General features: G+C 57.8%; 66 protein-coding genes and 11 pseudogenes (1 of these 77 cut by a window edge). 30 read left to right on the top strand and 47 right to left on the bottom strand.

The genetic code is table 11. The annotated features are described in order from the left end of the window. Together AFK24_RS29605 and AFK24_RS29600 are read right to left on the bottom strand one after the other, a co-directional pair. On the bottom strand, nucleotides 1–1,844 hold a 1,844-nt coding region (locus AFK24_RS29605), incomplete at its 3' end, for a filamentous hemagglutinin N-terminal domain-containing protein (RefSeq protein WP_080482377.1). 7 nt (nucleotides 1,845–1,851) lie between these two features. Continuing rightward, nucleotides 1,852–3,432, bottom strand: a complete 1,581-nt coding sequence (locus AFK24_RS29600) for a ShlB/FhaC/HecB family hemolysin secretion/activation protein (RefSeq protein ID WP_065836620.1) — start codon at nucleotides 3,430–3,432, stop codon at nucleotides 1,852–1,854. Nucleotides 3,433–3,802: 370 nt separating this feature from the next. On the opposite strand from AFK24_RS29600, the gene AFK24_RS29595 reads away from it, so the two are divergent. Both AFK24_RS29595 and AFK24_RS29590 read left to right on the top strand, forming a co-directional pair. Then, complete coding sequence (locus tag AFK24_RS29595; protein WP_065836634.1) at nucleotides 3,803–4,258, top strand: thiol-disulfide oxidoreductase DCC family protein; 456 nt, start codon at nucleotides 3,803–3,805, stop codon at nucleotides 4,256–4,258. Continuing rightward, nucleotides 4,255–4,509, top strand: a complete 255-nt coding sequence (locus tag AFK24_RS29590; RefSeq protein WP_346424287.1) for a DoxX-like family protein — start codon at nucleotides 4,255–4,257, stop codon at nucleotides 4,507–4,509. Before AFK24_RS29595 ends, AFK24_RS29590 begins: the two co-directional genes overlap by 4 nt. Nucleotides 4,510–4,923: 414 nt before the next feature. On the opposite strand, the gene AFK24_RS29585 is transcribed toward AFK24_RS29590, so the two are convergent. Continuing rightward, nucleotides 4,924–6,543 (bottom strand): methyl-accepting chemotaxis protein, encoded by a 1,620-nt coding sequence (locus AFK24_RS29585; RefSeq protein ID WP_065836619.1) that lies wholly within the window; start codon nucleotides 6,541–6,543, stop codon nucleotides 4,924–4,926. A 296-nt stretch (nucleotides 6,544–6,839) separates the two neighbouring features. On the opposite strand from AFK24_RS29585, the gene AFK24_RS29580 reads away from it, so the two are divergent. The 3 genes and pseudogenes from AFK24_RS29580 to AFK24_RS30380 all read left to right on the top strand — a co-directional run. Next, nucleotides 6,840–7,136 (top strand): cupin domain-containing protein, encoded by a 297-nt coding sequence (locus tag AFK24_RS29580; protein WP_080482376.1) that lies wholly within the window; start codon nucleotides 6,840–6,842, stop codon nucleotides 7,134–7,136. Nucleotides 7,137–7,435: 299 nt separating this feature from the next. After that, a pseudogene (locus tag AFK24_RS31445) lies at nucleotides 7,436–7,672 on the top strand (S-(hydroxymethyl)glutathione dehydrogenase); the annotation flags it as partial. After that, nucleotides 7,667–7,940, top strand: a pseudogene (locus AFK24_RS30380) (S-(hydroxymethyl)glutathione synthase); the annotation flags it as partial. The pseudogenes AFK24_RS31445 and AFK24_RS30380, both read left to right, overlap by 6 nt. Nucleotides 7,941–8,016: 76 nt before the next feature. On the opposite strand, the gene AFK24_RS29570 reads toward AFK24_RS30380, so the two are convergent. The 6 genes from AFK24_RS29570 to AFK24_RS29545 all read right to left on the bottom strand — a co-directional run bounded on the left by AFK24_RS29570 (nucleotide 8,017) and on the right by AFK24_RS29545 (nucleotide 15,515). Continuing rightward, nucleotides 8,017–9,141: a glycerol dehydrogenase gene (locus tag AFK24_RS29570; protein ID WP_065836617.1), complete on the bottom strand. Its 1,125-nt coding sequence runs from the start codon at nucleotides 9,139–9,141 to the stop codon at nucleotides 8,017–8,019. Between the two features lie 39 nt (nucleotides 9,142–9,180). Further along, on the bottom strand, nucleotides 9,181–9,963 hold the full coding sequence (locus tag AFK24_RS29565) for a (S)-acetoin forming diacetyl reductase (RefSeq protein WP_058822700.1): 783 nt from the start codon (nucleotides 9,961–9,963) through the stop codon (nucleotides 9,181–9,183). A 72-nt stretch (nucleotides 9,964–10,035) separates the two neighbouring features. Further along, complete coding sequence (locus AFK24_RS29560) at nucleotides 10,036–11,364, bottom strand: carbohydrate porin (protein ID WP_065836616.1); 1,329 nt, start codon at nucleotides 11,362–11,364, stop codon at nucleotides 10,036–10,038. 105 nt (nucleotides 11,365–11,469) lie between these two features. Then, nucleotides 11,470–12,918 carry an NADP-dependent succinate-semialdehyde dehydrogenase gene (gabD, locus tag AFK24_RS29555; RefSeq protein ID WP_065836615.1) on the bottom strand — a complete coding sequence of 483 codons (1,449 nt, stop codon included), beginning with the start codon at nucleotides 12,916–12,918 and terminating at the stop codon, nucleotides 11,470–11,472. After that, nucleotides 12,915–14,594 carry a flavin-containing monooxygenase gene (locus AFK24_RS29550; protein ID WP_065836614.1) on the bottom strand — a complete coding sequence of 560 codons (1,680 nt, stop codon included), beginning with the start codon at nucleotides 14,592–14,594 and terminating at the stop codon, nucleotides 12,915–12,917. Before AFK24_RS29550 ends, gabD begins: the two co-directional genes overlap by 4 nt. 120 nt (nucleotides 14,595–14,714) lie before the next feature. Then, nucleotides 14,715–15,515 (bottom strand): SDR family NAD(P)-dependent oxidoreductase, encoded by an 801-nt coding sequence (locus AFK24_RS29545; protein ID WP_020294080.1) that lies wholly within the window; start codon nucleotides 15,513–15,515, stop codon nucleotides 14,715–14,717. Nucleotides 15,516–15,827: 312 nt separating this feature from the next. Here AFK24_RS29545 and AFK24_RS29540 point away from each other — a divergent pair, with 312 nt between their 5' ends. After that, complete coding sequence (locus AFK24_RS29540) at nucleotides 15,828–17,696, top strand: sigma-54-dependent Fis family transcriptional regulator (protein WP_065836613.1); 1,869 nt, start codon at nucleotides 15,828–15,830, stop codon at nucleotides 17,694–17,696. Between the two features lie 42 nt (nucleotides 17,697–17,738). Here AFK24_RS29540 and AFK24_RS29535 read toward each other — a convergent pair whose 3' ends face one another. The 6 genes from AFK24_RS29535 to AFK24_RS29510 are packed head-to-tail and all read right to left on the bottom strand — an operon-like array spanning nucleotide 17,739 to nucleotide 24,300. Continuing rightward, nucleotides 17,739–18,668 (bottom strand): electron transfer flavoprotein subunit alpha/FixB family protein, encoded by a 930-nt coding sequence (locus AFK24_RS29535; RefSeq protein ID WP_065836612.1) that lies wholly within the window; start codon nucleotides 18,666–18,668, stop codon nucleotides 17,739–17,741. Nucleotides 18,669–18,684: 16 nt separating this feature from the next. Beyond that, nucleotides 18,685–19,434, bottom strand: a complete 750-nt coding sequence (locus tag AFK24_RS29530) for an electron transfer flavoprotein subunit beta/FixA family protein (RefSeq protein ID WP_065836611.1) — start codon at nucleotides 19,432–19,434, stop codon at nucleotides 18,685–18,687. A 60-nt stretch (nucleotides 19,435–19,494) separates the two neighbouring features. Next, nucleotides 19,495–20,733 carry a CaiB/BaiF CoA transferase family protein gene (locus AFK24_RS29525; RefSeq protein WP_065836610.1) on the bottom strand — a complete coding sequence of 413 codons (1,239 nt, stop codon included), beginning with the start codon at nucleotides 20,731–20,733 and terminating at the stop codon, nucleotides 19,495–19,497. Nucleotides 20,734–20,759: 26 nt separating this feature from the next. Beyond that, complete coding sequence (locus AFK24_RS29520; RefSeq protein ID WP_065836609.1) at nucleotides 20,760–21,962, bottom strand: 3-oxoadipyl-CoA thiolase; 1,203 nt, start codon at nucleotides 21,960–21,962, stop codon at nucleotides 20,760–20,762. A 16-nt stretch (nucleotides 21,963–21,978) separates the two neighbouring features. Beyond that, nucleotides 21,979–23,511, bottom strand: coding sequence for a 3-hydroxyacyl-CoA dehydrogenase (locus tag AFK24_RS29515; RefSeq protein WP_065836608.1), 1,533 nt, complete (start codon nucleotides 23,509–23,511; stop codon nucleotides 21,979–21,981). 3 nt (nucleotides 23,512–23,514) lie between these two features. Next, nucleotides 23,515–24,300: an enoyl-CoA hydratase gene (locus tag AFK24_RS29510; protein ID WP_065836607.1), complete on the bottom strand. Its 786-nt coding sequence runs from the start codon at nucleotides 24,298–24,300 to the stop codon at nucleotides 23,515–23,517. Nucleotides 24,301–24,536: 236 nt separating this feature from the next. Here AFK24_RS29510 and AFK24_RS29505 point away from each other — a divergent pair, with 236 nt between their 5' ends. The 3 genes from AFK24_RS29505 to AFK24_RS29495 are packed head-to-tail and all read left to right on the top strand — an operon-like array spanning nucleotide 24,537 to nucleotide 27,948. Further along, the gene (locus AFK24_RS29505; protein WP_065836606.1) at nucleotides 24,537–25,403 is read left to right on the top strand and encodes an IclR family transcriptional regulator; all 867 of its coding nucleotides are present in this window, start codon (nucleotides 24,537–24,539) and stop codon (nucleotides 25,401–25,403) included. Nucleotides 25,404–25,463: 60 nt separating this feature from the next. Beyond that, nucleotides 25,464–26,618 carry an acyl-CoA dehydrogenase family protein gene (locus AFK24_RS29500; protein WP_065836605.1) on the top strand — a complete coding sequence of 385 codons (1,155 nt, stop codon included), beginning with the start codon at nucleotides 25,464–25,466 and terminating at the stop codon, nucleotides 26,616–26,618. A gap of 55 nt (nucleotides 26,619–26,673) precedes the next feature. Next, nucleotides 26,674–27,948, top strand: coding sequence for an MFS transporter (locus AFK24_RS29495; protein ID WP_065836604.1), 1,275 nt, complete (start codon nucleotides 26,674–26,676; stop codon nucleotides 27,946–27,948). 1,085 nt (nucleotides 27,949–29,033) lie between these two features. On the opposite strand, the pseudogene AFK24_RS32195 reads toward AFK24_RS29495, so the two are convergent. The 7 genes and pseudogenes from AFK24_RS32195 to AFK24_RS29455 all read right to left on the bottom strand — a co-directional run. Then, nucleotides 29,034–29,136: pseudogene (locus AFK24_RS32195) on the bottom strand (methyl-accepting chemotaxis protein); the annotation flags it as partial. Between the two features lie 758 nt (nucleotides 29,137–29,894). Further along, a complete protein-coding gene (locus tag AFK24_RS29480) occupies nucleotides 29,895–32,318 on the bottom strand; it encodes an efflux RND transporter permease subunit (RefSeq protein ID WP_065836601.1) in 2,424 nt (807 codons plus the stop codon). A gap of 52 nt (nucleotides 32,319–32,370) precedes the next feature. Beyond that, nucleotides 32,371–33,474 carry a WD40/YVTN/BNR-like repeat-containing protein gene (locus AFK24_RS29475; protein WP_065836600.1) on the bottom strand — a complete coding sequence of 368 codons (1,104 nt, stop codon included), beginning with the start codon at nucleotides 33,472–33,474 and terminating at the stop codon, nucleotides 32,371–32,373. 68 nt (nucleotides 33,475–33,542) lie between these two features. Further along, nucleotides 33,543–34,910, bottom strand: coding sequence for a DUF1329 domain-containing protein (locus AFK24_RS29470; protein WP_065836599.1), 1,368 nt, complete (start codon nucleotides 34,908–34,910; stop codon nucleotides 33,543–33,545). Between the two features lie 15 nt (nucleotides 34,911–34,925). Then, entirely contained in the window at nucleotides 34,926–36,575 is a 1,650-nt protein-coding gene (locus AFK24_RS29465; RefSeq protein WP_065836598.1) for a DUF1302 domain-containing protein, read from the bottom strand. A gap of 101 nt (nucleotides 36,576–36,676) precedes the next feature. Further along, nucleotides 36,677–37,444, bottom strand: a complete 768-nt coding sequence (locus AFK24_RS29460; protein ID WP_065836597.1) for a coniferyl-alcohol dehydrogenase — start codon at nucleotides 37,442–37,444, stop codon at nucleotides 36,677–36,679. 68 nt (nucleotides 37,445–37,512) lie between these two features. After that, entirely contained in the window at nucleotides 37,513–38,988 is a 1,476-nt protein-coding gene (locus AFK24_RS29455; protein WP_065836596.1) for a benzaldehyde dehydrogenase, read from the bottom strand. Between the two features lie 292 nt (nucleotides 38,989–39,280). Here AFK24_RS29455 and AFK24_RS29450 point away from each other — a divergent pair, with 292 nt between their 5' ends. From AFK24_RS29450 to AFK24_RS29440, 3 genes are all read left to right on the top strand, one after another. Beyond that, nucleotides 39,281–41,068: a sigma-54-dependent Fis family transcriptional regulator gene (locus tag AFK24_RS29450; protein WP_065836595.1), complete on the top strand. Its 1,788-nt coding sequence runs from the start codon at nucleotides 39,281–39,283 to the stop codon at nucleotides 41,066–41,068. Between the two features lie 239 nt (nucleotides 41,069–41,307). After that, nucleotides 41,308–42,366 (top strand): aromatic ring-hydroxylating oxygenase subunit alpha, encoded by a 1,059-nt coding sequence (locus tag AFK24_RS29445; protein WP_065836594.1) that lies wholly within the window; start codon nucleotides 41,308–41,310, stop codon nucleotides 42,364–42,366. A 99-nt stretch (nucleotides 42,367–42,465) separates the two neighbouring features. Continuing rightward, nucleotides 42,466–43,416, top strand: a complete 951-nt coding sequence (locus AFK24_RS29440; RefSeq protein WP_065836593.1) for a PDR/VanB family oxidoreductase — start codon at nucleotides 42,466–42,468, stop codon at nucleotides 43,414–43,416. Nucleotides 43,417–43,428: 12 nt separating this feature from the next. On the opposite strand, the gene AFK24_RS29435 is transcribed toward AFK24_RS29440, so the two are convergent. The 6 genes and pseudogenes from AFK24_RS29435 to AFK24_RS29410 form a co-directional block, all read right to left on the bottom strand. Next, nucleotides 43,429–44,142 (bottom strand): GntR family transcriptional regulator, encoded by a 714-nt coding sequence (locus tag AFK24_RS29435; protein ID WP_065836633.1) that lies wholly within the window; start codon nucleotides 44,140–44,142, stop codon nucleotides 43,429–43,431. Nucleotides 44,143–44,221: 79 nt separating this feature from the next. Then, nucleotides 44,222–44,410 (bottom strand): annotated as a pseudogene (locus AFK24_RS29430) (acyl-CoA dehydrogenase family protein); the annotation flags it as partial. 160 nt (nucleotides 44,411–44,570) lie between these two features. After that, entirely contained in the window at nucleotides 44,571–45,830 is a 1,260-nt protein-coding gene (locus AFK24_RS29425; RefSeq protein WP_065836591.1) for a thiolase family protein, read from the bottom strand. Then, entirely contained in the window at nucleotides 45,827–47,710 is a 1,884-nt protein-coding gene (locus tag AFK24_RS29420) for a feruloyl-CoA synthase (protein ID WP_065836632.1), read from the bottom strand. Before AFK24_RS29420 ends, AFK24_RS29425 begins: the two co-directional genes overlap by 4 nt. A 160-nt stretch (nucleotides 47,711–47,870) precedes the next feature. Then, on the bottom strand, nucleotides 47,871–49,319 hold the full coding sequence (locus AFK24_RS29415; RefSeq protein WP_065836590.1) for an aldehyde dehydrogenase: 1,449 nt from the start codon (nucleotides 49,317–49,319) through the stop codon (nucleotides 47,871–47,873). A gap of 107 nt (nucleotides 49,320–49,426) precedes the next feature. Then, nucleotides 49,427–50,257, bottom strand: a complete 831-nt coding sequence (locus tag AFK24_RS29410; protein ID WP_065836589.1) for a p-hydroxycinnamoyl CoA hydratase/lyase — start codon at nucleotides 50,255–50,257, stop codon at nucleotides 49,427–49,429. A 757-nt stretch (nucleotides 50,258–51,014) separates the two neighbouring features. On the opposite strand from AFK24_RS29410, the gene AFK24_RS29400 reads away from it, so the two are divergent. Then, nucleotides 51,015–51,503, top strand: a complete 489-nt coding sequence (locus AFK24_RS29400; protein ID WP_065836587.1) for a MarR family winged helix-turn-helix transcriptional regulator — start codon at nucleotides 51,015–51,017, stop codon at nucleotides 51,501–51,503. A gap of 312 nt (nucleotides 51,504–51,815) precedes the next feature. Here the strand turns inward: AFK24_RS29400 and AFK24_RS29395 are convergent. Continuing rightward, nucleotides 51,816–52,280, bottom strand: a pseudogene (locus AFK24_RS29395) (substrate binding domain-containing protein); the annotation flags it as partial. An 86-nt stretch (nucleotides 52,281–52,366) separates the two neighbouring features. On the opposite strand from AFK24_RS29395, the gene AFK24_RS31780 reads away from it, so the two are divergent. Both AFK24_RS31780 and AFK24_RS31775 read left to right on the top strand, forming a co-directional pair. Next, the gene (locus AFK24_RS31780) at nucleotides 52,367–52,606 is read left to right on the top strand and encodes an AMP-binding protein (RefSeq protein ID WP_346424289.1); all 240 of its coding nucleotides are present in this window, start codon (nucleotides 52,367–52,369) and stop codon (nucleotides 52,604–52,606) included. 5 nt (nucleotides 52,607–52,611) lie between these two features. After that, the gene (locus AFK24_RS31775) at nucleotides 52,612–52,920 is read left to right on the top strand and encodes a hypothetical protein (RefSeq protein ID WP_065836585.1); all 309 of its coding nucleotides are present in this window, start codon (nucleotides 52,612–52,614) and stop codon (nucleotides 52,918–52,920) included. A gap of 24 nt (nucleotides 52,921–52,944) precedes the next feature. Here AFK24_RS31775 and AFK24_RS29380 read toward each other — a convergent pair whose 3' ends face one another. Further along, nucleotides 52,945–54,408, bottom strand: a complete 1,464-nt coding sequence (locus tag AFK24_RS29380; RefSeq protein WP_065836584.1) for an MDR family MFS transporter — start codon at nucleotides 54,406–54,408, stop codon at nucleotides 52,945–52,947. Between the two features lie 156 nt (nucleotides 54,409–54,564). Beyond that, complete coding sequence (locus AFK24_RS31310; RefSeq protein WP_170826413.1) at nucleotides 54,565–54,705, bottom strand: hypothetical protein; 141 nt, start codon at nucleotides 54,703–54,705, stop codon at nucleotides 54,565–54,567. A 94-nt stretch (nucleotides 54,706–54,799) separates the two neighbouring features. Here AFK24_RS31310 and AFK24_RS29375 point away from each other — a divergent pair, with 94 nt between their 5' ends. Beyond that, complete coding sequence (locus tag AFK24_RS29375; protein ID WP_065836583.1) at nucleotides 54,800–55,411, top strand: TetR/AcrR family transcriptional regulator; 612 nt, start codon at nucleotides 54,800–54,802, stop codon at nucleotides 55,409–55,411. Nucleotides 55,412–55,571: 160 nt separating this feature from the next. On the opposite strand, the gene AFK24_RS29370 is transcribed toward AFK24_RS29375, so the two are convergent. The 5 genes and pseudogenes from AFK24_RS29370 to AFK24_RS29350 form a co-directional block, all read right to left on the bottom strand. Next, nucleotides 55,572–55,817 carry an alcohol dehydrogenase catalytic domain-containing protein gene (locus AFK24_RS29370; RefSeq protein WP_065836582.1) on the bottom strand — a complete coding sequence of 82 codons (246 nt, stop codon included), beginning with the start codon at nucleotides 55,815–55,817 and terminating at the stop codon, nucleotides 55,572–55,574. Between the two features lie 45 nt (nucleotides 55,818–55,862). Then, nucleotides 55,863–56,306, bottom strand: a pseudogene (locus AFK24_RS29365) (catechol 1,2-dioxygenase); the annotation flags it as partial. Nucleotides 56,307–56,544: 238 nt separating this feature from the next. Beyond that, nucleotides 56,545–56,924, bottom strand: a pseudogene (locus AFK24_RS31920) (GNAT family N-acetyltransferase); the annotation flags it as partial. Between the two features lie 371 nt (nucleotides 56,925–57,295). Continuing rightward, nucleotides 57,296–57,667: pseudogene (locus AFK24_RS29355) on the bottom strand (histone-like nucleoid-structuring protein, MvaT/MvaU family). Nucleotides 57,668–57,914: 247 nt separating this feature from the next. Further along, nucleotides 57,915–58,127: a co-regulatory protein PtrA N-terminal domain-containing protein gene (locus AFK24_RS29350; protein ID WP_065836580.1), complete on the bottom strand. Its 213-nt coding sequence runs from the start codon at nucleotides 58,125–58,127 to the stop codon at nucleotides 57,915–57,917. Nucleotides 58,128–58,574: 447 nt separating this feature from the next. On the opposite strand from AFK24_RS29350, the gene AFK24_RS29345 reads away from it, so the two are divergent. After that, complete coding sequence (locus AFK24_RS29345; RefSeq protein WP_065836579.1) at nucleotides 58,575–59,900, top strand: OprD family porin; 1,326 nt, start codon at nucleotides 58,575–58,577, stop codon at nucleotides 59,898–59,900. A gap of 252 nt (nucleotides 59,901–60,152) precedes the next feature. Here AFK24_RS29345 and AFK24_RS29340 read toward each other — a convergent pair whose 3' ends face one another. Both AFK24_RS29340 and AFK24_RS29335 read right to left on the bottom strand, forming a co-directional pair. Further along, the gene (locus tag AFK24_RS29340; protein ID WP_065836578.1) at nucleotides 60,153–60,488 is read right to left on the bottom strand and encodes an STN domain-containing protein; all 336 of its coding nucleotides are present in this window, start codon (nucleotides 60,486–60,488) and stop codon (nucleotides 60,153–60,155) included. A 228-nt stretch (nucleotides 60,489–60,716) separates the two neighbouring features. Next, nucleotides 60,717–61,043 carry a DUF2790 domain-containing protein gene (locus AFK24_RS29335; protein ID WP_065836577.1) on the bottom strand — a complete coding sequence of 109 codons (327 nt, stop codon included), beginning with the start codon at nucleotides 61,041–61,043 and terminating at the stop codon, nucleotides 60,717–60,719. A gap of 243 nt (nucleotides 61,044–61,286) precedes the next feature. On the opposite strand from AFK24_RS29335, the gene AFK24_RS29330 reads away from it, so the two are divergent. Both AFK24_RS29330 and AFK24_RS29325 read left to right on the top strand, forming a co-directional pair. Further along, entirely contained in the window at nucleotides 61,287–61,502 is a 216-nt protein-coding gene (locus tag AFK24_RS29330) for a hypothetical protein (protein ID WP_065836576.1), read from the top strand. A 183-nt stretch (nucleotides 61,503–61,685) separates the two neighbouring features. Then, complete coding sequence (locus tag AFK24_RS29325) at nucleotides 61,686–62,603, top strand: cation diffusion facilitator family transporter (protein WP_065836575.1); 918 nt, start codon at nucleotides 61,686–61,688, stop codon at nucleotides 62,601–62,603. 55 nt (nucleotides 62,604–62,658) lie between these two features. On the opposite strand, the gene AFK24_RS29320 is transcribed toward AFK24_RS29325, so the two are convergent. From AFK24_RS29320 to AFK24_RS29310, 3 genes are all read right to left on the bottom strand, one after another. Then, complete coding sequence (locus AFK24_RS29320) at nucleotides 62,659–65,799, bottom strand: CusA/CzcA family heavy metal efflux RND transporter (protein WP_065836574.1); 3,141 nt, start codon at nucleotides 65,797–65,799, stop codon at nucleotides 62,659–62,661. Nucleotides 65,800–65,823: 24 nt separating this feature from the next. Beyond that, nucleotides 65,824–67,068: an efflux RND transporter periplasmic adaptor subunit gene (locus AFK24_RS29315; protein ID WP_065836573.1), complete on the bottom strand. Its 1,245-nt coding sequence runs from the start codon at nucleotides 67,066–67,068 to the stop codon at nucleotides 65,824–65,826. Nucleotides 67,069–67,135: 67 nt separating this feature from the next. Beyond that, complete coding sequence (locus tag AFK24_RS29310; protein ID WP_065836572.1) at nucleotides 67,136–68,362, bottom strand: TolC family protein; 1,227 nt, start codon at nucleotides 68,360–68,362, stop codon at nucleotides 67,136–67,138. A 479-nt stretch (nucleotides 68,363–68,841) separates the two neighbouring features. On the opposite strand from AFK24_RS29310, the gene AFK24_RS29305 reads away from it, so the two are divergent. The 3 genes and pseudogenes from AFK24_RS29305 to AFK24_RS31765 form a co-directional block, all read left to right on the top strand. Next, nucleotides 68,842–69,516, top strand: coding sequence for a heavy metal response regulator transcription factor (locus tag AFK24_RS29305; protein WP_065836571.1), 675 nt, complete (start codon nucleotides 68,842–68,844; stop codon nucleotides 69,514–69,516). Then, nucleotides 69,513–70,904 (top strand): heavy metal sensor histidine kinase, encoded by a 1,392-nt coding sequence (locus tag AFK24_RS29300; protein WP_065836570.1) that lies wholly within the window; start codon nucleotides 69,513–69,515, stop codon nucleotides 70,902–70,904. Before AFK24_RS29305 ends, AFK24_RS29300 begins: the two co-directional genes overlap by 4 nt. A gap of 221 nt (nucleotides 70,905–71,125) precedes the next feature. Next, nucleotides 71,126–71,379 (top strand): annotated as a pseudogene (locus AFK24_RS31765) (DUF411 domain-containing protein); the annotation flags it as partial. Nucleotides 71,380–72,028: 649 nt separating this feature from the next. On the opposite strand, the pseudogene AFK24_RS32190 reads toward AFK24_RS31765, so the two are convergent. Both AFK24_RS32190 and AFK24_RS29295 read right to left on the bottom strand, forming a co-directional pair. After that, a pseudogene (locus tag AFK24_RS32190) lies at nucleotides 72,029–72,139 on the bottom strand (group II intron maturase-specific domain-containing protein); the annotation flags it as partial. Nucleotides 72,140–72,480: 341 nt separating this feature from the next. Continuing rightward, nucleotides 72,481–73,113: a reverse transcriptase domain-containing protein gene (locus AFK24_RS29295; protein WP_240500479.1), complete on the bottom strand. Its 633-nt coding sequence runs from the start codon at nucleotides 73,111–73,113 to the stop codon at nucleotides 72,481–72,483. 165 nt (nucleotides 73,114–73,278) lie between these two features. Here AFK24_RS29295 and tnpA point away from each other — a divergent pair, with 165 nt between their 5' ends. From tnpA to tnpC, 3 genes and pseudogenes are all read left to right on the top strand, one after another. Next, nucleotides 73,279–73,680, top strand: coding sequence for an IS66-like element accessory protein TnpA (gene tnpA, locus AFK24_RS31760; protein ID WP_080482371.1), 402 nt, complete (start codon nucleotides 73,279–73,281; stop codon nucleotides 73,678–73,680). Then, complete coding sequence (gene tnpB / locus AFK24_RS31755; RefSeq protein ID WP_065836569.1) at nucleotides 73,599–73,934, top strand: IS66 family insertion sequence element accessory protein TnpB; 336 nt, start codon at nucleotides 73,599–73,601, stop codon at nucleotides 73,932–73,934. Before tnpA ends, tnpB begins: the two co-directional genes overlap by 82 nt. A 62-nt stretch (nucleotides 73,935–73,996) precedes the next feature. Next, nucleotides 73,997–75,523, top strand: a pseudogene (gene tnpC / locus AFK24_RS29285) (IS66 family transposase). A gap of 34 nt (nucleotides 75,524–75,557) precedes the next feature. Here the strand turns inward: tnpC and AFK24_RS29280 are convergent. From AFK24_RS29280 to AFK24_RS29265, 4 genes are all read right to left on the bottom strand, one after another. Continuing rightward, nucleotides 75,558–75,944 (bottom strand): cupin domain-containing protein, encoded by a 387-nt coding sequence (locus AFK24_RS29280; protein ID WP_065836568.1) that lies wholly within the window; start codon nucleotides 75,942–75,944, stop codon nucleotides 75,558–75,560. 97 nt (nucleotides 75,945–76,041) lie between these two features. Beyond that, on the bottom strand, nucleotides 76,042–76,854 hold the full coding sequence (locus AFK24_RS29275; RefSeq protein ID WP_065836567.1) for an AraC family transcriptional regulator: 813 nt from the start codon (nucleotides 76,852–76,854) through the stop codon (nucleotides 76,042–76,044). Between the two features lie 132 nt (nucleotides 76,855–76,986). Further along, a complete protein-coding gene (locus AFK24_RS29270; RefSeq protein ID WP_065836631.1) occupies nucleotides 76,987–77,748 on the bottom strand; it encodes a carbon-nitrogen hydrolase family protein in 762 nt (253 codons plus the stop codon). A gap of 480 nt (nucleotides 77,749–78,228) precedes the next feature. Then, on the bottom strand, nucleotides 78,229–79,146 hold the full coding sequence (locus AFK24_RS29265; protein ID WP_065836566.1) for a LysR substrate-binding domain-containing protein: 918 nt from the start codon (nucleotides 79,144–79,146) through the stop codon (nucleotides 78,229–78,231). A 186-nt stretch (nucleotides 79,147–79,332) separates the two neighbouring features. Here AFK24_RS29265 and AFK24_RS29260 point away from each other — a divergent pair, with 186 nt between their 5' ends. From AFK24_RS29260 to AFK24_RS29240, 5 genes are all read left to right on the top strand, one after another. Further along, nucleotides 79,333–80,853: an ABC transporter substrate-binding protein gene (locus tag AFK24_RS29260; protein ID WP_065836565.1), complete on the top strand. Its 1,521-nt coding sequence runs from the start codon at nucleotides 79,333–79,335 to the stop codon at nucleotides 80,851–80,853. Nucleotides 80,854–80,958: 105 nt separating this feature from the next. Beyond that, on the top strand, nucleotides 80,959–81,876 hold the full coding sequence (locus AFK24_RS29255; protein WP_065836564.1) for an ABC transporter permease: 918 nt from the start codon (nucleotides 80,959–80,961) through the stop codon (nucleotides 81,874–81,876). Between the two features lie 9 nt (nucleotides 81,877–81,885). Further along, the gene (locus tag AFK24_RS29250) at nucleotides 81,886–82,788 is read left to right on the top strand and encodes an ABC transporter permease (RefSeq protein ID WP_065836563.1); all 903 of its coding nucleotides are present in this window, start codon (nucleotides 81,886–81,888) and stop codon (nucleotides 82,786–82,788) included. A 16-nt stretch (nucleotides 82,789–82,804) separates the two neighbouring features. Beyond that, complete coding sequence (locus AFK24_RS29245; RefSeq protein ID WP_065836562.1) at nucleotides 82,805–83,821, top strand: ABC transporter ATP-binding protein; 1,017 nt, start codon at nucleotides 82,805–82,807, stop codon at nucleotides 83,819–83,821. Continuing rightward, nucleotides 83,818–83,982 carry the 5' end (the start) of an ABC transporter ATP-binding protein gene (locus AFK24_RS29240; protein WP_065836561.1) on the top strand. Its footprint extends 825 nt past the window's final position, so only the first 165 of its 990 coding nucleotides appear in the window; its start codon is at nucleotides 83,818–83,820; its stop codon lies beyond the right edge, outside the window. Before AFK24_RS29245 ends, AFK24_RS29240 begins: the two co-directional genes overlap by 4 nt.

Below are 83,982 nucleotides of genomic sequence, written 5' to 3'. Positions count from 1 at the left end.
GCAGCCGCTTTGGCCGCAGCATCAGCAGCCGCTTTGGCCGCAGCGTCAGCAGCCGCTTTGGCCGCAGCATCAGCAGCCGCTTTGGCCGCAGCGTCAGCAGCCGCTTTGGCCGCAGCATCGGCAGCGGCTTGGGCAGCGGCTTGGGCAGCAGCCTGCGCAGCGGCCTCGGCGGCGGCTTGGGCAGCGGCCTGAGCAGCGGCTTGCGCGGCCGCTTCAGCCGCAGCAATCTCGGCAGGCGTTGGGCCAGGTGGCGTGGGTGGCGGCGTGATGACTGTGCCATTAACACCGCTGATGGTCAGCGTGCCGCCCGCGGTGGGCACCCCTTCCTGATAAACCTGCCCGGTACCCGTGGCCAGACCAGCACTGTTGTCGTTAGCCGTCAGGGTAATGTCTCCCGCAAAACGAATCAGGGAATTGACGTAGATGTTATTGCCCGCCTGCGCCGTCAGGCTCACCCCACTGTTGGTATTTTCGAAGCCGGTATAGAACGTGATGTTGTTGCTTGCCTGTAGCACCACGTTGCTGGTGGCGTTTTTCAGTAGGTCGGAATCAATTTCAGTGGATTCGTCAGGGTCGTTGGCAAAGGCTGATACATCGCTCAGGGTCTTGGAGGTGCCCGCCGCCGGCGTGTTTACCGTAATGTCCTTCGGGTCGAGCAACCAGGTACCGCTTTGGCCGTTCGCAGCACGGGTATCGACCCGTGCGCCGGTCACGTCGAGCACATTGGCTGACGTCTCGACAAAGCCGCCATCACCGGAAGAAGCACCGCCACGGGCTGATATCGCACCGTAAACCCGCGCCGTCTGCGAACCCCAGACGATCACCCTGCCCCCCTTGCCACTGGTCAGCGCGTCAGCCGAGATCTGCGCATCCTTGCTGACATAGGCTTGCCGGGCGTTCTGCACCGCAGGATTCTTGCCTTGATAGTCGCCGCCGACCAACACCGTCCCGCCGCCTAACTTGCCGCTGGCATCGACTCGCGCGTCGGCCATCAAGCCTACCTGTTCGCCGAGCACCTTGATCTCTCCGCCCTGACCTGCGCCGGTGGCAGTGGTGGTGCTGCCGGCTTCCAGCAAGGTCGTGCGGCTGGCCTTCAAGACAATCCTGCCGTTCTCGCCGACGGTGGCACTGTTGGCATTGACCGTGCCGCGCTGGTTCACGAGCGCGCCGTAAATGCCGACCGTACCGCCCTGGGCAATGATGCTGCCCAGGTTCAGGGCCTGGTCATCGGTGGCCGATACCACCACATGCATGCCGGGATTACTGGAGTCGACCAGCTGCACCGAATGCCCCGCCGCCAGCATTGTTTCGCCCTGCGGTGTATTGATGATGCCGGTATTGGTCACATCCGGCGCGATCAGGTAGACCTGGCCGCCGGAGGGCGTGGTGATTGCCCCTTGGTTGGAAACTGCGCCGGCAAACCCATCCGCGGCGAAACGATTATTGCCAGAGAGGAAGTCACTGTTGGACATCGCCAGGCTCGACGCCACCAGGCCAGCCACGTTGATCTGCGAGTTGGCGCCAAACATGATGCCGTTAGGGTTGATCAAAAACACCCGGCCATTGGACTGCAGGGTTCCCAGTATCACGCTGGGGTCCTGACCGGTAATACGGTTGAGCACGCTGCTGTTGCCACTCTGCTGCAGGAACCTCACCATTTCACCCTGGGCGACAGAAAAGCTCGACCAGTTGATGATCGCATTGGGGCTGTTGGTGATCGTCAGCTGGTTACCCTGTTGCGCGAAGCTGACCTGGCCGTTGACGACGACAGGATTGAGCGGGGCCGCCATGCCGTTGCCGGCGGCAACCAGGCACGCGCCAATAAAGGTGATTTTTATTTTCATGACATCCTCAAAACGACAGGCTCAGGCGGGCGTGCAGGCGATTGTCACCGCGCTCGGTCTCACTGGCCTCGGCGTGCAGCACGTGACCGTAGTCGACCTGTAGGTTCAGATTGCGGCGATACGCCACCCGCACGCCTAGCCCCGTACTGCTCAAGACGACATGAGTGAATTCGCCGGGCAAAGCGTGGTTACGCGTCAGGTACGCATTGTCGTAGAAAGCCAGCGCACGACATTGCCAACTGCCGCCGCAGATCGGTGGGGTGTAAGCCTCAAGGTTGCTGCTGATGCCGGAGTCATTGGACACCTCTCGCTCACGAAAACCGCGCACAGACATGGCCCCGCCTGCGCCAAACTGCTCGCCCGGGATCAGCGCATCGTTGCTGTACTGCCCGTTCAGGACACCCCGCAACTGCCAGTCAGCCGGCAGTGCCTGGGTGATGTTGGCCGCCAGACGCAATGCGCTGTAGTCGTCTCGGGCGTCGGTACGTGCCAGATCGAAATCGCTCTGCCGTCCGCGGGAACCACCGGCCAGGTTACGCACCAGGGTGACGGCGAAATTGGCATCGCCATCCAGACGCACCCAGGTGCCCTGGTAACCCAGGCTGAGGGGATGCACGGTGATGTCGTTTCCGAGCTGGACATCTTCGGCTTCAAGGTTGTTTTTGTAGGCCTTGTAGTCGATGCCATACACGATCTTGGACTGGTAGTTACCGTCCGTGGCCAGGTTATGGTTATAGCGCCCGCCAAAGATCGTGCCTTTGCCGCTGACCGCGAGATCAAAAATACCGGCGGTGACCAGACCGTTGTCCACGTCCGAGTAGCTGGTGAAGAAGTCCAGAGAATCGCCCAGTTCATATAAAGGCAGGTGATAGCCAAGCCCATAGACGCTGACTCGCTCGGGCTTCTCGAGCGTGGTGGTGTATTGCAGGCTCATGACCTGATCGCGACCGAACAGGTTCGCGTTCTGAAGGACCGCCCCCATATAGGTCTTGCCGGTTTCCTCGGTGCCGCTGTTGTCCATGTTCAGCAATGCGCTCCACGGCGACTCGTCCGTGATTTGCAGCTCGGCATCAACGGCGGCTTGTGCATCACTGTCTTTGAGCTTCATCACGGTCTGTTTGGCGGGGTTCTCGTTCGCCAGCTTCAGGCTTTTGGAAATCGCCGTCAGGTCAGGCGTCTGGCCCTCCTTGAGGCCCGGCAAGGCATAGCGGACATTGTCGTTGCTGAAATGCTGGTTGCCCGCGATCCTGACCTGGCCAATGCGAGCTTCCACGACCTGAAAGACCACCACCCCACCGTTCAACTCCTGCTCGGGAAGGTCTACACGTACCAGTTGATAACCACGCCGGTGATAGGCGGCTTCCAACGCCTCCTGGGCCTTGACCACATCGCCAAAATCACGCTGGCCACCCACGAAGGCCGCCACACTTTGATCAAGCTCGTGAGCCTGCAACAGTGTATTGCCGCGCACGTCGAACTTATTGATATCGAAACGGGGGGAAGCGGACGCAACTTCATCGGCAGCGGCAATATTGGCGCATGCGACCAGTGAAGCAGGCACCAGAAACAGCAACGAGCGGTAGGTCATTGTTTGGCCCTTGGGCAGCAGTTAGATACGCAAATACGCACTGCATGCCGAGCCTGCAGGGGGTTTTATCCTGCACAGTCTAGCCGGTGTAGTATCAAACTGGAATCACCCGAATACTGTGCCGACGATTGGCATTTCGAGGCCTCTGCGAAGATTGCACCTGCAAACACCTCAGGGAACAGGCTGGTTGCCAGCATGGCTCCAAATCGCCATGCTCCCTGCTTTTGAACAAGCACAGGTTCACGCAGAGGATCCGCTGCGAGTGCAAGTGCAAGTGCAAATGCAAGTACAAGTACAAGTACAAGTATAAGTGCAACTACACCTCGACCTGGAATGCCCCCCGATAGCTTCGGCCACTGAGAATCCGGTCATTCCTGCCTCCCTGGCCCGCCCCTCTCCCGCCCCGTTTCTGCCCCCCGGCGAAACCGTGGTGCTGTTCGATGGCGTCTGCAACCTGTGCAACGGCTGGGCGAAATTCCTGATCATCCATGACCGTCATCAGCGCGTACGGCTGGCGACGGTACAGTCGCCCGAAGGGCAGGCGTTGCTTGCCTGGGCAGGGTTGCCCGTGGATCCGTTCGACACCATGGCGGTGATCCGGGACGACCATTACTGGGTGCGCTCGGAAGCATTTTTTGAGATGTTCGCGCAATTGCCGGCTGGGTGGCCCGGCGTTGCGACTACTGCGTATTTTTTTCCGCGATGGCTGCGAGATTGGATGTACGACCGAGTTGCGCTCAACCGCTATCGCCTGCTTGGCAAGCATGAGGTTTGCATGATGCCGACCCCGGACCACCAGCGACGTTTTCTCAAGGCAAGGTCATGAATCGTCTGCGTCAGATCCACTGGCTGGGGCGCGGCAGCCTTGCGTTCATGTTTGCTTACCACGAGCTGGTGCCCAAGCTGATCGACATGAGCCCCGGTGAACGAGTGCTCCTGCAGGCCCATGGCCTGGAGCAGGCTGCCTGGTTATCACAAGCTGCCGGGGTGGCTGAACTGATTTTGGCGGCCGTGTTACTCCTCGCCCCAGGCCTGCAATGGCCGCTGATGCTTGCGGCGGCTGTATTGCTGGGCTAACTGGTAGATGCGTTCAACCCGGTCACACTGAATGTGGCCGAGATGGCGTTGTGTGCGATCGCATGGACCACTCAGCCAGGCAAAGACATAACACCCACCTGAAGGGAAGGACATGAAGGACCTGCTCAGTCCTACCCCCTGATCATTCTTGACGTTCAGGACGCTATCGACCGTCCGTGCTGGGATGGCAAGAGTAACCCTGGGTGTCTGGCAGCCATCCAGCGCCTGCTCCGTCACTGGCGGTCAAATGGCTGGCCCGTCATTCACGTCAAGCACGATGAACAGACGCAGATACTCGGCAACGAATTGCTTTAGGCAAGCAGCGCTTCGACATTAGTTTTTGTCGTCAAATGCACGTCGGTAGAGTGGTTCTTCTCAGCACCACTCTCGTACAGCGATGCCATTACAGCGCGATCACACAACGAAACGACCAACCAACTGATTCAGATTGATAGCTAACGTTGACATTTCCCCACATGCACTCGCGGTTTGTGCTGCCCCGGCCGAACTTTGTGTGGCAAGCCCTCGAATACTTACAAGATTGCGATCAACTTCACGAGCCACATGCGCCTGCTCTTCAGAGGCTGTGGCGATCAGGAGATTGCGCTCGTTGATCAGTGTAATAGCTTGCGCGATTTGATCTAAAGATGTGCTTGCCTCCTGAGCTACATCCAAAGACTTATTGGCCAGCTCTGTGCTTGTGCTCATTGCGGAGACTGCTTTTTCTGAATCAATCTGGATAACGGCGATCATCTGCTCTATTTCTTGGGTTGACTGCTGCGTTCGATGAGCCAGCGCCCTGACTTCATCGGCAACGACAGCAAAACCACGTCCTTGTTCGCCGGCGCGCGCGGCCTCAATCGCAGCATTCAATGCCAAAAGGTTAGTTTGATCCGCGATGGCTCGAATAACATCCACCACCTTGCTGATGCCCTGAGCTTTATCGGACAAGAGCTTAATCTGTTCACCGGTATCGGTGACATTACCGCTAAGCTGTTGAATGGAACTCAGCGTTAGGGCTACACGCTCCAACCCGGACGTGGTGAAGCCTCGACCCTTCTGTGACTCTTCGGACGCAGACTCTGCGTTTCGGGCAACCTCGTCAACTGCAGCGCTCATTTCGGTAACTGCCGTGGCCGCTTGATTAACTTCATCATTTTGTGAAATCAAACCCCTGCTGGACTCTTCCGTAACCGCTGTCATTTCCTCAGCAGCAGAGGCCAATTGTGCTGCAGAATCGGCAATTTTCATGATCGTATTTCGAAGATTCTCCTGCATCTTCGCGAGCGCTTTTAAAAGGCGGCCAGCCTCATCTGTTCCATTGATTGAGACTTCCGTTGAAAGATCGCTACCCGCAATCCGTTCTGCTACAGACAAAGCATAATTGATCGGAGACGTTATACTTCTCGTTAGAAGCGTTGCAAAAACCAGCGTCAGAATCACAGTGCCTGCGATGATTGCTATCACTAACCAAAGCCCTGTCGAATAAGTGCTGGTTGCATACTTACCCGCAAGTACCGCCCCTTTATTATTAAAGTCCGCGAGATCCAAAGTTTGCCCCTCAAGCGTGTCCCCCAGTGGCCTGAGAGTGGTTTTGACTAGGCGTTTTATTGAATCGACATCGCCAGCGGAAATCATTGATTCGACTAGATCCACCTGGCCAGAGTAAGCATCAGCACCCGCTCTCACTTTTAAGTAGAGTGCGCGCTCTTGATCACTCGCGACAAATTCTTCATATTTTTTAACCGCACCTGTAAACCCTTTTTTAGACTCCGCAAATTTTAAAGATAAACCTTTGATAGATTCCGGATCATTTAACACTCTTAGAATCTCCAATTGAAGTTTCATTCTCCCTGCATCGATGAGCGCTGTTTGGCGAATGCTTTGCATCCAGTTCGTTTCAACATCTTTTTCGGAATCCAGCAGCTTGCCCATTTGTATAACAGCAATTACTCCAAGAACAAAAACAAGGACAACAATAAATGCAAAAAATATAGAGGCTCGCAGAGCTATATTTATATTTCTAAGTTTCATAAATCTTCCTTTTTTAGAGATTAGGCACGATCCACGACTATCGACTGAAGATTAGAAATGTTGAGAGGGGCCACGGGCACTAGTTTCGAGTACTCGAATGACTCGCATTCAAATAACTGGCAACTCATCCATTCGCATGTTTTTTTCACCAAAATCTATAAACCAAGATCCAAAACAAGTGTTTTAATCTCTATTTCTTACGTAAATCCTATTCTCGTGGTTACAGCTAGCAGCTAGCATTTCGTCGGAAAAATACTTCGCCTCTCGCGGTTGCACTGCATCAGTCTTGAACGTACTTGCCTATCAAGCTGGAAATTACCATTCCCCCCCACACGGCATTGCCCTGGCACCAGCATCCAGTACCCAACACTGCCTACGTGGTATCAGGAGAGTTGACGGTGGAAGATAGACTGTCCGGGAAGTCTCTCAAGGTGAGCGCGGGGCAGGCCTTTGCGGAGTCGGTGAACGCCAGTCATCGCGGGGTGACAGGTGATAAAGAGGCTGTCGTGATCGTCACGTACTCAGGCGTCGAGGAGATCCCCCTATCCATTCCCGACAAGGGAGAAAAGGCTGAATTCGAACACATCAAATAAAACCGTACCTTGGATAGATAAACTTGCCAGGGCTGAAGCAGTACCCTGCCCCACCGACACTGGGTACACATGTGACCGCAGAAAAGGTATTAGGTGGCACTCTGAATGGCCAACGACACGCACGGCGAACGATCCTCAGAGTGTGCGTTGCTCACCCGGCGATCGCCAATCACATAGTTAAATAAAAGGCCCGCGAGGAGAGCGGTGATCACCTCTCCTCGTGGCTCCATGCAGTACCTGAATTACTCCAGTTTTCTTTCTCGGCCTTCACGCAGCAGCTCACGTTGCAGGTTGAGCTTGGATGGGGCCAGTCGATCGTTATCGGGGTGGCCGGTGCGGCTCAGGAATTTTACACACGGCCCTTCCAACTCGTCACGGGTCGCACCTGGAAAGGCTCCGCCTTTGGTGGCGTGAAAGGCCGTACACAGTTGCCAAAAATGGTCGAGGACGCGATGAAGGGCGAGATTGAGATGGCGCCGTTTGTGACGCACACCATGCCGTTGGAACGCATCAACGAAGCATTCGACCTGATGTACGGGCGTATCGAGAACAAGGATCACGCGTTCTACGGTTTGGATTTCGTACACACCGAGCTGTCGCCCCCAGACAGGGTGGTCTGCTCCAGGGTTTGCCGCTTTCGTTTCGTCGATTATCAAAACGGGGACGCCCCCGCAAGACATGAAAGCCATCCGCAGACGTCTGCGTTCAATCGGCCTTGAACCCTAGGACTGCCTGTCCCCTGACTTGATGGATGTACTGGCCACGCAAGTCGCCAAGTTGAAAGGCATTGCACAGCCGCAGTAAGACTTGAAAGCGTAACCCACCGTAAGGCGTCGTCAATCACTCAAACCTTGACGACGCCTGCACGGTTTGACCGACACTAGTGCGCGAACTTGTTCTTTTTAAAGGCACGCAACATTGCATCCGTTGCCACTATCGCGTCATAGACCAGCTCGGGCGTTACCGTAAACGGCATATTGTGAATCGTGTCATTTTTATCACAGGCCACCTCAGCCACTTTGCGCCATTCCTCCTCCTTGAAGGTCTTCAACCCCAGATCCTCAAGCGTCAATGGCAAGCCGACTGCAATCGCGATATCCACGACCTCTTCTATTTCCTCCATAGAAGCAGCCTCCATCACCAATTGCGTGAACAAGCCGAATACCACCTTTTCACCATGCTGTGCGCCATGGAGATCATGCACGGTGGTCATTCCGTTATGAATCGCATGCGCCGCCGCACAACCACCCGACTCGGCTCCCACCGCAGACATATAAATAGTCGCTTCAATGGTATTTTCCAGCGCAGACGTAATGACTTTGTTCTCAACGGCATAAGCCGCCTGCGCCGAGTATTTCTTGATGGTTTCGTAGCACGTTTGGGCAATCGCAAAACCAATCAATGTCGGCTTCAGCATTTTCCCGTCATTGCCCAGGATCAAGTTGTCGCGTTGCGCGGCAAAACAGGCTCTGGCCTCAAAGTATGTGGCCAGGCCATCCCCCACACCTGCCGCAAAAAATCGCGGTGGCTGTTCTGCCAGAACCCGGGTATCCGCCAACACTACGTCAGGATTTTTCGATAAGAACAAGTAGCGATTAAACGTATCGTCGTCATTGTAAATGACTGAAATCGCCGTACAGGGCGCATCTGTCGAGGCGAGCGTGGGCAGTATCAATACCGGTTTGCCCAAGAAATGCGCGGCCGCCTTGGCCGTATCCAACGTCTTTCCGCCGCCGATACCGACGATGTAGTCAAAATCACGAGCAGCCTGAACGTGCTTATTGATTTCCCTATCAGAACATTGCCCGCCAAACACGACCAGTTCAGCCCCCTGTTCTTTCGTGAAGCCCGGCAACGCTTTTTCATGGACCCGGTTAACAATGAACTGATCACAAATCAAATACGCATTGGCCCCATAAGGTTTGCCATGCAGGGATAAATCCATTAATGCGTCGGCCTGCAGCAGGAATTTAGCTGGCGATGCAATGCCCTTTGTAATATTCATCTCATCTACCCTCACGCTGTACTTGTGCGCGTTAAGCGCTTAGTTAAATACCATCCCACCATCAATAATCACGGCCTGGCCGGTCATGTAGTCCGAGTCAGGACCGGACAGGAATGACACACAGGCCGCTACATCTTCCGGCTGGGAAAGTCGCTTCAACGTAATGTGCTGGGCAAACTGCTCCATCCCCCACTCCACACTTTGATTGGCGTTGTCCGCCACATCCTGGGCCACTTTGCGCATCATCGGCGTGTTGACGATGCCGGGGCAGTAGGCGTTCACGGTAATGCCCAGGTGGGCCAACTCGCGGGCCGCTGTCTGGGTGATGCCACGCACGGCAAACTTAGTCCCGCCATACACCGCCAGGTCCGGATTGCCGATGTGCCCGGCCTGAGACGAGGCACTGATGATTTTCCCGCCATGGCCCAGGGTCTTGAAGGCGTCCACGGCGGCCTGAATGCCCCATAGAACGCCACCGACGTTGATATCGAAGGTTCTGCGGTACATCTCGGGCGTGATCGCTTCAATCGGGGCAATCGGCGCAATGCCGGCGTTGTTGATGACCACGTGCAGATCGCCAAGGCCGTCCACCGCTTCCTTTACGGCCTTGAAGACATTGTCGCGATCGGCCACGTCCACGCTGATGGCCAGGGCTTTGCCGCCGGCTTTGTTGATACGTTCAGCCACCTGGCGGGCGGTTTCGATATTCATGTCCGCGCAGGCCACGGCAAACCCATCTGCCGCCAACCGCACGGCAATGGCTTCACCGATCCCTTGACCGGCGCCGGTGACAAACGCAACTTTTCCCAAGGACTTGCTCATTTTTGTGTTCCTTCTCAATCGTGATGGGGATATTGGCTAGCGACTACTGACGGTTCGGGTGCATGCAACGGCTTAAAAGCTCGCCTGCAGTTTCAGGCCGGCGACCCAGGCGTTATCGACTTCATACACACCGCCGGGATTACGCACGTACTGCACGTTCGGGCGTACGGTCAGCCAGTCGGTGACATGCACGCCGTAGTTGAGCTCGATGTTGTATTCGCTGTGCTGCACAGGGACATAGAGCGGGTCGTCGTAGTCGGTGATGCCCGTGCTGCCATTGATCAGGCGCTGGCGCTTGGTGACGTCGTCGTTGACCTTCAGGCGGGCAACACCCAGGCCGATGTCATCCTTGGGACGCGCATCGAACGGGCCTTTGTAGACCGCGCCGATGTTCTGGAAGCTCTCGATGCCGCTCGTGGCCTTGTCATGCACGGTCAGGCTGGCAAACACACTCAAACCCCGTGACGCATCGCCGTGGTGAGTGGTGAGTTGCTGCTGGCCCATGATCCACGCACCGTGTTTGCTGCTGCGGGATTTGGGCGCCTGGCCGGTCAGCGCTTGCGCGGCACCGTTGACATCGTCGTACACGTCATTGGCGGCGGCGCTGCTGTGGTAGTAGCCCAAGCGGTATTCACCGGGCAACGCTTGCTGGCCCACCGTTGGCTTCCAGATCACTTCGACCGGCACCAAGGCGCCTTTTGTCCCACTGCCGCTGAGTTTGAAACCGTTGCCGGTGCTCAGGTACGACGGGTTCTGCTCATACGCCCCGACCTGCACCGCCCACTGTTCATTAAGGTTGTAGCGAACGCGCAAACCCCATTGGCTGACGGGGCCGCTGTACCAGACATCACCCGCCACGTTGCCGATGGGCGCACTGCAGAACGACAGGCTCTGGAAGTCGCACGGAAAGCTGGCGAAGTCTTCATTGACCCCCAAACGGCCCAGCTTGAGATCCAGGGCGCTGTCGAAAAATTTCTGGCGATACCACATCTGGGTCAGGCGCCAGGTCTGTCCCCTGCCCCACACTTCCTGCACCGAGCTGAGCTGCGGCGCGCGCGGGTCGGAGATGCGTTCGTTGGAGAGGTTATTGCCATTGCGCTCCGTCACCAGCAGTTGGAACTCGGCGTCGTTCCAGCCCAGCAACTTTTGCAGGTCCAGGTGAGTGCCGAGTGCCCATTGCGCGGTGTAGCGCGCGGTACGGTCATGGTTGTAGCCGCCGTGAACGTTGGTGGCCCCTTCGCCGACGTAACCAACGATCACGTCAACGCCCTGTTCCAGCAGCTCACTGCGTACCCCACCCCAATCGCCGGTCCCCCACTGCGCGGAAGGGTCAGCGGCGGATGCGGGTACAGCGATGCACGACAGGAGCCCTAGCCCCAGCGGTTTCCAAGTGATGTTCATGTCGATTTTTCCTATTGTTTTTATGTTTTACGACACAGCGTGAAGCGGGCCGCGGGGCAAGACCCGCGCGGCCATCAAGCAAGAAGCGGACAGCGATGGCTCGGCTCAGATGCCGGCCAGGCAGAGGTATTTGATCTCCAGGTAATCCTCGAGGCCGTACTTGGAACCCTCACGACCGACACCCGAGGCCTTGACCCCACCGAACGGCGCGGCCTCGGAGCTGATGATTCCGGTGTTGACCCCTACGATGCCGTACTCCAGCGCCTCGCCCACCCGAAACACGCGACTCAGGTTGGCGGTATAGAAATAAGCCGCCAGGCCGAACTCGGTGTCGTTGGCTTTTTTGATGACTTCGGCGTCATCAAAAAAGCGGAACACCGGCGCCAGCGGGCCGAAAGTTTCTTCCTTGGCGACCCGTGCGTTATCGGGCACGTTCACCAGGATGGTGGGCTCGAAGAAGTTTTCACCCTGGGCATGCGCGCCGCCGCCCTGGACAACCTTGGCGCCCTTGGCCAGCGCATCCTCGATATGCTCGCGCACCTTGGCCACGGCCTTGCCGTCGATCAGCGGGCCAAGGGTGACGCCGTCGGTAAAGCCATCGCCCACCTTCAGGGCAGCGACCGCCGACGCCAGTTTGTCGACGAACGCGTCATACACCTTGTCATGCACGTACAGGCGGTTGGCACACACGCAGGTTTGCCCGGCGTTACGGAATTTGGAGGCCAGCGCGCCGTCCACGGCGGCATCGAGATCGGCATCCTCGAAGACGATAAACGGCGCGTTGCCGCCCAGCTCCAGGGAGACCTTTTTGATGTCGTGGGCGCATTTCTCCATGATCTGGCGGCCGATCTCAGTGGACCCGGTAAAGGAAATCTTGCGCACCACCGGGTTGCCGGTCAGCTCTTCGGCAATCTCCGCTGCGGCGCCGGTGACCACCGACAGCACGCCCTTGGGAATGCCCGCCAGCTCGGCCAAGTAGACCAAAGCCAAGGCCGAGAAAGGCGTCTGCGAGGCCGGCTTGATCACCATGGTGCAGCCAGCGGCCAGGGCCGGGCCGGCTTTACGGGTGATCATCGCGCTGGGGAAGTTCCACGGCGTAATGGCGGCGCACACGCCCACCGGTTGCTTGATCACCAACAGGCGCTTGTCGGTCGCGCCGGGGATCAGATCGCCGTAGACGCGCTTGGCCTCCTCCGCGTACCACTCGATGTAGGACGCACCAAACACAATCTCGCCCAACGCTTCCGGCAACGGTTTACCCTGCTCCAGGGTCATGATGTGGGCCAGGTCGTGCTGGTGTTCGATGATCAGCTCGTACCAGCGCCGCAAGGCATTGGCGCGGGCCTTGGCGCTGAGCTCACGCCAGGCAGGCAGCGCACGCTCGGCGGCTTCGATGGCCCGGCGGGTTTCCGCTTGCCCCATGCGCGGCACCTGGCCGATGGTCACACCGGTCGACGGGTTGACCACGGTGATCGTGGCCTCGTTGTCGGCAGCCAGCCACACGCCGTCGATAAAGGCTTGATGGCGCAAGAGCTGGGGGTTGTTCAACTTCATTGCTGGTTCTCCGTTACACGACGCGGTTGCGCGCCTTCGACACTCACGGCCTTGAACTTGAAGCCCCGGTAGTCGTCGTGCTTGACCGCCGCCAGCTGTTCGCTGAACGCGCCCAGGCCACCCATGTAGAAGTACACCTTGTTGCTTTTGCCCGGGATGTTCGCGCCGAAGATCCACGAGTCGGTCTTGGCGAACAGCGTCTGGTCGGCGATGTCCTGGCAGATCACACCCCATTCCTGCTCGCTTTGCGCAGAGGGCTCCACGCAGGCCAACTCGTTCTGCTCCATGAAACCAATCAGGTCGGACACCCACTCCACTTCGGTTTCAATGGTCGGTGGAAGGTTGGTAAACGGACCGTTAGGGCCCAGGATCATGAACATATTGGGGAATTTGGCGGTGGCGACCGACAGGTAGCTCGATGGGCCGTCAGCCCAGTGATCCTTCATCGAGACGTTGTCGCGCCCGCGAATGTCGATGCGCTTGTAATTGCCGTCCACGGCATCGAAACCGGTGGCGAACACCAGTACATCCAGTTCGTGCTCGACCCCGTCCGCCGTGCGAATGCCCTTGGCGGTGATTTCTTCAATCGGGTTGGCCTTGACGTCCACCAGCGACACATTGGGGCGATTGAAGGTGGCGTAGTAGCCGCTGTCGCACAGCGGACGCTTGGCGTAGAGGTCGCGCGGCATCAACTTGCGTGCGGTTTCCGGGTCTTTGACGATTTCAGCGATTTTCTCGCGGACGAAGTTCTGGGCCTCGATGTTGGCTTCTTCGCTGGTGGCGATATCGTTGAAGGTCTGGAACATGTAGCGGAAACCGCCGCCACCCTCCCATGCGCGCTGGAAGATGGCTTTGCGTTCGGCGGCGTCCACACTCATAGTGGGGATGTCGCTCTCCGGGAAGCCGAACGCCAGCCGCGAGGAACGCACTTCTTGCCAGATGGCATCGTAGTTGCGCTTGATGTCGTCGACGTATTCGCGGCTGACCGGGCCGTTGCCCACCGGCACGGTGTATTGGGCGGAACGCTGGAACACCGTGAGGTGGCCGACAGTCGGCGCAATCGCGGTGATGACTTGGCAGCCCGTAGACCCGGTGCCAATCACGCCCACCCGCTTGCCTTCGAGCACGGCATCGGCCGGCCAGTTGGCGGTGTGGTACATGTGCCCCTTGAATTGGTCCAGGCCGTTGATCTTCGGCACGTTCGTCGCCGACAGCAGGCCCAGCGCCGTCACCAGGTACTTGGCGCTGTATTGATGGCCGTCGTCGGCGGTGACCAGCCAGCAGCTGCTGTGCTCGTCGAACACCGCAGCGGTGATGCCGGTTTCCAGTTGGATATCACGGCGCAGGTCATGGCGATCGACCGCGTGGTTGAGGTAGGACAGAATCTGCGGTTGGGTCAGGTAACGCGTGGTGATGTCCCACTCCTGGCACAGCTCGCGATCCCAGGAGAAGCAGTACACGAACGATTCACTGTCGGATAACGCACCAGGGTAGCGGTTCCAGAACCAGGTGCCGCCGATCCCGCCGGCCTTGTCGAAGGCGCGCACCTTCAAACCCAGCTCATCGCGCAGCTTCTTGAGCATATAGATGCCACCGAAACCTGCGCCAATCACGATGGCGTCGTAGTGGATGATATCGGTGCCAACGGAACGTTTGGCCAGAACTGTAGTTGTCATTGTGTTCTCCTGTTTCGATCAGTGCGCCCGCAGACTTGAACAAAGCTGCAGACAAGCCGTACCCGTTCCCCTGAATCAAGGTTTCAGGGGACGTAAACTCGATAAGTAAGCGGGGTTCAACTAAAGCGAGAAGCCGCCATCAACGGCGATCGCCTGCCCGGTCACGTGGGGCGCGCAGGCGAGGTAAACCGCAAGTTGGCCCATGTCTTCCACGGTTTGCGCTTCGCCTTGGGGCAGCAGGCTGGACTGGTGCCGTTCCCAGGACTGCACTTCGGTTTCGCCAGGCTGGGCCCAGCGTGCGGAAAGCCCTTCGTCACCTCGCCACATGCCGGTGCCGACCACACCCGGGCAAAGGGCGTTGACAGTGATGCCCTCGCGGGCAACTTCCTTGGCAAAGGCGTTGGTAAATCCAATCACTGCAAACTTGGAGGCACTGTAGTGGGACAGGTCCGGGAAACCGACTTTGCCGGCAATCGAAGCGAGGTTGATAATGCGGCCGAAGTTGTGCTCGCGCATCAGCTTGAGTTCCGCCTGGCAGCACAGGAATACCCCGCGCGCGTTGATGTTCATGATGCGGTCCCACTCGCTGACCGCCAGCTCGTCAACGCGCCCAAGGCTGACTACACCTGCGTTGTTGACCGCAACGTCGAGACGGCCGAATTGCGCCCTGACCTGTTCGATCAGGCTAGCAACGCTCTCGGGTTTGCTGACGTCAACTTGCAAGGCCACTGCCCGACGACCCAAGGCGCGCACCAGGGCGGCAGCCTCTTCGGCGATGCCCAAGTCATAATCAGCAAGCACCAGGTCTGCGCCTGCCTGGGCCAGGCTCAGCGCAATGCCCTGGCCAATACCACGACCGGCACCAGTCACTAGGGCGACCTTGCCATTCAGGGAGAAATTCACAGCGTTGAATTCGCTCATGTAGAGCCTCTGTCATTATTGTTGTTGAGATGCGACCGTTCGACGCGGCCTGCTGAGACTGACAGAGCAAGTCGGATGCCAATACCGTAATACTTGGCTGTAAAGGCCGGAATAGAGGGATCGGCAGCCTAATTACCGTACCCCGCTCAATGCCTCCGCAAGACATAACCGCTCGTGCCTCCCTCGGGACGATGCGAATAGTGAGCGGTTATGTCTCACCGACACCCGCTGACGGATTCAGCTTGAAGGGATCGGCCAAGCCGCCTTTAATGGCCATCAACAGAAAAATAAGATCCAACCTTCGGAGGTACCATGTCCTCTGGTTTTTCGAAGACTCATGTGGAACACGTGAGTCGCGTATTGCGCACTGCCCAAAATGCACCGACCCTGCCGGTGCCCAATGCCATCCTCGATTCCTGGCGACGCTCGGTACAGCACTACAAGCTCGACCCGGGTTCATTACAGGGCCCGAGGGTTCTTGAGGCCCACCAAATCAATGAACACCGCCAGCGTGTCGACGATTTCCTGCACCTGGCAGGTGATGAAATGTCACGGCTGCACAGCCGAGTACGAGACGCCGATTACTGTGTGATGCTCACCGATACGCTGGGCTGTACCGTCGACTACCGGATCGAGTCGGCCCTGCGCGGCGAGTACCGCCGCTCCGGCATGGACGTCGGCACCTGCTGGTCGGAAAAGGAAGAAGGTACGACAGCTGTCAGCGCTGTGTTAATCGACAAACTGCCAGTCACCGTGCACAAGCTGGATCATTTCCGTGCAGCGTTCATCGGCAACACCTGCTCTGCGGCGCCGATATTTTCACCCAGCGGAGAGATCCTGGCGGTATTGGACGTCTCGTCGGTTCGTGCTCCGGATGACCGGCGCAGCCAGCATTTGATTCGGCAAATGGTCATTCAAAGCGCCACTGACCTCGAAAATGCCTACTTCATGTACAGCACCCAAGATCTGTGGGTGTTACGTGCTCACCCCCTGCCAGGTTATGTCGACAGCCAGCCTCAATGCCTGTTCGCCTGGGACCGTGATGGTCGGATTGAAGCGCTCAACCCCGCCGCGCGGCGCCTGCTGTTGCAGCGCTGTGGCCGGATCCCCGCGCACATCGACGAAGCCTTCGCCTCAGCGCAGCTGCCCGCCGCCGGGGATGACAGCATCCACTATTTGCCCTCGATGGGGTTGCATGTGCGCCTCAAGGTACCTCGCCGGCCCATCAGCGCCCCCGTGGTCAGCCATCTGGCGTCAGCGCTCGACCCCAAGGTTGCGCAGGCGTTGGAGCTGGCGGTACGGGTCAAGGATCGTGGCCTGCCAGTGTTGATCCATGGTGAGACCGGTGCTGGCAAGGAACACTTTGCGTTGCAACTACATGCTGCCAGCAAGCGCCGTGACAAGCCCTTTGTTGCGGTGAACTGCGCGGCGATTCCCGAGAGCCTGATCGAGAGTGAACTGTTCGGTTATGCCGCTGGTGCCTTTACCGGCGCCTCAACCAAAGGCATGCGTGGCTTGTTGCAACAAGCCGATGGCGGCACCTTGTTTCTCGATGAAATCGGCGACATGCCTTTAACATTGCAAACCCGTCTACTGCGGGTACTCAGCGAAGGTGAAGTGGCCCCCTTGGGCGGTGCGCGCCCCCAGTCCATCGATATTCAGGTTATCTGCGCCAGCCACCGCGATATCGCCACGCTGGTAGAAACCGGCAGCTTTCGTGAAGACCTGTTTTTCCGCCTCAGCGGCGCACGCTTCGATATACCGCCGCTACGCGAGCGCAAAGACAAACTGGCGTTGATCAACAAACTGTTGGGCGACGAATGCCAGCGCTCAGGCGAACGCCTTGAACTGAGCGAAGCTGCACTGGAAATGCTCTTGAATTACAGCTGGCCCGGCAACATGCGGCAACTGCACCACGTACTGCGTTACGCGTGCGCCGTGTGTAAAGGCCAAGTGATCGGGGTGGATGATCTGCCGGTGACGCTCGGCGCGAGCGCGCCGGTAAAGGGCCAGGAGACCGTCAGCGGCAGCCCGGAGCGCCAGACTTTGATCGACACGCTTGTGCGCAATCGATGGAAACCCCTTTTGGCCGCCCAAGAACTGGGGATCTCCCGTGCAACGCTGTACCGCAAGGTCAACTTGCACGGCATCAAAATGCCAGGCAAGGGTTCGTACAACTGAGCCTGCGGCAGGCGCGCTCTTCGCTCGCCTGCCGACTGGTTGTTACAGAGCCTGTTGCAGCGCCGGTACGGCTTCGAACAAGTCCGCCACCAGGCCGTAATCAGCCACCTGGAAGATTGGTGCTTCTTCGTCCTTGTTGATCGCCACGATCACCTTGGAGTCTTTCATACCGGCCAAATGCTGGATCGCGCCGGAGATACCGACGGCGATGTACAGCTGTGGCGCAACGATTTTGCCGGTCTGGCCGACCTGCATGTCGTTGGGCACGAAACCGGCATCGACGGCCGCGCGGGAAGCGCCGACCGCAGCGCCCAGCTTGTCGGCCAGGCCGTACAGGTGCTTGAAGTTGTCACCGTTCTGCATGCCACGCCCGCCCGAAACGACGATCTTGGCAGCGGTCAGCTCAGGACGATCCGACTTGGCCAGCTCTTCGCCAACAAAGCTGGAAATGCCAGCGTCGTGGGCAGCGGACACGGCTTCAACAGCAGCCGAACCACCTTCGGCTGCAACCGGATCGAAACCGGTGGCACGCACGGTGATGACCTTGACCGCAGCGGTCGATTGCACGGTGGCAATGGCGTTACCGGCGTAGATCGGGCGCTTGAAGGTGTCGGCGCTTTCGACCGAGATGATCTCGGAGATCTGGTCAACGTCCAGTTGCGCGGCAACGCGCGGCAGGATGTTTTTGCCGTTGGAGGTGGCGGCGGCCAGGATGTGGCTGTAGCCGGCGCCCAGCTCTGCAATCAGAGACGCTACGTTTTCCGGCAGTTGGTGAGCGTAAGCGGCGTTGTCGGCCAGCAGTGCTTTGCTCACGCCGGCGATTTTCGCAGCAGCTTCAGCTACGGCGCCAGCGCCAAGGCCGGCTACCAGTACGTGGATGTCGCCACCGATTTTCGCAGCGGCAGCCACTGTGTTCAGGGTGGCCGGGGCCAGTACCTTGTTGTCGTGCTCAGCGATTACCAAGACAGTCATACTCAGGCTCTCCAATTCAAAGCACCTTCGCTTCGTTTTTCAGTTTGTCGACCAGTTCAGCCACCGACTTGACCTTGATGCCCGCGCTGCGTGCAGCCGGCGCTTCGACTTTCACGGTCTTGTTGGTAGAGGCGGTGGAAACGCCCAAAGCGTCCGCAGTCACTACTTCGAGAGGCTTCTTCTTGGCTTTCATGATGTTTGGCAGGGACGCGTAGCGCGGCTCGTTCAAACGCAGATCGGTGGTGATGATGGCCGGCAGTTTCAGCGAAACCGTCTGCGCGCCGCCGTCGACTTCGCGGGTCACGGCAACACTGTCGCCGCTCACTTCGACTTTCGAGGCGAAGGTGCCCTGGCCGTAACCGGTCAGTGCAGCCAGCATCTGGCCAGTCTGGTTGTTGTCGCTGTCGATGGCCTGTTTGCCGAGGATCACCAGCGATGGCTGTTCCTTGTCGACCACGGCTTTGAGCAACTTGGCAACGGCCAGGGAGGTCAGTTCTTCAGCCGACTCAACCAGGATGGCGCGATCAGCGCCCAGTGCCAGGGCGGTACGCAACTGCTCTTGAGCAGTGGTCGGGCCGATGGAAACCACGACGATTTCAGTCGCCAGACCTGTTTCTTTTAAACGAACAGCCTCTTCCACGGCGATTTCGCAGAAGGGATTCATCGACATCTTGACGTTAGCGAGGTCGACGCCGGACTGGTCCGCTTTGACCCGAACCTTGACGTTGTAGTCGACCACCCGCTTGATGGCTACGAGGACTTTCATGGAGCACTCCATTACAAAAAAAATGACTCAACCCGACAGCGAAGTGCCGGAAAAAGCAGATCAGCGCTCGCCCAGTTGCTCAATGACACCGCTGGCCTTCAACTGCGCCAGACGCTCGTCATCCAACCCCAACCGACGCTTGAGCACTTCATCCGTATGCTCACCGAGCATCGGCGCCGGGCGCAGGTATTCCACCGGCGTGCCGGACAGTTTGATCGGGCTGCCGACGGTGACAAAGTCCGGCTTCAGCGGATGGGGAATCGTCACCAGCATATTGCGCGCCTTGACCTGAGGCTCATCCAGCGCCTGGGCGATGCTGTTGATCGCGCCGATCGGCACACCCCGGGGATGCACGCGACCAATCCACTCCTCAGCACGCCCCTGAAGGAAGTGCGCCGACAGAATCTCGATAATCGCCTCGCGATTGGCCACGCGCTCGGCGTTACGCGTGAAGCGCGGGTCTTCGGGCAGGTGCGCCAGGCCGATGGCCTCACACAGTGCGACGAATTGCGAGTCGTTGCCGCAGGCGATAATGAAGTCCTGGTCGCTGGCGCGGAACACCTGGTACGGCACGATGTTGGCGTGGGCGTTGCCGTAACGGCCGGGGGCCTTGCCCGAGGCCAGGTAGTTCTGGCTCTGGTTGCACAAGGTGGCAACCTGCACATCCAGCAGCGCCATGTCGATGTGCTGGCCCTGGCCGGTCTTTTCGCGGCTGAGCAATGCCGCCTGGATCGCGACCGTCGAATAAAGCCCGGTCATCAAATCGGAAAACGCCACGCCGACCTTTTGCGGCCCGCCGCCGGGCAGGTCATCGCGCTCGCCGGTGATGCTCATCAGCCCGCCGATGCCCTGCACGATAAAGTCGTAGCCCGGTTCCGCCGCACGCGGCCCGGTCTGCCCGAAGCCGGTGACCGAGCAGTACACCAGGCGCGGATTCAGTTGCGCCAGCGAGGCGTAATCCAAGCCGTACTTGGCCAGGGAACCGGCCTTGTAGTTTTCGATCAGCACATCGCAATCGGTCGCCAACGCCCGCACCAGCTCCTGCCCTTCCGGGCTGGCCAGGTTCAGGGCCACCGATAACTTGCCGCGATTGGTCGACTGATAATAAGAGGCTTCCGAGGTGCGCTCATCGTTCTGGCCTTTCATCCACGGCGGGCCCCAGCCACGGGTGTCGTCGCCCACGCCCGGCCGTTCGACCTTGATCACTTCGGCGCCCAGGTCGGCCAGGGTTTGCCCGCACCAGGGGCCGGCAAGCACGCGGCTCAAGTCGAGCACGCGGTATCCAGTCAAAGCACCCATGTCATTTCACCTTTGCTGGAGCGCGTTTACACACGCTCGATAACCATCGCCAGCCCTTGGCCGACACCGATGCACAGACTGACCACCGCATAGCGTTTGCCACTCTCTTGCAACGCCCGCGCGGTGCTCAGCGCCAAGCGCGCACCCGAGGCGCCCAAGGGATGACCGAGCGCAATCGCGCCGCCGTTGGGGTTGACCCGCGGGTCGTCCAACGCCAGGCCCAGCCCCTTGAGACAGCCCAGTACCTGGCTGGCGAACGCTTCGTTGATTTCGATGATATCCATGTCGGCCAGCGTCAGCCCGGCACGGGCCAGGGCTGTGTTGATCGCCTCCACCGGGCCGACGCCCATGATGCGCGGCGCGACACCCGCCGCGGCACTCGACAGGATGCGCGCCATGGGCACCAACCCGTGACGCTCACCGGCGGCGACGGTGCCTATCAGCAGCGCGGCAGCGCCATCGTTGACCCCGGAGGCATTGCCGGCGGTGACGATACCGCCTTCGTGCAAGGGACGCAGGCGCGTCAGCGCGGCCAGGTCGGATTGCGGACGCGGATGTTCGTCCTGCTCCACGAGGTTGGGCGGCGTCTTGCGGCCGGTGGGCACACTGACAGCGAGGATTTCGTCGTTGAAGAAACCGCGCTGGCGTGCGGCTTCGTAAAGAGCCTGGGAGCGTGCGGCGAACCCATCGGCCTGCGTGCGCTCGATGCCGTACTCCTGGGCCACGTTGTCGCCGGTCTGCGGCATGCTGTCGTTACCGAATTCGGCGACGACCCTCGGGTTGGGAAAGCGTGCGCCGATGGTGCTGTCGTACATCGTAAAATCGCGGCTGTAGGCGCTCTCGGCCTTGGCCATGACGAACGGCGCGCGCGACATGCTCTCCACCCCGCCGGCCACGAACAGTTCGCCTTCCTTACAGGTGACGGCGCGGGCGGCATCGATCACCGCGGCCAGTCCACTGGCACACAACCGATTGATCGTCTGCCCCGGCACCGTCACCGGCAAACCGGCGAGCAGTGCGGCATGGCGCGCGATGTTGCGGCTGTCTTCGCCGGCCTGGTTGGTATTGCCTAGGATCACGTCTTCGATGGCGTCGCCGGGGATGGCATAGCGCGCCAGTAGTTCGCGGATCACATGGGAGGCTAGGTCATCAGGGCGCACGGGCGCCAGAGCGCCGCCGTGGCGACCAAAAGGTGTGCGCAACCCCGCAAAAATATAAGCGTCGAGCATGGCAGTTTCCTAAGTGTTAAGGGTTCAGGGTCGGTTCGGGGTGGCACAACGACAGGCCCAGCGTCGCGCGACGGCGCAACCAGGGACCGGGACGGTAGCGTGGGTCGCCGGTCAGTTCCGTCATGCGTTCCAGGATGGTCAGCAGGCGTCGGGCGCCGACGCTGTCGCCCCAGGCCAATGGCCCCTTCGGGTAGCCGAGCCCCCGGCGCACGCCTTCGTCCAGGTCTTCGACGCTGGCGATGCGCTGTTGCACGATATCCCCCGCCAGGTTGACGATCATCGCCAGCACCCGCTGGGCGACGAAGCCGACGCTGTCGTTGATCACGCTGACGCCCACGCCATCGCTGGCCAGCAGCGCGTGTGCGGCTTTGCGCATGTCGACGCGGGTGACCGGTGTCAGCATCAGCGTGCGGTAGCGTGTGCAGTCGAGCAGCGGGTCGATGCAGACGGTGCGCGTCGGGTCCGTGGCAAAACGTTGCGCCGCGCTGGTCGCGTCCAACCCATAGGGCGCCAGCAGGCACAAGGCGGCATCCGAAGGTGCAGCGCCCTGCTCCACTTTCGCGCCCAGTCGCTCCAGCATCGCGCTGAGGCTGGCGCGGTCGGTGTCGCTCTCAGTGCCCAGCCACACCGGCGGCAAAGTCTCAACCACCGGCACGGCCTGGGCTTGGGGCGCATCAATCATCTGGCCGTTGGCATAGCGATAGAAGCCGCGCCCGACCTTGCGTCCGACATAGCCGGCTTCCAGCATCTGGCGGGTCAGCGCGGCCGGTCGGTAACGCGGTTCCTGGTAGAACTGGTTGTAGATGGACTCGATCACCGGATGCGAAACGTCCAGCGCCGTGAGGTCGAACAACTCCAGCGGCCCCATGCGGAACCCCAGGCCTTCGCGCAGAATGCGATCCACTTCCGCCGGTTCCGTGACGCCTTCCTTGAGGATCTGCAGGGCTTCGGTGCTGTAGGCGCGCCCGGCGTGGTTGATGATGAAACCGGGGGTGTCCTTGGCCCGAATCCCACGGTGGCCCATGCGCCCGGCTAGTGCCTGCAAGGTATCGCCGACACGCGGGTCGCTGGCCAGGCCATCGATGACCTCCACCACTTTCATCAGCGGCACCGGGTTGAAGAAGTGAAAGCCGGCGACCCGTTGCGGGTGCTTGCACTCACGGGCGATGCTGGTCACCGACAGCGATGAGGTGTTGGTGGCCAGAATGCAGTCGTCGCGCACGACGGCTTCAAGTTGTGCAAGCAATGCCTGCTTGGCATCCAGGCGCTCGATGATGGCTTCGACCACCAGGTCAACGTCGCTGAGTTCAGTCAGCGCTGTCGCGACACGCAGGCGCTCAAGCGTTGCCTGGGCCTCGCTGCCGGCAATCTTGCCCTTGCTCACCAGCTTGTCCAGGGTCTGGCGCAGGGTTTCGCGGGCGGCCTCGGCGGCGCCTTCGCGGTTGTCGAACAGCACGACCTCGATGCCGGCCTGGGCGGCAATCTGGGCGATACCGGTGCCCATGATGCCGGCGCCGACCACCGCCATCCGTTTGATTTCATGTGTCATGGGTCATTCCCCCAGGAAGCTGGCTTTGCGTTTTTCCAGAAAGGCGCTGGCACCCTCTTTCTGATCCCGGGAGTCGAACAGCAACTGAAACGCCTTGCGCTCTAGCGCCAGGGCACTGTCCAGGGGCAGGTCGGCACCGAGCAGCATTACTTCCTTGATCTGCGCGACGGCCAGCGGCGGCAAGGCCGCGATTTCAGCGGCCAGTTCCAATGCGCGAGGCAATGTGCGCTCGTCGCTCACCACTTCGCTGACCATGCCCATGGCCAGCGCCTCGGGCGCCGGCACCAGGCAGCCGGTCAGGGCGATGCGCATGGCCTGGAACTTGCCGACGGCGCGGATCAGACGTTGCGTGCCCCCGGCGCCCGGCATCAGGCCGAGCTTGACCTCCGGTTGGCCGAAGCGCGCCGATTGCCCCGCGACAATGATGTCGCAGTGCATCGCCAGCTCGCAGCCGCCGCCGAGGGCAAACCCGTTCACTGCGGCGATCACCGGTTTGGGGCAACGGGCGATGGCGTCCCACAGGTACTCCGTGTGACGGCGATACATCTCGATCGGGCTGGCCTGGGCGAACTCGCGGATGTCGGCACCGGCGACGAAGCACTGCTCGCCCCCGGTGAGCACAATCGAGCGCACCCGCTCATCGACGGACAGTTGGCGAAAGCTCGCGGCCAGTTGTTCGCGCACGGCACTGTTAAGTGCGTTCTTGACCTCGGGCCGCTGGATGCGAACGACCGCGACGGCATCCTCGCGAATCTGCACCTGCACGACCGGTTCTGGTTGGGAGTTCATAGCGACCTCTTATTATTGTTTCGACAGGCGAAACTGAATACCGTAATTAGGCTTAATCATAGTGACGCTTACAAAACCCTGTAAACATAAAAAGCAAAAAAATGCTGAAAGCCAGACGTTACTGGGCTTGTGAGTACAACAACAAATCTGTTGGCTTTTTTACAAGCAACAAATACAATTTCGCCAGACGAAACTGTATTTTATTTTCTTGCATTTTTTTGAAGTGAGGTTCTACCATGGCTCGCATCAAGGCAGATCGGCAGGGTGCTGACACGACCAAAGGCGCGGATGAAATCGGGTTACTGAAGATGGGCATGCTCGACCCCGCCAGCGCACTGAGCGACGACGAAAACAGCGGCCAGTTTGTGACGGCATTGGCGCGTGGGCTGGAACTGATGAGGTGCTTCACCCCGCGCGACAACGTGCTGGGCAATCAGGACCTGGCACGCATGACCGGCCTGCCCAAACCGACCGTGACGCGGCTGACCAACACGCTGATGCGCCTGGGCTGCCTTAAACGCGAAGTGCATTCGGGCAAGTACCAGCTGGATGTCGGGGTGTTGGGTTTTGGCTACGCGATGCTGTCGAACCTCGCGATCCGCACGGTGGCCCATCCGTTGATGGAGGAACTGGCTAATCATGCCCAGGCGGCCGTGGCCATGGCGTCCCGCGATCGCCTGCAGATGGTGTACCTGGATGTGGTGCAGGGTCAGGGCAACATGACCATGCGCCGCCAGATCGGCAGTTACTTGCCGCTGGCACAGAGTTCGGTCGGCCGCGCGTGCCTGGCGGCAATGCCGGAAACCGAAAGGGAATTTTTGCTCGATCACATTCGCCAGCGCGAATCGGAGCAGTGGCCAACCATTCGCAAAGGGTTGGATCGGGCGTTCAGGGATTACGCCGATTACGGCTTCTGCCTGTCGATCGGTGAGTGGCATCGCGACGTCAACTCCCTGGCGGTGCCGCTGCTGCACCCGCAGTACGGGTTGCTGACGTTCAACTGCGGCGGGCCGAGCTTCCAGCTGCCCCGCGAACAGCTGATGGACGATATCGGGCCTCGCCTGATCAACATGGTTAACAACATTGGCGCCGCTGCTCGCTGACGCAACGGAGTAACGGCGCCCTGATAAACAACCGCTCGCCTGCGAGCGTTAGGAGCGCACATGATCCGTGATACCGAAACCCTGCAGATTCTGCTGGATTCACTTCGTCAGTTTGTCGGTGAAGTCCTGATCCCCCGTGAAAACGAGGTGGCCGACACCGACGCGATCCCCCAGGACATCGTCGAGCAGATGCAGGCGATGGGCCTGTTTGGCCTGACACTGCCGGAAGCGTTTGGCGGGCTCGGCGTCACCATGGAGGAAGAGGTGAATATCGCGTTCGAGCTGGGACGCACCTCCCCGGCGTTTCGCTCCTACATCGGCACCAACAACGGCATCGGCTCCATCGGCATTCTGCTGGACGGCACCGAAGAACAGAAACAGCACTACCTGCCCAAACTCGCCAGCGGCGAGTTGCTCAGTTCCTTCTGCCTGACCGAGCCCGATGCCGGGTCGGATGCCGCCTCGCTGAAAACCACCGCCGTGCGCGACGGCGACAGCTACATCCTCAATGGCACCAAGCGTTTCATCACCAACGCCCCGCACGCCGGCATCTACACGGTGATGGCGCGTACCAGCACTGAAATCAAAGGCGCGGGCGGTATCAGCGCGTTTATCGTCGAGCGCGGCACGCCGGGTGTGTCCCTGGGTAAACCCGATCACAAGATGGGCCACAAAGGCGCCCATACCTGTGACGTGATTTTCGAGAATGCCCGCGTGCCTGCCAGCCAACTGATCGGCGGCGTCGAAGGCGTGGGTTTCAAGACCGCGATGAAAGTCCTCGACAAGGGTCGCCTGCATATCGCCGCGCTGAGCGTCGGCGCGGCCGAACGTATGCTCGACGATGCCCTGCGCTATGCGCTGGAGCGCAAACAGTTCGGCAAGCCCATCGCCGAATTTCAACTGATCCAGGCGATGCTGGCCGACAGCAAGGCCGAAATCTACGCCAGCCGCTGCATGGTGCTGGACGCCGCACGAAAGCGCGACGACGGCCATAACGTCAGCACCGAAGCCTCGTGCGCCAAGATGTTCTCCACCGAAATGTGCGGCCGCGTCGCCGACCGCTGCGTACAGATCCATGGCGGCGCGGGCTATGTCAGCGAGTACGCGATTGAGCGCTTCTACCGGGATGTGCGCCTGTTCCGCATCTACGAAGGCACCACTCAGATCCAGCAGATCGTCATCGCACGAAACATGATCCGCGCCGCTCAAGGTTGAGGCGCACGCCCTTCCCTGCCCAAGTTCCACCCCATAAATACAATAAGGTAACCCCATGGACGCGACTGCTCAGGCAAGTGCGACTGCGCACGCCAAATCCAGCACTTGGGTGCTGGTGTTCATTTTTTGCTTTCTCGGCTTATTGATCGATGGCGCCGATCTGATGCTGCTGTCATACAGCCTCAACAGCCTCAAGGCTGAATTCGGCCTGACGAACGTCGAAGCCGGCAGCCTGGGCAGTTTCACCCTGGCGGGAATGGCGATCGGCGGCATCTACGGCGGCTGGGCCTGCGACCGCTTCGGCCGGGTGAAAACCGTGGTCTGGAGTATTTTGCTGTTCTCGGTCGGCACTGCCGCCTTAGGCCTGACCCACAGTTACTGGCAGTTCGCGCTGATCCGGTTCCTGGCCTCGCTGGGCATCGGTGCGCTGTACGTGGCATGCAACACGCTGATGTCCGAATACGTGCCCACCCGCTACCGCACCACGGTACTCGGCACCCTGCAGGCCGGCTGGTCGGTGGGCTACATCGTCGCGACCCTACTGGCCGGTTGGATATTGCCGATTCACGGCTGGCGCTGGCTATTCTACATCGCGATTATCCCGGTGATTCTTGCGTTGGTGATGCAACGTTTCGTGCCGGAACCCCAAGCGTGGATCAACGCCCAGGCCGAGCGCGCCAAGCAAAAACTCGCCGGCCTGCGCAGCGGCTCGACTGAAAAGCGCGACAGCATGTACAAACAGATTTTCGGCGATCCGCAGGCGCGGCGGATGTTCATCTGCTGGGCGCTGACCGCCGGTTTTCTGCAGTTCGGCTACTACGGGGTGAACAACTGGATGCCGACCTACCTGGAAAGCGAACTGGGCATGAACCTCAAGTCCATGACCGGCTACATGGTCGGCACTTATACCGCCATGATCCTCGGCAAGATTCTCGCGGGGATGGCGGCCGACCGTATCGGGCGCCGCACCGTGTTCGCCTTTGGCGCGCTGGGGACTGCGATATTTCTGCCGGTGATCGTGCTATTCCAAAGCCAGGAAAACATCCTGTGGATGCTGGTCGTGTTCGGCTTTTTGTATGGCATTCCGTACGGCGTAAATGCGACCTACATGACCGAGAGTTTCGAGGCCAAGCTACGCGGCTCTGCGGTGGGCGGCGCTTACAACATCGGTCGTCTGGGGGCCGCAGTGGCGCCTGCCGCGATTGGCTTCCTGGCGTCCCATGGCTCGATTGGCGTGGGCTTTCTCGTGATGGGGGCGGCGTACTTCATTTGCGGCGTGATTCCGGCGTTGTTTATCCGAGACAAACAATTCGACCCTCAAAAGCAATAAACGGGATTTTCGCACAACAACGACCTGCCAACTTTCTGAAAGTCGGCATAGGCAGACTGGTCCGTTCATCAGGGAAGAGTCTACATTTCCTTTTACACTTTGAATCGCCCCATGGACTGCCCCGGCACCGTAGACATCTCCAGCCTATGCCTGTAGTGCCCAATAATAACGAAACAACCCGCACTTGCTGCCGACTGCAGTCACTAACAGACCGTCTAAGTCCTCAATTGTGTAGTTTCAGCCCGTAGCCCGGGCATGCCGAATGGCCATTTCTGAGAGGGGCGTGGTGAGTTCCTGTTAGAGAGTCAGCACCCGATGCTCGTCTGGCAACCTGTAGGGATCCAGCCAGAATACGTTTTCTAGTCGCTCGTAAAAACCACTTAAAAACTATTTAAACGTACCGGATTCCCGTGGTTTTCTGCAGAAACGAAAAAAGACGCCGAAGCGTCTATCTCGCTATCCCCAGCGCCCTATGGTCATCTTTGGACCAATACTTGGGGCGGGAAACGAGACTCGCATCTGGCGTCCGACCCATTGAAATCTAAGGGGTTTCGTTTATTCCTGAAGCAGGAATGGACTCATTTTTTGACCTATTCGGAAAACCTGTCAAGGACGGGAATAACATAGCGCCAAGAAGTCCCACCGAGTGTTCTGGACAGATAATGCGCCTGGACGGGACGGATGATCCAGGGACGCTCAATAGACAGCATCCTTCACTGCGTATGGAGTCGGCACACCAAATCCCGCTGGTGGTCGGCGAGCCTGTTCAATCGCGTGCTGGCTTCTGATGCTTGATCCATCCCTTGTGTCACCGCCGTTGCCACTGCATCGATATTCGCAATGTTCTGCTGGATCTCGTCGGCCACCGCTGCTTGCTGCTCGACCGCGCAGGCGATCTGCATGTTCATAGGGGTAATCACCGAAACCGCCTCGACAATCCGGTCCAACGACTGACTGACCTGTGCCGATTGCTGCACGCTGTGGGAAGCCTTCTCCTGATTGACCTGCATGGCATCGACCGCCTCCTACGTGCCTCTTTGCAATTGCTGGATAAGCCTCTGAATTTCTCCAGTGGCATTCTGCGTTTTTGCGCGCCAGGCTCCTGACCTCGTCCGCGACCACGGCAAAACCCCGGCCCTGTTCCCCGGCCCTGGCGGCTTCAATCGCCGCATTCAGGGCGAGCAGGCTGGCGGCGAGCTGGGTAATCAGTAACGGATTCTTGCTGTATGCAATCAGGTGCTGGTTCTGGCCGAACAGGGCGAATTCAGCAGCGCCGTCATATAGTGCCTGGCTCGACTTTGTGACCAGCCCCTGGATGAAGTCCACCGAAGGCGCGTCTGCGGCAATCCCGATGAACTGCCCATGGACCTTTATCGGGACCGAAAATATCGGCAACAAGATCTTGCGGCCCCCACTTTCATAAACACGCGAGTCCAATACGCACAGTGACTGGCCTTCTTTCGGGCAAAGGTAGTATTCACCTTGGCGATAACCCTCCGGGGCCGGTGTGATGCTCTCCATATCGGTCATCGGGACCAGCGGCGGACCCTCGCGTTTCAGGCCTTCGGCTTCAGAGGCCATCAGATCTGCCAGATAGCGGGGAATGCTCGCCGCATCGCGAAGCTGGGAGGCAATCTGCCCTACCTGCTCGCGGGCACTGCTCAGCAGATAGCTTTCGAGGTTAGCCTGCAACTGGGCCTGTATCCGCTGCTGCACCAATTCCTGGGTCTACTGACTGGAATAAAAGGTGAACATCAGCAAAGCCGCCACCGCCAGGATCAAGATACTGCCGGCCAAAAACGCGACGGATATTTGTAAGGAGCGAAACTTCATGCTGCCTCCCCGGGCTGTAGCCAATTGATCAGAGTCTTGCTGCGGCACCGACCACCACAACGCCCCGGACTCTCCCTGCCCGTTGTCGTGGTGCATCTCCTTTGCCGAGACCTTCAGCTCTCCTTGACTGGCTGCGCAAGCAGACTCGTTTCAGGCTTTTTTGCGAAGACCTTCTGCGGCAGCAGCAGCCAGGCCAATGCCGGCAGCAGGATCAAGGCGCCGAGCATGTTCACCAGGAACATGAAGGCCAGCAGGATGCCCATGTCCGCCTGGAACTTGATCGGTGAGAAAGCCCAGGTCGACACCGCGACCGCCAGTGTCATGCCAGTCAGCAAGACCACTTTGCCGGTGAACAGCAGCGACTGGTAATACGCTTGGGCCAGGGTATCGCCGGCACGCATTCGAGCCAGGATCACGCTCAACACATAGAGCGCGTAGTCAACGCCGATGCCCACACCGAGTGCGATCACCGGCAGTGTCGCGACTTTCACTCCCATGCCCAGACTCACCATCAGCGCCTCGCAAAGAATCGAGGTGAGCATCAGCGGCAGCATTGCACAGAGGGTGGCGCGCCAACTGCGGAAGGTCAGCAGGCATAACAGGCTGACCGCACCGTAGACCCAGAACAGCATCTCGTTCATGGATTTTTTCACCACGATATTGGTCGCGGCTTCGATCCCGGCACTGCCGGCGGCCAACATGAATTTGACCTCTGGTACCTGATGCTCAGCGATAAATTTCTCGCTGGCCTCCACTACCCGGTTCAGGGTATCGGCCTTGTGATCGGCCAGGTAAACGTACAGCGACAGCATCGAGCAACCTTGATTGAACAGCTCCCGAGGCGCTCGGGTCTGCACCGCACCCAACGCGCCGTCATTGGGAATCAGCTCATACCATTTGAAGTTACCTTCGTTGTAACCCACCGTGGCGATCTTGCTCAGCGCCGCCATGGAGGTGGTCGACTCCACTCCCGGCAATTGCTCCAGCCGCGAGGCCAGCGCATCCACTGCGGACAGGCTGGCGTAGCGTGTGCACTGATCTTCCGGGGTTTTGATCATGACCACGAAAATATCCGAGCTGGCCGCATAGTTACGGGTCATGAACAGCGCATCGCGGTTGTAGCGCGAGTCGGCGCGCAGCTCCGGAGCGCCGGGATCAAGATCGCCAATTTTCAGGTGCAGGCTCACGGCAAAACCGAACGCTGCCAGCAGCAGGCCGCCCAGCATGGCGCCAATGGCCCAGCGACGATGGGTGAACAGATCGAGAAAACGCCACAACGGATGTTTGATCTGCGCCTGCAGCTCGGCGGTTTCCGAACTCAGGCTGCGTTGCGCCGCTGCCGGGCTGACACCGAAATAGCTGAGCAGGATCGGCAGCAGAATCAGGTTGGTGAAGATCAGCACCGCCACGCCGAGGCTGGCGGTAACCGCCAGGTCCTGGATCACCCGGATATTGATCAGCAGCAACACCGCAAAGCCCACTGCATCACAGAGCAACGCGGTCATGCCGGCGGCGAACAGTCGGCGGAAGGTATAACGCGCGGCGACCACCCGATGGGTGCCGCGACCGACGTCCTGCATGATGCCGTTCATCTTTTGCGCACCATGGCTCATGCCGATGGCAAATACCAGAAACGGCACCAGCGCCGAATAAGGGTCCAGCTCATAACCGAGGGTGGCGAGCAGACCGAGCTGCCAGACCACTGCCACCAGCGAGCACGTCACCACCACTAGGGTACTGCGCGCGCAACGGGTGTAGCCATAGAGCACGACCACGGTCACCAGTACCGCCACCACGAAAAACAGCAGTACCTGGGTCATCCCCTCAATCAGATCGCCGACAATCTTGGTAAATCCGGTGATGTGAATCTGCACATCATCGGTCTGGTACTTGTCCCGCAGGGTTTCCAGTTGTCGAGAAAACTCACCGTAGTCCAGCGGCTTGCCGGTCTGCGGGCTGATTTCCAGCAGGGGCACGAAGATCACACTGGACTTGAAGTTGCCGGCCACCAACTGACCGACCTCGCCTGAGCGGGCGACGTTGGTTCGCACCTGTTCGATACTGGCGGCAGAGCCATCGTAGTCGTCGGGAATCACCGTGCCCCCATCCAGGCCTTCTTCCGTCACGGCGGTCCAGCGTGTGGTCGGGGTCCATAACGACTTCATGTAAGGCCGATCGACGCCTGGCAGCAGATAGAGCTCGTCATTGAGCCTGACCAGAGTGTCGAGGTACTCCTTGGTGAAGATGCTGCCCTGCTTGACTTCCACGGCGATGCGCAGCGAGTTGCCCAGGCCGCTGAGCTCGCTGCGATTTTCCAGGAAGTTGGCGACATAGGGGTGACCGGTAGGAATGGTCTTTTCATAACTGGCGTTGATGCCTATGCGCGTGGCTTGCCAGCCAAGCAGCAGGGTCACCAGCAGGCACAGCAGGATCACCAGCGGTCGATGGTTGAAGATCGCCCGCTCGGCGAAGTTGCCCGACGCCTGGTCAAAGTCTTCCAGGCGGCCGATCACGGTTTGGGATTTGTCGTCTTTCAAGTTTGACTCCTGTTGCACGGGCCTCGGCCCGATAGCGCTACACCGTGAAGTTTCAAGGTTGGCCGGATGCCCGCGGATCCTGGTCAGCGGCCACGCCGCTCAAACCGACGCTGGCCAGACTGCCGTCCGCCGCCTGCTGCACGGCGGCGACCGTCGCGCCGCTGCGGCTCTGACGTTTGTTGAAGCTGCGACCCTGGTCGTGGCTGAACAAGAGTTCACCGCTCTGGCTGACCACCAGCAGACTGCCGTCGCGCAGTTCGATGGCGCTCGCCAGCGTTGAGTGGACGCCGGTATCGAGGCGCCGCCAGCTGTTGCCACGGTCATCGGACCACCAGGCGTTGCCGCGCAATCCATAGGCAATCAAAGCGCCACTGCTCGTGCCGAGCAGGCCGAAAAAGCTGCCTTCATAGGGTGATTTCAAGGCCTTGAAGGAAGCCCCCGCATCGGTCGAACGCAACAGCAAACCGCGCTCTCCCACCAGCAGCAGATCAGTGCCCGAAGCCCGGATGCCATACAGGTTGAGGCCCTGGGGGTTGTCCACATGGCGCATCCTCGGTTGCCAACTGCGCCCGCCGTCGTCAGTGCGGTAGATCTGGTTATAGGCACCGACAATGTAGCCATGCAGCCGGTCACTGAAGTACAGGTCGAGAAACGGCTTGTCCGGTCCATCGCCCAGCAGTTGCCGTGCCTGTTTCAGGTGGCTGGCACCACCCGGTTGATCGGCATCACGCTGTGCTGCCTGCACTGCCAGCGCGGCAGCAGCCTCACCGTCGAGTTGCTTCTGCCAGGTTTCACCGCCGTCCCCGGTGTGCAGTACGACACCCAGATGACCGACCGCCCAACCCTGCTCGGCATCGACGAATTGCACCGCCGTCAAGCTGACACTGACCGGCACACTGGCCTGGCGCCAACTTTTCCCCGAGTCGTCCGAGAGCAATACGATGCCCCGCTCTCCGACCGCCACCAAACGCTCCCCGGCCCTGGCCAACCCGAGCATTACCGCGCGTTGGGCCTTGGCGGTCGGCAATGCCGGCTGCTGTAATACCGCGAACGTTGCGGCCTGCGTGCCCACGGACGTGCTCGCCATCAGGCACAACCCCAGGGCACACGCGCCCCGTCGCAGGCCGCCGCGTGCTAAGAACTTTTCGATGTTCATGTCTTTATCCGCTCGGAAAATTTCCAGCGACCGTGACGAGCTTTTCGCCCGCCACAGCCACTCAGGGTTCAACGCATGTTTTCGTTGGCCATGGCATCCGGTGTGAAGTAGGAGGCCGAAGGCTTCGCGACTTTCTGGTACTGAACCGCCAGATCATTGCTCGAGGAGTTGAGGAAGTACGCGCCGGTGTCGAGGTTGTAACTGCCCCACATGACCTGTGCGGTGAGCGCCGGCAGGTCCGGTGCCAGCAGCGTCAGCGAATACATCTGGCGCCCCAGTTTGCCCTGCGCGTCATACCCGTCGGCCATCAGGATCTGCCAAGAGTCCTCGTCGACGTAGTAGGTCCGACGCGGCACCACATGGCGCTTGCCGGATTTAAGCGTGGCCTCGACCACCCAGACCCGATGCTTCTCCCAGCGCACCAGATCGGGATTGAGGAAGTTCTGTTTGACCAAATCGTCGCTCTTGGCCAGACCGGCGCGGTTGTTGTTGTAGGCGACGATCAGTTCTTTCTTGCCCATCAGCTTGAGGTCGTAGCGATCGGTCGGCCCAAACAGCATGAACGCTTCGTCGAACAGACCGACCCCGGAGGTGACGAAGTCCGGGGTGTCGTAGGCGATGTTCGGCGCCCGACGCACCCGGCGCTGGCCAACCAGGTACTGCCAGGCCGCACGGTTGGCGGGGTCCAGGTCCCAATGGGTCATCAGGCCTTCACCGGCCTTCGACGATGGCAGCTCGGTCAACAGTTTGCCAATCAGGTATTTTCCGGAAAAATTTTCCGGGCTGCCGCTTTCGACATAGTAGGGAAACTGGTAGGTGTACTGGGCACGGGTCGCCTGGACTTTCTTGCCGCCCGCAGTCATCAGCCAGGTATCGAAGGGCGAGCTGATGGTATCGCCGCCCTGCCAGGACAACCGGTAGTTCCACAGGACTTGCGCGCCGTTGTCCGGAATCGGGAACGGGATACCGCCGTAGGCGCTGGCGACTTTCTCGCTCTCAACGTCCAGCGTGGCGCGGATGGCATTCTTGGCGGTGTTGTCATAGACCCATTGCGGGGCGGCTGCCGAGCGATGGGTCGGGTAGACGTCCAGGCGATAGTCCGGGTATTTCTTCAGCAGAAGCTTGGTGCCTTCGGCCAACTGATCAGCGTACTGCTGCATATTCGAGGCGCTGATCGAATACAGCGGCTTCTCTGCTGCAAATGGATCGGGACGTTTGTCACCCGGTTTGTAGCCGGGCGCAACCTTGGTGTAGCCGCCGCTCCAGGCCGGGATGCTGCCATCGGCATTGCCGGCGCGCTCCGCGCCAACGGGCGTCAGATCGGTTTTCAAACGTGCTGCCTGCTCAGGCGACACTGCAGCGTGCGCTTGTGCCAGGCACATGCCGGCCAAGGCCAAGGTGAGCACGCACGTGTTGAGAAATACTTTGTTCTGCATGGCGAATCCACCTTATTAGAATGAGGTTTTCACGTAGAGCGAGACGAAGTCGCGGTCGGCCAGCGACTGCCCGTAGCTGAAGTTTCCGTCCTCTCGAAGCCCGGCTTTCGGGGCACCGAAGAAGTTCACGTAGTTGAGGCCAACATCCCAGCGCTGCAGGTAAGTGGCCTTGAGCCCGACACTCCAGTCGCCGGAATGGGTATTGCCGAAGCCCGATTTGTTGACGGCCGAAGAGCGCCCGTCGAGCACCACGCCCATGCCAATCGGCACGGTCAGGTCGATCCCATCGACAATCTGGAAGTACGCTGGCTCCACCAGTACGCGTAATGCCGTCGCATCGCGAGTGGTGTTGGAATCCAGGGCCGCAGCGTTCTCAGTGACGCTCAGCGTTCGGTTCCAGGCCAGCTCGGCAAGTGCCGAGCCGCCGTCCCAGAAGGCCGATGGTGATAACAGGTAAATCGCCGACAAGTTGGCGTGCGCGGTTTTGCCCCGAGCAAACAGCGAGTTGTTGCCGCCATCTGCATCCATGCCCGGTGTCACCACTTGCAGATTGCTCACCAGCGGCGCATTCCAGCGCACAGAAGTTTCACCGGCGAAGTTGAACGGGCCATAGGCCGTGGAGAAGCTGACACCGGCAGTCTTGATATCCTCGGCATAGACCTGACGATAAGAACCGAGGATGGGCAGTCCGGTGGCCGCCGCAGCCGCACCATCGAGGTAGGCGTACAGGCCAATCGGGGCCTTGTCGTGATACTGCGCAGCGTAAAAGCCCAGTTCCAGCTCGGTTCCGGTCGGTTTAAAGCGAATTTGCATCCCCCCTTGCCCCGAATTTTTCGGTTTCAAATCGCCGCCATTCACCGTGTCGTTACCAAACACTTCGCGCAGCGAACCGCTGCCGTAACCGATGGCATCGGTATCGCTCAGGTAACTGCCGGCGCCAGGCAGGTTGGAGCGCTCCCACTCGAACTGGTAGTAAGCGCCCACCGACAACTGCGGGTTGATCTGCAACTGCCCGGATATCTGATTGACCGGACGCAGAATCTCTTTGAACTGGGTCCCCGGCACGCTAAGCAACTTGACCACGTCGGTCGGGCCCTGGGCATTGGCAATCCCGTTGCCGCCGTAGAACAGGCTTTCACCGTAGATCAGGCTGTGTCGCCCCAGACGCACCACACCCTGGGAGTCTTCACCGAGGTCTCCGCGCAGGAATACAAAGGCGTCGAGGATTTCACCGTTACGGCCATGGAGCTTGCGGGTTTCGCTGAGGAAATGCGTTTGCTCGCTGCTGTCGGTGGCCTTGTTGTAGATATCGTCGTACCAAGCCGCGCCACTCACACGCAGCCCGTAGTTTTGCCGGCTGAGGTCCATTTCGGAAAACAGGTCCAGACGGTTGGAGACCAGACCGCTACTGAAATTTTTATCGCCCTGGCTCTGGATCGAGGGAAACAGGCCGTTGGCGGTCGGCGCATTGACTAAACGACTGTCCTGACCCTGTAGACGCCAGGCCTGGCTGTATTTGATGGTGTTGTCCCAGCGCAGTTTCCAGTCGGAATCACCGAGGTCCATTTGCATGGCCTCAACCCTTTCGACCATCACGCCTGCGCTGCATAACGCCAGAAACAGGGCGCAATGCTTAAAACGAAAGCAAACTTTTACGTTGTCCATGGACGCTCCTCATTATTTTTATTTTTGGCTTGGCCGTGCACGCAGGGTGTCAGCCAACACGCTCGAACAGCGGCCTGCACCGCTGTCTACCGGATTGGGCTTTAGATGTATGTGGAGGCCAGGCCGCCATCGACCGCCAGGTTGACGCCGTTGATCCAGCGCGACTCGTCGGCACACAGGAAAGCGATCACCGCCGCTACCTCATCTGCATAACCGGGGCGTTTCATGCGATGGGCATCGGCCTGGGTCCGGGCCTCGCCGAGCATGCTCACGAAGTCGCCAAGGATGGGCGTGAAAACCGGGCCCGGCGCAACGCTGTTCATGCGCACCGAATGTTCCAGAAACCATTGCTGGGCCTGCCGGTAGTTCCAAACGATCAAGGCTTCCTTGAAATACTGGTAGCAGGTCTCGTCCGGTACCACGTGTTCGGCCAGCCAGGCTTGCGCAGCAGCAAAATCTTCGATGTGCGCCAACTCCTTGTGCAGCGCCAGGCGCAACGGCCACTCGGCGCCGAGGATCGAAGCGATATTGACGATGCTGCCGCCAGCAGTGATGCGCGGCAGCAGCGCACGGGTCAGGTGACGCAGCCCCAGGTAGTTGACCTGCGCCAGCAGTTGCGGGTTTGCAGTGCCCGGGACCCCGGCGATATTGCACAGGCTGTCGATCCGTGCCGGTAACTGCGGCAAGAGCCGGTCGATGCTCTCGGCACTGCTCAGGTCGCCCAGGACAAACCCGTCCAGGGTCATGTACGGAGCCTTGAGATCCACACCGATCACCTGAGCGCCGTGAGCGCGCAGCAGGCTTGCAGTGGCCGCGCCGATTCCTGAGGAAACCCCAGTTACCAGTACAATCTTGTTGTCGAGTTTCATGTTGCGTCCTCTTATTGTTTTTGTGGACTCGCCCGGTGGACCGACCACCCTAGTCGGCCCTTGCCCCATCAGAATGGGTAGCGCGGCGCCTTATCCTTGACCGTCACCCATTGCCATTGGGTGTATTCGTCCCAGTCGGCCGGGCCGCCAACGCTGCCGGCATTTCCCGAACTGCCGCGCCCGCCGAATGGATTGATGCATTCGTCGGCCACCGTCTGATCGTTGATGTGCAGCAGACCGCAATTGAGTTGCTCGCCAATTGCCATCGCGCGCCCGACCGAAGGCGAGATGATCCCCGCGGACAGGCCGTACTCGGTGCAATTGGCCAATTGGATGGCCTCTTCGTCACTGGCAAAACTCACCACCGTGGCCACCGGACCGAAGATCTCCTCGTCGAACGCACGCATGCCCGGACGCACGCCTGAAAGAACCGTAGGTTGATAGAAGAGCTGTTCAAACTCGCCGCCGGCTTCCAGAGTTGCCCCGGCCCTCACACTCTCCGTGACGATTTCATGCACACGTTGCAACTGTCGTTTGTTGATCAAAGGTCCCAGCACAGCCTCACCGCGAGCGGCATTGCCGACGGTGATCGCCCGTGCTTTCTCTGCCAGCCTGCGGACCAGCTCTTCAGCGATCGACTCATGAGCCAGGATGCGTCCAGTGGCCATGCAGATTTGCCCCTGATGCAACCAGGCCCCCCAGGCGGCGTTGCTGGCCGCCAGGTCGAGATCGGCGTCTTCGAGCACGATCAGAGAATTTTTGCCGCCCAACTCCAGGGCTACTTTTTTTAGATGACGACCAGCCACCTCCGCGACCTTGCGTCCCGCCGCAGTAGAGCCGGTGAATGCAATCATTCGCACGTGCGGATCGCGGCACAGCGCTTCACCAGCCAGCGCTGCGCCCGGCAAAACCTGCAACAGGCCGTCAGGCAGACCGGCTGCCTCGAATAACCGGGCAATGATGAAGCCACCACTGACCGGGGTCTGCGGATCGGGCTTGAGCACCACGGCGTTGCCAGCCGCGAGCGCGGGTGCTACCGAGCGAAGAGAAAGCACCAGAGGAAAGTTGAACGGAGAAATCACCCCGACCACGCCATGGGGCAACCGACGTGCATAGGACAGGCGCCCTGCCTCGCTCGGAAGAACCAGGCCATGGGGTTGCGACAGTAGACCGGCCGCCTGATGCAGCAGGACGATCGCCTCACGGACCTCATGTTCGCCCTTGAACAGACTGCCGCCGCTTTCCCGAGCGATGTAAAGCGCCAGCTCGGCAAAGTGTTGCTGGGCCAGTGCTGCTGCTTTGCGAAAAATCTCCGCCCGCTCGCGCGGACCCAACTCTGCCCAGGCAGGCTGTACACGAGCAGCGGTGAGACTGGCAAGCGCGATGTCCGCCGCATCGGCCAGGCCGGTGACAGTCAACACCTCGCCGGTGGCTGGCTCGCGCACGCTATTGCTGCCGCCCAATGGGCGTATCCAGTCGCCATTGAAGATGCGTTCGTGCCACATCTCGTCCCGCAGAAAATCAGAGGGTTCACTTACCGACATTTCGGCCTCCCGGCTCTTGTGCTTGTCATCGCCCGACGACACCGTGCTGAAGCGGTGAAGTCGTCTGCGTCGTGAAAGCACTAGAGCAAGGGCTGTGCCGATTTCCTGGGTCCCAGGGTTATTTAGATGGCGAAGGCTCTGGCCTGTGGGCTGAGGATGAGTATCCAAACATGGGGCTCCGGTCTCGACGCTCCGTCAGCCACGGGCCACTTGTTCAAATGATAAAGTTATGTTTAATAACTGTTTCAATAGTTACTCATTTCGACCAGTCATTGCGTTCAGGGGCATAACAATGAATAACCCCAACATGCTGTTTCCCGGACTCGCAATCCGGGAGGAACATTTCTCGCCCCGCGGGGACAGCACCCAGCTGGCCGAGGGCAACTCACCGACGCTAGCCGAGTTGACCGAATGCCTGTTCTTTTCCCCTGTCGACGGACGCATCTGGCTCAACGATCAGCGCATGCTGCTATTGCACAGTTCATCCTTCGGCGCATTGCGGCGCGAGATCATTGATCGCCAGGGCCTGGAACAGACCCGTGGTCTGTTTACCCGCACCGGCTACCTGTCAGGCGCACGCGATGCACGGCTGATCCGCGAGCGTTGGCCGGACGCCGATGCCGCAGCGGTTTTCTCCGCCGGCACTCGCTTGCACACTCTGGAGGGCATGACCAAGGTCGAACCCCTGCACTTCAAGTTCGATGCCGACTCCGGCTTCTACGAAGGTGAGTTCCTCTGGCATCACTCCTGCGAGGCCGACGAACATATCGCCGCCTACGGGATCGGCCAGGACCCGGTGTGCTGGACCGAGCTGGGCTATGCCATCGGTTATGTCAGCGGGCTATTCGGCCGCCTGGTCATCTTTCGTGAAACCGAATGCCGGGGCATGGGCCACGAAACCTGCCGAGTGGTCGGCAAGACCGCCGAACAATGGGGCGATGTCGAACAGGACCTGGGGTACCTCACTGCATCGCCGTCCAGCGTCGCCCCCATGCAGCGCCCGGTCCCGGCAGCATCTGCCCCTCAGGACGACAGCGATCTGCCCGCTGGGCCAAAACCCATTGGCGCCAGCGCTGCCTTCAACGCCGCCACCCTTGCTTTGCAACGCGTGGCGCCAACGCCCGCTACGGTGTTGTTCAGCGGCGAGTCCGGGGTCGGCAAGGAGTTGTTCGCTCGGCAATTGCATCAGTTCAGTCCAAGGCATCAAGCACCTTTCATAGCCCTCAACTGCGCCGCAATCCCGGACAACCTGATCGAGGCGGAATTGTTCGGCGTTGAACGCGGTGCCTACACGGGCGCGACTCAATCGCGGCCCGGACGCTTCGAACGCGCTCATGGCGGCACCCTGTTCCTTGATGAAATCGCCAGCCTTAGCCTGCCGGGTCAGGGCAAGCTGCTGCGGGCATTGCAGGAACGCGAAATCGAGCGTGTCGGTGGTGGCCAGTCGATCAAGGTTGATGTCCGGGTGGTGGCGGCAACCAATGTAGACCTGCGCAAAGCCGTGGCGGCCGGAGATTTTCGTGAGGACTTGTTCTACCGTCTGAACGTCTTCCCTATTACCCTGCCGCCACTGCGTGAACGACGCGACGACATCCCGTTACTGGTCAACGCGTTCCTGCGGCGCTTCTGCCAGGACTATGCTCGCAAACCCGCCGGGCTGACCATGCGCGCGCTCAAAGTGTTGCTGCGCTACGACTTTCCCGGCAACGTGCGAGAACTGCAAAACCTGGTGGAGCGTGGTCTGATCGCCAGTGAGGACGGTCAATCGATCGACCTGGTCCATCTGTTTCGCAATGAGCCAATGCCAAAGGAAATGTACTCGCTGGACGACACTGGCAGCCTTGCGGCAATCGACCAGAATCCTGCCAGCACGCAGAATCGCCCCGCGTTGCTGGAAGCCTTGACCCGCCTGGAGCGCGGTTTCTCCATTGAAGGGCTGGAGTCGCGCTTGATCGACGAAGCGCTTCAACAGAGCGAAGGCAATCTGGCTGCGGCTGCACGACTGTTGGGGTTGAGTCGTGCGCAGTTCGCCTATCGGCTGAAGAAGTACCAGCAGGCATCGGCAGAGCGGCCATCCTGAAGCGCAATGCGATCCACGTTGATCACCCACAAAAAAACCGCCATTGGCGGTTTTTTTGTACATGAACAACCTACAATGGATCCATTAAACATATTTAAAACAAACTCACATTGAATAAAGCATGCTTTTTACGCCCAAATATATCCACAAATGGCCTCAAACAAGATTGACTTGCGGCATCTGCTTATCGCCTAATGGATCCATCAAAACAAAAACAAACGATGACCTGGAGAGTTTTCATGTACCCAAAAAACACGTGGTACGTCGCCTGCACCCCCGATGAAATTGCACAAGGCCCTCTCGGGCGGCAGATCTGCGGCGAAAAAATCGTTTTCTATCGCAGCCAGGAAAACCAGGTTGCAGCGGTCGAGGACTTTTGCCCGCATCGCGGCGCGCCGCTTTCATTGGGCTATGTCGAAAACGGCAACCTTGTGTGCGGCTATCACGGACTGGTCATGGGTTGCGACGGAAAAACTGTCGAAATGCCAGGGCAACGGGTACGCGGCTTCCCTTGCAACAAGACTTTCGCGGTGGTCGAACGTTACGGTTTTATCTGGGTCTGGCCCGGAGAACAGGACAAAGCCGACCCAACGCTGATCCACCACCTGGAGTGGGCCGTGAGCGATCAATGGGCATACGGCGGCGGTCTGTTCCACATCGGCTGCGACTATCGCCTGATGATCGACAACCTCATGGATCTGACGCACGAGACTTACGTGCATGCGTCCAGCATCGGCCAGAAAGAAATCGATGAGGCCGCCCCGACCACGACGGTCGAGGGCGACGATGTGGTCACCGCACGCCACATGGAAAACATCATGGCGCCGCCGTTCTGGCGCATGGCCTTGCGCGGCAATAATCTGGCTGACGATGTGCCGGTGGACCGCTGGCAAATCTGCCGCTTCTCGCCCCCCAGTCACGTACTGATCGAAGTGGGTGTCGCCCATGCCGGCAAAGGCGGCTACCACGCCGACGCCGAGTTCAAGGCATCCAGCATCGTGGTCGACTTCATCACTCCGGAAACCGACACTTCCATCTGGTACTTCTGGGGCATGGCACGCAACTTCAATCCTCAGGATGAAGCACTCACCGCGACCATTCGCGAGGGTCAGGGGAAGATTTTCAGCGAAGACCTGGAGATGCTCGAACGCCAGCAACAAAACCTGCTGGACCACCCTCAGCGCAATGTGCTCAAGCTCAATATCGATGCGGGCGGCGTGCAGTCCCGCCGCGTCCTGGAACGAATCATCGCCAGCGAGCGAGCCCCCGAGCCGCAATTGATCGCCACCGCACAATAACCAGGCCAGGGCACGCCATGCCGTGCCCGTCCCTTGCGCAGCACAATCTCAAAATAACCAGAAGTGACCACTGTGGTGGCAACGCTCCGAGGATGAAGCATGATCGATGTGGTGGTGGTATCACGTAAAAACGAAGCTCAGGACATCTGCAGCTATGAATTGGCCAGCGTCGATGACAGCGCACTGCCCGGCTTCAGTGCCGGCGCGCACATCGATGTGCACCTGCCCGGCGGAGTCATCCGTCAATACTCCCTGTGCAATCACCCCGAAGAGCGCCACCGTTACCTGATCGGCGTGCTCAAGGATCCGGCCTCGCGCGGCGGCTCACAATGCCTGCACGAACAGATCAACACCGGGGATCGCCTGCGCATCAGCGAGCCACGCAATCTGTTCCCGCTGGTACACCAGGCCAGGCGCAGCCTGCTGTTTGCCGGCGGCATCGGTATCACACCGATTCTGTGCATGGCTGAACGTCTTGCCCACAGCAACGCGGACTTCGAAATGCATTACTGCGCACGCTCGAGCGAGCGTGCAGCCTTTGTCGAACGAATCAAGAACTCGTCTTTCGCCGACCGGGTATTTCTGCATTTCGATGAGCAACCCGAGACAGCGCTGAACGCGGCCAGGGTATTGGCCCAGCCAGGAGAAAACATTCATCTGTATGTTTGCGGTCCGGGCGGTTTTATGCAGCACGTGCTGGACAGCGCCAGGGCTCAAGGCTGGCAGGAAGACTCGCTACACCGCGAATACTTTGCCGCCACGCCCACTGATACCAGTAACGATGGGAGCTTTTCGGTCAAGGTTGGCAGCACCGGCCAGGTCTTCGAAATCCCGACCGACAAGACCGTGGTTCAAGTACTGGAAAGCCATGGCATCGATATCGCCACGTCCTGCGAACAAGGCATTTGCGGAACCTGCCTGACCAGGGTACTGGAGGGCGTGCCGGATCACCGCGACCTGTTCCTCACCGAAAATGAGCAGGCACTTAATGATCAGTTCACTCCGTGCTGCTCGCGCTCGAAATCATCGCTGCTGGTGCTGGACCTCTGAAAAGGCCGAGCCTCACTCAGAGCGGTGAATGACCTTCATCCGCTCATTGGCTGTCGCAGAACCAAATATCTCGGCATAGCGCAGGGTAGCGTTGGCGTGTTCGCGCATGATCGCTTCGGCACGGGCGCCCTGGCGATTGATCAAGGCATCGAAGACGGCATGATGTTGCATGTGGGCGTAGTTGAAACGCCGATACTCGCGGGCCATGTCGTTGCGATCCACCGCCAGCGCGGTTACCGAAGCAAAAGGCAGGTGGTCATTGCGCGCCAGCGCATCGGCGATGGCCGGGTTGTGGCTGCCTTCGACGATCACCTGATGGAAACGCATGTTGAGGTCATGGTAGACCTCCAGATCGTCTTCTGTGACATAGCCCTTGTCGAACAATTCGTCACCTTGCAGCAGGCATAGCTCCAGGATCGCGCGCCCCTCTGCCGAGAGTCCGCGCTCGGCAGTCTGACGTGCCGCCAGACCTTCGAGCACTCCACGTACTTCAACGGCACCGGCGATGTCATCGGCACTGACCGAGCGCACCTGAAACCCTCGACCGCCGAACCGCACCAGCAACCCTTCCTGTTCGAGGGTTCGAAACGCCATACGCACCGGCATCCGGGACACCCCGAACAGCTCCGCCGTGGGGATTTCCATCAGTCGTTCGCCAGCAACCAGCTCGCCCGAAGCGATCATCTTGCGCAGCGCTACCAGCACCAACTGACCGGGCTTACTCATCCAGGCAACTTCCAGAAAACGTGGGCGGCCATAGTAACGCAAGCCTTGCACAAGCTGGAGATCAACTCGCACAGCAGGCATCGCCCAATACTTTCCGCAATAGCAGGTCATTGGCCTGAATTTCGTTACTGCCCTCGTAAATCATTGCGATTCGGTTGTCGCCCAGAGTCTGCTCAATTGCGAACTCGGCGACGTAGCCGTAACCACCGAACACCTGCAAGGCATTGCTGGCCAGACGAAAACCCTGCTCGGTGAAGAAAGCACAGATAGGCGCCATGGGCAATGCCGGTATACATGGCCCAGCCGTCAGCCAGTGTTCGAAGATGAATTGCATGTCGTGCAGCGGCGCCTGGTGGTGCCACATGGAAAGCCTCATATCGTCGAAAGTCGCGAAGGTCTCTGGCCGGTCAATACTTGCCCGGCGCTGCTCAAAGCGGTGACAGGGCTTCGTCGCGGTACTGCGGGTTCTCGATCAGCACGGCCATGCCCTGCCCGCCACCGACACAGGCAGAGGCGATCCCATAGCGCAGATTCTGCTCGCGCAACTGCCGGGCCAAAGTCATCACCAGACGCAGGCCGGTGGCAGCTAACGGATGACCGAGGGCAATCGAACCGCCACGGCGGTTCAGCCGATTGCTATCCAGCTCCAGCGCCTGAGCTACTGCCAGCACTTGCGCGCCTTGCGCCTCGTTGATTTCAAACAGGGCGATATCGTCCTGCGCCAACCCGCTGCGTTGCAGCAGCAACTGGATCGCCGGAACCGGGCCGATTCCCATGAACTCCGGGGCCACGCCGACCACTGCCGTCGCCAGCAGGTTTGCCAGTGCCGGTCGCGTACCCGCCGATGCGCGGCCGACCAGCACCGCCGCTGCACCGTCCACCACAGCACAGCTGTTGCCAGCGGTTTGCACGCCCTCCGAATGAATCGCCCGCAACTTGGCCAACGCGAGGAAATCAGTGGACCGAATGTGGCTGTCGAGGGTGACTTCGTCTACCCGACGCGGCAGCGTAATGCCCCGAGGCTGATAGCCGTCCAGCTCGAATGGCTCGTTGCGTACGGCGACGATTTCATCGGCGAACCAGCCAGAAGTTTGCGCTTGCACCGCTTGCTCATGGCTGTTGAGGGCATAGGTATCCACCGTTTCGCGACTCAGGCCATGATGCCTGGCAAGGTTTTCCGCCGTGGCGATCATGTCCAGTCCCGGTGCCGGGTCGTACAGCGCCTCCCAGAGGAAATCCTTGAAATCCACCGGCGCACCCAGACGAAATCCGTCTCGATGGGTGTAGGCAGCAATCGGGTTGCGCGACATGGATTCGGCGCCCACACACAGCGCCAGTTCCGCGCCGTCGCGAAGTTGCTCACCGGCCTGGCGTAACAGCTCGAAACCGGTGGCGCAAATGCGCTGCACCGCCAGTGCAGGCACCTGTTGCGGCACACCACTGTAAAGACCGATGTGGCGTGGCAGCAAGTAGGCGTCGAAGCTGGCCTGGGCCATGGAGCCCGCCAGCACAGTATCGACTGTCCGCGGATCGAGCCCGGCACGGGCCAGCACTTCACGCCCGACCTTGATGCCCAGATCGATGGGTGATACCTGGGCCAGCGCACCGCCGAGGTCGATCCAGGGCGTGCGCACGGCCTCAAGAATCGCCACATCGTTGAATGCCGAATACTGACCTGCGTAATTCAAGACCGTGGACCGGCGCGCAGGATCGAAGGGTCTTCGCCGCGATACAGCGCTTCGACCTTGGCTGCACGCCATTGCAAGACTGCCCGCTGGTTGATTGAGCCTTTGTCAGTGATTTCACCACGATCGATAGACGCGGCCTCGTCGAGCACCGCGATCCACTCAAGGCGACTGGCGTTGCCGCTGGCTTCGCGATTGAGGCGTTGCAGCCAGTCGGCGAACCACGCCCGAACCGGCGCGCTGGCCAGAACTTCGGCATCGCTGGCAGCCTTGGTCAACCCCGAGAGTCGACGACACTCGTACAGGCGAGGAAAAACCAAGGCGCCCAGGCACTCGCGATCCGGTGCCGCGACAACGAGGTCCAGCACATAGGGCGAGCCCTCGAGCACCGCACGATTGCGCAGGGGGCCAACACTGACGAACACTCCGGAGGACAACTTGAAGTCTTCGGCGAGACGACCATCGAACATCAGGCCCAGTTGCGGGTCGCTCGGGTCGGCCAGCTTGATGGCATCACCGGAACAGTAGAAGCCCTCATCGTCGAAGACTTCGGCGGTCTGCTGCGGTGCACGCCAGTAGCCAGGCATGATGTGCGGCCCACGGAAACGTCCTTCCAGCTTGCCATCCACCGGTACGAGCCGGACCTCGCAACCCGGTGCCGGCAGACCGATGTAACCGGCCATGGACAGCGGCCCGGTGGTGAAGGTGCAAGAGGGAGACGCTTCGGTCATGCCGAGCCCGGCCATCATGCGGATGCGTTCACCACAGTGTTGCTCTGCGACCTGGTCGAGCCGATCCCAGACACTCTGCGAGAGACCGGCTGCTGCGAAAAAGAACAGCTTCATATGGGCAAAAAAACGTTCACGCAATTCGCCATCGTTTTCCAGCGCCGAGACCAGTTCCTCCCAGCCCTTGGGTACGGTCAGGTAGGCGGTCGGCGAAACTTCCTTCAGATTGCGCAGGGTTTCAGCGAAGCCCTGAGCCGTGGGCTTGCCGTCATCCAGATAAAAAGTGCCACCGTTGTAAAGCACGATGCCAACGTTGTGACTGCCGCCGAACGTATGGTTCCACGGTAGCCAGTCCACCAGTACCGGCGGTTCCTCGCCAAACACTGGAAAGGTCTGCAACAGCATTTGCTGGTTGGCGCAGAGCATACGCTGGGTGGTGATGACCGCCTTGGGTAATTTGGTCGAACCCGAGGTGAACAGGAATTTGGCGATACTGTCCGGGCCCGTGGCGGCGAAAGCTACATCGGCCTCTGCACCGCCAGGGTGTTCGAGCAGACTGGCGAAGTTCACCTGACTGCGCCCTGGCACGTGTCCGCGCACGGCAACCAATGGAGTCTCGGTTGGCAACACAGCATCGATCGCCCGCTGGTAGGCGGCCGCGTCGCTGACAAATATCAACCCCGGCTGCAGCAAATCGCAAACATGCCGCAGCTTGGCGAAATCCTGAGATAGCAACGAATAGGCCGGAGAAACCGGACAATAAGGAATCCCCGCATACATCGCGCCCAAGGCGATCTGCAAATGCTCGATGTCGTTGCCCGAAAGGATCGCCAGCGGTCGCTCGGCCGAAAGCCCGTAGCCGAGCAGGCTCTGGGCGATGGCACGAACGCTGTCGAGCATCTGGGCATAACTGACCCGGCGCCAATCGCCACCTTGTTCGCGGGCGGCGATAAAGGTCTGCAGCGGGCGCACCTGTGCCCAATGCACCAATCGGTCGAGCAGGCGCATGGGCAGTGGCGCCAGCGGCTCCAGGGAGCGCATGTGCAAGTTGCCGTTACGTTCACTGACCTCCACAGCAGAATGGCCGATGGACACGTGGCGGTAACGCGTTTGAGCAACGCCGGATCGGGGCTGCGGTCTGAATTCGGAACTCACGTCGTTATCCTCCATCAAGGCATGCCAGCACCAACCAGCACTCAAGCGGCTCGGTGTAAGCACGGCAGCGTCTGGCTGCATCCTTGTTATTGTTATGCCTTGTTTACATTCGCAAGCGGCTGCTCGCACGAGACAGCAGCCCGAGAAACGCAACGAACGATCAGATCGGGTAGTGCCGTGGCCCATTCTGCAAAGTGACCCAGCGCAATTGAGTGAAATGCTCGATCGCCGCTTTGCCGCCAAAACTGCCGTAGCCGCTGGACTTGACCCCGCCGAAGGGCATCTGCGCCTCATCGTGCACGGTCGGTCCGTTGATATGGCATATGCCCGACTCGACCCTCTGGGCCAGGGCTAGGGCACGCCCGGTATCGCGACTGAAGATCGCCGCCGACAGACCGAATTCGGAATCGTTGGCCAGGCGCAACAACTCCTCGTCGTCCTCGCCACGCAGCAGCACCGCCACCGGACCGAAGGACTCCTCGCGGTACAGGCGCATCTCGGGGGTCACGCCATCAAGCAAGGTAGGCTGCATGATGCTGACCTCGATCTGACCACCGGCAACCAGGCGTGCACCCTTGTCGAGGGCATCGTCAATCAACCCCCGGATGCGCTCGCCAGCTGCGGCATCGACCAGGGAACCCAGTACCGAGTCGACAGCGTTCGGGTTGCCAGCGCGCAAGGTGGCGATCTTGCTCGCCAGCTTGCTGACAAAGACATCCGCAACCCCGGCATCGACAATCAGGCGCTCGGTGGACATGCAAATCTGCCCCTGGTTGAAGTAGGCACCGAAGGCTGCAGCCTCGACCGCCGCGTCGAGGTCCGCGTCGTCCAGCACCAGAAACGGCGCCTTGCCACCCAGCTCAAGAAGTGCCGGTTTGAGGTGTCGCGCCGACAGTTCACCGACGATGCGTCCGACATGGGTGGAGCCGGTGAAGTTGACTCGACGCACTGCCGGATTGGCGATCAGCCGCTCGACTATGGCCGCGGCATCTGCCGGGGCATTGCTGATGACATTGACCACCCCGTCGCCCAGCCCGGCATCCTGCAACACCTGGCCGATCAACCGATGCACAGCCGGGCTCAGCTCGGAAGCTTTGAGCACCACGGTATTACCGCAAGCCAAAGGCATAGCAATCGCACGAGTGGCGAGAATAACCGGGGCGTTCCATGGTGCAATCCCCAACACCACCCCGCAGGGTTGGCGCAGGGCCATGGCGAAATTGCCAGGGACGTCGGAGGGAATCACTTCGCCATTGATCTGCGTGGTCATCGACGCCGCCTCGCGCAGCATGCCGGCCGCCAGCTGCACATTGAAGCCATACCAGTTCGCCATGGCGCCAGTTTCCCCGGCGGCGGCGACGAATTCAGCCGTACGCGCTTGCAATTGGTCGGCGGCGGCGAGCAAGCGCGTGCGCCGTACATTGGGCGCCAGTGCGGCCCAGGCAGGAAACGCGGCCTTGGCAGCGGCGACCGCCGCATCGGCATCTTCCAGGGTAGCGGCGGCCACTCGCGACACGACCTCGCCCGTCACCGGGTTGCGGCGCTCGAAAGTTCGCCCGTCACGGGCTGGGCACGACTTGCCGCCGATCAGCAGGGGCACGTCCAACATGGTGATTCCTCTTTATTGTATTTATCGGGAATTCGTTCAAGCGGTATGACAGTAGGGCAAGGACGCGGCAGCGAACAGCAGGATGCGCCCGATGTGCGCTGCGGACTTCAGCGTTTATACGTCTGCAGGCCGGGTTTGATGCTTTTGTCATCGAGGAACTGCTTCATGCCCTGCTCGCGTCCGCCTTCGGTGTCGAGCAGTCGCGACTGGTCGAGCTTGGCGTACAGGTAGTCCTCGTTCTGCTCCCAGGTCAGCTCCCGGCAGCGTTTGAAACCCTGTTTGGCCGCACGCAGCACCACCGGGTTTTTCTCCAACAGATTGCGCGCCAGGTCGACGGTCACGTCACGCAGTTGCGCCAGCGGCACACTCTCGTTGACCAGGCCCAACTCGGCGGCTTTCTGCCCGCCAAAGGTCTTGCCGGTCATGATGTAGTACAGCGACTGGCGATGGCCCACGGTATCGGCCATGGCCTTGCTCACCAGATTGCCCGGCGGAATGCCCCAGTTGATTTCCGACAGGCCGAAGGTTGCCTCGTCGGCGCAGATCGCCAGGTCGCAGGCGACCAGTGGGCTGAAACCACCGCCAAAGCACCAGCCGTTGACCATCGCGATGGTCGGTTTGGCGTACATGCGCAACAGCTTCCATTGCCACTGAGAGGCTTCGCGGCGAATCTTTTCCTGAAGGATTTCCGGGCCGGCATCCACTTCGCGAAAGTACTCTTTCAAATCCATACCGGCGGTCCAGGCTTCACCGGCACCGGTCAACACCAGCACGCCGGCGTCAGGATCCTGTTCGAGGACTTCCAGCACCTCGATCATTTCGCGGTTCAGGGTCGGGCTCATGGCATTGCGTTTTTCCGGACGATTGAGGATGACCCAGGCGATGCCCTCTTCGATTTCGACCTTGACGGTTTTCCAGCGACCTTCGTAATTACTCATAGCGGTTGCTCTCTTGTTGTTTGCATGCAGATGACTAAAACCTAACCGGCAATTTTAGTTATGTCAATTAACCATTAATAAAATTAATCAAATTGTGTTCGCACTCGGCGGTATTGCAACTCCGCTCTCCATAGGGCTGCTGTTTTTCGCTTTGCCGGCATCGGTGCGGTTTCTGGTGAGCAAGCACAAGCAACCTGAAACCGTGGTGCGAATCCTCAAGTGCCTGGATCCAGGCATCGATGTCCGATCCGGTGATCGGTACTTTCTCGCCTCGTGGAGTCCGCTGGTTTATCAGTACGCGGGATTCGACCGGGCTACGGCGTCATGGGTAAGCTCTTTCGCCTCCTTCAGCGGGGCCATCGCCAGGCTGGCACTGATGCGCTTGGTCGACACCCGTGGCCTTACGCGGTGGTGATCTATCCGTTGCTGTCGCGACCCTTCCCGTTGATCCTGGGTATCGGCAATCTGCAGGGGAACGCTTTTAGCGGTACTCGCCCTCTGCCCTGCCGTATTGGGTGCGTGTACCTATACCGTGGCGCGCATCGACAGACGCTCGACCGTGAAAGCCGAGCTTTTGACAACATCGCAACAGTAGAGGAAAAGGCAATCGAGGAGGTTTGCAGCCTGAAGCCCTTGGCTAATGGGGGGCCGATATTCACATTCGGCAATGTATTGAACGTTACGGTAGCTATCGACCGACAACCTCGGCAAACTAGATAGCTTTCTTAACTTCATTCCCGCAAGGACTCCACTTTCAATGGCCAAGCCTTCCAACATTGCCGACGCGAGTGAGGTGTTACCCGGCAGCACCGAGGTGCAGGCGCCGCTGGACACAGCACTGGACGACCTGATCGGTTATGCCCTGCGCAGAGCCCAACTCAAGTTGTTCCAGAACCTGATCAGCCGACTGTCGAACCACGACCTGCGGCCTGCGCAGTTCTCCGCCCTGGCCATCATCGATCAGCATCCCGGGCTGATGCAGGCCGACCTGGCCAAGGCGCTGGCCATTGAACCACCGCAGGTAGTGCCCCTACTGAACAAGCTGGAAAGTCGTGCGCTAGCCGTGCGGGTTCGCTGCAAACCGGACAAGCGTTCCTATGGCATATTTCTCAGCAAGACCGGCGAGACCTTGCTCAAGGAATTGAAACTCATCGCAGCCCAGAGTGATATCGATTCCACTGCCGCGCTCGATAGCGCAGAACGCGAGGAGTTACTCAGACTGTTGAGAAAGGTTTATCAGGAGTGAACTTCGCTCGTCCAACTGTCCCAATTCCAGGCTGCTCATGCCTTGCCGGAAAAAATACTCCGCACTTCTTTTTGCCTGTTTCTGTTGCTCTGTTCGGCGCGGCTCATGATCAAGGGATGACTTGGGCGGCGAATCTGAAGGTCGTCTCGTGCAGTTCCCGGGCGGCCCACTGGCGATTTTGAATCTGGTCAAGCTTGGCTAGAGCGCAAACATTCAGTGCTTTGAGTCACTCCATGCCATTGTGAGTTCAACGCTGGCCTTACCTATTTCCCAGCCAGCGATTGCCGTCCACAGGTTCATACCCTTGCGCGGCTACACATTCACCGGGAATGTCTGCTCTCTCAGTTTCTCCAACACCAACTCGATGAATGCAGAGACGGCCAAAGGCAAATGTTTTCGACTGGGGTAGAGCAAGTGCAGGCCATATCCAGTGCGATAGTAATGCGGCAGCACCGACACCAATCGGCCAGCCTGTAGATCGATATTAGTCATGGTGGGCGGCAGCATCGCAATACCTAATCCAGCCAGCGTGGCCTTACGCAATGCTTGAGCAGTGTTGCCATTGAAACGGCTGGTGATCTGTACATCGCTCTCGACACCGCCGGGCCCCATAAGACGCCACGTCGTGATTCCGCTGGGATGAGCAAAGCTCACGCAGTCGTGATTTTCCAGGTCCTTTAGCGTGACAGGCAAGCCGCGCTTTTCGAGGTAATCAGGGCTGACTACCAACCCCTCATTACCTGCTCCAACCAGTTGGCGACCGACGTATCCCGAGTCCGGCCCGGCTGATTTTCACCGATGGAGGCCAGGTATTCGCACCCGAGACCCTGTCCCAGGCGTGTCGAGAGCTGGATTGAGAGGACATAGGAACACTCGCCTCGGCCGCTTCGCCCCCAGACACGCCTCATTCGCGTCATGCCGATGACCTGGCCCGGCTGCTCTACACCTCCAGCACCACTGACGACATCAAGGGGGTGATGCTGAACCATGTCTACCTGACGGCCATATCACGGGACTGTTCGCCCGACGCCGATCCGCTCGACGTCGATGAGACCGTGGTGTATGCCGCGCCGAGTCTCACTGCGCCGGTCTCTACAGCCTGATCCATGTGCACAGGGCCGCTCGCCATGTCGTCCCGGAGTCCCGCGACTTCAAGGCCGACGAACTGTTCGAGCTGGCCAGCGGGTTCGGCAATAACACGTTGTTCGTGGCACCCGCCATGTTCAAGGACATGATCGAGCAGGCGCGCCGCCAAGGCTACGACGGTAAGGGCATCAAGACCATCATCTATGGGGACACCCCCATCTACCCGACAGACCTAGGCAACGTACTGTTCAAGAACAGCTACGGCGAGTTCCTCAAGACGGTGCTACGCCTGTGGTTGAAGGCCAGAGACAACGACACCTCCGCGCGCTGAAGAACATTATCTTTCGTTCAGAGCCTAGTATTCAGGTACATCGCCCCGCCCTCCCGCAACCTCAACCATCTCCGGCGATAGCGGTTTTTCCTTAAGCAGCAGTGCCAATATCAAGGCGATGCCCATCATTACCAGCGCGCCCTGAAACACAGAACGAAAAGCGACGAGCATCATCTCGTTGTTCGTGGCAACGGACATCCCTCTCGTCAGGATTGCACCAAATGCTGCTGCGCCCGTGGCGCCACCCAGGGTTTTGAAAAAATTTAGAGCCCCTGTCGCCACCCCAAGGTGACGGTGCTCTACAGCGTTCTGCCCAGCCAGTAGGACGACCTGGATGAAAAACCCCAAACCCACGCCAAGTATCGCCAACATGAATATGACGAGCCAAAGTGGCGTCGTGACTTGCACCAGACTCAACATAAATAGCCCGCCACCCGCAAATAGTGCCCCCAGGATAGGGAAAATGCGGTAACGACCTGTGCGAGAAATGACTATCCCTGTCAACGCTGTTGCGACGATCAGTGCGAGCAACAAAGGGACAATGCTGCTACCAGAGAGAAAGGCTGATAATCCGAACACTTTCTGCAGCATTAGTGGTACAAAAAACATGGCGACAAACAGCGTAGCTGTAGACAGGAAAAACAATGCCGATGAAATCGAAAAAATGCTGTTGGCAAATAGTACAAGCGGAGTAATCGGTTCAGATGCATATCGCTCGACCTGTAAGTAGGCAATGAGCGACAACAGACTGACGCCTGCCAAACTGAGTATTTGCCAGGACCACCAAGCAAAAGTACTACCACCCTGAACCATAACGAGCAAAAACGATGTGGTAAAAAGAATCGAAAGAAGCGAACCGGCAATATCCAATCGGTGTGCGCTTTTATGAGTGGGTAGATGCAGGCGAGTCGCAATTATTACAAAGGCCAGCACACCGATTGGCACGTTGATCAGAAATATCCAGGGCCAGCTCCAATGATCCACGATCAATCCACCCAACACCGGCCCGAGAATGATTGCTATAGCAGGGACGATTCCGAGCGTGGCTTGGTAGCGTGCTCGCTCACGGGGTGAAACCATATCTCCCACAATTGCCATAACCAACGAATTGAGCCCTCCGCCGCCTATGCCTTGCAATGCACGAAATCCGATCAGCCACAGCATCGTTGGAGCAAACGAACAGAGAGCGGAACCAAGGACGAAGATAGCTACCGAGGCTTGAAACACCTTTTTCCGTCCATGCATATCGCCAAGCTTGCCGAAAATTAACGTGCTAATGGCGCTGGTAAGCAAGTAGGCAGTAGCAATCCAAGGGGCGTTTGCAGTATCGCCGAGCTCCTCACCAATCTGGGCAAGTGCAGTGGCGACAATGGTTTGATCCAAGGTGGATATGAATAACACCAACATCAAAGGCAATAACACGGCTGAAACAGCGGTACCTGTTAAGGGCTGTTTCGTATCTGGAGATCGGTAGTCGGCACTTGGCATATCGGTTTCTCAACTAGAGGTTTCAGACTTGAGCCATACCGCCGTCCATAGCGAGGATACTGCGTGTTAGGGCGAGTTTTAGCACTGACGAGAAATGGCGCAGTACTGGCCATCTCCTGCGCCTCTCTCCAGCGCTTTATCGAACTGCTGCGTAGGCTAAACGAGGGCTTTGTTGAGCTTTTTTGGGTGCCAATACCCATACGGCCCCATCAACGGCGCCACCGATAAACCTACGTCGCTGGAAACACCGGTCACTAACGTGACCTTACGAGAGAGTTTGGATACAGACTCAGTCATCGAACGCTCCTCCAAAGCGACTTGTCATCAGCCGATGACATCATTACTCCACATAGGGTTTGCCAATGTCAACAACTGATGACAAAATTAGCTCATGAACATACAGAAGCAGTCAAAAGCCTCTACTCTGAATGTGCAACGCACTGCTCAGGGACGAAATTCCGCGGAAACACGGCAGCGCATCCTCTGTGCCGCGCGGCGGTGCTTCTCATACAAAATCTATGAGAGTGTTGGTATACGCGAGATTGCCGGCGTTGCAGGTGTGGATGCGGCATTGGTAAGCCGTTACTTTGGCAGCAAAGAGCAATTGTTCGCCGAAATCATTCAGGGTGCATTCAACGTGGAAGAGCATTTGCCTGCTCATTTGGAGGACGTCGGTAAATTTCTGGTTGAACGCGTCCTGAGCAACAACCCTGCCCCCAATGATGACGGCTTCAACCCATTGAGTTTGCTACTGCTGGCCTCCGCAAGCCCTGCGACATCTACTCTCGCGTCTAGTCGATTTCATGTCGAGTTTGTGCAACCACTGGCGCTCAAGTTAGGCGGTAGAAATGCCAACGTGCGAGCAGCGTTAATAGGCTCCTATGTCATCGGACTTGCCACCATGCGACATTTGCTTAAATCACCGGATCTCGACAAAATCTTAAAGGACGAATCAGTGACATTGGTTATTGCTGCAATCCAGTCTTGCGTATCCCGTCCCTGATGAGACGGCTCAACGTAAGTTCATGCTGCTAGCAAACACCGCCCTTCAACCGTTTTTATGCTCATACGGTCAACTCCATCACGACGGGGCTCTATCCCCAAAGTTGCCAGCATGCAGCACCTGTCGGGCATGACCACATGATCGCCAGGAGCGATGGTCGTTACCGCAGCGCCCACGCCTCCACCACGCCCGCACCTACGTGCCCCAAAATAATTGGCAACGGCGTTGGAAAGAGCTGATCGCGAACGACCATATCGGTGTGGCAAACACCTGTAGCCACGACACGCACGCGGACCTCGTCGGCACGCGGAACAGCCAGCTCTGCGCGCTCGAGCCGGAGCTTGCCGCTGGCTTCACGCAACACGGCGACTTTTACTTCGATGGGGGTGAGAGTGGCTTGGGACATGCTTTTATCCTCTTTAATAAGTTTTTCTGGGTATGCAGCTTTGACTTACGCCTCTTGAAGAGCACGCGGGCGATTGCTCCGTCGCTCCGCTTCAAGGTTGGCTGCCGGACGCAGCTGAAAATCGAATTTCATTTGTGCAAAACGTCCTGGCACTTGATGGGCCGCAGCCAAGGCTTGGTCGATGAACTGCACCTCACCGATCAATCCATCCCGCGTGGCGTAAGCGAAGTCATCCCAGAGGTATGCGTCGTTGGATAGGTTGATCTGCGTGGTCAAGTGTTCGTAACCCGGGGCGGATACGAAAAAGTGGATATGCGCCGGACGCTGGCCATGCCTGCCCAATTGGTTGAGGCACTCCTGGGTCGGGCCCTGAGGGTTACAGCCGTAGCCCGACGGCACGATACTTCTGGCTCGATAACGCCCCTCGGCGTCGGTCACAATGCGACGACGCAAATTGAATTCGGATTGGCTTTTATCAAAGTGGGAGTACCTTTACCTGGAAATATTGAAAACAAAAACGGGCATGCGATAAAGATCAGCAATCTTGCCAAAACATACTGAATGCCTGACTAAGGCAGTTACCTGTGTCATATCCTGATCGATGTCCTGACTGCGTAATTGCATGGATTTGACCAGTCAATTGCATTCGACTTGACCAGTGAATCCGAGGTGGTCGTTACGCAGTGGGAAGCCAAACTGAACAATGGTGTCAATGCGGCAGAAAACCTCAGCCACCGCTTAGTCCACCTGTTTCAGTTCTCGTGGTAGCGACTTGCGAAAGGCCTGTAGGTTGATGCTCTGGGAAGAGTCGCTCGACAATCGCACAATCGATCCAATGACCTTCAAGGCAGCATGTTCCTCATAAACGCCCAACTGACGGAAACCGTGTGCTTCGCAAAGCGCAAGGCCGGCACCGTTTGAAGTGAATATGCGGGAAAGGACTTTCCAAAATCCATGTGCCTACGACTCTTTGAGCAATGCTTGAAGCAGGAGCTTGCCCAGCCCCTGGCCTCGTACCTTACGGCTCAAGTAAATCCAAAAGTCAGCGATACCGTCATAGCATGTGCGAGCGCGATATTCGCTGAGGCTCGCCCAACCTACAACCTGATCGTGATCGTGATCCTCGAGCATTGCAGGGCGACACTTTTTTGCGACTGTAGCCGAATCCACTTATGGTCGAGGTTCGCGTTGAGACTGTGGCTCAGCGCGCGCTGGCAATCGAAGCGCCGGGCTGGCCACACTCTTGAATGACCCGGGCCTTGAAGGGTTTGGAGTAGGAACAGCGTTGTGGCTGCTTAAAATACCCGTTTGATAGGCTAGAATTGGCGCCCACTTAAATTTAAATGCACACATGTCTTGCCTTTTCAGCGCCGGCTAGATGACTTTGCCGGACGCATACCGTTACTCCCTGATAGCATCAGAAGCAAAATCGAATGAAAAAAAACCTTCAGGCGGCCTCATTAGCGGCAAGCCCTCACTCACTTAGCAAGCCAAGACTCGACCTCGTCCGAACCATGCTCAGCCTTCCAAGCCTTCAACAGCTTGTGATTCCCGCCCTTTGTTTCAACAATTTCACCTGTATGCGGGTTCTTGAAGACATTGAGATCACGTGGCTTACGAGTGCTTTTCTCTAGAGTAGCAGCAGGTGCTGATTTACAACCGGCAGCCAGCGGATCCAGCAGGGCAATCACGTCACGCAGGCTGTAGCCATACTCCCCCAAGAGAGCGCGCAGTTTGGTCTAAAACTCCATTTCAGCCTAGAGCCCAGAATCACCCTTCATCGACTCCAGCTCTGCAAGCTGTGCTTCCAACTGTTGTTCAAGCTTGCGAAATCCAGCTAAAAGGGACATAGCACTTCCTTCAGATCACTGCGGAGTATTAGTCCAGTTTACGCTATGCGGGGAGTCGGGAAACATCCACAACGTAGTTCATACACACGCTGATTTGATAAATGGCCCCTGCAGCGTAAGGCTTCAGGATCTCAGGAACATCATGGCCAAAAATTATAACAACGGAGGGGTGGCAAAGAAGATAAATGTCTACTCCCATAGAAGCAGCAGTACTCAGAAGCTGCGGAGTTTCTGCCGGCCGACACTCTTAGTCTTTATCAGCGGCCTCATCCTTGTCCTTCGCATCACTGGCCACCATGGAATCGTTCTCTTGATGCGCCGCCTTGACGGCATTGCGCTCCAGGGCACGATCTCTTGCTTCCATCATTCTTGCAAACACCATGTCTCCGCCGCTTTCAGCGAACACAACTGGTGACAGCAATAGAGCGCCTGCTAATGCTGCAACTTGGAAAACTTTCATATCTACACCTTCATGTTGGCGAGAGCGCAATAATACTTACCCGAGGTTGTCGAGAAGATTGCGTGAGAATTACAATTTTGTAATTCAGCACATCCAGTCACTCATAAGCACATCAGAACATACCTCTGCAATGAAGAGCCTTACGCCCTGGTTTTATGTTCGATGGCTGCTTCAACTATTTACCTGTGATGACGGGAGCATTACAAACTCGCTACCTCCAGATGCTTGGTTCTTGCTGAGCCACGGGAAGCGCCGGGCTGCCGTTATAGCTATATTTTTTTTAAGAGTTCCAGCCACAGATCCTACATTTCAAATTTGTAATTTTTCAGTCACCTTGCCGTTATCTTCGACTCGTCAAGATCGTCACTCACTGGCAGCTCTCAGTTTTAAAAAAATAAGCCAGGTTGACACGTCTAAAAGCAATCTGCCGATTCGAACGGAGCGCACATGACTCACCTTAAAAAAATTTCCCTTGCAGTATTTTCAACTATTGCAGGTTTCACCCCGATTGCCGGTTTCGCTGAAGAGCAGAAAGAAGGGTTCATCGAGGGCAGCACACTTAATGTCCTCAGCCGCACTTTCTACATGAACCGGGACAGTCGCAAGGGGCAGTCTAACGCAAACGGAAACGGCTACTCTGAGGGAACCGCGCAAGGGTTCATTGGTAAATTCGAATCAGGTTTTACCCAAGGCACCTTCGGCGTCGGTGTCGATGCCTTTGCGATGATTGGGTTGAAGCTTGATACGGGCGGCGGCCGCAATGGCCTGCAGAGTTCCTTCAACGTTCTGCCTGTCGATGACGACGGTCAGGCCAAAGACGAATGGACAAAGGTTGGTGGTTCAGTGAAGGCTCGGGCCTTCGACACAGTCGTGAACGTTGGCGATGTATTCCCATCGACGCCCGTGGTTTCGTTTGGTGACTCTCGGGTACTTCCTGAAAGCTTTCGAGGTGTAACAGCCACCAACAAAAGCATCAGCGGCTTGACGATGCAAGGTGGCCGACTACACGCGATGAGCCAGCCCCAGTCCACCTCGATGCGTGAGAATTTCGCCACGTTTTACGCGGGGCCGGTGAACTCCCCTTGGGTTGGGTATTTCGGCGGTGACTACGAGGCAACCGATCGTTTGACCCTGGGCTTGTACGGGAGTCGATTGAAAGACGCGTGGGATCAGAAGTACGCCTCCGCTTCCTACGTCCTTCCTCTCTCAGATCAGATGGCACTGACGGGTAGCCTGAATTACTACAACGCTACCGATGAAGGCAAAAAGCTCCTCGGCAAGTTCGACAACAATATCTGGAGCGCAAAAATAGGCCTGAAATATGGCTCCCACACCGTGTCTCTGTCGCATCAACGTAACCAAGGTGATGATGACTTTGACTACCTGAGGCAGTCGGACTCGATCTACCTGGCCAACTCTATTCAATACAGCGACTTCAACTCACCGAAAGAACGCTCTTGGATGGCGACCTATAATCTGGACATGAGCAATTTCGGGGTACCCGGCCTATCGTTCATGACCCGCTACGGCAAAGGTACAGATGGTGACTACTCCAATGCCAACAGCACCTACATGCGACGAGATTCCGATGGCAATCCGCTGAAGGATCAGAAACGCTGGGAACGGGACATCGAAGCGAAGTATGTCGTTCAGACTGGAAGCATGAAGGATCTATCTCTGCGTCTTCGGCAGGCTACAACGCGCGCGACCGCGTTCGAGTCAGACCTGGATGAAGTAAGGCTGATCGTTGAGTATCCGCTTAGCGTCTTGTAGTACCGTTTATTAATCCTGATGACCAAGCTAACGGGCATCCTATCTCAATGCTGACTTCGGTCGTCAGGACACACCTCGAAGCAACATTCACCTTTAGAAGCTCCCGCTCCAATTAAGGTGGTTTTTTGGCGTCCTAGGGACGCCTTTTTTCCGACCGTAGAATGCACCGATAAACACTGAAGGACTCCAGCCTCGACTGGCCCGTCAGCAATTCTTAATGGTTGGTGAAAATGATGAAAGAAGCCGCCAGTTTCAGCGATCGTTGTTAGCGCGCGGATACAGCAATAGGGTGCGCTCAGACGTGATCGACCAGTCCAGGCCGGAGTCACGCAGCAATTGAGTCAACGCATTCTGCTCGTTGAGTTCGCCATTGAGTGCCGGAGCCATCTTGTCCTGTAGAAGTTTCGCATCAACGCTCATTTGCAAATGATTCTGCCGGGCGAATTGAGCCAGCGCAGACGCTAATGGCTGGGCGGTAAATGCGTAGCGCTCAGTGGGCAGCGAAGCGAGGCTGTCAGCAGCCCATAGAGAGGTCATCGGCAGCAGCATAAAGAGCGCCAAAGATGGAAGTGCACGCAATATCGACATGAATACGATCCTTCATATGTCTAATTAGCGCGTAGAGATATTCTTAAGTGATAATGAAAAACGTACTGCTCGGCGATTTTTTCCGAAATCTAAAAAAATAGGCAAGTAACTCAACCCTCGTCAGTCCCGCAGGCCCCACCTGGTAACTCAACGCATACGATAAAAGCGGCCTTAGAGGCCGCTTTCGGCTGAAGAAGGTGCAAACATGAACGCCTCCATAGATCAGCGTCAATTTTTACCTCTGCAACCACTCATGATCTGGTACTTAACGGTATTAAGCTTGCCGCTGGAATCTTCATAAGTCATCAGTTGTGGTATGACCTTACAAGTCCGCAGATCTGGAGACGTACGTACGACCTTTGCAATATCGAGCTTCATGCCATATTTGTAATCAACGATAGGCGGAACGACCTTCTGTGATTTTTCAGCATACTTCCAAGTGATCGCTTGGTGCTCAGTTAAAATGTCCTTAACCGATACATCGTCAGAATACGCAAATGATGCCATTGGCGAAAGGACAGCAAGGGCAAAAACCAGTGACTTGGCGATACGCATAGTATGTCTCCAATTGAGTGATGCCTTAAGTTAACAGCCCACCACTAACTGGAACGTTGCACCAAAATTACCATTTGGACATGTCTACACCTGCAGAGCCATACCTGCCTCCAAGGCTTCATAACAATATTGTAATTATCCGCTCACCTTCCTGTTAGCAAGCTCAACGTATTATCAACCTCAATTCCTAAGGGACGATTGTACGCCCCGCAGGTACTGCCATTCACCTACACGGTTATCACTATGAATCTGATCAAATCGATGGTTTTCGCAGCTGTTGCCTTGTCTTGTACTGCAGCCTTCGCTCAAGACGGTAGCGAAAGATCAAATCAAGCGGCTCAAAAAATGCGGATTGCCCAAGAAGCGCGATTCGACGGTCAAAACAGCAACGATGCCTCACGGTACGTTAGCGCTGACGAGAAATCTCGCGCTGAACAGCTGAAAAAAACCGAAGGCTAAATCATTGCCTTCAGCATAATTCGCCTTTAGTAGCTCAACAGCTCCTTTGGTTAAGGTGAATACTTTAAGCGCCCCCCGGGGCGTTTTTTTTTGCCTTTTTTAATGAAATGACTTGAACGCTCTTTTCATTTTATATGTCACAACCCCATCCTCTGACACCCTCTCCCATCCAAGGATTGCACTATGAGCTCAGGCCACAGCCATGGCGAAGTACGCGCCGGACATGAGAAAAAGCTTTTACTCGCATTAGGGCTCACCACGGCATTCATGATCGCTGAAGTCATTGGCGCCTGGATCACTGGCAGCTTGGCCCTCCTCTCCGATGCGGCGCACATGTTTACCGATTCGGCTGCGTTGGCGATCTCGCTTCTAGCCTTCCAGATAGCAAAACGTCCTGCAGATCGCAACCGAACATTTGGCTACGCCAGATTTGAGATATTGGCATCGACGTTCAACGCCATTCTGCTTTTCCTCGTTGCGATGTACATCCTTTATGAAGCCTATCAACGGCTCGTGACTCCCGCTCCGATTCAGTCAACGGGAATGCTCGTGATCGCTGTTCTGGGCCTGGTGGTCAACCTTATTTCCATGCGCCTGCTAGGGTCTGCCAGCGGCGAAAGTTTGAATGTGAAAGGTGCCTATCTAGAGGTTTGGAGCGATATGCTCGGCTCGCTCGGTGTGATCATTGCGGCATTGGTTATCCGTTTCACGGGTTGGGCGTGGGTGGATTCTATCGTTGCCGCCGGGATTGGTTTATGGGTACTACCCAGAACCTGGACTCTGCTGCGTGAAAGCATGAATGTGCTTTTGGAGGGTGTGCCAAACGGTGTCGACCTAGAAAAGGTTGAGCAGACCATCCTGGCAGTTGAGGGGGTCGTAACCATCCATGACCTTCACGTCTGGTCGGTCACCAGCGGCAAGAACGTCATGAGCGTTCATGTGGTTGTCTCTCAGTCAGCACTAGATGGGCAGGACATTCTGAGTCAGGTTACAAACTCAGTCAGTCAGAACCATGAGATTGGCCACTCCACCATTCAACTTGAGCATGACGGCTTTCACGATGATGAGCATGCACAAGAAGGTCACGAACATCATGCATAAAAAAACTCGCGGCAGGTAACTGCCGCGAGCTCTTCACCTTATGGACTCAGTGCTTTCAGTCCTCTTCGTCTCGTCGATGGGCCCATTGATACAACGCGGGAAGAACAAGCAGCGTCAGTACGGTAGAGGATAGTATTCCGCCGATCACAACCGTCGCCAACGGACGCTGTACCTCTGCCCCAGTGCCAGTCGCCAGCGCCATGGGGATGAACCCCAGAGAAGCTACTAACGCTGTCATCAAAACAGGACGCAGACGTGTCAGGGCACCCTCGTTGATCGCATCGCCAAGTGAGCGGCCTTCCTCGCGCAGGTTACGAATAAAGGCAATCATCACCAAACCGTTCAGTACGGCGACACCTGACAACGCGATAAAGCCAACGCCTGCCGAGATGGACAAGGGGATGTCTCTCAACCAGAGCGCCATGACGCCGCCGGTCAGGGCGAACGGGATACCTGTAAAGACCAGCAAGCCGTCCTTCAGGTTGTTGAACATCATGAACAGCAAGGCCAGCACCATCAGCAAAGCCACCGGCACCACAATTTGCAAACGCTTGGCAGCAGATTGCAGCTGTTCAAATTGGCCGCCCCAACTCGTCCAGTAGCCGGCAGGAATATCTACACCGCTCGCGATGCTCTCACCCGCTTCTTGTACAAATGAACCTAGATCACGACCCCTTACGTTGGCGCTGACTATCACCAAACGCTTGCCGTTCTCACGACTGATCTGGTTTGGCCCGAGCACCAGATCCAGCGTTGCAACCTGGGACAGCGCGATAAAGCCGATCTGCTGATTGCTGCTACCGGCGGTGGCGGGTATCGGAATGAGCAGACTGGAAAGCCCGGCAACATCTGTGCGTAGCTTGTCCGACAGACGCACGACCATGTCGAAGCGACGATCACCCTCATAGAGAGTACCGGCCTGGCGACCACCTACTGCCGTGGCAAGTGCGTCCTGCACGTCTCCAACGTTAAGGCCATAACGCGCCGCCTTGTCACGATCGATGTTGATCGTCAGAACAGGCAAGCCGGTGGTTTGCTCGACCTTGACCTCAGAGGATCCAGGCACCTTCTGCATCGTGGCGGCAATTTTAGCGGCCGTCTGATTCAACACGTCCATGTCGTCGCCGAAGACCTTCACCGCGACATCACTTCGAACACCAGATACCAGTTCGTTGAAACGCAGTTGGATCGGTTGAGAGAGCTCGTAGTTGCTGCCCGGCACGCTAGCAGCGGCTTGCTGCAATTCGGCAATCAGCGTCTCGCGGGACTTGCCCGGATCAGGCCACTGGCTTTGCGGTTTGAGCATGACGTAGCTGTCGGAGATGTTTGGCGGCATAGGATCGGCGGCAATTTCCGCCGTACCCGTCCGGGCAAACATACGTTCAACTTCAGGCACCTTTTCAATGATCGCCTTCTCAAGGTGCTGCTGCATTTCTACCGACTGAGTCAGGCTGGTACCCGGAACTCGAAGTGCCTGCAGGGCAAAATCCCCTTCACTCAAGCTTGGGACGAACTCACTGCCCATTCGACTTGCAGTGAATCCAGACAAGACGATCAACACGAACGCTAGCGAAAACGCTATCGCTCTATGACCCAATACCCAGGTCAAAATCGGTGCGTAGCGCAGGCGAGCCGTGCGCATCACGAAACCTTCCTCCTCCTTGACCTTACCCGTCACAAACATGGCAATGGCGGCAGGTACGAAGGTCACCGAAAGAATCATGGCCCCGAGCAGCGCGATGACAACCGTAAACGCCATCGGGTGGAACATTTTGCCTTCCACACCAGTCAGCGCGAAGATTGGCAAATACACGACCATGATGATCAGCTGGCCGAAAATGAGTGGCCGACGGGCCTCTTTCGCAGCAGCAAACACTTCATGAAAGCGTTCAGAGCGGGTCAACATCCGGCCATGCTTTTGCTGGGCATGGGCCAGTCGACGGATCGCGTTCTCGACGATAACGACTGCGCCGTCAACGATGATGCCGAAGTCCAATGCTCCCAGACTCATCAGGTTGGCACTGACTTTGTTGGTGAACATGCCCGTAAAGGTGAACAGCATGGCCAGAGGAATCACCATGGCGGTGATCAGCGCGGCGCGAATGTTGCCCAGGAAAAGGAAGAGGATCGCGATAACCAGAATCGCCCCTTCGACCAGGTTCTTCTTCACCGTCGCAATCGCTTTTTCGACTAGGTTGGTACGGTCGTAAACAGTGACCGCCTTGACGCCTTCTGGAAGCGAGCGATTGATATCAGCAAGTTTGGCCGCAACGGCCTGAGAAACGGTGCGGCTGTTTTCGCCAATCAGCATAAAGACAGTGCCCAGCACCACCTCACGGCCGTTTTCAGTTGCCGCTCCCGAACGTAGCTCTTTGCCTATGCCAACATCAGCGACGCTGCTGACGCGGATAGGCGTGCCCTGCACATTGGCAATGACGATGTTGGCGATGTCCTGCACCGTACCGAGCTGACCCGGTGCGCGGATCAGCAATTGCTCGCCACCGCGCTCGATGTAGCCAGCGCCGACGTTCGCATTGTTTCGCTCCAATGCTGCAACCAGGTCGTTCAGCGTCAGCTTGTACGCCGCCAGCTTTTTGGGGTCTGGCGCAATCTGATACTGCTTGGCAAACCCACCAATGGTATTGATCTCAGCAACGCCTTTTACGTTACGCAGCTGCGGTTTGATGATCCAGTCTTGTATCACCCGCAGATCGGTTGGCGTGTAGGCAGTTCCGTCGTCCTTCAGCGCCCCCTCCTCGGCCTCGACTGTCCACAGAAAGATCTCGCCGAGCCCAGTAGAGATGGGGCCCATTACCGCATCAACGCCTTCTGGCAGCTGATCCTTGGCAATTTGCAAACGCTCGCTTACCAACTGACGGGCGAAAAATAGGTCGGTGCCATCTTCAAAGATGACCGTGACCTGAGACAGTCCCGAACGCGACAGCGAACGGGTCTGCTGTAGCCCGGGAAGGCCCGCCATGCTGGTTTCAATCGAGAAAGTAATACGCTGCTCGGTCTCTAGCGGCGAAAAGCCCGGAGCCGAGGTATTGATTTGCACCTGCACGTTAGTGATGTCAGGTACTGCATCGATGGGGAGTTTCTGGTAGCTGGCAATGCCGAGCCCAGCCATGAGTAGAACAGCAAGCATCACAACGATGCGCTGTTCTATCGCAAATTTAATCAACCGTTCAAACATAGAGTTTTACTCGTACGACGCAGGTCAATGGGCATGCTCAGCAGAGCCTTTACCCAGCTCCGACTTGAGAATGAAACTGCCAGCAGCAGCCACTTGCGTGCCGGCAGCCAAGCCTTCGGTAATCTCTACAAAGCCACCATCGCGGCGACCCACTTTCACCGGCTGTAACTTGAAACCTTCTTCATTGCGAACAAACACGGAGGGCTTGTCTTCAACGGACTGAATGGAGGCTTCGGGAACGCTCACGGCCGCATTGGCTTTATCTGCCTTCACGTCGATGGAAACAAATAGCCCCGGACGCCAAGAGCCTTGAGGGTTAGCCAGGGTGACGCGGACGACAGCTGCCCTGGTCTGCTCGCCAAGAAGGCTACCTACGTAGCCAACACGCCCTTCCACTTGGGCATCCATGTCAGGTGCGCTTATGGTCACCGATCGGCCGACTACGACCTTGTTCAAATCCTTCGGAGTGACGCCAAAGGTGGCCCACACCCGAGACAAGTCCGAAAGCGTGAAGGCAGAGCTCGCCTCCGTGACAACTTCACCGATGCCCAGATGCTTCTCGACAATGACAGAGTCAAATGGGGCGATAAGCTCATAACGGTTGCCCGCAGAGGGAGAAAGGCTTGCACCAATCGCGCTCAGCTTCTGGCGAGTGTTGCCCAAGCTGATGTCGGCTTCCTGGAAGGCATGGCGAGCCAACAAGTAATCCTGTTCAGCGGAGATCTTGTCCTCCCACAACTTTTTCTCGCGGTGCAATGTCAGGCGCGCAAGCTCCAAACGTCTCTGGGCTGAGTTCAGCTCTGCGCGCTGATCAGAAATTTGCTGGCTTGCAATCACAGCCAGTACCTGGCCTTTCTTTACTGCCTGGCCTAATTCAACTCTGACCTCATTCACGATCCCACTCACCCGAGGTACCACGTGGGTGGTGCGGTCTTCGTCAAACTTGATTTCCCCTGGGAACATTACGGAGGTGCTCATCTGACGCGCGGCTGAGGCGACCAACTCAATGCCCGCAGCTTTGATCTGTTCAGCGGTGAGCTCCAGTTGCCCCTCTTTCTCTTTATGGGATTCCTCCTCACCCTCGGCGTGTGCTCCTTCCTTACCTGCGCCTTCTTTGGCATGGTCGTCCGTTGATTCTTTTCCGTGATCAGCGCCAGAGGGCTCAGCGTCAGCAGCAGTGGACACGCTCTGATTACCTACGGCCAAACTACCCAGGCCGATCAAGGCTGCCAGCGCCAAGGTAATGGCAACGCTCCGTTTGTTAGTCATGGAAACTCCCGTCGATCATGTGCTTGCTGCACATCGCGATACGCCAATAAGCGTGGAAAAACGATATTTAAGGATTGGTACTGAATTGGTTCAGATCGCCGTAGATGCGCTCGATGGCGACTCTCGCGTCAGTGGCGGTCGCCAGCGATTCGAGGTACTGGCCACGGGCGGCAATCAAGGTGCGCTGAGCGTCCAAAACTTCAAGGAAGCCGAATTTGCCCATCTCGAACCCACGCGTGGCGGTATCGACCGCGTTTTGTGCCGATGGCAAAATCACCGTGTTGAATGACTCGACGTCTCGCGAAGCAGTGGCCCACTGATCGAGTGCAGTCTGGGTTTGAGTGCGCAACCGAAGCTCCACGGCGTTACGCAGATCACGGGCTTGATCCGCCCGGCGTGATGCCGAAAGCACGTTGCCTTGATTTCGGCTAAAAAGCGGGAGAGGCATCGACAGGCCAACAACATTGACGCGCTCACGGTCTTCGCGGCTGTACTGGCTGCCGATGCTGACGGTCAGATCAGGGATGCGCTGTGCCCGTTCAGAACCTAACAGAGCATCACGTTCTTCAATCTGCGCCTGTGCCAAGCGCAATTCTGCTGACTGATTTATGGCTACCAACATTTTCGCAGATGAGGGCGATTTTCCAGGCGAGGGGTCGGTGTACTCAAGACGATCAAACTGCGTTGTCGAAGACCCGGTTGCCCGAGCCAACTCGCGGTAACTATTGGCTTTCAACGTCTCTGCTCGGCGCACCTGCAGATTCGTTTCCGCCAGCTGTACCTGGGCACGGGTGGCCTCGACTGGAGATGACTTGCCAGCTTCAATGCGACCATTCGCCACCTGTAGTCCACGGTCGGCCAAGGCTTGAGATTGCCGAGCGAGATCCAGTCCCGTTTGCGCACGCACTGCTGCATAGAAAGCTTGAACAACTTCGGCGCGCAGTTCATTACCACGACGTTCAAGTTCAATCTGAGCGGCATCCTGACCTCGACTGGCGACATCGATTCGGGCACTTCGCTTCCCGCCAAGCTCCAAAGCCTGACTCAGCATGACGGTCGTTGTGCTGGTCTTACGCCGTGTATCTTCCGCTTCCCAGGACAACACCGGATTGGGGATGAGGCCTGCCTGCTGCCTTGCGCCTTCGGCAACGCCAATTTCCCACCGAGCAGCAGCCAGATCTGGATTTTCGGCAAACGCAGCTTCGATCGCCTGAGGCAAGCTCAAACTTTGAGCTGTCGCAATTGCAGGTACGGCAAAAGGCACCAGGAGGACGAATAACGCCCCTATTTTCATGGAGGGCACAATGGATAAAATTTTAGATGCGAGCACGTTTGCACATCTCCAGTCGCATAAGTCACCAAAATAATATGAACAGTTACAACTCCAGCCACGCAGCCGGAATTAGATAGCAGGACTTTATGCAAAAGGAGTTATCAGAGGGATTACTGGAAAATTACAATTCCGTTATCCGGCAAATCCGATAATATTTTGTCTTACACTGCGACTTCTAGCCGCAGAGCGCACGCCGGACATGAAATGCAATAACTTAACGATTGACTTATGTGATCAAGCAAGACTGTAAATCACTGCGGCAAAACGTCGCTACGGGTCAGAGAGGGCCGGTTCTACGGGAAAAAAGCTTGACCCTGAAGTTACTACAGCCTTGAAAATATACTTAGTAAAGTGAATTGTGAAAATATCGTTTAAATAGCGCCCTGATACAAAAACAACAGCGCATTTAAGTAACCAACATTAAAACGGGAATCAATGATATGCGAATCCTTGTTGTAGAGGACGAGCCGAAAACTGCCGAGTACATGCACCAAGGTTTAACGGAGAGCGGCTATATTGTCGATATAGCCAACACCGGCCTGGATGGACTTTACCTGGCACGACATCAGGCATATGACATGGTGATACTGGACGTCAACTTGCCTGAAATGGAGGGGTGGGAAGTATTATCCCAACTCAGGAAGACCAACAACACGAGAGTCATGATGGTCACCGCCCGAGGCCGCCTCGATGAGAAAGTCAGAGGATTGGAGATGGGCGCAGACGACTATCTGGTGAAGCCTTTTGAGTTTCCTGAGCTGCTTGCGCGGGTTCGTACCCTCATGCGCCGCAGTGAGCAAACGGGCTTACCCGAAGTGTTGCGCGTCGGCGACCTTGAGCTGGATCAGGGCCGCCATAGAGCCTTTCGAGGCACCCATCGGATTGATCTGACGACGAAGGAATTTGCCCTCCTTCACCTGTTGATGCGTCACAGCGGAGAGGTCATGTCGCGTACCCAAATCATCTCCCTTGTGTGGGACATGAATTTCGATTGCGACACCAATGTGGTTGAGGTCTCGATTCGGCGGCTGCGCGCAAAAATTGACGATCCCTTCGAGCATAAGCTCATCCACACGCTGCGTGGTGTCGGCTATGTACTGGAAGCTCGCGAATGAGGCCGACACGCCTATCCATGAGGTTAGGCTTGACGGTCACGGCAATGAGCGCCTTTCTGGTGTTGGTGATGGCAGCGTTTGCCTATGCCACCATTTCACACCAGCTTGATCTGCGCGCAACGGACGGGCTGGGAGAAAAACTTCAGCAGATCGAACATAGCTTGGCTGAGAGTTCGATCACCGCAGCCGATATCGTGCTCCATCCTCATAATCTGCGCGATCAGATCATCGGGCACGATAACTTTACCCTGACCATCTTGGATTCAAGCGTTCCCCGCAGGCGTTTATTGAACCTTGGAAACAATGAAAACATGGAGCTTCCACTGGTCACGGCGAGCGTCGGATACCCTGATTTCGAGCAGTTTAAATCGCCCGAGGGGTTTGAAGTTCTGATGGCTCACAAACTGGTTAGGCTCAAGAACGATCAAACCGTTTTGGTCATGCTGTCGCTTGATAGAAAGAACGATGCCACGCTGCTCAACGCCTATGTCAAATCCACGATTATCGCGTTGCCGTTTATCCTGCTGTTGGTGGGCGGGTGCGCCTGGTGGATTGTCCATCGCGGATTAAAACCGCTACGGGCTTTCCGCAAGGTGGCTGAGCGAGTATCGGCGCGGGATCTTTCCCATCGAATGAAAGTCACTAATCTGCCTGATGAGTTGCGGGACTTGGCGCATGCAGTCAATTTCATGCTTCACCGGCTGGACGGAGATGTGCAACAGCTGGCCCAGTTCTCAGATGACTTGGCCCACGAACTGCGATCTCCCATGAACAACCTCATGGGCAAAGCCCAGGTAACGTTATCCAGGGAGCGTCCACCAGCAGAGTACAAACAGGTTCTTGAATCATGTACTGAAGAACTTGAGCGCCTGTCGCGTATGGTGTCCCAGATGCTTTTCCTCGCAAGTGTCAGCCAACCGCAGGCACCGCTTGCCTTCACCACCATCGATTTGCAGGAGGAGGCCGAAAAGGTTTCCGAGCTGTTCTCACTGGCAGCCGACGAGAAAGAAATGGAATTGATGGTTCAGGGTAGCGCACATACCCAGGGAGATCGGCTCATGATCCAGCGAGCCATTTCAAACTTGCTGTCCAACGCCATCAGACACGGCATCCCCGGTAGCGCCATCACTATCGCCCTGGACATGCACGAGGATGAAGTATCTCTTGCCGTACGCAATTTAGGTGAGGGCATTGAAGCTGTTCATCTGCCCCGCTTGTTTGATCGTTTCTATAGGGTTCATGCCAGCCGTGCTCGTCAACAAGGTGGGACAGGGTTGGGACTCGCGATCGTCCGCTCGATCATGAGCCTACACGGCGGACGTGTTGCGGTAGAGAGCGAGCTAGGGCACGTCACGACGTTCAGCCTGATTTTTCCTAAAACGGCCTAGTCAGCAGGGGTTAGCTTGGCCCCCTAACTGATGCAAACAGAAGCTACCCGCGAGTCGCGTTGACCCTAGCCGCTGCCCGTTTTCATCTGGTTACATATTCGAGTTGTAACGGCAATGAATAATTCGACAACCTCAGCAAAAGTAAGGTCACTGTTCCCTCCCCTTCAAGCAAGAGCCACAGTCGTCATGCCCCCAATCCGATTAATAAAGTTGGCCTTGCCTTGTCCATTGTCTTGATAGTCGGGTTCTCCTCCCGTGGGCAAGCGGATGCCAGAAAATCGATAGACGTGTACCGAGATCCAAACTGTGGTTGCTGCACCAAATGGATCGTGTACCTGAGGGACAGGGTTACAGTGTGGTGGATCATGAGGAAGAAAACATGAGCGCCGTCAAAGAAAAACTTGGCGTTCCTGCCAATCTCGGGTCATGTCACACAGGAGTCGAAAACGGGAATTTCGTGGAAGGTTACGTGCCCGTTCGTTTGCCGCTGCGCAACGAATCGGCAAACAACCAGTTCGAGCGTCCAAGAGCCCATGATCTGATCTGCTGGTCGGGTAGTCAGACACGGTTGGCCGCGTCCAACTCCCTAATAACCGTGCATGCGAGTTTCCCAGCACACGGCTCAAGCCTCTGCTAAGGCACCTATAGGCACCCGGTTGTACATCATTGGCATTGGCAAATTGCACATCCCTCGGGCAGCGCAGGTGATAGCTCTCAAAATTGGCCGCCGCGTCCGTTCCGCCATGACCTAGTTTCACAATGTGGCGACTATGCCAAGGCGTGTCTTCGGTCACCGGCTTGAAGCAGGCGCAGCACTGGCAGCCCTGTTGCACCCATATCCGATACAGCTTGGCTCGACCTTTTACCGAGGTGAGCCCCCTCTTGCCCCAGCGAGACTCGAAGTACTCATCCCATTCAGGGTCGTGAAGGTTGGCAGCAGCCTTGACCTTGATATGTCGCACAACTGGCGTGTCCGAGGCGTCCAATAACGTGTATTGACGCTTCCGACCGTCGGCGGATTTTTCAGCACATGAGAATACCCATCGACGCGCCCCTTGTACTTTGAAATACCGATCCTTCACACATCGGCGTGTCTTGGGAGGGTGGCGACTTACCGCCCATCGCCAGAGCATTTCCCACACTGCGCTGTCCACCTGGTTGAAGACCTTCTTGGTGACGAAATGACTGTGATAGTTCGCCCAGCCCCGTAGAACCGGGTTGAGAAAACCTATCAAGTTAGCCTGTCGTACCGTTTTGTTGGTCTTGATCAACCTTGGCAAGGAGAGCCCCGATGTTCGCCTTGGACGGCTTGGTCAGGGGTCGCGGTAGGGACGGCAGTTGCCTGCCGCCCCTCCCCGCACAGGTCCGTACGTGCGGAACTACCGCATACGGCTCCTGCCTTGGGTACGTGACGCGAAGCGATCCTCAGGGTAAGGATGTGTATTTCTGGGTCTAGGTATGTAGAGGTCGGCAAGACGTCCGTAGCGTGACCATTGAAGCCTATTTCGCTGGCTGCGTCACTTGAGAGCTTGCCGCCATAGACGGCATACCGCCAGACGAAAACCGCCAAGACGTATCAGGTTTCCCGGTACCGCGTGGTAATTGAAGAACCACTCACCACCCGTGTGAGCCATTGCCCTTGAACCCGGATGGGTTCATGACGGCGGCGTTTTAGCTCATCCCGAATAGCCAGCAGCGTTGCACGCATTCGCTTCTTGACCGTCAGACGCAGTATTTGAAAGCCACCGTTTCTGTTGGTACTACAACAGTGTGTGAAAACCAGGAAGTCAAACGTCTCCGGTTTACCCAAGCCTCGCTTTCTACGATGTCTCACAGCAAAACGACCAAACTCAATCAGCCGTGTCTTCGAAGCGTTGAGCGATAAACCGAACCTGGCTAGCCGTTCCCGCAATTGCTCCAAGAACTGCTGAGCCTGCCATTGCGTCCTGAAACCCACCACGCTGTCGTCCGCATATCGTACAACGACCATATCACCACGGGAGTGGCGCTGACGCCCCTGCCTTGCCCACAGATCCAGCACGTAGTGAAGATAGATATTCGCCAGCAACGGCGATATCACTGCGCCTTGAGGAGTCCCCTTGGTCGCAGCCACCCTACGGCCTTCTTCCATTATTCCCGCCTGAAGCCATTTGCAGATAAGCCCGAGCAGACGCCGGTCTGCAATCCAGTGTCCCAGAAACATCAGCATCCATTCATGGTCGATCTCATCAAAGAACGACGTGATATCCGCATCCTATATCCAGTTCACCTTCTGTAACCGGCCGGTGAAGTCACCTACCTGATCCCAGCCATAAGGGCGATGTTCTCCACTTAAAAATACGTGGACACCATCGTCCTTATCGTCAGGATTGCCATGCGCCAACGAAGCTCTTATTCCAAATTTTTTAAAACCCAGGTCGTTCAGGAATGCCTGCAACCTGGCGTCTCGATCGCCAGCGTAGCATTGCGGCACGGCATCAATGCCAACCTGGTTCGCAAATGGATACCTGTTTATCGGGATCATCAAGTACCGGCTTTACCCGCTTTCATTCCGTTGAAGCTGGAGGCCGACATCCAACCCAATCAGCAAATGCCTGTCAGCATTGAAGTCCCTTTTGGCCAGCAGACGCTCACTGTAAAGTGGCCATCCTCAAATCCCGAAGGGTGCGCCCGATTCATCCGTGGGCTCACTCAATGGTCCGCATCGACTCCATCTGGCTCGCCACCGAACCCATGGACATGCGTGCCGGCACCGAGACTGCGCTGGCCAGGGTGATCGCGGTGTTCGGTGCGGCGAAGCCGCACTGCGCTTATCTGTTTGCCAATCGCCGCGCCACTCGAATGAAAGTGCTGGTGCATGATGGGTTTGGCGTCTGGCTGGCGGCTCGCCGATTGAACCAAGGCAAGTTCCACTGGCCAGGCATTCGCCAAGGTCCTGAACTGGAGTTGAATACCGAGCAACTTCAGGCCTTGGTGTTGGGTTTACCCTGGCAACGCATGGTCAGTAGCGGTGCGATCACACTGCTTTAAAAAGCTGAAATTGGCGCCTTGGCCTACTGCTGCAAGCGACCTGCTTTGGTAAAATCCAAGGCATGACTTTTTCTCCCGATCTCGACCAAATGTCCTCCGACCAACTGCGCGCCCTCGCGGCGCAGTTGCTGTCGCAAGTCGAGACCATGGGCAAGAAGATCAACCGCGAGCAAAAGGTTATCGAGAAGCTGACCCACGAAATCGCGCAGCTCAAACGTTTCAAGTTTGCCAAGCGCAGCGAGCAGCTGAATCCAGAGCAGGCCAGCCTGCTCGATGACCTGATCGATACCGATATCGCCGCGATTGAGGCTGAGCTTCAAGCCTAGCAAGCGGCTCCAACGCAGCCTGAGAAAAATCAAAAGCCTAAACGCGCGACATTGCCGCCAGAGTTTCCGCGCACGTTGATCCATCACGAACCAGACAACACTCACTGCCCATGTGGCTGCGCGCTCAAGCGCATCGGTGAAGATGTCAGCGAGAAGCTGGACTACACGCCGGGCGTGTTTACCGTCGAGCGCCATGTCCGTGGAAAATGGGTCTGTGATGACTGCGAAACGCTGATCCAGGCACCCGTCTCCGCGCAGATCATCGACAAAGGCATCCCCACTGCCGGGCTGCTGGCTCAAGTGATGGTTGCCAAATATGGTGATCATTTGCCGCTGTATCGCCAGGAAAAGATCTTTGGCCGGGCTGGCTTTGCCATCCCGCGCTCGACCTTGGCCCAGTGGGTCGGCACCTGCGGTGTGCAGTTGCAACCGCTGGTTGATGCCCTGCGCGAAGTGGTGCTCACCCATGGCGTGGTGCACGCCGATGAAACACCGGTACAGGTGCTCATGCCTGGCGCGAAGAAAACCCATCGTGGCTACGTCTGGGCCTACGCGACCACCGCATCAGCCGACGTCCACGCAGTGGTGTACGACTTCAGCCCCAGCCGCTCGGGCGAGCATGCGCGCAACTTCCTGCAAGACTGGAAAGGCAAACTGGTGTGCGACGATTTTGGTGGCTACAAGGCCAGTTTCGCATTGGGCGTCACCGAAATCGGTTGCATTGCCCATGCCCGGCGCAAGTTCTTCGACCTGCACGCCACGAACAAGAGCACGCTCGCCGAGCAGGCACTGCGCTCTATCCAGTTGCTATACGAAATCGAAAGTGAGATCCGCGACCTGAAGCCAGATTTACGGCGACGAATACGGCAAGAAAAAGCCGTCCCCGTGATGGATAGGCTGCACGCCTGGATGATCGCCCAGCGCGAGCTTGTGCATGATGGCGTGGCCATTGCCAAGGCTCTGGATTACAGCCTGAAACGCTGGCCGGCATTGTCACGTTATCTGGATGACGGCGCGGTGCCTATTGATAACAACCACATCGAACAGCAGATCCGGCCATGGGCTCTTGGACGCAAGAACTGGTTCTTCGCAGGATCGTTGCGCAGTGGCAAACGCGCGGCGGCGCTGATGAGCCTGATCCAGTCGGCCAAACTCAACGGGCATGACCCATATGCTTACTTGAAAGACGTTCTGGCGCGACTGCCAACGCAGCGAGCAAGTGAAATTACTGAGTTGCTGCCACACCGGTGGGCGCCCGTTTAATCACGCAAAGTGAGTTGGGCGCTTACATTTTTTCCTAGATCCAGACGTCATTAACTGCTGTCCTTGCGCCTGTCTCATCGCCGGTATTCAATACGCCGCAGGGCTCGATCAGCAATAACCGCACCTCTCGCTCAGCGTAGGGTTTATGCTCAGTGCCCTTGGGTACTACATACATTTCGCCTTGCTCGACCGTCACTGCTCCATCCCTGAAGTCAATGCGAAGCTGCCCCTCCAATACGATAAACGTTTCATCTGTATCGACGTGGCAATGCCAGATAAAATCCCCCTCAATCTTCACGACTTTGAACTGATAGTCGTTCATTTGCGCGATGACCTTAGGCGCCCATTGCTCACTAAATAGGGCGTATTTTTTCGAAAAGTTGATTGAGGCGTAGAGGGTCGCAGCAGATCTATCAGACATTTGGGTCTCTCAAGTGTTCAAGAAATCGAAGCCTGACTTTAAGCAGAAAGCGAAAACGCGTATTGCATGATTGTGCAGGGTAACGACGGCAATCAGGTCAAAGCAGTTTCAGACGCTTCAGCCACCTTCCAGGCGACACGCCATAGGCTTGGATGAACTGCCGAGTCATATGGCTTTGGTCGAAGAAACCCGCAGATATGGCCGATTCTGCCAATGGATAGCCCGACGTCAGCATGGCCCTGGCTAGATCAAGTCGTCGATGAGTCATGTACCGGTAGGGGCTCGTACCATAGAGAGCGCGGAAGTCTCTGCTAAGACTCCACCGGTCTCGACCACTAGCCTCTGACAGTTCATCCAGTGTAACCACTCGATCCAGTGCAGAATGAATAAACGCTCGCGCCCGCTCCGCAGCGACAAAGTCCAGTGCCTTGCGGGACACTCTCTGTCCTGATATCTGATCTAGCGCTTGCGCCAGGTCATAAATCACGTCGTCTTCTTCGAACGGCTCCATAACGGAGTCCAGGTTGCACAACAACGTCCGAGTAGCCCGATGCAACCGAGGGTCATCAGACAACCCTCCTTCAATAAATGGCAGCGGTTTTCCGCCCAATACCTGCTGAATCAAAGCCGGCTCGATGTACACCATCCGATAGCGAAAACCTGCCTCGGTGCCTGCTTGGCCGTCATGCACCTCATCAGGATGCAACACCAGGATATTGCCAGGCAGACTGTGACGTTGACAGTGACGGTACTGGAAGCTTTGGACGCCGGACAGGGTTGTGCCAATGGCATAAGTGTCGTGACGGTGAGGGGTGAAGCCATGCCCGCTAAAGAAGGCTTCGATGCTTTCCATTTTTCGAGCTGCGGGCGAGCGTTTAACCCAGTCGCTGGTAGGGATGTGATTCGGCATAGTGCGGCACCAAGGCGATGATGGTTACACAGTACCAGACTTCGCAAATGCCTTGATCTGTTCGACGTCTAGGGCGGCGCATAGGTGGTCCCCCTTTTAACGTCGTAGGTGCGTTCAAACGCATCGCCGGATTTAGGAAGTAACGGATACTGGAGTTTCAAAACCTTGCCACCCAGAAAGCTGTTTCGAGACGATCAGCAAGCGGTTCCCCACGCCGTCCGTGGACGCAACGCATCGACCCTGCTCATCCCAAAACGCGCTCTGCCCAGCAGCAGCCCACCCACCGGTCGGGCCGCCATGATTCGCCATGAGCACGGCCATTCCATGACGCTTTGAGCAGTTCTGCAACAGTGAGCTATCGTGTGAATAGCCGGTTTCACCGATGAGCACACTAGCGGCATACAACTGCGCGCCTTGTTTTGCCGCGTGTGATGAATGTTCCGGGTGACTGAAATCAGCACACACCGATAGGGCTATGAGTAAATTGGCGATAAGCATCAAATCGCCCCCATTACCCGCACTAAAATATTGCTCTTCGCCAGGGTGTAAATGCTGCTTGGTATAGACACCAATCGAGCCATCCTGGTGGAGTATGAAAGCTGCAATTAGCGGTTTGTCATGACTGGGTAGGCGCAACGGCAAACCCACTACCGTAGTCATGGAGGCTTCCCGCGCAAGGTGTCGCAAGGGGGAGAGAAGTGGACTATCTATATCCTGCGCCAGGGCTTCAGCCAAGGTTGGTTCATATCCTGTGAGCGATAACTCGGGAAAGAGTAATAGCCCCACCCCCTGCTCGCGGGCGTGCTGCATGAAATCTATGTGCAGCGTCAGGTTGGCACTGATATCGCCAGCCCGAATGGCGCATTGGGCTGCTGCAAACACTGGTGCCGACATGAGCGTCTCCAAAAAGAGCACAATCCTAACGTGGCCCCGATTCGCACGCCACAGCGCGTTCCCTGGGGTAAAGCGCATGGGACATATACTTTTCCGCAGGAAGGTGTGTTGGCCAGACGGTTACCCTGAATAGCCACTGCCTCTACCCAACTAATCTTCTGGCTGAACGTGGCCATCCAAGCGCTCAGAGCCAAGGAGGCCGGAAGGTGTGCCGCGGTGGTTGCCGACGAGGCTCTCAGGCTGCCCTCCTGACCTGGCAGTCCACGCAGCAGGCGTGGTCGATATAATAAGTCAGGGTTGATTGGTGGTTGTTTCTACCCAAAGCACATCCAAGGGCTAAAAGCGCCCCATTGAATAGGGAGCGGCCAATGGCGTTAAGCTAAAAGATTCACCGTCTTGAAGATATGACCGAAGGTAGCCCTAGTCGATTTGGGTGCTAGAGCGACCACAAAGACGGTAGAGTCAAGTAACCTCGTCTTTTCAACGACGCTTCGCCTTCGCCAGCTCAGCGATCAGAAAATCCCTGAACGCAGAAACCGCCGCCGGTAAATTGCGTCCAGCCATGCTTTGCAGTTCGATGCGCCGTGCCTGCATGCCTTCATCAAGGATCGGCAAGCATTGCAACTGCTTGTCCGCTACCTGTTTGTGCAAGGTCATTTCGCTGGCCAGGCTAATCACTCCTTCTTCGCGGACGAAGCTATAGAGTGCGGCAACGTAATTAGTGGTCAAGACTGGGTCGAACAACAACCCCTGTACACCGCAACAGATGTCGAACAGTTGCCGTATCGTGGTATCGGCCTTCGGTAACGCTATGGGCCAGGGTTGCAACTCGGCGAGGCTGACCGCTTCACGCCCGGCCAAGGGATGAGAATTGGAGACCACGGCAAAAATAGCCCCGCTTAGGAAATGTTCGACCTTGACTTCCTTTTGCGGCGTCAGACTGAAGGTCATCGCCAGATCGGCTTCCCCGGAACGAACCTTCTCAGTCGCCTCAGCAGGCGCACAGACCTCCAACGTGAAATGAATGCCCTGATACTCACGCCTGAACGCGCTAATGCTCCTGGGCATGTATTCCAGTGCAAAACCTTCCGAGCAGGCGACATGCACATGACCCCGTTGCAAGCCATGCAGCTCGGTAATTTCCAGCACCACCTGCTCGGCCTCAAGCTGCGACTTGCGCGCATAAACCGCCAGTCGCGCCCCCGCCTCGCTGAGCACCATGCCTCGGGCACGACGCTCAAACAGGCTGGCATCCAAGGCCAACTCAAGCTTGGAAATTTGTCGACTCACCGCTGACGCCGCGACATTCAGCCGCACTGAGGCCTCGCTGATCGATCCGCATCGCGCGACTTCAAGAAAATAGCGCAGTGCCGTGGACTGCACGCCATACAGCTGCATCGGAGCCCCCAAGGATTGCCTTTTCGGCAAAGGAAGTATCGAAATATTGAGCTTGCGGCATTGATACCCTTTCCCTACATTCGTGTCCAGACCAAAAAAAACATTGCCTGACCGCTTCATCCTCCTTTGCGCATTTGCGATTCGCTGCCCTTTGATTCAACCACTCTCGCCAACGGAGACGACGGCATGGGCATCAAAGGTTTCGCCTGCAGTATTGCGCTGATGGGCCTTATCAGCAGCTTTCCGGCACATGCCGGTAAAGCCAACGACACCCTGGTTTACGCTTCCGACAGCGAGCCTGAAAACATCAGCCCCTATCACAACGATTTACGCGAAGGGGTGATTCTCGGCCGGCTGATCTGGGACAACCTGATCTACCGCGATCCCAAAAGCGGCGAATACAAACCCATGCTGGCCACCAGCTGGAAACAGGTCGACGACACCACCATCGACTTTGAGCTGCGCAAAGGCGTCAAATTTCACAATGGCGACGCGTTCACCGCCGACGACGTGGTGTTCACCCTCAACTACGTGGTGTCGCCCGAAGCGAAAGTCGTTACCGTGCAAAACGTAGACTGGATCAAGAGCGCCGAAAAAACCGGTGACTACAGCGTTCGCCTGTATTTGAAGAAGCCTTTCCCTCCAGCACTGGAATACCTGTCCAACGCCGTTCCGATGTTTCCCAAGCAGTATTTCGAGAAGGTCGGCCTGGCCGAATTCAGTCGCAAGCCAATTGGCACCGGGCCGTATAAAGCCGTGTCGGTGGTGGCCGGCGAAGGCGTGACCATGGAGATCAACAAGGACTACTTCCCGGACAGCCCACAAGGCAAGCCACATATCAGCCACCTCAAGTTCCGGGTAATCCCGGATGCGGAAACCCGCCTGGCCGAGTTGATGACCGATGGTGTCGACTGGACCTGGCGTGTGACCTCGGATCAGGCAGTCGACCTCAAAGGTATGCCAAACCTGACCGTGACCAGCGGCGAAACCATGCGCATCGGCTTCCTGATTCTTGATGCCCGGGGCACATCCACTGAAAACTCACCGATGAAGAACCTCAAGGTGCGTCAGGCCATCAACCATGCGATCAACCGCAATGCGCTGGCCTCGCAATTGGTGGGTGGCGAAGCCAAACCCTTGCAGGTTGCCTGTTATCCAGGCCAGTTCGGCTGCGATACCAGCGCGGCCACGGTCTACAACTATGACCCGGCCAAGGCCAAGGCGCTGCTCGCCGAAGCCGGTTACCCAAATGGCTTCGAGACAGAAATCTTCGCTTATCGTGACCGTGATTACGTTGAAGCCATCATCGGTAACCTGCGCGCCGTGGGCATCAACGCCAAGCTTCGCTACTTGAAGTACGCCGCCCTGCGCGATCAGCAACGTGGCGGCAAGGTACCCATGTCGTTTCAGGCCTGGGGCTCATTCTCGATCCTCGACACCTCGGCGTCGGCCGGTACCTGGTTCAAGGGCAACCCGGACGACAACATCAAGGACCCACAAGTCCAGGGCTGGTTGCAGACCGCCGACAATGCCCTCGACCCGCAAGTGCGCAAGGACAACTACCGCAAGGCGTTGCAGCGCATCAGCGAACAGGCGTACTGGGCGCCGCTGTTCAACTACTCGATGAACTACGCCTACACCTCCGAACTCGCGTTCACGCCGTACCCGGATGAGCTGCCGCGTTTCGTCGAGTCCACGTGGAAGTAATACGCAACCTGGCGGATTGATCGAAAGATGCCGTGGCGCATGGGCTCTTCCGCGCCACGGACACGTCCTCACACATGTCATCCATTGGATATGAGGAAACTTGCCATGTTTGGATTCCTTCTGCGCCGCCTGGGCATCGCTATTTGCGTTGCCATTACCGTGTCGGTGATCAGCTTTTCTCTTTTGCATCTGTCCGGCGACCTGGCCACTGCCATTGGCGGACCGGAAGCCACTAGCGAACAGATCGAACAGATTCGCGTGCAGTACGGTTTGAACAAACCGCTACCGACCCAGTACTTCAACTGGCTGGGCGATTTGCTACGGTTGGACCTGGGCAACTCTTTTTTCTTTCAGGAGTCGGTCTACAACCTCGTCGCCAGCCGCTTGCCAATTACCCTCGGGTTAGGCGCCATGGCGCTGGGTATCGCCTTGCTGGTGGCGATTCCACTGGGCGTGCTGGCCGCAGTCAAACGCGACACCTGGGTTGACCGACTGGCCTTGAGCATTGCGGTGCTGGGTCAGGCAATGCCAAGTTTCTGGTTTGCGCTGATGTTGATCGTGGTGTTCGCGGTGACGCTCAAGTGGCTGCCGGTGTCCGGCAACTCGACCCTGCTGCACTTCGTCATGCCGGCCATTGCCCTGGGCTACTACGCGACTCCGGCAATCATGCGTCTGACCCGCGCAGGCATGCTTGATGTGCTCAGTTCCGATTACATCCGTACCGCCCGCGCGAAGGGCCTGCGCCCTGCCCGCGTGTTGTTCAAGCATGCACTGCGCAACGCCTTGATACCGGTAGTCGCGCTGGCGGCGGTGGAGTTCGGCTTCATGCTCGGCGGTTCGGTGGTGATCGAAACCGTGTTCTCCCTGCAAGGCATCGGACAACTCGCCTGGGACGCCATCGCCCGTGACGACTTTCCGGTGGTACAGGCCGTGGTCCTGCTGATTGCCGTGATCTACATCATCCTCACCTTGCTGGCCGATGTGCTCAACGCACTGCTCGACCCGCGCATTCGCGTGCGCTAGGAGGCTTACATGAGCACCCCCACTACCCTCGCGATCAATGACTACCTGCCACCACCGAGCAGCCTGAGCCGAGTACTTGGCAAGAGCTTTCGTCATCGTGGTTTCGCCATCGGCGCGGTGTTGTTGCTGATCATCTTCGCTGGTGCACTGTTCGCGCCGTGGCTGGCACCTTACGACCCTTATGCGCAAGACGTGATGCTGCGCATGAAACCGCCGGTATGGATGGCACACGGCACTTGGGAATACGTCCTCGGCACCGACAAGCTGGGCCGTGATTACCTGTCGCGACTGCTCTACGGTGCACGTATTTCGTTGTTCATCGGCGTTGCGGCGGCGCTGATTTCCGGCTTTATCGGCACCGTCATGGGGCTGTTGGCTGGTTACTACGGCGGCAAGGTCGATGCGTTTATCAGCTACCTGATCACCACACGGCTGGCGATGCCGGTCGTGATGGTCGCGCTGGCCTCGGCCTCGCTGATGGGCGGCTCACTGAAAGTGGTAATCGTGCTGCTCGGCTGCCTGTTATGGGATCGCTTCGCGGTGGTGGTCAGGGCTTCGGTGCAACAGATTCGCGATGCTGAATATGTGGCGTCGGCCCAGGCTCTTGGCTGCTCGACCCTGCGCATTCTGGTCAGTGAAATTCTGCCCAATCTGGTCGGCGCGCTGATCGTCGTCGCGACTCTGGAAATGGCCCATGCGATCCTGCTGGAGTCAGCACTGTCGTTCCTTGGGGTTGGCGTGCAGCCGCCGACGCCGTCCTGGGGTTTGATGATCGCTGAAGGCAAACCCTACATGTTCTTTTCCCCGTGGGTCATCGCCATTCCCGGCGTCGCCCTGATGATTCTGGTGCTGGGCATCAACCTGGTCGGCGATGGCCTGCGCGATCTGATCCTGCCCGACGGCCGCAACTGATAGAGGAGTACCGAACATGGCACTACTCCATGTTGAAAACCTGCGCGTAGACATCCCGATGGGCAACAGCCCGACGCCGGATGACGTGCTGCACGCCGTGCGCGGTCTGGATTTTGAAGTCGAGCGCGGTGAAATGCTGTGCATCGTCGGCGAATCCGGGTGCGGTAAATCCCTGACCTCGCTGGCGCTGATGGACCTGTTGCCACGCAAGGCTAAACGCACCGCGTCCCGGCTGACGCTGGACGGCATCGACATGCTCGGCCAGAGCGAGCGGCGCATGTGCGACCTGCGCGGCAACCGTCTGGCGATGATCTTCCAGGAACCGATGACCTCACTGAACCCGGCCTACAGCATTGGCGATCAGCTCAGCGAAGTGCTGACTCAGCATCGCAAGGTGTCGCGCAAGGATGCCCTGGCTCGCGCCGCGCAAATGCTGGAGAAAGTCGGTATCAGCAATGCCACCGAGCGCTTGCGTCAGTATCCGCATCAACTTTCTGGCGGTTTGCGCCAGCGGGTAATCATCGCCATGGCGTTGATGTGCGAACCCGACCTGATCATCGCTGATGAGCCAACCACGGCACTGGACGTGACCATTCAAGCGCAGATCCTGCGTTTGATCCGCGGCATTCAGAAAGAACTCGGCCTGGCGGTGATCTTCATCACCCACGACCTTGGGCTGGTGGCACGGATCGCCGATCGGGTCGCAGTGATGTATGCCGGGGAAATCGTCGAAACCGCTCCTGCCCTGCAACTGTTCGAGAACCCGCAGCATCCGTACACCCGTGGTCTGCTGGCCAGTATTCCAATCCCTGGCCGGACCAAACCGGGTGAGGCGCTGGGCTCGATTCCAGGCCTGGTGCCGAGTCTGGTAGGCGAACAGCAAGGTTGTGCGTTCCGCAATCGTTGCGGTCAGGCGATACCAGCCTGCGCGCAAAACATCCCCGAAGTCGAACAGGACGGACACATGGCGCGCTGCCTGTTCGCCGCACCAGACCCGGCACCGATTCGCCTTCAGGAGAGTGTAAGGTCATGAAAAAAGACATCACTTTGGAGCTGTGTGACATCCGTCGCGAGTTTCGGATCAACAAGGGCTTTTTCAAACCCGCCGCCACCCTGAAGGCTGTCGACGGCGTTTCCCTGCGTCTGATGCGTGGCGAGACCCTCGGTCTGGTAGGCGAGTCCGGTTGTGGAAAA

The sequence above is a fragment of the Pseudomonas syringae genome (assembly GCF_001698815.1).
GTDB lineage: Bacteria > Pseudomonadota > Gammaproteobacteria > Pseudomonadales > Pseudomonadaceae > Aquipseudomonas > Aquipseudomonas syringae_A.
Note: the sequence above shows the minus strand (reverse complement) of the source record. Positions and strands in the feature narration are given on the sequence as shown.

Coding starts and splice junctions, on each gene's coding strand:
- AFK24_RS29530 (WP_065836611.1), bottom strand. CDS start 19,434: ATGAAAGTCCTCGTAGCCATCAAGCGGGTGGTCGACTACAACGTCAAG.
- AFK24_RS29380 (WP_065836584.1), bottom strand. CDS start 54,408: ATGCCAAGTGCCGACTACCGATCTCCAGATACGAAACAGCCCTTAACA.
- AFK24_RS29495 (WP_065836604.1), top strand. CDS start 26,674: ATGGACGCGACTGCTCAGGCAAGTGCGACTGCGCACGCCAAATCCAGC.
- AFK24_RS29320 (WP_065836574.1), bottom strand. CDS start 65,799: ATGTTTGAACGGTTGATTAAATTTGCGATAGAACAGCGCATCGTTGTG.
- AFK24_RS29345 (WP_065836579.1), top strand. CDS start 58,575: ATGACTCACCTTAAAAAAATTTCCCTTGCAGTATTTTCAACTATTGCA.
- AFK24_RS29250 (WP_065836563.1), top strand. CDS start 81,886: ATGAGCACCCCCACTACCCTCGCGATCAATGACTACCTGCCACCACCG.
- AFK24_RS29560 (WP_065836616.1), bottom strand. CDS start 11,364: ATGAACATCACTTGGAAACCGCTGGGGCTAGGGCTCCTGTCGTGCATC.
- AFK24_RS29335 (WP_065836577.1), bottom strand. CDS start 61,043: ATGCGTATCGCCAAGTCACTGGTTTTTGCCCTTGCTGTCCTTTCGCCA.
- AFK24_RS29255 (WP_065836564.1), top strand. CDS start 80,959: ATGTTTGGATTCCTTCTGCGCCGCCTGGGCATCGCTATTTGCGTTGCC.
- AFK24_RS29455 (WP_065836596.1), bottom strand. CDS start 38,988: ATGTCGGTAAGTGAACCCTCTGATTTTCTGCGGGACGAGATGTGGCAC.
- AFK24_RS29535 (WP_065836612.1), bottom strand. CDS start 18,668: ATGACTGTCTTGGTAATCGCTGAGCACGACAACAAGGTACTGGCCCCG.
- AFK24_RS29540 (WP_065836613.1), top strand. CDS start 15,828: ATGTCCTCTGGTTTTTCGAAGACTCATGTGGAACACGTGAGTCGCGTA.
- AFK24_RS29370 (WP_065836582.1), bottom strand. CDS start 55,817: ATGTCCCAAGCCACTCTCACCCCCATCGAAGTAAAAGTCGCCGTGTTG.
- AFK24_RS29435 (WP_065836633.1), bottom strand. CDS start 44,142: ATGAGTAAGCCCGGTCAGTTGGTGCTGGTAGCGCTGCGCAAGATGATC.
- AFK24_RS29260 (WP_065836565.1), top strand. CDS start 79,333: ATGGGCATCAAAGGTTTCGCCTGCAGTATTGCGCTGATGGGCCTTATC.
- AFK24_RS29585 (WP_065836619.1), bottom strand. CDS start 6,543: ATGAAACTTAGAAATATAAATATAGCTCTGCGAGCCTCTATATTTTTT.
- AFK24_RS29340 (WP_065836578.1), bottom strand. CDS start 60,488: ATGTCGATATTGCGTGCACTTCCATCTTTGGCGCTCTTTATGCTGCTG.
- tnpA (WP_080482371.1), top strand. CDS start 73,279: ATGCGCCAACGAAGCTCTTATTCCAAATTTTTTAAAACCCAGGTCGTT.
- AFK24_RS29275 (WP_065836567.1), bottom strand. CDS start 76,854: ATGCCGAATCACATCCCTACCAGCGACTGGGTTAAACGCTCGCCCGCA.
- AFK24_RS29325 (WP_065836575.1), top strand. CDS start 61,686: ATGAGCTCAGGCCACAGCCATGGCGAAGTACGCGCCGGACATGAGAAA.
- AFK24_RS29515 (WP_065836608.1), bottom strand. CDS start 23,511: ATGACACATGAAATCAAACGGATGGCGGTGGTCGGCGCCGGCATCATG.
- AFK24_RS29590 (WP_346424287.1), top strand. CDS start 4,255: ATGAATCGTCTGCGTCAGATCCACTGGCTGGGGCGCGGCAGCCTTGCG.
- AFK24_RS29295 (WP_240500479.1), bottom strand. CDS start 73,113: ATGCTGATGTTTCTGGGACACTGGATTGCAGACCGGCGTCTGCTCGGG.
- AFK24_RS29440 (WP_065836593.1), top strand. CDS start 42,466: ATGATCGATGTGGTGGTGGTATCACGTAAAAACGAAGCTCAGGACATC.
- AFK24_RS29245 (WP_065836562.1), top strand. CDS start 82,805: ATGGCACTACTCCATGTTGAAAACCTGCGCGTAGACATCCCGATGGGC.
- AFK24_RS29570 (WP_065836617.1), bottom strand. CDS start 9,141: ATGAATATTACAAAGGGCATTGCATCGCCAGCTAAATTCCTGCTGCAG.
- AFK24_RS29520 (WP_065836609.1), bottom strand. CDS start 21,962: ATGCTCGACGCTTATATTTTTGCGGGGTTGCGCACACCTTTTGGTCGC.
- AFK24_RS29400 (WP_065836587.1), top strand. CDS start 51,015: ATGGCCAAGCCTTCCAACATTGCCGACGCGAGTGAGGTGTTACCCGGC.
- AFK24_RS29410 (WP_065836589.1), bottom strand. CDS start 50,257: ATGAGTAATTACGAAGGTCGCTGGAAAACCGTCAAGGTCGAAATCGAA.
- AFK24_RS29280 (WP_065836568.1), bottom strand. CDS start 75,944: ATGTCTGATAGATCTGCTGCGACCCTCTACGCCTCAATCAACTTTTCG.
- AFK24_RS29545 (WP_020294080.1), bottom strand. CDS start 15,515: ATGAGCGAATTCAACGCTGTGAATTTCTCCCTGAATGGCAAGGTCGCC.
- AFK24_RS29310 (WP_065836572.1), bottom strand. CDS start 68,362: ATGAAAATAGGGGCGTTATTCGTCCTCCTGGTGCCTTTTGCCGTACCT.
- AFK24_RS29550 (WP_065836614.1), bottom strand. CDS start 14,594: ATGACAACTACAGTTCTGGCCAAACGTTCCGTTGGCACCGATATCATC.
- AFK24_RS29500 (WP_065836605.1), top strand. CDS start 25,464: ATGATCCGTGATACCGAAACCCTGCAGATTCTGCTGGATTCACTTCGT.
- AFK24_RS29600 (WP_065836620.1), bottom strand. CDS start 3,432: ATGACCTACCGCTCGTTGCTGTTTCTGGTGCCTGCTTCACTGGTCGCA.
- AFK24_RS29330 (WP_065836576.1), top strand. CDS start 61,287: ATGAATCTGATCAAATCGATGGTTTTCGCAGCTGTTGCCTTGTCTTGT.
- AFK24_RS29505 (WP_065836606.1), top strand. CDS start 24,537: ATGGCTCGCATCAAGGCAGATCGGCAGGGTGCTGACACGACCAAAGGC.
- tnpB (WP_065836569.1), top strand. CDS start 73,599: ATGGTCCGCATCGACTCCATCTGGCTCGCCACCGAACCCATGGACATG.
- AFK24_RS31310 (WP_170826413.1), bottom strand. CDS start 54,705: ATGACTGAGTCTGTATCCAAACTCTCTCGTAAGGTCACGTTAGTGACC.
- AFK24_RS29445 (WP_065836594.1), top strand. CDS start 41,308: ATGTACCCAAAAAACACGTGGTACGTCGCCTGCACCCCCGATGAAATT.
- AFK24_RS29375 (WP_065836583.1), top strand. CDS start 54,800: ATGAACATACAGAAGCAGTCAAAAGCCTCTACTCTGAATGTGCAACGC.
- AFK24_RS29465 (WP_065836598.1), bottom strand. CDS start 36,575: ATGGACAACGTAAAAGTTTGCTTTCGTTTTAAGCATTGCGCCCTGTTT.
- AFK24_RS29305 (WP_065836571.1), top strand. CDS start 68,842: ATGCGAATCCTTGTTGTAGAGGACGAGCCGAAAACTGCCGAGTACATG.
- AFK24_RS29525 (WP_065836610.1), bottom strand. CDS start 20,733: ATGGGTGCTTTGACTGGATACCGCGTGCTCGACTTGAGCCGCGTGCTT.
- AFK24_RS29315 (WP_065836573.1), bottom strand. CDS start 67,068: ATGACTAACAAACGGAGCGTTGCCATTACCTTGGCGCTGGCAGCCTTG.
- AFK24_RS29565 (WP_058822700.1), bottom strand. CDS start 9,963: ATGAGCAAGTCCTTGGGAAAAGTTGCGTTTGTCACCGGCGCCGGTCAA.
- AFK24_RS29450 (WP_065836595.1), top strand. CDS start 39,281: ATGAATAACCCCAACATGCTGTTTCCCGGACTCGCAATCCGGGAGGAA.
- AFK24_RS29475 (WP_065836600.1), bottom strand. CDS start 33,474: ATGAACATCGAAAAGTTCTTAGCACGCGGCGGCCTGCGACGGGGCGCG.
- AFK24_RS29270 (WP_065836631.1), bottom strand. CDS start 77,748: ATGTCGGCACCAGTGTTTGCAGCAGCCCAATGCGCCATTCGGGCTGGC.
- gabD (WP_065836615.1), bottom strand. CDS start 12,918: ATGAAGTTGAACAACCCCCAGCTCTTGCGCCATCAAGCCTTTATCGAC.
- AFK24_RS29460 (WP_065836597.1), bottom strand. CDS start 37,444: ATGAAACTCGACAACAAGATTGTACTGGTAACTGGGGTTTCCTCAGGA.
- AFK24_RS29510 (WP_065836607.1), bottom strand. CDS start 24,300: ATGAACTCCCAACCAGAACCGGTCGTGCAGGTGCAGATTCGCGAGGAT.
- AFK24_RS29415 (WP_065836590.1), bottom strand. CDS start 49,319: ATGTTGGACGTGCCCCTGCTGATCGGCGGCAAGTCGTGCCCAGCCCGT.
- AFK24_RS29300 (WP_065836570.1), top strand. CDS start 69,513: ATGAGGCCGACACGCCTATCCATGAGGTTAGGCTTGACGGTCACGGCA.
- AFK24_RS29265 (WP_065836566.1), bottom strand. CDS start 79,146: ATGCAGCTGTATGGCGTGCAGTCCACGGCACTGCGCTATTTTCTTGAA.
- AFK24_RS29470 (WP_065836599.1), bottom strand. CDS start 34,910: ATGCAGAACAAAGTATTTCTCAACACGTGCGTGCTCACCTTGGCCTTG.
- AFK24_RS29350 (WP_065836580.1), bottom strand. CDS start 58,127: ATGAAAGTTTTCCAAGTTGCAGCATTAGCAGGCGCTCTATTGCTGTCA.